The organism is Spirosoma pomorum (genome assembly GCF_054776615.1).
Map to the genome: position 1 here is coordinate 373,311 of NZ_BAAHBP010000037.1, position 115,343 is coordinate 488,653.

The following is a 115,343-nucleotide window of genomic DNA, read 5'->3' on the forward strand; positions in this document are numbered from 1 at the left end:
ATTCGTTTGTAAAACCGTGTTACCCTTGAAATCTGTATTGTACAACCTGAGGAAATGGCAGAAAACAATAGTAAAAATCCGTTAGTACCCCGTGGGGGACCGCGCAAGCCCAACTTTCAGGGGTGGATTGTCGCGGTATTGATTGCTGCGATCCTCGGCATTACGTTCTTTAATCGGAGTTCGGCTGTCCGGGAGACTTCTCAGAAGCGGTTTGAGCGGATGGTGAAAGACCATGAAGTGTCGGAGGTCGTTGTCGTGAATGACAAAATCGCCGAAGTAACGCTAACTCAACAGGCGGCCCAGAGCCCGAAGTACAAGAATTTATTTTCTGATAAATCGTATTTTGGTAGTAATCGTGGTCCTCATTATCAGTTTCAGGTAGCTTCGGGTGAGACCTTTAAAAAAGATCTCGACGCCCTACAGCAGAATTTCCCTGACAACGAAAAAGTAGAATACCGATTCGAACAACGAAGTGACTTCGGTAGCATAATCAGCACCTGGGGCTTCCTAATCGTCATGATCCTGGCTATGTATTTTCTGCTGGGACGGATGTCGGGCGCAGGTGGGCCAGGCGGCCAGATTTTCAACATTGGTAAGTCTAAAGCCGCTCTATTCGACGCTGACAATAAGGTAAAGATTACGTTCAGCGACGTAGCGGGTTTGGACGAAGCTAAGGAAGAGATCAAAGAGATCGTTGATTACCTGAAAAATCCGGGCAAGTTCACGAAACTGGGCGCTAAAATTCCGAAAGGCGCTTTGCTGATTGGCCCTCCAGGTACGGGTAAAACGTTGCTGGCGAAAGCCGTTGCTGGTGAAGCTGGCGTTCCCTTCTTCTCACTGTCGGGTTCTGACTTTGTCGAGATGTTTGTTGGGGTAGGTGCCGCGCGGGTTCGTGACCTATTCAAACAGGCAAAAGAGAAAGCGCCTTGTATCATCTTCATTGATGAGATTGACGCAGTTGGTCGCTCACGGGGCCGTGGCTCGATGCCGGGTGCCAACGACGAACGCGAAAATACGCTGAACTCGCTGCTGGTTGAAATGGATGGTTTTGCTACCGATTCAGGTATCATTATCCTAGCGGCAACGAACCGTCCTGACGTACTGGATTCCGCGTTACAACGCCCAGGTCGCTTTGACCGGCAGATTAGCATCGATAAACCAGATATTGTTGGACGGGAAGCGATTTTCAAAGTTCACCTGAAGCCGATCAAGCTGTCGAACGACGTTGATCCTCGTGAGCTGGCAGCCCAAACACCCGGGTTTGCTGGGGCCGAAATTGCCAACGTTTGTAACGAAGCTGCGCTAATTGCTGCCCGTAGCGATAAGGAAGCTGTTGATATGAAGGATTTCCAGGACGCGATGGATCGGGTAATCGGTGGTCTGGAAAAGAAAAACAAACTGATCTCGCCAGAGGAGAAAGAGATTGTCGCCTATCACGAAGCTGGCCACGCTGTTGCGGGCTGGTTCCTGGAGCATGCCGATCCACTCGTAAAAGTAACGATCGTACCACGTGGAGTTGCGGCTCTGGGATACGCTCAGTACTTGCCCCGTGAACAGTATCTGTATCGTACTGAACAACTCATGGACGAAATGTGCATGGCACTGGGCGGTCGGGCAGCTGAGGATCTGGTGTTCGGTAAAGTTTCAACCGGTGCATTAAGTGATCTGGAACGCATTACGAAACTTGCCTATAGCATGGTAACTATGTACGGCATGAACGACAAGATTGGTAACGTATCGTTCTACGATTCGAAACAATCGGACTATTCGTTCAACAAGCCATACTCGGAAGAAACCGCTAAGCACATTGATGAAGAGGTTCGTAAGATCGTTGAAATGGCTTACAACCGGACCAAAGATATGCTAACCGATCACAGAGATGCGCTGGAAATCATCGCGAAAGAATTGCTTGCCAAGGAAATTCTGTATCAGAACGATCTGGTTCGGTTGATCGGTAAGCGGCCTTTCGAGCGCGAAACGGTCTACCAGGCGTACAAAAACAAAGGTGCGGAAGAGATAAAAGAAGAAATCGGCAAAGAAGCCAAACCTTCGGAAATCGAACCCGAAACACTGCCGATGTAAAGCATAGCGTCACAAAATACAAAAGGGCTTTCTCCAATGGGGAAGGCCCTTTCTGTTTATACAGCAGTCGCACTTTAAGCAGCAAAACAATAATCGGAAAGCCGCGCAGGTTTTAGATGTATACCGCACCTAGGGGAATAATAAGAAGTGTCTTCGTAAACTGGCTGACAAATGATGGATAAACACAATCAGCAGCAACAATACGTTCAGCATTTGTACTGGCGGGCGGGTTTCGGCGCTACGCCAGCCATGATTCAGGATGAGCGTAAAGCGTCGATCAGGCAGCTCGTCAGGAAGCTGATGAACGATAGCCGCGAGTTTGTTCCCTTGAGCATGACAGGAGTCGAGCAGCCTGTCCGTCGAAAGGAGCTGCGTGGTTTGGTCAAAGAGGGTACTCTGGACCGTAACGAGCTACGAGAGCAGATTAAGCGGCAGAATGAACAGATCCGGGACTTGAACGTGCAGTGGATGGAGCGTATGGCGTCGGGTGAAGGAGTCTTGCGCGAAAAGTTAGCCTTTTTCTGGCACGACCACTTTGCCTGCCGGGTGCGGAATCCGGTGGCCGTGCTTCAATACGTCAATACCATTCGGCGGCATGCGCTGGGGAAATTCGGAGATTTGTTAATGGCGGTGTCGAAGGAGCCTGCCATGCTTCAGTTTTTAAACAATCAGCAGAATCGCAAAAACGCTCCGAATGAAAACTTCGCTCGGGAAGTGATGGAGTTGTTTACGTTGGGCCGGGGTAATTACACGGAACAGGACATTAAAGAGGCTGCCCGCGCTTTTACAGGATGGGGGTTCACTACCGAAACGGAATTTGTGTTCCGCTCAAAGCAACATGATGATGGCGCAAAAACCATTTTTGGTAAAACCGGCAATTTCGCGGGTGAGGAAGTAATTCAACTCCTGCTGGCACAAAAGCAAACAGCTCACTTTATCACGACTAAGCTCTATCAATTTTTAGTCGACGATCAGCCTGCCACGGATCAGGTAACGGGCAAACGACTCAAGACGCTATCGGATCAGTTTTATGCCAGTGATTACGACATTTCCGATCTGGTACAGACGATCCTGACGGCGGACTGGTTTTATGATAGTCGTTCCATTGGTAATCGAGTCAAATCACCGGTTGAATTGCTGGTGGGCATGCAGCAGGCGCTGGATATTACGTTTCCGCAGAAACAACCACTTGTATTTGTACAGAAAACGCTGGGGCAGGTGCTGTTTTATCCGCCCAACGTAGCGGGCTGGCCCAGCGGACGTAACTGGATCGACAGTTCCAGTCTGCTTTTTCGGATGAAATTGCCCGACGTTATCCTGCGAGCTGGTACCCTGGGCGTTCGTCCGAAGGAGGACGGTGATGTGAATACGCAGGCGCTGGATCGAAAGGGGAACGGGTTTACTAACGTAACTGTCGACTGGGCGACGTTTGATAAAGCATTTGCGGCTGTACCTGATGATGAGTTACTCAACGCACTAGCGCAGTACTTGCTGCAACGGCCACTCGGCAACAGCCAGCGGCAGGTCGTTTTACGGCGTCTGAAGACGGGTGAAACCCGCCCCGAACGGATCAAAACTTTAGTTATCGCGTTAATGGCGCTGCCAGAATATCAACTGTGCTGATTGCCTAAAATCTGAAAAGTATGAAACGGAGAAACTTCATCAAGCAATCGGGCCTGACCGTGGCTGGAACGATGCTCATTCCTCATTTTCTGAAGGCGTTTGAGACCAACTATGCTGGGGTAATAGCTTCGTCGGGTAAAACGCTCGTCATTGTTCAGCTTTCGGGTGGAAATGATGGTTTGAATACGGTTGTCCCGTTTCGAAACGATATTTATTACCGAGAGCGGCCGACGTTGGCTGTTGCTTCCGGTAACGTATTGAAGCTGAACGATGAGATCGGCTTTAACCCGGCGCTAGAGTCGCTGAAAGCTCTCTACGACGATGGACTGGTGACGGTCATCAACAACGTAGGGTATCCAAACCCGGATCGGTCACACTTTCGCTCGATGGACATCTGGCAAACGGCAAGCCGATCGGATCAATACTTGTCGACAGGCTGGCTGGGGCGCTACCTAGACGCTACCTGCTCGGGTTCGGGCTGCCTGCCGCACCGAGCCATTGAGGTTGACGATACGCTTAGCCTAGCCCTGAAAGGCGGCCGGGTAAATGGTCTGGCGATGCTGGACCCAAAGAAATTATACAACCAGACCCAGAGTTCGTTTGTACATGACTTAGCCAAACTGGACGCTGATCACGCGTCAGAGCCGGATAATCTACACTATCTGTACAAGACGCTGGCCGAAACGAACTCATCGGCGGCTTATGTATATGATAAAGCGGGCAAGTCTGGAAAGAATATTCACCGTACGCAGGGCGCGTATCCGACAACGGAGCTGGGCAATCGCCTGAAGACCGTGTCAGAGTTGATTCAGTCGGGTGTTGCTACGAGTGTGTATTACATATCGATTTCAGGCTTCGACACGCACATCAATCAGGCGGGGCAACAGGAACGGCTATTGAAGCAGTACGCCGACGCGATGAAAGCATTCATGAGCGATATGAAAGCATCAAACCGCGAACGGGACGTATTAGTGATGACCTTCTCGGAATTTGGTCGGCGGGTGAAACAAAACGCCAGTAATGGCACCGATCACGGCACCGCAAACAATGTGTTCCTGGTCGGTGGCGATGTACGGCCAGGAAAAGTATTCAACGAAGCCCCCAACCTAACCAGTCTGGATGAAGGCGATTTGAAATATACCGTTGATTTCCGGACAATCTACGCGTCGCTGCTCCGTAATTGGCTTAAGGCCGACGACGTAGCCATTCTGGGCCAGCAGTTCGACACGCTCAGCTTTGTCTGACTAAGCTATGAATCCGCGCGTCAATGATGGGCCAACTCGCTTTCCTCCCGGTAGCTGAGTAATCCCCAGGTCATCACCAGGGCGGTTAAAATAACCGTCAGCATCAGCGTGCCGGATGGGAAGCCAGGAAGCCAGAAACTGTCAGGAATACTCAGAAAGAGCAGAACCGTGATCAAACCACGGGGTGCAATCGGCACCACTGACATCAGCTCTTTGCCAACCAGTCCTTTAAACAGCAGGAAGCGAATTAGAAAAATTAACGCGACCAGTACCGAACTACCTATCAATGCCGGGGTCTCCAGTAACAGATTTAAGTCAGTAGCGTATCCGAACAGCAGAAAGAAGAAAGTTCGAACGATGAAGGTTGTTTCGCCGGTCAGGTTCTTGATCTGTTCCAGCTCACTCTCGAAAAGGTCATTGTTAAACCATCGTCGTAACGGCCCCTTAATGAACAATTCTGTGTTGTTCATGAACAAGCCGAAGACCAGTACCAGCAGTAATGACGAGAGGTGATAGAGTTTACCGACGTTGTAAAATAGAATCAGGCACGTAATGATTGGGAAGTACTTGACGGGGTGGTTGATGATACTGATTAGGTACAACAGAACGAAACAACTCACCACTGACAAAATACAGATCAGTATGGTATCCTCGACAAAGGCAAACACCGACCACCAGCCGCCTGGGACGTTGTAGACCGCGAAGTTGAACGCCATGATGCCCATGATGTCGGACATGGACGACTCATACGTAACAAACTCCCGGCTGATGGCGGAAAAATTACGAACGCTGGGAATAGCCACGGCGCTACTGATAACCGCAAAGGGAATAGCCGTCAGCAAACTGCGCGGAAACGGCTGCTCCAGCCAGATCGAGAAGAATACGCCGATGGCTAGTGTTGTCACAACAATGGAAACAAAAGCAGTCAGAAAGGCTCGTTTAATGAGGTGGAAGCGATCGGAGGATATCTCAAGTTCCAATGCGCCTTCGAGCACAATCAGGATAAGGCCAATCGTCCCGAGAACAGGCAATAACCGATCGACGTAAGGAATCTGTATATCAACAAGATTCGTCAGTTGGCGTAAACCAATGCCAGAAGCGAGCAGGAGAATAACGGCCGGAACTCGATAACGGCGACTGAAAAGATCGAATAGGTACGACAGTAAAACAACAAAACAGAGTACGATAATCAGTTCGGTATTTCTCATGCGTACGGTGGTGAACAGGGAGCTAGTGCGACCTTTTGCTTTCTTTTTTAGTGAATAATCGAGCGCAGACCGGGGCGACCAACTGCCCGAGCGTGTAACGAAATTGCTGAAAATAGGTCAGTTGGTCGCCATTCTACAGCGATTAACTCCCAACCATGCCGGAAGGTTAGCAACGGAGATCAGTAAAATAGGGCAATTTAAACTCGATTAATCTTTACCGCTGCCTATAACCAGGAGGACGGGATGAGGGTTAGACGTAGTAGAGAACAGCGTTCGGGAGGGACTGTCCTGACGGCGTTTTCACTTGTTTCTAACTCACTCGTTATGGCAAAAACTGGAGCTGACCTGTTGGTCGAACGACTTTTGGACTGGGGTGTTGATACGATCTTTAGCCTGCCCGGTGATGGTATCAACGGTATATACGAATCACTACGGACACATCAGGACAAGATAAGGCTGGTGCAGGTGCGTCACGAGGAGGCCGCGGCCTTTATGGCCTGCGGTTACGCCAAATTTACGGGCAAGCTGGGCGTTTGTCTGGCCACGTCGGGTTGTGGTGGTATTCACCTGTTAAACGGTCTTTACGATGCCAAATATGATAATCAGCCGGTGCTGGCCATAACCGGGCACGCAGCCCACGACATCAGTGGTACGTTCTACCAGCAGGATGTTGACCTGGTCAAAGTCTTCACGGATGTAGCAGCGTATAACGAACGGGTAATGGGTCCTGACCACGTTGAGAACGTAACGGATCAGGCGATTCGGACGGCGCTGGGGCAACGGACGGTTACGCACATATCTTTTCCGAAAGATTACCAAGACTGGACCGTGAGCGATGATAAACGGTCTACCTCTAATATTGCGGACCACAGCAGCGCAACAAAAGTACATTATGACGTAGCCCCTTCATTGACGCAGTTACAGCAGGCCGCTGATATCATTAATGCTGGTAAGAACGTAACGATTCTGGCGGGTCGGGGTTGCCTAAACGCACGCGATGAGATTATTGCGTTATCAGATGCCGTAGGAGGCCCCGTCATTAAAGCCTTACTAGGAAAAGGTGTCTTGCCCGATGAAGATCCGCATACCACCGGTGGACTCGGTTTGCTAGGAACGGCCCCATCGCAAGATGCCATTCAGGAGTGTGATACGTTGATCTTATTGGGGACCCATTTTCCTTATTTTGAGTACTTTCCTAAACCCGGTCAGGCTCGTACGGTGCAGATTGATATTGATGCCGCACACATCGGCGTTCGCACACCGGTTGAGTTGGGCTTAGTCGGTGATTGTAAAGCTACCCTACAGGCGTTGTTACCACTCCTTCAGCCGAAACAGGACCGCAGCTTCCTCAAAAAAGCGCAGGAACGTATGATGCACTGGCGGCAGCTGATGACAGAACGAGGGACGCAGGACACCATGCCGATGAAACCACAGATTATTCCGCACGCGCTCAGTCCGCTGTTGCAGAACAATGCCATCGTTACGTGCGACTGTGGTAACAACACGACCTGGGTGGCCCGGCACATTCAGATGCGGGGTGATATGATGTTTTCGACCTCGGGACTACTAGCGACCATGGCGTCCGGCCTTCCGTATGCTATTGCCGCTTCGGTAGCTTTTCCAGAACGGCAGGTTGTAGCGCTGGTAGGTGATGGTGGATTTACGATGCTGATGGGCGAGCTGGCGACGGCGGTGAAATACAAACTACCGATTAAGGTCTTTATCTTCCACAACAACTCCTATGGGCAGATCAAGTGGGAGCAGATCGTGATGGAAGGAAATCCCGAATTTAACGTCGATCTGCAATCAATCGATTTTGCCGCCTACGCCCGTGCCTGCGGGGCCGTTGGTTTCACCATCAACGATCCCAAAAATGCCGACAGTGTCATTCGGCAGGCGCTGGCGCATGATGGTCCTGTCATTGTTGATGCCATCGTGGATCAGAACGAGCCGCCAATGCCGGGTAAGATTACTACCGAACAGGCACTGGAATTTGCAAAAGCGTTAGCGCGTGGAGAGCGCGACCGGAGCGAAATAATCAAAAACGTAGTTGTCAACCAGTTCAACGAAGCGGTGGCGACAAAAGGCCGTAGCCTGCTGGATGTTATTCCGGGGCTAGGCTAATTAATCCGTTTGTTGTACTCATGGGCGAATCGAAGTCAGGCGCTTCGGTTCGCCCATTGTCGTTCTACTAATAGAACTTGCCAGGCCTACTGTTGCATACATTACCATGCGCCAACTGCTGGAGAAATTGTCGGGGTGTTACGTTCAAGTAAAAGGCAAAATCTTTGCTCAGGTGGCTATAGTCATAATAACCGAAGCGGTCCACCAGCTCTAACCAATCTACAGCAGCGTTAGCTTCAATTTCCTGCAAATACGTGAGCACCTGCTTGAAACGTAGAAAGCGAGTCATTTCTTTTGCTGAGTAGCCAAACTGAGCCCGTAGACGTAATTGCAAACTTCTGGGTGAAACACCTCGTTCCTGTGCCAGCGTTTTTACGGGTTCGATCGCTGGGTTCTGAAAATAAGGAATCCCTTTAAGCAACGTAGCCGTTTCGTCATCCAGCGGGGCTACGTGATGCAGGAAGTAACTGGTTAAAACATCCAACCGCTCAGTAAGCGTCGGTAACTCTGACAACTGTGTCCACAATTCACTAAAATATGACGCGTCGATCAACGAATTAGGGGATGTGGTCGGTTGACTGACGGGAATATGGAAAAGGCGATAGAAGCCATTGAGCGTAAAGTTGATTACAATCAGATCAGAACCGGGAAGCAGCGTGTAGCTGAGCATTTTTTGCAATGGTCCCATAACCGCCGTCTTCTCAACGAAATATTCCTGCTCACCAAGCGAAAACGGAATGGCTGGTCCGAAGTTAAAAACTAACATTACCTCGTAGTGGGGCAACAAGCGTTGCTGAACAACCGGTGCGTCCTGATCATGCTGAATGCAGTAAAAATGGCGGAAGACGGTAGCCAACCGCTCGTCGGCATCGATCAACTGACTACGGGTTGGGCCTGTCATTTCGTTTTCTTACAAGTTTTACGGTCTGCGAGTGTGAACCTTTGTTCCAGCAAAACGAAAAAGGATTCGTTTTGGATCAACGGATTGCTTACTAATCGGTTAACCACGTACACCCATGCAGACGGAATCGACCAATGCCACGCAGACAATTAACAAAGCCAATGTCCCAACCCTGCTCGTTACGGGCGCTACGGGAAGTGTCGGCCAGGAAGTAACAAAATTATTAGCCGAACGGGGGATTCCCTTTCGAGCTATGGTTCGCTCCATTCAAAACGCTGAGCGACTGGCCGCGTTGCCGGGGGCGGAGCTGATCGAAGGCGATTTTAATGATCCGGCGTCCCTGGCCCAAGCCTTAGCGGGCGTGGAGCGGGCTTTCCTGCTGACAAACTCGTCGGAACAGGCCGAGGCACAGCAACTCGCCTTTGTTGCCGAAGCCAAACGGGCGGGTGTGTCGCATATCGTCAAATTATCGCAGTTTGCCGCTGTGGCTGACTCGCCAGTACGTTTTCTCCGTTATCACGCCGTTGTCGAGCAGGCTATTCAGGAATCGGACATGAACTACACCTTTCTGCGGCCCAATCTGTTCATGCAGGGGCTGCTAGGCTTCAGTCAGTCGATCAGGGAGCAGAGTAAATTCTTTGCGGCCATTGGCGACGCGAAAGTCAGCGTGATTGATATTCGAGATATTGCCGCCGTAGCCTTTGCTGCGCTGACGGCGAAAGGCCATGAGAACAAAACGTATACGCTAACCGGTCCTGAAGCCTTGACGCACGCGGAGATGGCCGAGAAACTGTCGACTGCTCTGAGTCGCCATATTACGTTCGTCGACGTTCCGGCTGAAGTTATGCACGACGCGCTTCTTGGGGCTGGCTTTCCGAAATGGCAGGCGGAGGGATTACTCGAAGATTACGCCCATTATAGTCGCAACGAAGCGTCGGCCGTTACGACCGATGTGCGGGACGTAACGGGAAAGCTAGCCCGAAATTTTATGGATTTCGCCCGAGATTATGCGCCCGCCTTTTCGTAAACCAGTAGAAACGCCGGAGCCAGCTGTAACGCTGGCTCCGGCAGTAGAAACGATTACTTCCTGGCCCAGATCAGGCCGTAGTCCATCTGTGTCGGGAGATTATCTTCGGTTGGCGTCAAACCGGCCTGGACAAACCACGACCGATGCTCGGCGCGACTGTACAGGCGACCTTTGGTGCCCCAGAAAAGCGCGGCCGAGTAATCCGTAGCGGGTAGCGGACCATCCAGCGTGTCGTTCAGAAAGGTATCGTGTACCCAAAGCTCACCGCCGGGGCGGATAGCCGCAGCAAACCGATTGACTAATGCTTGGCAGGTTGGTGTTGGCCAGTCGTGCAACAAACTGGCTGACAACAGTACATCGGTCTGCGGTAGTTCGTCCGTCAGCATGTCGCCGGACAGGAACGTAACGCGATCTTTAACACTACTGGCGCCAGGCCGGCCACTTTGACAGAATTGATCGAGCAGTTCAGCCGCTACGGTCAGCACCGCCGGCCGGTCAAGGACTGTTGCGGTGGCATTAGGGTTGGCTAGCAGCCACTCGTAGGTATAGTAACCTGTGCCGCCAGCTACGTCCAGGAGATGGCCATCGCGCCGGCTCATGTTCGCGGCTACGAGGGGCGACAAATGGCGCGCCCGACCCGCCAACCCCAGCGTTAGCGTGCGAGCCAAGTCCGGATCGTCCATAGGCGAGGGGCCATCTCCTTCTTTTACGTACGTAACGCCATCGGGTGCGTCCAGCGGGCCATCATTTTGCAGGCGAGTAATCATTTCCAGAACACCCACATCGTCCTTCTCCAGGCCCACGTAACCAACAATGTTCGTAGCGTTCTGCTGCGTTACGTAACGGCCCAGTTCTGTAATTTGCAGCCGGTCTGATTCATCGTACTCAAGCAGCCCCATAGCGCATAGAGCCGGGAAAAGAACCATCGCCGGACGCTCAGTCAAGTTGAGTTGCTGACGGATGTCAGTCAGTGAACGAGGGCTGTCGGCTAGCGTGTCGAAAACGCCCAGATGACAAACGGCGGCTACCAATAGTCGGGAACCGTACATGGCCCGCAGGTGGCGGGTAATAGGAGCAAGATCAAGTTGAGTGGTACTGTGCATGCCAAAAATTTCCCCGGTGGGGCGTGGTAAATCAAAAGTCGGGTTTAACTGAAGAGGTTACGCGTTAAAAACTCATTCTGGAATTTGCCGGTTGGATCATACTCCTTAACCAGCTTCCGGAAATCGGCCAGTTTTTCGTAGCGGGATTGGAGCACCGACGGGGCCATCGTAAACAGCTTACCCCAGTGCGGCCGGGCGTTGTGAGGAGCTAGTTCTTTTTCGATCACCGGTAGCAACTTTTTCACCGCTGGCCAGTCCTGCTTCCAGGTAAAGTGAATGGCTACGCTGGGTTGTTTATAACAGGGACTCATCCAGAAATCGTCCTGGTCGATGGTACGTATTTCCGAGATCAGCAGGTGTGGGTTGACCTGTTCACGCAGCCGCTCCACAGCCAGAATGGCGTCGACGGCGTTTTTGCGGGGTACAAAATATTCTGATTGAAGTTCCTTGCCGCTGCTGGGCGTGAATCCCATCTTGAAATGCGGCATCCGTTCGTACCACGGCCCCGGTACGCCCATCTGCTCCGTGCAGTTTTCGGCCGAAATGTCGACGATGGGATGGAGGTTCTTCTTGGCAGGCGTCGCGCCGTAGAAATCAGCTTCCGGCGTTGATCGACTGTCATCTACTTTGCTCTTGACCCAGACTTCGTTGATGCGGTTATTGAGCCAATCCGTAAACAGACTGACGCTGTAGCCACTGCCCATAATTTTCTCGAAGTTATCCTTCAGTTGAGCCGTAGGCAGGTTTTCGTACACATACTGCCGCATTTGGAACGTCGGCTGGACATCGAGCGTAACGCGGGTGACCGCGCCAAGCGCTCCCAAATGGATAACAGCTGCCCGGAATGTATCGCCATCTTTTTTGCGTGACAACGTTCTAACTTCCCCATTTGCCGTTACGATCTCCATGGCTGATACGGCCGTCGCCAGGTTGCCCTGCTTCATGCCCGATCCGTGCGTGGCTGTTGCGCAGGCCCCTGCCACAGAGATGTGTGGCAACGAGGCCAGATTGTGCAGCGCGAAGCCTTTGCTTTCCAGATAAGGCGCTAATTGACCATATTTCAAGCCGCCGTCAACCGTAACGGTTTTGGAGTCGCTATCCAGCTGAATCGCTTGTTCGTTGGGTGGCAAACCGATGAACTGTTGGGAACTGTCGGCAATCGTATTGAAGCAGTGACGCGTGCCCAGTACTTTCAGTTTCGGATATTTCTGAATAATTGTTTTTGCCTGGTCGAGTGATTTTGCCTGATCCAGTTTACTCGTGCTATACGTCAGATTACCAGCCCAGTTCTGGATTTTCTCGTCGGGGAGCCAGCTTTCCAGGGGCGAAAGAAAGGGTGTTGCCAGCATGGCTGAGGATAATTTAATGAACGTTCGTTTTTCCATCGTGTTAAGGGTTGCTACGAAGCTACTCAGAAAATAAACAGCAACCTTACCTTTACGACATGGCTTTTATTCAAATGGATGAATACACGCTGCGCGGTTATGAGTGCGATGCGACCGGTCGAGCGAGCATCGCAGCCTTGATGAACCTGATGCAGGAATCGGCGAATCGAAATGCAATTGCCTACGGAATTGGTATTGCCGATCTGGCCGCCCAGGGGTTCGGCTGGATGCTGATGCGCTTCCGGGTGCGGATGCATCACTATCCGCGCTACGGGCAGACGATTCGCGTGGTTACGTATCCAACATTTGTCGAAAAATATTTCATTTACCGGGACTTTCGGGTATTAGCCGAAGACGGTACCTTGCTGGCAGATGCGGCTAGTACCTGGCTGGTGTTTTCGGTTGCTCGTCGAACGATGGTACCGCTGCCCGCTTTTATTCGGGCCATGATGGTGCCCCCCGAAGTAGAGGCCTTGTCGCGGCTACCGCTGAAGCCGGATTTTCAGCTGAACGAATGGGAGGCAGCCTCGGAACGAATCGTGGAAGTTGGCTGGACGAGTATAGACCAGAACCAGCACGTCAACAACGTATCGTATGTGCAGTGGTTATTGGAAGCACTCGACCGAAAAACGCTGCTGACCCGCGAACTGGCCGAAATAGACATCGTTTATCGGGCCGAGACCCACTGGAAAGACCAGCTACGGATTCAATGTGCTTTAGAAACGACCGACTGTATCGTGCATCGGATTGAATTAGAAAACCAAAATTCGAGTGAACCTGCTAAGGAAGTGCTTCTGGCGCGAAGTCGGTGGCGAATAAGTTAACCGATTAACCATTGCCTGCTATGACTGCTTTTGATCCTGAAACGAACAAGACGAGCACGCTGGATACCGTGCTGAATGGACTGATGTGTCGGTACAGTGAACGCGTGCCGGACGTGCAGCGCATCATTGGCGCTATGATCGACGAAGGAATTATTACGTCACCCACGGAGATTGAAAACGATCATATTGCGTTCCGGACAATGGGCGTGCCGAACCTGGGGATTGCCTCATTTGAGAAGATCTTCAGTCATTATGGCTACGTGAAACGCGACGAGTACAACTTCACGGGTAAGAAACTGACGGCCTACTGGTATGCCCCGCCGGAGCCACGTTACCCTCGGATTTTTGTCAGCGAACTACGCGTTCACGAACTGTCTGATGAGGCACAGCAGATCATTCATCGCTATACCGATACCGTAACGAGCGATCCGGTGGACAACCTGGATTTGAACGATGGCGACGCGGTCGATGCATTTCTGCATCAGCCCCTTTGGATGATACCCACGTTGGCTGATTACCAGACGTTGCTGGCCGAAAGTGAGTATGCCGCCTGGGTTATTTACAATCGGTACTACCTGAATCACTTCACGATCAGCGTGCACAATCTGAAATCGGGATACAATACTATCGACGAGTTTGTCGCCTTTCTGGAAAAACGCGGATTCCGTCTGAATTCCGCCGGGGGTGTCATTAAAATCAGTCCGGATGGTGATCTGCGCCAGGCGTCAACCGTAGCGCAAATGATCGACGCCGAATTTGCCGGGGGGGATGTGTTTCGCATTGCTGGTTCTTACGTCGAATTTGCCGAACGGCGTGTGTTGCCTGAGTTTCGGAATCTGCCTCCCCAGCAGATCACGCGGCAGCACCGACGCGAGGGCTTCGAAGCGGGCAACGCCGACAAGATTTTCGAGAGTACATTCACCACGCAGACAAACCGGTAGATTACTTCCTGGGAGCTATCGCTTTCCTTCGTTGACGAATCAGAGCTGGTTGATTAGATTCAGGCATGAAAACCCTAATTGCCTTATTTGCTTGCTTGGTTGGCGTAGTGATGAACACTCAGGCGCAGAAAGCTGCCCCCGTGGGATTACAACTCTACAGTTTCCGGACACAGTTTGAAAAGGATGTTCCGGGAACGATGGCCAAGGTGAAGGCAATGGGTTTTCGGGAGGTCGAAGTGGCGGGTACGTATGGACTCAGTCCAGCCGACTTTCGGAAACTACTGGATCAGAACGGAATCAAGGCTATTAGTACTGGAGCGAGCTTTGAGGAGTTGGAAAACAATATACCGGGCGTTATCGAACAGGCTAAGGCGCTGGGGGCGAAGTACGTTACCTGCGCCTGGATTCCGCATCCCGGCGATACGTTCACGATTTACAACGCCAACGACGCTGTCGACGTGTTCAATACGGCGGGCCGGTTACTGGCCGAAAACGATCTCAAACTCTGTTATCATACCCACGGCTACGAATTTCAACCCTTCCAGCCTGGGCCAGTCCAGGCCGGGTCATTTCAGTCAGGAACTAACCAGGCTGGACCGACAGTGACCCCCCAAAACAGTACGTTCTTCGATTACCTCGTAGCTACCCTAAATCCTAAGTACGTCAACTTCGAAATAGACGTGTACTGGGTAAAATCGACTGGGCTTGACCCTGTGGCGTTGTTGCAGAAGTACCCTCGTCGTTTTACGCTCATGCACCTAAAAGATCGGAAACCCGGCACGCCTGATGGTAAAACCGGCCACGCCGATGTGGAGTCTAATGTGCCATTGGGCCAAGGTGATGTCAACATCCCGGCCATTATGAAACAGGCCAAAAAAACGGCTGTCAGGCACTATTTCATCGAGGACGAATCGTCGCGGTCGATGGAACAGGTGCCTGACAGCCTGCTATTTCTGGAAAAAGTAAAATAGCCCTATCGCTGGGCATTGAAGGCAATGCGAAAGCGATCGCCGGTTTGCGGATCAGTCTGTGATACGTCGAATTTGACTGTTTTTCCGTCAGTTGTGCCCAGCGGTAATGTCCTCAGGTAGAGATCGTATGAACTGCCGTTTTGCCGTACTTCGACGCTGTCGAGTGGGATCGTTGCATCGGAGGAGCCCGTGGCTTTTAGCGTTACCAGCATATCGACAAAATTAGTGGAGTTATTCACCTGCGTAATGCCGAGTGTACCAGAGACCGTAACATTTTGGGTTTGGTTTGTCGTCGGCAACTGCGGTAGGTACAACGTGTCCGCCCCGTCTAACAGTAGAAACGCACTCAAGGTATAATTACCGGCAACGGTTGATGCTGGTCCCGACGGAGTTGGGTCGTCTTTTTTGGAGCAGGCTGCTAAAACTAAGCCAGCAAAGACGAAAAGAAGAAGGTGTTTCATCTTGACTAAGTGAAGGTTGAGCCAGTAGAACGTAAAAAAGAAGCGGACCGGTTATTTTATCGCGTTAATGGTCTCTGCTCGTTAATGTCAACGGTAAGAGAGCCGTGTTGGCTAAACGCGTGGTCTAGGTAAGGAACAATTTTTACAAGGTGAGAAAATGCAGAGCGATTGGGACAAGACGCCGTATTTCGATTAATCCTGCCGATTTTTGCGGGATGAAAAAGGTGCTTTTGCTGCTATTACTTGTGTCGGGATGGAGCGTTCAGGCGCAGGTATTGCGGAAACGGACGGTAAAGCTGATGGGCAGTCGATTCGACATTACTATTGTTGCCCAGGATTCACTGTCAGCCGAGCAGCACATCGACGAAGTTATTGCAGAAGTAACCCGTATTGAAGATCTTATTTCCGACTGGCGATCGTACACGCAAATTTCCAAAGTCAATCAAAACGCCGGAATCGCTCCGGTAAAGGTCGATCCCGAAGTACTCGCCCTGACAGAACGAGCCCTGCATCTCTCTACACTTACCAACGGCGCGTTTGACATCAGTTTTGCGGCTATGGACCGCATCTGGAAATTCGACGGCTCGATGACCGAGATGCCCAGTCCGGAGGCAATTAAAAATTCGGTTCGGAATGTAGGGTATCAGAACATCGTCCTCGACCGGGCGAAGTCGACCATCTTTCTCAGAAAGAAAGGCATGAAAATAGGCTTCGGAGCGCTGGGGGAGGGCTATGCGGCCGACCGCTGCCGGGCCATAATGCTGGCCAAAGGCATCAAGGCCGGTATCGTCAACGGCTCGGGCGATATGAGTACCTGGGGCAAGCAGCCCGATGGCCGCGACTGGTCCATTGGTATTACCAATCCGCTACACAATGACACGATTTTCGCCGTTGTTCCCCTGCATAAGCCAGCCGTCGTTACGTCGGGTAGTTATGAAAAATTTGTGGTGTTCAATGGCAAACGATACGCTCATATCATTAACCCCAGCACGGGGTACCCGGCCACGGGTGTCAGCAGCGTAACGGTGTTTGGCCCCAGCGCCGAACGGGCCAACGGCTTTAGCACGTCCATAATGGTGCTGGGTAAAGAGGCTGGTTTGAAGCTAATTAAAAAATACCCGGCCTATCAGTACATCCTCATTACCGACGAAGGACAGATTTTCTCATCGCCCGGCCTGGGGCTCAAGCAACGTAATTTATAAGACTACGTTTTAGGAAGCACCTGAACAATCACCCGTTTGTAGCGAGTAAGCGGTGGAGTACCCTTATCGGTTACCTTCAAAATAAAATGAATTGTTTGCGGGCTTGTTACGCTGGGAGCCGTAACGGGCAGGTCATAAATGTTGAAGGCATAGGGAAAGAAGTTGATCAGACCGGGATACGTGCCCGCTTCAGGGTACTGCTGCCAGGTATAGCTCATGGAGTCGCCGTCCGGATCAGTCGTGCCGGCTGCGTTGAGGTGAAATACCTCGCCCGCCCGAACCGTAAAGGAATCGGGGTGCGCCAGGGCCGGAACGGGCGGGTGGTTCGTCGCTGCGTAGGGTTTGATACACCAGTCCATGCGTGCAGCAAAGTCGTTCTGAAATTCTTTGCGCCACCGCCAGATGGTTACCCGGTTGTTCTTGACGGGCGTTTCTGCACTGGCTGGAGAAGGGCCGTAAGGAGGACGCGGATAAATCAGGGAATCTACTGCATTGGTCCAGATGGGTCGGGTTTCCGGTTCGTCGGCGGGGGCACCGGCTGGTCGATGCCGACTGGTAAACAGCGTTTTGGGTTGGTAAAGCAGATAGCGTCCACCCCACCCGCCGTAGTCGGGGTGCTCTGGATTATTCAGACCATTGGGAATTAGACCTAGAAACGCGGGCGTATCGCCTTCCATGCCGTACGCTACGTCGGGGTAAAGAGCGCCCAGTGGGCCATGCCCCTGCTGAATGTGTTGGGCCAGCCATTCGTTGCTGATAACGTCGGGCTGGCTACCCGGCTCGCGGATGTTAATGCCCGACCAGGTAGCCTGTTCGTAGCCGTAGCCGGGTGTGCAGATGTAGAAGATCGACGGAAACGTTTTACGAATCCAGGGGCCAGCATCGTCCTGATCGGAAATGGTGTACACGCGGAGCTTGCGGTATAACTGCTCGGCTTTCTCCGGCGAACGCGTTTCCCGAATCGTCCACAGAGCCTGCGCTAACGTATTGACGCCACCCCAGACCGAGACCCACAGGGGCCGGGGATCGGGCCGTTCCAGCACACGGATGATCCAGTTGGACCCTTCTGATTCGTGACCCTGACCAACACCCGCCATCCCATAAATCGGTAAGCCTTTTTTGATCAGCTTCTTCAACGCCAGCGCCGTGGGGTAACCCATTTCGTGTTTGATCAGATTGGGCTGTACCTTCCCGTATGCATCCAGAATTTGGTGCATAGTTTCGGGCGCGATACGAGTTTTCTGGTGAATCGACGTTGTGGCAATAAGCCCTTCGGTATCCCATTGGTTGGCGTACAGCAGAAACCGGATCAGCGACTGCGAATCGTCGGGGTCGGCTTCGATATCGCTCAATACCAGCACCCGACTGCGGGTTGACGCTGAGGTTTTGGGAGAGTCACCTGGTCTGGGTTGGCTAAATAGCGTAGTCGGCGCAAATAGACTGCTGACCAGGAGCAGAATGAGTAACGAAAAACGGAAATGCATTGGGGAGCGAGTTGTAAGGACCATAAGCCTGACAACAGAAACAACCGTGTGCCCGAAAAATACCCGTTCCTGAGCAACTACCGAATGCTGAAGAGGATTAATTAAACGAGTGCCGAAACGCCAGCGGAGAGTAATTGGTCTTGCTTTTGAACAGTTTGCTGAACGACTGCGGATGTTCAAAGCCCAGTACGTAGGCGATTTCGCTCACCGACAAATCAGTCGTCGATAATTGCTCTTTCGCCTTCTCGATGAGTTTTTCGTGAATGTGCTGCTGCGTATTCTGGCCGGTCAGCGCTTTAAGCAGGCTGCTCAGGTAGTTGGGCGATACGTTGAGCGCATCGGCAACGCGCTGAACGGTCGGCAATCCTTTCTCGGCCAGTGAGCCTTCCGCAAAATAGTCGGCTAGCATCGTTTCCATTCGGTTCAGCAGTTTATGGCTGGTGATGCTGCGGGTGATGAACTGCCGCTTGTAAAACCGCTCCGCGTATTTAAACAAAACGTCAAGCTGAGCCACGATAATATCGCGACTCAGCACGTCGATACTGGTATGGTACTCCTGCTGAATACTACGTATGATTCCTATGATTGTTGTCTCTTCCTTATCGGACAGAAACAGGGCTTCGTGCACCGAGTAATCGAAGTACTCGTACTGCCGAATGGTTTTAGCCAGGGGTGTATTCCACAGGAAATCAGGATGCACGAGCAGAATCCAGCCGGTGTGAGCTGGTGCTTCGTTAGCTGGTGTTTCGATGCTGTAGACTTGCCCGGGCGCGATAAAAAACAGAACCCCCTCGTCGAAATCATACGCCTGTTGCCCGTATTTTATCTTACTGTTGGGGTTCCGTTTGAGAGCAATCGAATAAAAGTCCAGTACCTGCGTCGTCGACTCATCTACCGACAGGGGCATATCGTCGAGGTTGATTACGCTCACCAGCGGGTGATCTGGCTTGGGCAGATGCCGGAGTTGATGGAATTCGCTGATTGTCCTGATCCTGATCGGTTGCATGGCTGACGTTTACGGTTGATTTACGATCGGTTGAAGCCCACAGCAAAATCAGCCGCAAAATCCGCAAGCTTAACCTGGCCCAACGTAGGTTTGTTACGGATGTAATCAGCCTGTAGCCGGCCACTATGAAGCGCTCCATACAACTCAACCATACCGGCGGCAAGGTGCGCTGGAATACCAGCCGCTGTCAGGCCCGTCAGCGTCTCCTCATCGCTGATGAGTTCCCATTTCAGATCAGGTTGCCCAATGGCTTTCCCCAGACTGGCGGCAACCTCGTTGCCGGTTGGTTCGTCACTGGCCACGTAACGTACTTTTCGGTGTTCAGCGGGTAAGGCCATCTCGTCGGCAATGGCAGCCGCAATGTCTATCGGTGAAACCATCGGAATAACATCATCGGCCCCGTAGTTGGCTGCAATTCGTCCCGTGTGTTTAATCTGACCGATAAGGCCAAACAGGTTATAGTAGAACGACGTAGGACGCATGTGCGTGATCGCTACATCTGACAAGCCATTCAGAATGGTTTCGACGTTATGCGACCCCAAAATAAAACCAGTTCCGTGATCGAGGTCGGCCCCAAAACTGCTCAGATGAATGGCTCGTTTTACCCCCGCCTGCCGGATTGCCTGAGCATAGGCAGTTGCCGTGCTGCGGTAGAATTCCAACGGCTCAATGGCCGGGTTGGCGAAATAAGCGGGCGGCACCATGCAATAGACGATATCGGCCCCGCTGAACGTACTAGCCAGAAAGTCGGCGTCCTCGACCGAACCAATGGCCGCCTGCCGATCAGAGCTGCTGCTGATGACCGTAACAGCATGACCCTTTTTTACGAGTTCCTGCGTAAGTGGCTGACTGATATTTCCTAGTGATCCCGTGATGATACTATTCATGGCCCTGTGTTTTTGAGTAAAACAAAGGTCGGTGGCCCTGGAAAGGCAGACCTAATCAATTCCACTATTGTTGTAGCCAAATCACCGGTTGTTTTTAGTTGAACGAGTGCCGGAATTCCAACGGGGAGCAGTTAGTCTTGCTCTTGAAAAGCTTGCTAAACGACTGCGGGTGCTCGAAGCCCAGCGCGTAGGCAATCTCACTCACGGATAAATCGGTCGTCGAGAGTTTTGCTTTCGCCCGTTCAATTAGCTTATCGTGAATGTGGTGTTGCGTACTCTTGCCGGTAATAGTCTTAAGCAGACCACTCAAATACGTAGGCGATATACTGAGTTTTTCGGCTAGATCTCCAACCGTTGGTAAACCGTTCTTTTGCAGTTCGTCGTCGGTGCAAAAGCTGTCAAGAACAGACTCGAACTGATTCAGAATTTTGTGATTTGTGATACGGCGGGTAATGAACTGGCGTTGATAAAAACGGTCGGCATAGTTCAGCAGGGCGCTTAGATGAGCAATAATGATAGGCTGGCTGAACTTGTCAATTGTCGCCTGGTATTCCTGCTGAATCGTCTGGAGTAGAGCCGTGATTGTGGCTTCTTCTTTTGCGGATAAAAACAGCGCTTCGTTCACCGAATAATCGAAATACGCATACTGTTTGCTGGCCGTAGCCAGGGGCGTATTCCACAAAAAATCAGGGTGAATCATCAGCAGCCAGCCCAAATGAGCAGACGGTTCGTCGGACGTAACGCGAAGTACCTGACCGGGGGCCAGAAAGACCATGACCCCTTCGTCAAAATCGTACTGTTGCTGGCCGTATTTGAGCCTGCCGTTAAAATTTCGCTTCAGGGCAACCGAGTAAAAGTCATTAATAATGCTTTTCGGTTTGTCAACTCCTCTTGGTTTGATGTCGTCAAAGCGTACCAGGCTAATCAGCGGATGCTCCGGTTTGGGAAGCCCAACAAGCTGATGATAAGCTAGTATGGAATCAATTCGTGTGGGGTGCTCCGTTGGCATAGTACGAATGGCTTGTAACCTGATTTGAGACGAGATGAGGTCAGTAGCGAGCCTTACAAATTGTACAATAAGGCTAACCCTTCCTTAAGCGAAGTCGGTTTCCGGCCAAGTAGGTTTTCCAGATCAGAGCTTACGGCGTCTTCCTGACCATTGGCAATGTCGGTGATGAAACCGGTAATTCGTTGGGCTACCACGTCGGGTAGACCGCGTTCTTTTAGTTTCGTTTCAAAAGCAACTGGCTCCGCCGGGGTGTATACGACTGACTTGCCAGAAATATCAGTCAGGGCAGCGGCTACATCATAAAACGAGTATGATTGGCTGCCCGTGAGCTGGTATGTTACGTTACCATTGTGTTCAGCGACTAGGGCATTGGCCATCGCTTCGCCCATCTCGCTACGTAACGCAAATGAAACGTTGCCTCCACCGGCAGGTACGTAAATCCCCCGCTCGAAAACGGCATCACCACCAACGAACTGTGGAATGGCATCCATGTACAGAATGTTCTGAAACAGCGTATACGATAGTCCACTGGCCTTAATGTAATCTTCGGTTTGGAAGTGGGCTTCCATCAGCCGGTTCACCAACGTAGCGCGGTCCTTCAACGCCCGGCTCGTGTAGGCAATTCGTTGAACACCCGCTTTCCGGGCAGCATCCACGACGTTCTCATGTTGCCGAACCCGGTTTGCTTCGTCCGTTCCCGCAATCAACAACATTGTCGCTACGCCCTGCATGGCGCTGTCAAGAGAGTCGACATCATCGTACGTCCCAATGCGCAGGGTTACGCCTTGATCGAGCAGTGGGGCGGCTTTCTGTTCATCCCGGACGAAGGCCGTGATCTGGCTAGCTGGTATCGTACGTAGCAGTTGCCGAATAACGGCCCCGCCCAGGTGTCCGGTAGCTCCGGTTACTAAAATCATAGCTGTTTTCGTTTTGGTCGGGGCAAAGGTCCGCCGTAATCTACGAACAGCCGTAGCCAGATTTATGATTGTTGTAGTCGTATTAACTGGCAGTGCAGAATGCCCTGACTGCGTTTACGCCGTCGCTGCTTGCCGGCTTAGAAGTAGCAACGGTTTCCACTTGTCTAAATCCTGGCCCTTTTGTGGAATATACGGGCGAACTTCATGCCTATCCCATACTTTCGGTCTAGAATTACTCTTGACTTTGTTGCTATGACCAGCTTTACCCGACGGACGTTTATTCAGACTATCAGTGTGGGGATCGGTGCTATCGGTTCCTCTGCTTTCGCAGCCGATACGCACGCGCAGAAGCACGAAACCCGCAAGGTGAACGTAGCTCTTTGTGGTCTGGGCCGTTACGCAAACGTACTCAAACATGGTTTCGCCGAATCAAAGTACTGTCGATTAGCCGGAGTCGTTACGGGGACGCCTGCCAAGGCTGCACAATGGAAGCAGGAATATAAGTTGGCCGACAAGAATGTCTACTCCTACCAGACTTTCGATCAACTACGTAATAACCCTGATATTGATCTGATCTATATCACGCTGCCCAACGGCCTGCATAAAGAGTATGTCATTCGAGCCGCTCAGGCCGGTAAACACGTTATTGTCGAGAAACCAATGGCGTTTACGGTCGCCGATTGTCAGGAAATGATTGAGGCCTGTCGGAAGGCCGGAGTACAACTCGCCGTTGGGTACCGATTGCATTATGAGCCGCACCACATCGAACTGCAACGGCTTGGGCAGCAGAAAATATTCGGTCAGGTACGTATGATAGAGGCTTCGTTAGGGTATCGGCTTGCCGGTACGCCCCCCAACGACTGGCACCTAAAAAAAGCCCTGGCTGGCGGAGGTCCGTTAATGAACCTGGGTGTCTACTGTGTGCAGAGCGGGCGGTACGTATTGGGTGAAGAACCCGTATCTGTTACGGCGCAGTACGGCCCGGTTACACTGCCGGATTTGTTCAAGGAAGTCGAGGAGAACATAACCTGGCAACTAACGTTTCCGAGCGGGGCCGTGTGTACGTCGGCCAGTACGTCAAACTGCAACATCGACCGGTTCTACGCGTCGGCGGATGAGGGCTTTTTCGAACTCAGTCCGGCCCTGAGTTATGGGCCATTTCAGGGGCGCAGTAGTCAGGGAGCGTTTAATTTCCCCACGATCAATCAACAGGCCGCTTTGCTGGACGACGTTGCCAAACATATACTGGATAAAAAGCCGTTGCCAGCGCATATTTCCGGCGAAGAGGGCCGCCGGGACATGCGCGTAATTGAAGGCATTTACCGGGCGGCCGATAGTGGTAATAAGATTGCCTTACCGGCCCTCTAGGCTTTTTAGTAGCAATCCATCAAAATCTGCCCACGCGACTGATAGTGGCTCAAGGAGTGCCCCAGTTTATCCTGACAGATGGTTTCCAGCAGGTTTAGTACGTCTTTCTGCATCGCTAGCGACCCACAGAGCATCAGAACGCCCTTGGTCAGCAGCACATTCGCGATGAAGTCAGTATCGCGCGAAAGTGAATCGCTGACGTATTGCTTATTGCCTTCCCGCGAAAAGGAAACGTGTAATTCCTGTAGCTGGCCGGCCGCTTTGTTGGTTTCCAGAAACGCCCGATATACGTCAAACGACGTACTATGCCGGAAACCGCAGTAAAGATGGCAAGGGGTAGCCTGTTTGTTCTGACTAATCATGCCCAGAAAAGGAGCAATGCCGGTGCCGTTAGCAATCATCACAACAGCCGGAGCGCTCGTTGGGAAGTGGAAATGGGCGTTGCTGACGATCCGGGCGTGTACCGTCTGGCCAGGAGTCAGCTCGTGCAGGAACGTAGAGCCTAGCCCATTAGGATGCAGCCGGACACTCAGTTGAACCTCGTTATCAATAACGCCAATTGAATAAAGTCGTTCGCGGTGATCATTGGCGGGATAAATAGCCAGCAAATCGCCCGACGTAACGCGCTGCCGACGTAGGGGACGCATCCGTACCTGGAACGTGCCGTCGGGTTGAGCCGTGCGGGTATTGGTCGTTACGGTTAGTTTGTCCAACTGCGTGGCCGGCACCTGTACCAGATCCGACGAAATGGGCAGTGGGCAATCAGCCTGCTGCGACCAGGCTTCGGCCCAGAGGTTAAATTCCTCCGGCGAGCGATCGTTGACCGTGTGAATATCGACCAGCGGAGTAGCCCACGGTTGATGCGACAACAGCGTGTTGACCTCAAAAGCAAACTGGCAAAAATCGGGGTAGGAGCGGGAGCCAAACCCCACAACCGAATACGTAATTGGCTGGTTTTGTTGCTGTTTTTCCAGTAACGCAGCGAAGCGTTTCGCGTTAGTGGGAGCGTCGCCTAGCCCGTATGTCGCCGTCATGATAATCAGATGCTCGGCTTTGGGGTAGGTCGTATAGTTATTTAATTCGGCCAGGTACGCTCGCTCGCCCTGGTTGATCAGTTGTTCGTGCACAGCTCGCGCAAAACGGAACGTACTGCCATTCTCCGACCCAACCAGAATGACAAACCGGCTGTCATCGGCTGTGAATTTGTTGGTAACACGGTTCCCGCGCCGTTTTAGCGTGATGGCAAAACCCGACCAGATAAAAAACAGAATGTTTCCGGACGCAATGGCTAGAATAACGGCCCAAACACTACTCGCCCGACCCGTGTGCAGATTCAGGCTTAGATTTGCCAGCAGGACGGTTGTTGGGTAGGGTGCCTCGTTCAGAACATCGCCGGTGATCTGATTGACCGTTAGTTCGCGGTCGCGGAGCTTGAGAACGTAAAATTCTTCAGGATCTTCGGCAAAGGGAAACTCAACGCTTCGTACGTCGGCTAGCCGAATGGTTTGAAACACCGGCATGTCGGCTAGCTTCAGCTGCGGAGTATCTTTCACGGCGTCGAGGTCGATTTTTGACGCGGTTTTCTCGATGCTACCTAACAACTGGAAGCGGTCGAGCGAGAGGTAAGTGCCCGACAGCGCAATAATCAGGATCGGAATCAGCGATAGACGCCCCAGTACGACGTGGTAATATTGGGCAAAGTTGTCGCGTACGATGCGGGTAAAGAACCGTCTGATGCCCCGCTGCCGCTGAATGATCAGCGCCGTGCCCGATACGGTAATGAGGAGCAGGAGGAAGGCGGTCAGGCCAATAAAGAAACGGCCCGTTTCGTGCAGGAACAGCGACCGGTGTAACCCCGTTACCCACTGAAAAAATTCGCTTTGTTTGGTAGGAACGCCCAACAATTTGCCCGTAAGCGGATCAACGTAGACCGTCAGGTTATCGCCGTTTTCATCGCTGCCCTGCAACTGAACGAAGCCGTTGGCGTCGACGCTCAATTCACTGATTTCGCTGTAGCTCTTTTTGAGGACGGGCAGCGTCTGAGCCAGGGTGATCTCCGAAAAACCGTCGACTCGATACGGCTGCGCTTTTTGCAGAATGGGTTCGACAGCCAGGATGATCCCCGTGACGGATGCCAGGGCCAATAAAAGAAAAGAAGATACAGCCAGGGCTAAGTGGCTGTATCTCCAGATAGAAATTGTCATGCGTTCGACTCCGTAGTGGGAGCGTTAGTTGGCACTGAAACGGACGTAGCGAATGTAGCCCGTACCTTCATTTTTGGCGGAAAGGGCCTCGGCCGTCAGCGGAATCTCCAGATCTTTGGCGTAATACTTATTGTCTTCAACGGCGCTCTCGAACCGCAGTTTGTAACCCTTGTCGATCTTCGTCGGATCGAGGTCCAGCATGGTCACGCTGCGATCACCACCGCTTACCGACGCTCCCGTAATGGCACTGATGTTGGGCGTTTTCTTGGCCAGCGCTTTATGCCATTCTTTCAGATCGGGATACCATTTTTTGTCCGAGCCTAACACGTACAACGTTTTTTCGTAGGCGCCTTTAGGATTGATCAACGACACAACAATATAGGCGCCTTCGCCCATGTAGTTGGTCATTTGAATCATACACTTATACTTGGCTGGACTAGCTTGCTGGGCCTGCGTAACGGCTGGGCTAGCGAACGTTAACAGCAACGCCAGCAGGCTGATTTTAGAAAAACAGGACATGCGAATTATTTCAGAAAATTGAGCGATACGTTTCCTTTCGACAGCGATTCATTTTCGCTGGCCAGGTCGTAGGCGGTTTCTTTAAAGTTGGTTGGGGTCTCTTTCTTGGCGCCGATCGATAGCAGGTATTTCATCATCGCGTCGTCTTTTGAAATCATGGCTGCCTTGTGCAGAGCCGTAATGCCTTCAGCATTGCTGGCGTTGACATCAATCTGGAGCGGTTCCAGTTTCTTTACCAACGAAAGGTCATTTTTAGCCACCGCCAGATGATAAAGCGTATTGCCGTTTTTCTGCGGTGCTTTCACATCCAGTCCTTTTTGCTGAAGCAGCGCTAGTTTTGCGCCGAACTCGTCCGTTCTGGTACCACCTGGACCACCTTGTCCAGGTCCGCCCTGGCCGGGGCCACCACCCATAGGACCGGCTGGCCGGTAGCCCTGGATCAGATAGGCGGTCAGATTGTCGCCTGCTTTGTCGGTTACTTTCACATCCGCGCCCTTGTCGATTAAATACGTAACAACTTCGGGTGAGTTGCCTCGTACGGCCATCGCCAGCGCGGTAACGCCTTTCTGATTGCTCTGGTTGAAGTTTTTTACTTTCGACGACAGCATTTCCAGGACCGCCACGTCGCGGTTCGAAGCCGCTGCGTTCATGAAGGGAGTGTTCCCTTCTTCGTCGGCCTGATTGATATCAACACCTTTGCTGATAAAATGCTCCACCAACGCGTTCTGGCCGGGGCGACGTACCAGCGCGTGCAGCACATTTTCCCCGTTTTTGTTCGTCGCGGTTGGCTTAACACCTACGCTTTCCAGATACTGGAACACGTCCATAGGCGCCGGTCCGCGACGCGATCCCTGACTAGCCATAATCATCGCCGTCGGACCAACTGGAACACCACGCTGTTGTAGTGCTTTCAGGACGTCGATGTTTCCGCCACGGGCGGCATAGCTAAATGCATTGTTTCCAGCGGCATCGGTGCTTTTTAGATCCAAGCCCTTCGAAATGAAATAATCCGTCAACTTCAGGTCTTTATCGTTGGCTACGGCCAGCAGCAGTGCATTCGCGCCATCGTGGTTGACATCTTTTTTTAGACTCGCTCCGTTCTTAACAAGCAGATCGTACACCCGCGTATCGGTTACGCCAGCCCCAGAGGCAAAATTCAGGGGCGTAGCACCGTGGCTGTCTTCTGTGCCGACTTTAGCGCCTTTCCCAAGCAGGTAGTCAACGATTTCTACGTTACCCCGAAAAGCGGCCCAGTGTAGATAATTCCGGCTGTCATGGGTGATTTTATTCACGTCATTTCCGGGTTGTTCGACCAGGAATTTGATGGTTTCGTTGGGAGCCTGCGAATTGATGGCCAGCACAACGGGGTCAAAGCTGGACGGGTTAAACTGAGAGGGGCTGTTGCCTTTCGCAATCTCGGCCTTTATTTGGTCGACACCAGGCTTACTTTGCCAGAACGCCTGCTCTAGCAGAACGTTTTTTTGCGCCTGAGCGGAAAGGGCAAGACTCACTAAAACGGCACTGAATAGCTTTTTCATATAGATGAACTACGAGACACGTGGAGTACTGACTTTCGAATACGCTTCGTGACGAAAGCGCGAATCGAGCGCAAATTAATAAGAATAAGTCTAAATAAGATTGGTTCTTGTGAAAGAATAGTCATTTGCCCCGGAAAATCCTGCTCAATGGAATAACTATATAGGTACAGACCCAAGTTTGAAGCAAAGTTTGATCGGGCGAGATTGGCTGTAAGAAGAGTCATTCATTCGTTGTATACCGTACTATCTTTGTCATTGGCTTTAAAACAAAACACTAGACAAAAAGCCAGACAATTCGGCAAGGGCTAACCACGCTTTCCACGTTTACACTAGCATCTACTTGCTTGTTGGCGGTGTAACCAACACATTATAAATTGTCTATTTGGCATAAGAAATGTATTAACTAGCGCACCTATATACACGGTCTTTTATGAGAGTGCGTTTACTTCTGATTGGTATCTGTTTATGGGTAACTAGCCTTCGCTCGGCCGTGGCGCAACACCCGATCGCAGCCACCTGGTTAAGATGCGAGAATCTAAACAATCCAGTAGCGCTCGAAACAACCACCCCCCGACTAAGCTGGCAAATCAGCGGTACCGACCGGGGGCTGATCCAGCAATCGTACCAAGTGCTGGTGGCTAGTTCAGTCGAAAAGTTAGCGCAAAACAGGGGCGACCTGTGGGATTCGGGCGTCGTTTCAGGCGATCAGTCGATCTGGGTGCCCTACGGTGGTCAGCCGCTCAACAGCCGGACGGTCTGCTTCTGGAAAGTCCGGATCAGCACCACCAACGGCGCAGTTTCGGACTGGAGTCAACCGGCGAGTTGGACGATGGGCCTGCTGTTGCCGGGCGACCGGCACGCGCAGTGGATCGGGCTGGAACGCACCTTTAACTGGGATCAGCCGACAGCTAACCGCACCCGACTGTCGGCGCGGTATTTCCGGAAAGAAACGCAGTTGACCAAGCCCATCCGGCAGGCTACGGCGTACATCTGCGGGCTGGGGCTGTACGAATTGCACCTCAACGGACAGCGCATCGGCACGCAGGTGCTGGCCCCCGGCCCGACGGAGTTCAACAAGCGTGTTTTTTATAATACCTACGACGTAACGGCGCAGGTGCATCAGGGCGTTAACGCGCTGGGCATCACCCTCGGCAACGGCCACTTCTTTCGGATGCGGCTCAATCAGTCGGGACTGCCCGAAACCACGCACTATGGACTGCCGCGCTGCTGGCTACAACTGGAAGTCACCTACACCGATGGAACGACGCAAACCATCATCAGCGATACGTCCTGGAAAGTGACGGCCGATGGCCCAATCCGCGCCAACAATGAATACGACGGCGAAGAATACGACGCTACCCGAGAACTGACTAACTGGCACCAGCCCGGCTATGATGATTCGGGCTGGCTGGCGGCTGAGTCCGTGTCGGCTCCGGCTAGTCGGCTGGAGAGCCAGGTAAACCCACCGCTTCGTATCATGGAGACGCTGCGCCCCCGCTCGATTCGATCGTTGCGGGATGGGGTGTATATCATGGACATGGGCCAGAACATGACCGGTTGGGTCCGGATGCGCGTGGCTGGTCCGCAGGGAACCCGCCTGACGATGCGCTTTGCCGAAACCCTGGCTGGCGATGGTTCGCTTTACGTCGAAAACCTCCGGTCGGCGCAGCAAACCGATATATATACGCTACGTGGTGATGGCCTGGAAACCTGGGAGCCCCGGTTCACGGTACACGGCTTTCGCTATGTCGAGCTGTCGGGCTTTCCGACGCCCCCCACTGTCGAGCAGTTTGACGGCTGCGTAATCTACGATGAGATGTCACATCACGGGCAGTTTACGTCTTCGAATCCGGTGCTGAATCAGATCGTCACCAACGCCGACTGGGGGATCAAAGGTAACTACCAAGGAATTCCAACCGACTGTCCGCAACGTGACGAGCGGCTGGGCTGGCTGGGCGATCGAACGACGGGGGCGCAGGGCGAAAGCTTTCTGTACGATAACCAGGCCCTGTACGCCAAGTGGCTAGGCGACATTGACGACGCCCAGAGCAGTGAGGGTAGTATTCCCGACGTAGCCCCGTCCTACTGGAAAACCTATACCGATAACGTTACGTGGCCGGCGGCTTACGCATCCATCGCCAATATGCTCTACGATCAGTATGGCGATGATGGGCCGATCCGGGCGCATTACGCGTCGATGAAACGCTGGATTCAGTACATCGACCGGTATCAGCATGACTATGCTTATTGGAAAGATGAGTACGGCGACTGGGCCGTGCCCCCCGAATCGCCGGAGGTAATTATCACGAACGACCCCACCCGAAAAACCCCCGGTCCGGTGCTGGGATCGACGCACTACTATCATATCCTGAAACTATTGGAACGATTCGCGACCATCACGGGTAACGAGCCCGACCGGGTCTGGTTTGCCGAGCGGGCCGGGCTCGTGAAAGACGCTTTCAACCGCAACCACTGGGATGTCGACAAACAGCAGTACGCCAACAACACAACCACCGCCAACGTGCTGCCGCTGGCGTTTGGCCTGGTGCCCGACGACCGGCGCGACCGCGTAGTGAGCAATTTATTGACCCGCCTGACGGGTGAATACAATACCCATGTCAGCTCGGGCGTGGTAGGCGTACAATGGCTGATGCGGACGCTGACCAGCATCGGTCGGCCCGATCTGGCGTATCAGATCACCACCAATACGACCTATCCCAGCCTGGGATACATGGCTCAGCAGGGGGCCACCACAATCTGGGAACTATGGAACGGCAACACGGCCAGCGCCTTTATGAACTCCGGTAACCACGTCATGCTGCTGGGCGACCTGCTGATCTGGCTGTACGAGAACGTAGCCGGTATCAAACAGACCGAACCAGGTTTCCGACGATTGAGTATGATCCCCACGCCCGTGGGCGATCTGAATCGGGTGGCCGCAAGCCATACCTCGCCCTACGGTTTGATTGCCAGCGAATGGCAGAAGACCGAACGCGGCTTTCGCTGGTCGATAATAGTACCGGGTAACTGCCGCGCCGAGGTTGCCATACCAGCGTCGTCGCCCGAACTGGTTTGGGAAGGCAGTCGGCGGGCGGTTGAATCACCAGATATGGTGTTTCTGCGGCAGGATGGCAATCGCGTCGTTTTTGCTGTGGGTAGCGGTTCGTACGTCTTTACAAACAGCGCCCCAGCCAACCTGACCATGCAACTACTTACTGACAAACGCGTGGTCCGGTCCGGCGACCCCGTGCGTGTGTTCATGACCATTCGCAATGAAGGCCCTGAAACCGCCACAAACGTATCGGTTGGTAACCGGCTGTCCTCCGAACTGGCGTTGCTATCGTCGCCCGGCCTGGTACTGACCGACGGCCAGCTACTAGGCCATATTCCACAGCTTGCTCCCGGCAACCAGGTGACGTATACGTTGCTGCTACGACCAACGATGCCGGGTACGTATCGACAAACTGCTCAGGTAACCGCCACCGATCAGGTGGATCCGACGTCGGTACCCAACTCCGGCACGGGCGATGGCGAAGACGACATGGCCACCGTCGATTTTCGCACGGTGGAGTCTGACCCGGCCGTGTTCGTGTCGCCCAATCCGCATCAGACTCCACTGCCAACGGTCATTTCGGATCAGCCCGTCCCAGACCCGGCTAAAGCCGATCTAAGTCTGTCGCTGCAGATGGAACAGATTGTGCTGAGTACCAGTACGCCAACCACTCTGTCGTTGCTGGTGACTCATCAGGGTGGCCGATCCGTCGACGGCGTTACGTTACACTTGCTATTGCCTCTTGGTCTTTCGCCGGCTGATGGCTCCGCAGCAGGTGGTTCGATCACACTCCCGGTCAGTGGCCCAATCCAGCCGGGCCAGACGGTGCCGGTAGTCGTCAAGCTACGGTCGGGTATTGTGGGCTCGTACGTTATACAAGCCGAACTCAGTACCGCCAACATCGCCGACCCGGACTCGACTCCTAACAATGGCCTGGCCAACGGCGAAGACGATACGACCCAGTTACGAATACGCGTCCGGTAAGCGCAAACCGATCTCGGTTTAGCACCGACGCCAAACTATTGCTGCTGTTATAATTTATATTCTATCGTTTCTTTGAGTGGGGTGCCTGGAAGAAGTTCAAATCTGAGTAAATCACAACTTCAGATCCGATATAGGCGAGTTTGTTTGCGACAGAAAAAAAGCACTTACAAATAATTTGTAAGTGCTTTTTTTTCATGCTCCCGAAGCTGGGCTCGAACCAGCGACCCTCTGATTAACAGTCAGATGCTCTAACCGACTGAGCTATTCGGGACTGTGATCCTGTCGAATCGTGTTGCAAAAGTAGTCGGTTTTGGGGCTCGACGCAAGTGGTTGCCCGAAAAAAATTTCTCTTGATTACTCAACTTAGTGACGATCAGTGAGAAAAATTTTAACGGAAGGCGTCCGGCCGGTTGTGCGGTACGTTCTGTAGGATCAGTTCCTTCACTTTACGAGCGTCGCTCTTCGTGAAATTCTTGATAACAATCTCTGGACGGGCACGAGGAATAACGTGGATCGTTGAGAAGAAGACACCATTGTCGATCTCAACACCGGAGATGTCCGAAAAGAAAACGAAGTTGTCAGTGCCGCCAATGAGCTTGCGAACACGGAACGTAACGCCTTTTTCGTTGAATTCAACTTCGTCACGGGTGATTGGATCTTTGAAGCTGCTGCTACGGAATATCTGAGACATGGCTGTATTTGTGAATGGCGTTGCTGCCAACGCACGGATGGGTGCTATTTTTTAGGAATGTAAATTACCTTCTTGGTTTCAAAAAATGGTTCGTCGAAATAATCGGAGAGATCGTACGCACGGTACCGGTCAGGCACTTCGGCAAGCTCTTCGGTCAGGTCACCACCTTTGAGGTACAAAACACCATTGGGGCGGTCGTTGTTGCCAGCTTTGTGGATTTTGTAGCGTACCCAGCCCAGAAAGGGTTTCAGCCGGGTAACCGCCCGGCTGACAACAAAATCGTAGGTAGTATTTAATTGCTCAACCCGAGCCTGTTCGGCCTTGACGTTTTTGAGGTCGAGCGCATCGGCAACGGCTTCAACTACTTTGATCTTCTTGCCAATACTGTCGACCAGGTGAAAGTCGGCCAGGGGAAATAGAATCGCTAGAGGAATACCGGGAAAACCTCCTCCGGTGCCAACATCCAGGATCTCGGTACCGGGTTTGAACTGGACAATTTTCGCGATAGCAAGAGAGTGGAGGATGTGCTTTTCATAGAGCGCGTCAATGTCCTGGCGTGAGATTACGTTAATTTTGGCGTTCCAGTCACGATAGAGGCCATCCAGAGCCGCAAAACGCTCTTTCTGATCGGCCGTTAAATCCGGGAAGTATTTAAGCAGAATGTCGATGTTCATATCAAGACCAGGTTAGCGCCAATAGTAGCGTTTACTACGTCGGGTAAATAATGTTTTAATTCCCGCTAGCCCATAATAAATGCCCAGCAGTAAATCCATAAAAGGCATACTAGCCGCGTGAACAGTATGGGCTAGCCGGTAACTGATTCGACCAACAATTCCCCAGAATAAAAGCAGACGGATCCCGAAAGCACCACTGGCTATCAGCAATAGAAACCAGTCTGCCGTCGAAAAGGGTTGGTAAGCAATCTCTTTAACCAGGATAAGCAGACCAACTAGCAGACCCAGGAACCAGGTTAGTACGTGTGAGCCGGTAAGCAGGCCCAAGCGGATTTTGTTGCCAGATTTATAGTACTTACCAACGTGCAAATGACGATGTTTCTGACGTTTCCAATCGGGCCAGGTTTCCTTTGGTTTAGACCACGTAAAAGTCGCTGGATCTAGGCAGACGGCGGTATTATGTCCAGTTGCAACTTCGTTCACGAATAGATCATCGTCACCACCCAGCACATTCTTGTGCGTGTAAAATCCTTTGTTTGCAAAAAACAACTGCGTTCGATACGACAGGTTTCGCCCAACCCCCATGTAAGGGCTACCAGCCAGCGCCAGTGAAAAATACTGAACGGCAGTGAATAACGTTTCGGAGCGAATCAGCAGATTGAGGAAACCTGGACGCTGTTCGTAAGGCGAAAATCCAAGTACCAGTTGCTTGTTGGGGTTAGTCAGGTTGCCCACCATAACCGTTAGCCAGTCGGTCGAGGCTGGCCGACAATCGGCGTCGGTCAACAAAACGGTCGGGTACTGAGCCTTTTTCAGCCCAATAGTCAGCGCGTATTTTTTGGGTGTTACGTGTTCGTGCTCTTTATCAAGCCGAATAAACCGAAGCTGAGCGTATTCGCTCTGTAACTGCTCCAGGAATAAGTGGCTTCCGTCCGTAGAGCGGTCGTCCATGATGAGTACCTCAAAAGTAGGGTATTGCTGCGCTACGAGTATAGGAATAAGTTCTTCCAGGTTCTCCCGTTCATTGTGTGCACACACCAGGATGGTAACCCCCTCTGGATTGGCTGGTAGCGCTGGCGGATTAGCCTGATAGAAAGCGGTACGAGAAAAGACGAATAGAATATAAATGAGCTGAATACTGACTACTACCAGCCAGCTTATCAGTAACGTGGTGATCACAAGATGCGTTAGGTGAATGGTTTGCAAAGATAGGAAAAAGAGGGAGCAAAGGGAGGAAAGGAAAAAGAGGGAGGAAAGGGAGGCAATAAAACCTTTTCTCCATTCTCCCGCTCCTCTCTTTCTCCTCTTCCACTATTATCTTTGTAGAATGACATTTTCGATTACTGCTCAGGATTCGCAGTCAAAAGCCAGGACTGGCATGTTGACGACGGACCACGGGCCTATTCAAACGCCAATTTTTATGCCCGTCGGAACGGCGGGGACGGTCAAGGCCGTTCATCAACGTGAGCTGGAAACGGATGTTAACGCCGAAATTATTCTTGGCAATACGTACCACCTATACCTGCGGCCCGGTCTTGACGTATTGAAACAGGCTGGCGGCTTGCATGCGTTCAATGGCTGGCGTCGGCCGATCCTGACGGATTCGGGCGGGTATCAGGTGTATTCGTTGTCAAATACACGTAAGATTAAGGAAGAAGGCGTTACGTTCAAGGCGCATACAGATGGCTCAAAGCACATATTTACCCCGGAGGGGGTGATGGATACGCAGCGTATTATTGGAGCCGATATTATGATGGCGTTCGATGAATGTACGCCGTACCCCTGCGAATACGGATACGCCCGCTCGTCGATGGAGATGACCCACCGCTGGCTGGATCGCTGCATCGCCCGTTTTGATAGTACCGAAGGCCACTACGGATATCGACAAACGTTATTCCCGATTGTACAGGGCAGCACGTATCCCGACCTGCGTCGACAGTCAGCGGAGGTGATTGCCAGCAAGGAGCGGGAGGGAAATGCCATTGGCGGACTGGCCGTAGGGGAGCCAGCCGATGAGATGTACGCTATGATCGATTTGGTGAACGATATTCTACCCCTTGATAAACCACGCTATCTGATGGGCGTGGGAACACCTGCTAATATTCTGGAAGCAATTGCCTTGGGCGTTGATATGTTCGATTGCGTGATGCCCACCCGGAATGCCCGGCATGGACTTCTGTTCACGACGGAAGGAATTATGAACATCAAAAACGAAAAATGGAGCCGTGATTTTAGCCCGATCGATGCGGGGCTGGGCGGCTATGCCAGCACGTTTTACACAAAAGCGTACTTACGACACTTGTTCAAATCCGACGAGTTATTAGGTGGTCAGATTGCAAGTCTGCACAATTTGACGTTCTATCTATGGCTGGTTCGGCAGGCACGAGTCCAGATCACAGCGGACAATTTTGTTAGCTGGAAGAATGCAATTCTGCCCACGTTAATGCAGCGAATGTAAGTACTATTACTTGTTGATGTTTGCCTTGGTTTGGTAAACGACTACGCAGTACAGCGATAAAGAATTTGCTATACTGCGTAGTCGTTTACAGTGAGTGGTAATTAGTGACTATTTTGATTTTTAATTCTTTATATATGACCATTAGTGAAATAATTTATTGAAAAAACGAGCGAAATGGTACTATTTATTTACTAATTGGTATTAAGGGGTAAGCATACGGGTAGTTACATTTGTGAACCGTTTTACAAAAGGCGGTCTACCGTAACTTTACTTTTATTCATAACGTGTTAGTCAGAAAAAGCGTAAGCTTATTTCTTGGGCTGGTTGTAATTACTTATGTAATTAACCTGTCAGGTAAAGCGTGGGGGCAAACTGCTTCCACGCTGACTAACGAGCAGGTGCAACAGTTTGTACAGCAGGCACAGGCCAGCGGTATGACCGAAGCACAAATAGAAGAGTTAGCAAAAGCCCGCGGGTTTACCTCAGTCGACATGGCGGCTATGCGGTCGCGGATTCGCCAACTTCAGCCCGCTTCGGATAAAACAGAGCAGGTTAATAAAGCTGTTGCGCAGCGGGAGCAGCCCCCAACTCCAGCTCCACCACCCGGTACAAAATCGTCGACAGTTTTTGGGGCGTCTTTATTCACGAATACATCGTTAACGTTTGAGCCAAACCTGCGTCTGGCAACGCCCCGCAACTATATCGTTGGTCCTGACGATGAATTGATCATCAATGTATACGGTAACGCCCAGCAGACGTATCGTCCCCGCGTTACGCCGGAAGGGAACATCTTCATTGACAACGTTGGTCCGATTTACGTCAATGGGTTAACCATTGAACAGGCCGAACGGCGGATTGTCGCCCGGCTGCGGACGCTGTATCTGGGCTTGAACGCGCCAGGCAGTGGAGTCAGTGCTCAGCTTACATTGGGTAGTGTCCGAAGTATCAAAGTTACGTTACTAGGGCAGGTCGTTCGACCAGGAACATACACGCTATCGTCATTAGCGACGGTATTCAATGCGCTCTATGCGGCAGGTGGGCCCAATCCGGAGCGGGGCTCGTTTCGATCCATCAACGTTCTCCGCGGTAACCGCGTGATTCGAACGCTGGATGTGTACGATTTTCTGCTCAGGGCCGACCAACGAGATAACATTCGACTGCAGGACCAAGACCTTATTTTCGTTGATCATTACGATAACCGAATCGAGTTAGGAGGAGAGGTTAAACTGCCCGGACTCTATGAATTCCGGGCTGGTGAGACCTTACGGCAAGTATTGAATTTTGCCGGTGGTCTTGCTGAACGAGCATACACGGCGGCTATTACGTTACAACGTACTACGTCAACGGAGCAACAACTGATCAGTATTGCTGCTGCCGAGATTGATCAATTTGTGCCCAAAGCGGGTGATCGATACGTAATCGGAGCCGTTTCAGATCGCGTTACGAATAAAGTGCGTATCAGCGGAGCGGTATTTAGGCCGGGTGCTTATGCACTGTCGCAAAACGCTACGGTCCGTCAGCTAATTAAAACCGCCGAAGGGTTGCGTGAAGATGCGTTCTTACACCGGGCAACGATCCGGCGCCTACGCGAAAACCTCGATCCGGAACTGATTTCAGTGGATATCGGTAGCGTGATGCGGAATGAAATCGCTGATATGGTATTACAACGCGATGATGAACTAATCATCAGCACTATTAGCGACCTACGCGAACAACGAACTGTTACGGTACAGGGGGCTGTCAATAAAACGGGTACGTTTGCCTTTGCGGATAGCATGACGGTGGCTAGTCTGATCATGCTGGCGGGCGGTTTAGCGGAATCAGCCAGTTCATCCCGGCTAGAAATTGCCCGGCGGGTGAAGGACGATACGACGGGACTGGCCAAAAATCAGTCGGTGCAGTTGATTGTCTGTAATATTGACCCGCAATTACGGCTAAGTAGCGTCGACGCGCAGTTGCTGTTGCGTCCGTTCGATCAGGTATTTGTGCGGTCATCACCGCGTTATGAAGCTCAGAAGGGAGTTGTTATTGCCGGGGAAGTCTTTTACCCGGGGCCTTACGCTATTCGTCAGAAAAACGACCGGATAACGGATTTGATCAACCGGGCTGGCGGATTACGTCCCGAAGCCTTTCTTCAGGCTTCCCGTTTTAGCCGGAAGGGAGAACTGATCTCTCTGGACCTGCGTCGGATTATGCAGTATCCGGCTAGTGGCGGCAATCTCTTACTCGAAGACGGGGATGTGCTTACTATTCCGCGCCAGGTTGAACTCGTGCGTATTCGTGGCGAGGTTCTCAATCCGGCAACGGTTGAGTTCCGGCCGGGAAAATCGGCACGCCGATATATCGACGAAGCAGGCGGGTTTACGAAGAAAGCGCTAAAACGTAAAACGTACCTGGTAGCCGCTAATGGCAAAATACAGCCAACCCATTCGTTCCTGGGTATTCGCTCGTACCCACGTCCTGACCGCGGGGCTGAAATTATTGTCCCAATGGAACTGCCTAAAGAGCCGAATCGAAGTTCGCCAGCCGAACGGGTCGCCTTGTTATCGGTAATGGCTTCGGGAGCAGCGGTTCTTTTGTCGGCCATCCGGCTCTTCAGCAATTAATCCACGACCATGATGACACTGCCGTCCACCCCCACGAACTCGTCGTTTTTCAAGCTAGCGTTATCAGCACCGGTGGTATTACGTACGCTCTGGCGAGGACGTATTCGTTTGGCGATCTGGGGCTTCGGCTGCGCGGTGCTGGGGGTAGTATTTGCCTTCATGAGCCCGAAGGAATTTGTATCGACGGCCCGGATCATGCCTGAAATGGGTAGTAATTCGGGAGATATGTTCAGGCGGCTGGCGTCGGTGGCCGCCTTTAGCGGGCTTGATTTGTCAGATACGGAAGGCATGGATGCAATTCGCCCGGATCTGTATCCCAACGTATTGCAAAGCACCCCATTTATTTTGTATCTGCTCAATCGGCCCGTGACGACAGATGATAATCGAGTTATCACGTTAAATAACCTGCTGGAGGGGACATCAAACCGGTGGTGGGGAAACTGGTTCAACCCTAATTCGCAACCATCAAATGTGAACATCACTAATAAATCCGGTAAGCCGCTCCAACTCACACAGGAACAGCAAAATAAGGTCGAAGCGATCAGCGAGCGGGTCAGTGCTAAGCTCGATACCCGATCGGGGGTGATAACCATCACGGCAAACATGCCGAATGCTTACGTTGCGGCCAGTGTGGCGCAGCTGGCGATGGATTACCTGACGCAGTACGTAACAAGTTACCGGACTGAAAAGGCCCGCCAGGATTTACAGTTTTATGAAAAACAACTGATCAAAGCCCGGCAACGGTATCAGATCGCTCAATACAACGTCTTCCGCTATAATGATCAGCACCGACACGTGGTCATTCAAGCGGCTACGATGGACAAACAGCGTATGGAAGCTGAACTGACCATTGCTCAGACGGTTTATACAGAGCTGGCCCGGCAGTACGAACAGGCAAAACTAAAGGTGCAGGAGCGAACGCCGGTTTTTAAAGTGCTCGAACCCGCTCAGATCCCTACTCAGCGGGCGGCTCCCAAACGAACGGTCATCGTACTACTATCTGCGGTCATTGGTCTGGGCGTGGGCAGTCTTTATCTACTGGCCCAGGAAGCAAAGCTGTTTAGTCGGTGGCGGATGATGCTTGAGTAACTAAACCCTTTACTCTGTACCCACCAACCCATACATAAATCAAGACGAATTTTGTTTGACGCGCTACACCATAAGGATAAACAACTGGCAGTTATTGGCCTGGGCTACGTTGGCCTGCCGATTGCGCTGGAGTTTGCCAAAAAATTCCGGGTGATCGGCTTTGACATCAACGCTGACCGGGTCGCGATGCTCCAGCGGGGCGAAGATCCGTCAAGGGAGATGACCGCGGAGGCTTTTTCGGACATTGATATTACGTTCACCGCTAATCCGGCTGATTTAAGACAAGCTCACTTTTTCGTGGTGGCGGTTCCTACGCCGGTCGACGATTATAAAGTGCCTGACCTCAAGCCGTTGCTACGAGCGTCCGAAGCAATCGGGCAGGCGCTCAAACCGGGTGATTACGTCGTCTATGAGTCGACCGTATATCCCGGCTGTACGGAGGATGATTGCCTGCCAATATTGGAGCAGCAATCAGGCTTGTCACTTGGTAAAGAGTTTAAACTAGGTTACTCCCCTGAGCGGATCAACCCCGGCGATAAAGTCCGGACCTTGCCCAATATTCTGAAGATTGTGTCGGGTAGCGATGAAGAAGCCGCTCGTACGATCGCCAGCGTTTACGGGAGCATCATTACCGCGGGGATTTATACCGCCCCAACGATCAAAGTTGCCGAGGCTGCCAAAGTGATCGAAAACACCCAGCGGGATTTGAACATATCGCTGATGAATGAGCTGGCCATCATCTTTGACCGGATGAATATCGATACGCAGGAGGTTATCAAAGCAGCTGCTACGAAGTGGAATTTTCTGCCTTTCACGCCCGGTCTCGTTGGAGGTCACTGCATTGGTATCGATCCCTATTATCTGCTCTACAAGGCACGTCAGTTGGGCTACGATCCACAGGTGATCAATTCGGGGCGTCGGATTAACGATGGCATGCCTGCTTTCGTCGCTACCAAACTTGTGCAGATGTTGTTGCAGCACGGCAAAAATCCACGTCAGACCAAAGTGCTGGTGATGGGGCTGACGTTCAAGGAAAACGTGGCTGACATTCGCAACTCGCGCGTAGCTGATCTGGTGCGGGAGTTGATGAAGTATGCCATCAACGTCCACCTGATCGATCCGCACGCATCGCCCAATGAGGTTGCCGCCGAGTATCGGATGACTCTGATGGATACGCCTTCTAACAAGTATGACGCAGTCATCGTAGCCGTCGGCCACGACGAGTACCGGGCACTAACGCTTGATTACTTCCGGGGTTTGATGAATGGAGCACCCATCCTCCTGGACCTGAAAGGGCTGTACAGTGTACCGACCGGTGGTGAATTAACTTACTGGCGACTATAAACGGGGCGAACTATGCGGGTTATTTTAGTCGGTAGCCGGGCGTTTGACTCGCTGGAATATCATCTGAGCGATGCATTGCAGGTGCTTGGGCACAAAACGCTCATTATTGATCCTGCCGCGGGAGCGGTAATGCCCGCCAAAATTACGTATTGGGCCTCCCGTTTCAGCGAAACGTATGAACGCTTCATAGCCGAACAAACGGCAAACCGCATCATTGCCCATCGGCCAGATCTCGTGCTGGTGGTATATCGGACAATGCATCCGATACTGGTTGACCGGCTAAAAGCTTCGCTGCCTAATAGTCCCGTTGCGCAGATCAATCCTGACGCGCTGACAAATCTGGAAAAGCAACAGATTATCGCGTCGGACTATGATTACTACTTTTCCAAGGAGCCGTACGTCGTTGATACCCTGCGGGATAAAGCCGGTCTCCCGGCGTATTATTTACCCGAAGGGTTTAATCCACGAATACATCGGAAGCCTCCGATTGATAAAGCCGAAGCAGAACGGGCTACTAACATTGATGTACTGATTTACGGTGGTTTATACGCTTACCGTGCTCGCATGGTCGAGGAATTAATTCGGGCGGGTATTAATGTGGTCGTGTTTGGGACAAAAGGACCCTACCTGCATTCGGCCGTGCAGTCAGTATTTCGGGGGCGTTACTTAGTTGGTGAAGAGAAGAACCACGTTTTGTATGGTGCCCGGATCGTTTTCAATAATCTCCATTACGCGGAGATTACATCGGCGAACCAGAAATACTTTGAAATTAATGGTACCGGAGCTTTCCAGCTGAGCGACTACAAAGCGACGATGGATGGCTATTCGGGGGTACCGACGGAGCGAGTCACCTTTCGAAACATAGCTGAAGCGGTTGATAAAATTCGGTACTATCTGGCCCGACCCACTGAACGACACGAACTCGCTAATCGGCAGTACACCCATTTTCAGAAATACCACACCATCGACCAGCGGGTTGATCAAGTGTTACGTATCACCGGTCTACAACCTTCTCCTTCGACAGCGTATGAAACAGTGGGGAAGTAGTTTGCTGATTGGCCTACTGTGCTGGCGGTTGCTGGACGCAACAGGGATTGAAGCGCTGGCAGTAGCCGTTACCTGGTACGTTGGTTTCGCCCTACTGACCAGTATTGGACATAAAATTGCCATTCTGGAAATTATTGCCTTTGTGGCCGCGCTCGAATTACTCTTGGTACCGACGATTACATACTGGGTATCGCCTACGGTTATGCCGGTTGAGTCAGCAGACTATCTGACTTATATGCTGCTGGCTTACGTAACCTTTTACGTTGGTTTGACCTGGACTTGGTCCGAACAGAAACAGCATCACCAGGGGTACATTCTGGCGGTCAAAAGCTATCTGCAGGATAAAGGTATCGTTGCGGTTATCCTATTGCTGGTGGGGCTGACTGGGTATACCGTGAAGACAATGTTTCCGGAGACACCAACGATCATCGGTACGCTACCGTCGTACTGCCTGTTCATCAGCGTTTTCTACGCCTACTACGCTAATAGTCCGCTGAAAGAAATTATCCTGCTTGTTGTATCGGGCGCGTTGCTGAGTTACACCGTTCGGGAGGGAATGTTCGGCGATCTGTTTTTCTGGTTGACGCTGATGCTGTTGTTTTTTGCTACTGGCCGGCAAAAACCTTTATCGCCACAGCTAAAATCGGTTGCCGTCCTTGTGGTATGTACGCTTTTACTGGTTATTCAGTCGGTAAAAGGCGAATATCGGCGAAATACCTGGGGGTACCAGCGGGGCGAACGTAGCAGTAATCCAGCTTTACTGGGCGAACTCCTGATTGACCGCCTAGCTCATCCCGAAAGAATCTGGAACCTGCCTCATCTGTATCTATCGCTGGCCCGCTTCAACCAGGGACGTATGATTGGCAGCGCGATGGCGAAGGTGCCCACTCACGAAGCTTATGCCAAAGGAGAAGTACTGCTATCCTTCCTGTATCCATTCGTTCCCCGGATGCTCTGGCCGGGAAAGCCACAAACGGGTGGTTACGAAAATATTCGGCGCTTTACTAGCCTGCCGCAGTCGCAGAATACCAGCATCAACCTGTCCCCGGTGGGGGAAGGATACGTCAATTTCGGTTACGGCGGTATACTCTTCTCGGGCCTGTATGGCTTGTTATTAAGCGGAATTTTTCAAGTTGTTTTTCGGGTCTCGGAGCAAGTGCCATCAGTTATACTTTGGCTGCCGGTTCTATTCATCAGTTGTCTAACGATGGAGACCGACCTGCTGTCGACCTGGGGGAGTCTGATCAACAACCTGATTTTTATCGCGCTGCTTTACGGGGGACTTAAACGCTTTGGAATCTTGCTATGACCATTACGTACATTTTCCGAAGCACCGGTACGGGACATAGTATCGAAGGCCAATTTGACGCGGTTTGTCAGGCGATTGAACGGTATTGTGAATGCTGTGTGAAACGAGTACAGTTGCCCTGTATCGGCAGAAATTGGCGAACAATCTGGCGTAATGTGCAGGTAGCCAGACAGGCTGCCAGAGAGACCGATATAATACACATCACTGGCGATGTACATTACATAGTGCTGGGTATAGCGCGTAAAAAGACGGTGCTGACGATTCACGATTGCGTTACGCTGGAGAAGAATCGTCAGCGGCCACTTCGTTTCGCTTTTTTCTGGTTGTTCTGGTATTATTTGCCGGTTCGCTGGGCAATGGTCGTAACGGTTGTTTCCGATAAAACCCGGCAGGAGCTAATTCGATATGTAGGCCGAGTGGCGGAAAAGACAATCGTTATTCCCAACAGCTATCATCCACTATTTACCCGCCAACCGGCCTCTTTTCGAACGAATTGTCCGGTATTGTTACAACTGGGAACGGCTCCGCACAAAAACTTGGATCGGCTTGTGGCAGCGATCGAAGGGATTTCCTGTAAGCTGTTGATTGTCGGCCCATTGACGGATGATCAATTTGCTGACCTGAGCCAAAGGGAAATTCAGTATAAACAATACGTCGACCTAAGTCAGCAAGACGTCATAGACCTTTATCAACGCTGTGATCTGGTCACCTTTACGTCGACCTACGAAGGCTTCGGATTACCCATACTGGAAGCGAATGCCGTCGGACGCGCTGTTGTGACGGCCAACCGGTCGCCCATGCGCGAGGTAGCCGGACCGGCGGCATCCCTGGTCGATCCGCTTGACGTAGCATCAATCCGGGCGGGTATTCTGCGGATCATACAAGACGAACGATACCGCGAAAATCTAATTCAGGCTGGTTACACCAACGCACAGCGGTATGCAATTGATACTACGGCCAGTCAGTATTTGGCAGCTTACCGGCTAGCACTACGTAAAGAACCATTAACTGGTGTTGCGGTATGAAGATCATGATCTCTGCTGATTGGTTCTATCCTGCGCAGATGGGTGGCCCCAGCAACGCGATTTACTGGCAAGCCAAAGCGTTGATCCGGGCCGGATATCAGGTAACGGTTGTAGCAACCTCGCAGAATCAGCCCAAAAGTACTCCGCTCAATCGCTGGTTGACGCTTGATTGTGGCCGAGTTATCTACACGCGTAACCCCCATTTTTACGTACCGCTCCGGCATATCTGGCATGGCTGGAAAACAATTATCCAGATCGAGGTTATCCACATCAACAGTCTGTTTTACCCCAGCTCGCTGGTTTTTGCGTTACTGGCTAAGCTATATCGGAAACGGATTGTATGGACGCCCCACGGCGAACTGAGTCCGGTTGCCTTGCAGTTTAGCGCTATTCGCAAACAGGTTGTCCTGCGGCTGATTCGACAGCTCTGCCAGGGGGTTATGTTTCATGCGACCAGTGCAGAAGAAGTCGCTCAAATCCACCAGCATCTAGGAGAAGCCGTTACGGTACAGGAGATCGCCAATATGATGGAGCTACCAGAGCCCGTGAATAGCTTGTCAGAAAATAGGAAACCGTATTTGCTGTTTATTGGACGCCTACACCCGATCAAAGCCATTGATAGGCTGATTGCTGCACTGGTACAGTCGGAGCGGTTTCAAGGTAGTGGCTATCAATTAATCATTGCTGGTCCGGATACGAACGGCTATCAGCAGGAATTAGCCGGGCAGGTAGAGCGGTTTGGGCTGACAGACAAGGTCGTGTTTCTTGGTGGGGTAGAGGGCGTGCGGAAAGAAACGCTTTACGCACAGGCACGAGCTACGATTCTACCATCGCATGCCGAAAACTTCGGCAATGTTGTCATGGAGTCCCTGGCGCAGGGAACGCCCGTCATCGCGTCAACTGGTACGCCCTGGCAACTACTGGAAACGGAGCAGGCCGGTAGCTGGGTTACTAACGACCCAGAAACGCTCGGGAAGACGATCGATACGTATCTAGCCATGCCCGACAACCAATATCAAGCCTACCGGAACCGGGCTCAGTTGCTGGCTCGTGAGCGATTTGATATCATGGCGAACGTAGCGCAGTGGGAGAACCTGTATACTAAGCTTTCACGATGAACGAACCAACGAGTTACCGATACCGCTTGGCCAAGGTATGGCGATTTATGGGCCTGTACGGCTGGTCGCGTACGGTAAATAAAGTCATGGGGCGAACACGCTGGAGTCGCTGGCCCCATTTGTCAGTCGGTTCTGTCAGCGCTGATACGTCGTTTATTGGCTGTGGGCAATTTGCGTTCAATAGTCTAGCGTTTTTCCTGCGCCGACATCAGGGTTCGATCTTTCTGGATGCGTATGATACCGATCACGAGCAGGCAAAGACATTGGCTGGGTTCTATCAGTTCCAACGCGTAGCGCCGACGCCTGATGCGTTGCTCTCCAATCCCGCCCTGAAACGAGTATACATAGCGTCCAGCCATTCGTCGCATACGACTTATGCCATAGCCGCTCTGTCCCGTAACGTCGATGCGTATGTAGAGAAACCTATTGCTGTCAGTCGAGAACAACTGGTTGGGTTACTAACGGCTTATCGGCAGTCGTCCGCGCAGCTTTACGCGGGCTATAACAGGCCTTACGCACGAGCGATCTGTTTGCTGAAACCGTACGTAAGTGAACAAGCCACAGCCGGATCCTTCAGCATCAGTTGCGTGGTTAACGGACACGTTATCCCGCCTGATCATTGGTATCGCCACTCAGAAGAAGGAAGTCGAATTTGTGGTAACCTGGGTCACTGGATCGATCTGATGATACACGTACTGGCTTGGCGGGGCCTGCCAGAATGGTTCGACGTGGGTATCGTTTGCGCAAATCCGGATGAACCTGACGACAATCTACTGATTACGTTCACCACTGATCGGCATGACCTTATCAGCCTGACGCTGACCGCCCGATCGGAACCATTCGAGGGGATTAGTGAGCAGATCAACCTGCAATACAACGACCTGATCGTTCATATCGATGATTTTCGACGGATGACACTTTGGCAAGGAAGGTTCCGAAAGCGATGGCGTTTTTCACCCAAAGATGTGGGGCACCAGCGAGCTACGTTACAGCCGTTTCGGATTGATAACCGAAACGGGCGGGAAGTGGAGCTATCAACGCTGTTGATGCTGCACGTCAACCAACAAGTTCAAACCGGCACATTGACCAGCCGCTTTATCGTGCAGGCTGAATTGAATCAGTTAGAGGTCGATATAGAGACAAAATTACGTACCCTGCCCACCCATGAAAATTATAACCGTTGTTGGTACCCGTCCGAACTTCATGAAAGCAGCGCCCCTGCACCGAGCGCTGGCAAAACACGCCCGGATTACGTCGAAACTGGTGCATACGGGGCAGCATTATGATGTTCGGATGAGTGCTGTGTTTTTCCGGCAACTTGACTTACCCGAACCGGACTATTGCTTAGACGTTGGCGCTGGTACCCCCACGCAGCAGACCGCCGAGATTATGCTGCGTTTCGAACCCATATTGGTCGACGAGCGGCCTGACTGGGTTGTTGTGATTGGCGACGTTACGAGTACACTGGCCTGCGCGTTAGTCGCGAATCGGCTGGGGATACGCGTGGCTCATATTGAGGCCGGTTTGCGGTCGGGTGATCGGACAATGCCCGAAGAAACAAACCGTGTACTAACCGACGCCCTGTCGGACTGCCTGTTTGTAACGGAACAGGCCGGGCTCGATAATCTTAAGCGGGAAGGCGTTGATGCTGCGAAAATACATTTCGTAGGGAACGTTATGATTGATTCCTTACTGCAATGCCAGACTAAAGCTAACCAGATCAATATTGTAAAGCGGTTTGAGCTAGAGCCCAAGGATTACATTCTTGCTACGATGCACCGCCCCTCTAACGTGGACACCCAAACGGGCCTGTGGCGGGTATTACAACTCATCGACTATGCCGCCCAGTATCGATCTGTAATCTGGCCATTGCATCCGCGTACCCGGGCCAACCTGGAAAGGATGGCCTTACTGCCGCACCTGGAAGCTACGCCAAACGTACTGCTACTAGAGCCGCAGGGGTATCTTGAGTTTTTGAACCTGATGGAACACGCAGCCGTCGTGGTAACGGACTCGGGGGGTATTCAGGAAGAAACAACCTACCTGCGTGTTCCTTGTCTGACCTTCCGGGAGTCGACAGAGCGGCCCGTAACCGTCGAGATGGGAACGAACCAACTCGTTCCTGATCTGAATCCCGAAACTGCCCGGCTGAGGCTGGTCGAGTTATTGACTGGCTGGGTAAAACCGAGTCAACTGCCGCCCCTGTGGGATGGACAAACTGCCGGTCGGATTGTCAACGTTCTGCTAAATGCTGGTGTCTCATGAAGCAACTGATACAGGACATCCGCAGGGGCGAAACTCGACTTATAGAAGTTCCTATACCAACCTGCGGCAGAGGACAAGTGCTGATTCAAACGCGTCGTTCGCTGGTATCGCTGGGTACGGAGCGGATGCTGGTTGAGTTCGGCCGGGGAAATCTGCTGTCAAAGGTATGGCAACAACCCGATCGGGCTCGGGAGGTCCTTGCTAAGGTTCGGACGGATGGTTTGATCCCAGCCCTGACAGCGGTTCGGCGGAAACTGGATCAGCCAATACCACTGGGTTACTGTAATGTGGGGACGGTTGTGGCGGTTGGAGAATCGGTCATAGACCTGCGCATCGGCGATCGGGTCGTATCCAATGGACCACATGCTGAATTTGTCTGCGTTTCCCGCATGCTGGTGGCGTCCATACCCGATGAGGTGTCGGACGAGGCCGCTACGTTTACGGTGCTTGGTTCTGTATGCCTGCAAGGCATCCGTGAATTGGGGCCGATGCTGGGTGAAACCGTCGTAGTGATTGGTTTAGGGTTGGTTGGGCTATTAACGGCCGATCTATTACGGATCAACGGCTGCCGGGTGATTGGTATTGAGCTCGATGAAGCCAAACGGCAATTAGCGAACCGGCGAGGTATTACAACGCTGGACCCGTATGCGTTAGACTCAACCAAGGCCGTGCTGGCGCTGACGAACGGGGCAGGGGCCGATGGGGTTATCGTCGCCACGGCAACGCAGAGCGACAAAGTGATGGCGCAGGCCGCCCGGATGAGTTGCAAACGAGGAAAACTTGTGCTGGTTGGAACGGCGGGGCTAACGCTAAACCGGGCTGATTTTTACGACAAGGAGTTGACTTTTCGGGTATCCCGCTCGTACGGGCCTGGTCGTCACGACGAGATGTATGAGCAACGTGGCATTGATTACCCGCGGGAATACGTGCGATGGACGGCGAATCGTAATTTTCAGGCGGTACTGGCTTTTATGCAGTCCGGACAACTGGACGTAACGGCACTGATTTCGGCCGTGGTTCAGTTCGAAAATTACCGGGAAATCTACGAACGTATCGGCCAGCGCCGTCAGTCACGGGAGCCAATGACGGCCCTGTTGCTGTCGTATTCTGGTGTAGTAGATCGGCATACTGTTCAGCAGATTCGGGAGGTTCGTCCATCGGCGGGAGCCGGAGTCGTTGGTGTGATTGGTGCCGGAAATTTTTCGTCCGCGATTCTGGTGCCCGCCCTGAAAAAAGCTGGCGCCGATTTACGCATGATCGCGAGCCAGAGTGGTCTGAGCGCTACCCTGCTGGCCAGAAAATTCGGGATTCCCTACAGCACATCCGACTATACACAGCTACTGGACGAGCAAGCCATTGATCTCTGTGTTATTGCAACCCGGCACAACAGCCACGCTCGATTGGCGATAGAAGCCATGCAGGCGGGTAAACACGTCTTCGTAGAAAAACCGCTGGCCATTACGGAGGCTGAGCTTAACGCACTCGTTGCGATGCAGCAGGCAACTGGGCGGATGGTTATGGTTGGATTCAATCGTCGGTTTGCGCCCCTGGTCGAAAAAATGAAAGCCCTGCTAGGCGGTTCACAGTCAGGGGATGTACCCATGAACGTCGTCATGATGATGAACGCAGGTGCCATTCCTACCACATCCTGGGTACATGACCGGACCATTGGCGGAGGGCGAATGCTGGGCGAAGCCTGCCACTGCGTCGATCTGATTACCTTTCTGACGGGTAGTCGGGTTCGTAGCGTCTTCATGAATGCTATGGGGAAAAATCCAACCGAAACAACGGACTCAGGGACGTTGGAGCTTCACTACGAGAATGGGTCAACGGGGGCTGTGCATTATTTTGCCAATGGCAGTAAAGCCTACGCCAAAGAGCGTGTGGAGGCTTATTCACTGGAACGGACGTTGGTGCTGGACAACTTTCGGACGTTGACGGGCTACGGATTTGCGCGTTTTTCAAAGCAGTCCGGGCGGCAGGATAAAGGCCATTTGGTACAGATGCAGCGTTTGATTAAACAACTGAGAACGGGTGGGGAGCCATTGATCCCCTTCACCGAGCTGGTGAATTCAACCCAGACCATGCTGGCAGCCTTGCAAAGTTTGCGGGAACAGCGCTGGGTCGAGATACTCCCTACTACTTGCCCGACCGTCGACGTATCAGCTATAACCGTCGAAGCGCTATGAAAATTGGGCTTTACTGGCGTACCATCCGACACTTACGCCGACAACAGCTACTCTATCAGCTATGGCACCGATTGCGTGGGCGGCCCCGGCTGCGGTTTTCCGCTCGAGTACCATCGACTACGTTTGTTACCGTTCCCGCGGCCGACAAAGCGCCGAGCTGGCAAGCGGGTAGCCTGACGTTTCTCAACCAGACCGTTTGCTTTCGTCAGCATGGGAAGCTGGCAATTGACTGGAATTACCCTGCCCAAGGCAAACTATGGACGTATCAGCTGACGTACTTCGATTTTCTGAACCAGCCCGACATGGATGCCGAAACTGGAATAACCCTGGTTCTGGATTTTATTCAGCAGACGCCATGGCTCCGGACCGGATTGGACTCGTACCCGACATCAGTGCGGATTACGAACTGGATACAGTTTCTGTCCCGAATCCAGTACAACGATGAGCAGATAAATCGACATCTGTTCGCTCAGGTAAGGCTATTAAATCGTCGGTTGGAGTACCACCTGGTTGGTAATCATCTTCTGGAAAACAGCTTCGCCCTGCTGGCAGGCGCCTGGTATTTTCGTCGTCTCAATTGGTTGCGAAAAGCTGTTCGATTGCTTCGTGCTGAGTTGCAGGCTCAGCTATTGGCCGACGGTGGTCACGAAGAACGGAGCCCTATCTACCACCAACTGCTGCTGGATCGGTTACTGGATATTATTTTGATGGTGCGAGCTGATACTTGGCAAGCCGATCGGTCATTTCTGCAACTGCTGATTCAGCAAGCCTGGCACATGATGGGATGGTTGGAGATCGTAACATTCGCCAACGGTGACGTACCAATGGTGAATGATGCCGCCTGGGGGGCGGCACCAACAACGGAGCAACTGCGGAAGAAAGCTCGCTCGGTGCTTCCCGAAGCAACACCCGCTCTGAAACAACGGGGGCGGAAGCTGGCTAGCACTGGTTACCGGGTTTTCCAGCTTCCGCGTTATAAGCTGTTAGTCGATGTTGGGGCTGTCGGTCCTGATCATCAGCCAGGCCATGCCCATGCAGATACATTTTCGTTTGTGTTATACGTTGACGATCAGCCCATATTGGTCGATAGCGGAACGTCAACTTACGAGTCTGGCATTCGTCGGAACTGGGAGCGGAGTACGGCCGCGCACAATACGGTTGAAGTTGCTGACCAAAACTCATCGGAAGTCTGGGCGGGTTTTAGAGTAGGACGTCGGGCGCGCGTAACGATACTAAACCACACAAATTCGCTGTTGCGAGCCCGACACAATGGGTATAGCCACTTGAGTATTATGCACGAACGGCAATGGGAGGCCCTACCGAGTAGTATACAAATGAATGATTGGGTTGATAATCAGCGTAAGGGCGTAACTTTGAGCGCTGTAGCCCGGTACTATATCCACCCGGATGTACCTATTACGCGTATGCCGGATGGGGTTATTGCGGGCCCATTACGTATACAAAGTGCCGCCGATGAACCGTTGTCTCTGCGGTTGACAACCTATGAACTGGCGGAGGGATTCAATCGGCTCCGGCCCGGCTGGTGTCTTGAAATAACGTTTTCCCGAAAGTTGGAAACTAAACTTATGCTTGTTGCATGACATTACTTTATCTGACATTTTATTTCGAGCCCGATCTGAGCGCTGGATCCTTTCGAAATACGGCGCTGGTTAAAGAACTGGGTCGTCAGTTGCAGGCTGGCGACACGATTCATGTCGTGACGACGCAGCCAAACCGCTACTCGACTTTTCGGCAGGTTGCCCCTGAAAAAGAAGTCTACGTAACACCTACGGGGTGCCGGGTTACGGTTCATCGAGTGGATGTATCAGCGCATAATGACAGCTTTTGGGGGCAGATTCGAGCTTTCTGGATTTATTTCTGGGCGGCTCACCAGCTGGCCCAATGGCAGACTTACACGCAGGTAATTGCCTCGTCGTCTCGTTTGTTTACGGCTTTTCTGGGCGCAAAACTGGCTCGCAAACACCGGGCCACGCTATTTCTCGACGTTCGCGATCTATTCCGGGAAACGATACTGGAGCTTATAAAGCGGAAATCCCGTCTGCTGTGGCTAGTTGGTCTGGGGTTATCGCCGTTGCTCTGGCTAATTGAGCGGTATACGTTCGGCTATGCGACTCACATAAATTTGGTTTCAGAAGGGTTCCAGCCTTATTTCACTCACTACCGGCGGGCTACGTACAGCTACTTTACGAACGGGATTGATGACGAATTCATGAGCCAGCCTCTTACGTTGCCACCCACGGGGGTGAGTAAAATCCTGCTTTACGCTGGCAACGTTGGGGAAGGACAAGGGTTGGAGAAAATCATTCCGGCTGCTGCCGCCCAACTAGGTGATGACTTTCGATTTGTAGTGATCGGTGCTGGTCGAGGGCTGGAAAAACTGCAGCAGGTAATTAAAGCGAAAAATCTCAAAAACGTTAGATGCTATCCGCCGGTGAGCCGCAACGAGTTAATCGCCTATTACCAGCGGGCTGATTATTTATTTGTGCATTTGAACGACCTGCACGCGTTCAGGCGAGTGCTGCCGTCAAAGTTGTTTGAATACGGCGCTACCAATAAACCGATTGTTGCAGGAGTGGCGGGTTATGCCGCTCGTTTCGTCGCGGAAAATCTGCCGAACAGTATTCTGTTTGCTCCCGGCGATGTTACATCATTAGTCAAACAGCTGCGCGAAACGCCTTACCTGACCACGCCCCGTCCCACTTTTAAGCAGCTTTTTGGCCGTCGCGCGATCATGCAGGCTATGGCCTCGTGCATTTTAAGTAAGAGCGATCCAACAAATACTCAATGGTTCCCGGAGCTTAAGTTTTACAAGTCGGTGCGGCCATGAACATCCTGCTGACGGGAGCTTCCGGATTTCTTGGGCAGCATATTTTGACTGAATTAAGTCCGCAGCATACCGTAACAACACTCGGACGAGCCGTGGCTAGTGAGCGGCATTTGTATGGCGACCTCTCCCGCGAAGAACCCCGGCTACCGGATGAGCGTATAGACTGTGTTATCCACGCTGCCGGTAAGGCTCATTCATTCCCACGAACGAAAGGCGAACGGCAGGAATACGAGCAGCTAAATGTTTTAGGAACTCGTCGGTTACTGAATGCCATTGATCAATTGACCGCATTACCGAAATCGTTTGTTTATATCAGCTCCGTGCTAGCTTACGGCTGCTCGGTAGGCCAACTGCTCGACGAACAAACGCCATGTGTAGCTACAGATACTTACGGAAACAGTAAAGCCCGAGCCGAAGAGGTAGTGCGAAACTGGGCCGCACGTAACGGCGTGTGTTTAACGATTCTTCGCTTACCGCTCGTGGCTGCCCAGAAACCTACCGGGAATCTGGCCGTATTAATGAGAGCTATTCAGCGAGGCTACTACATTCGGTTGGGCGATGGAGCCGCCCGGCGGAGCATGGTGCGTGCCGATGATGTAGCTGCCATTCTGGTACGAGCATCCATCGTCGGCGGGACATATAATCTGACGGACGGGTACCATCCAACCGTTCGCGAGCTGGAAGAGGTACTGGTTCGTCAAGCCAGACGGCGTGCATGGCTGTCAATTTCGCCGGAGAAAGCCCGCTTGCTGGCTCGTATAGGCGATGGTATCAATGCTGTAGTGGGCGGTCGTTTTCCCCTCACTACAGTTGCTCTGGGCAAGCTGACGTCCTCACTCACCTTCTCCGATGAAGCGGCCCGGCAGAAGCTCGGCTGGAATCCCCGCCCCGTTCTTGATCTCTTCGTATGACGACTCTCGGCTGGTTTGAAACGGGACTTATACTACTGGGAATTGAACTTGCCTATCTGCGAATTGCTCGTCGACTTTGTATTATCGACCTACCCAACGAGCGAAGTATGCATATGGACCAGGCGACAGTCCGGGGTGGGGGAATTATCTGCTGGGTGGCAGCCATGGGCGTATGTGCTTGCTCAGGATTTACACAGTCATGGTTCTATCTAGGGTTAACGCTGGTGGCAGGTATCAGTTTTATGGATGATCTCCGCTCCGTACCCAGTCGTATCCGTCTGATCGTACAAATACTATCCGTAGCGCTATTGCTGTTCCAAAACAACCTATTGACGGTCGAAAGCGGTCTAGGACTTATCGCGCTATTGATAGGCGTTGGCATGTTGAACGCTTACAATTTCATGGATGGCGTCAACGGAATGACAGCGTTATACAGTCTGGTTACTTTAGGAACGCTGACGTACCTGAACCCGGCAAAATCGACCAACCCGCATGCGTTGTTGCTAAACGTCGAAATAATCGCTTTACTCGTATTTGCCGGTTTTAACGTACGTCGTCGTGCTATCTGTTTCGCTGGCGATGTTGGAAGTATCGCCGTAGGTTTTGTGGTGCTTCAGGGTATACTAACCGTTACACTAGCTTATAAAACTTATCTGCCTGTGCTACTAGTAGCTGTGTACGGAGTTGATACTATACTGACAATCATACAACGGCTATATTTACGGCAAAATATTCTGCTACCGCATCGGATGCATTTGTTCCAGGAATTGGTACACAAAGCCGGTTGGTCTCATCTACGGGTTTCGGGCGCGTATGCATTCATGCAACTAATGTTGAACATACTGATTCTGACCGCTCTTGAGAAAGAGGCTCTGGTGCAATGGGTGTTAGCAATTCTTATAATTGCTGGTTTGTCGGTTGTTTACGTCGGCACAAAATGGCGGTTGTCTGATAGACCAGCACAAAAAAAGCCGTTTCCGATGGTGGAAACGGCCTTGTCATGATGCTTGGGCAACTGTTTATCGAACGCTTTTGCCGATAGCAATCAGATCTTCAGGCGACTGGTAGCCAACTACTTTCTTGATCACCCGTCCGTTGCCGTCGATAAACATCAGCGTAGGGTAAGCTTCCAGTGGGTAAACGGCTGACAGACTCTGTCCTTCGCCCTTTTCCATATCCATCTTTACGTTGATAAACTTACTGTTGTACAGATCGCCTACGCTCTTCTGCGTAAAGACGTTTTTCTGCAGCATTTTGCAGGGGCCACACCAGCTTGCGTAGGCATCAAAGAAAATTACTTTTTTCTCGGCTTTCGCTTTTTGCAGAATTTCTTTCCAGGAAGCATCCGTGAATTTGATTCCTGTTTCGGCATTGGCGGTGGGTTTCTTGTCACCGGCTTTGTTTACGTCAATCGTCCGTCGGGCGGCATCGGTCGGGACAGTGCCGAGTCCGGCAATCAGAAGGATTAGTACCCAAAACACTTTTTTCATAGTCGAACCGGAAACCGGTGGTCTTAAAATGGTTTTCTGCCTGTATAACGTACCAGCTGACGGCTTTCGTTTCCAGCGGCCGCTTGTTTTGCATAGCAAATTAGTTGACCAACTGAATAATAGCAATGACCAGGCTGATTTGTTAGACTTTGTTGCCGACAGGTACGAATGGATCAAGCAGGTTACGTGCCATTCTGCGTAATCTTTACGAACTTTGCGGCCATTTTAGTCGTCAACGTCATGCCCGTCAAACAATCTGAATTTCTCGTCAGTAACTCCGATCCCGCCAAATGCCCCAAGCCCGACCGGCCCGAGTACGCATTTATTGGCCGTTCGAACGTTGGCAAATCATCGCTGATTAATATGCTGACGGGTCGTACGTCACTGGCCAAAATTTCGGGCAAACCCGGTAAAACCCAGCTTATCAATCATTTTATTATTGATAACGACTGGTATCTGGTCGATTTGCCGGGTTATGGCTATGCGCAGGTTAGTAAAACCGATCGGGAGAAATTTGCGGCTCTGATTGACGGCTATCTGACAGGACGGCCTAATCTGCTGTGTATTTTTGTGCTGGTTGACTCGCGCATCGAACCGCAGAAAATTGATCTCGATTTCATGGAAAATCTGGGCGATCGGGGATTGCCGTTCGTCGTTGTATTCACCAAAACCGAGAAGCTTGGGCCAACCAAGTTGCAGACGACAGTCGAAAACTATCGAAACAAGCTGCTGGAGACCTGGGAGGACATACCACAGATGTTCGTTACGTCGGCTGTTACGGCAGTTGGCCGCGAAGAGATTCTGTCGTTTATCCGTCCGTTGAACGAAGAGTTCTGGCAGAATGAGAAAACAAAAAAGCGGTATTAACGAAACGAAGGGCGCTTTTTAGGCCTGAGTAGGCCACATTTGCGTGGTCGTTGACGCACATTCTAAAAACAAGTAATCCCCTAAACAAGCAATACGTCGCCTAAAGCAGACGTTACCAGTTTATTACGAGTACCTATGGAAGCATTAAAGCAGATTGCCAACGTTGCCGGTTACAGCGGCTTATACCGGATTCTGAAACCTGGCCGGGCCGGTGTTATCGTGGAGTCCCTGGATGATAAGAAGGCTAAGACCATGATGGGACCAACGGCCCGCGTGTCGGTTCTGAACGATATTTCGATCTACGTCGATGATAACGACGAACAGTCGATTCCGCTGAGCGAGGTGCTGCTGGCGATCAGCGAAAAATACGGCGATAATCTAACGGCTGATCCGAAAGGGTCGAACGACGAGTTGGCTGAATTTATGGCGTCGGTTGTGCCCAGTTACGACCGTGAACGTGTGCGGCCTACCGACATTAAGAAGCTGATTACCTGGCACTCTATCCTTCGTCAGTACGCCCCCGAGGTATTCGAGACAACGACGGAAGAAACGGCTCCGACATCAACCGAAGATGCAGCCGAAACGACGGAAGAAGAAACAAAAGCATAATCACTTTTGATTTAGTCTGGTTATCTAATAGATAGTTAGACTTTAATCAAAAAAGTCTCCATTTTCAGTGAGAACAGAAAAGCCGCGATGACCCTTGGTTTCGCGGCTTTTTAGTGTTTTCAGGAATTGGATAAAATAGAAACGACGTAAGAGGAAGGACGCTGGCACTTTGCCTGACAAACCTTTCTTCTTACGTCGTTTCTATTTTATCTGAAATATTAATCTACCGTGCTCAATTTCACCGTATTCGTCCGGCGAGCCTGAGTCAGTGGCATACTCAGGGTATTGATGAAAATGTCTCCTGAGGCTAGTTTCTTCTGCGTAATCAGCGTTTGCTTGATGCCCTCAACCGTCTGATCGACTGTTTGTTCTAGGTTGGGCTCGTATGGCATAACCTGAACACCCCAGTACAGACCCAGCGTATTGCGGAGGTGGGCATCGTTGGAGAAAACGTACAAGTCCGCTTTAGGACGGTGGTGCGACAGGCGAACGGCGGTGTACCCCGAATTCGTAATACCAATAATTGCTTTTGCCTGGGTGTCGCGGGCTAACCGGCACGCACTCATGACGACGTTGTCATTGATCGCGTTTTCGGTTGGGGTTTCGTTGACCTGAGCGTGGTAGCGGAAGTAGATTTTGTTAGTTGAGGCTTCTACCTGCTTGATAGTGTTAGCCATGCTTTCTACGGCTAGAATCGGGTATTTACCCGAAGCTGTTTCGGCGCTGAGCATTACGGCATCGGCACCATCCATTACCGAGTTCGCGATATCGTTGATTTCCGCGCGAGTAGGGCGAGGAGCGTCGATCATACTTTCCAGCATCTGCGTCGCCACAATAACGGGTTTCGCGGCCCGGTTGCATTTTTCGACCAGCATTTTCTGAATCATCGGCACTTCTTCGGCTGGCAATTCAACCCCGAGGTCACCGCGGGCAACCATGAGGCCGTCGGTTGCTTCGATGATCGCATCGATGTTTTGGATAGCTTCGGGCTTTTCAATCTTGGCAATAACCCGGCTCTTCTTGCCTTTCGACTTGATGTAATCTTTGATTTCCAGGATTTCGGAAGCCTCGCGAACGAACGACAGCGCAATCCATTCCGCGTCATGTTCCAGACCGAATTCAAGGTCAGCCCAGTCTTTTTCGGTAACGGCTGGCATCGAAACTTTCGTGTTGGGCAGGTTAACGCCTTTCTTCGATTTCATCGAGCCACCATAGACAACTTCAGTTACTACGTCGGTACCATCAGCACGAATAACCCGTACTTCCAGCTTGCCGTCGTCCATCAGGATACGCTCGCCTGGATGAACGTCTTTGTACATGTCCTTATAGGGCGTACTGACACGTTCGGCAGTGCCGATAATATCATCGTTCGTGAAAACCAGTTCATTGCCTGCCTCGATTAAAACGCCATCTTTGTTTTCGACGTTACCGATTCGGATTTTGGGACCCTGCAAATCCTGGAGAATGCAAAGGTTTAGTTGGTGTTCTTCGTTGATTTCCCGAATGCGATTAAGCCGCATCAGGTGATCTTCGTGGGTGCCGTGGGAGAAGTTAAGCCGGAAAACGTTTACCCCAGCTTTGGCTAGTGCCAGCAATTGTTCTTTTGTTTCGGAAGCCGGACCAACGGTGGCCACGATCTTGGTTTTCTTAGACATGAGGGACGGGAAAAATTGGGCAAAGGGCCGAAAGCCGTTGCAAAATTAACCGGATGGGCAAATTTACAGTCGGCTTCACAGAAATTTTACGGACGTAGCCAAATCTGCTACACCCTGCTCTGCCAAATAACACTGACTAAACGACCGTAAATATACCAACTTACGGACTAACTCAATTGACTCAAGGTCGGGTCATTACAATCTGGTGGTCAATTCACGTGCTAAGACATACATAAGCTGATAATAAGTTGATGATTGTTGGAACTATAAAGAAGTAGCCAAGGTTAACACCGTTATAAAAGATAACCAAGCAGGTATAAATGGGTATTGTAGAACGCAAACAACGGCAACGGCTGGAAGTCCGAAGCAGCATCTTGCAAGCGGCCTGGGAGGTCGTTGAGAAGGAGGGCTGGTCGGCACTGTCGATTCGTCGGATTGCGGATGCCATTGAGTACAGCGTTCCGGTTATCTACAGTCATTTTGAGAATAAGGATGCCATTCTGCTGGAGTTTACCAAGCAGGGCTTTACCCTCCTGGCCGAGAAGTTACAGGCTGCCCGGGATGCTCAGCAGACACCTAGTGCTCAGTTAGAAGCCATTGCGAAAGCGTATTGGGAGTTTGCGTTTAGAAACCGGGAATATTACCAGCTAATGTTTGGGCTGGGCATACCCGCTTGCGAAACCGTCAATCGAGTAGCTGAGGTAAAACGATACAGCGATGTCATCCTATCGGTAATACAGCGGGCCGTCGCCGAAAGTAACCAGCCGGAGGTTGATTATTTTCTGAAGTTCCATACTTACTGTTCCATCCTGCACGGGTTAGTATCGATTCAAATGGTTGGAAAAGAAAGCGAGCTGGATCCCGTACAGGAATTGGTGTTACAGGATGCCATTCGCGGATTCATCAAAGCACTCGGCTAATTTTTTTGCCTATTACGTAACAGTGTTAGTTTTATTTCCATAGTTTAAGTTTTAAGTACCATTCGTCAATACCAAGTACCATGACAACAGAAACAGCGGTTAAATGGGCTGTAGATCCCACGCACTCAGAAGTACAATTTAAAGTAAAACACTTAGTTATCTCGACGGTAACGGGGGCATTCAACCAGTTTAGTGGTACTGCCACGACGGGCGACGATGAGGATTTTGATGACGCCGAAATTCATTTCTCTCTGGACGTAAGCAGCATCGATACCAATCAGGAAATGCGGGATACACACCTGAAATCAACCGATTTCTTCGATGTAGCCAACTATCCGTACATCACCTTTCAATCGACTTCATTCAACAAGGTTAAAGGCGATCAGTATAAACTGACCGGCAACCTGACAATGCACGGCGTAACGAAAGAGGTTACGGTTAACGCCGAATACGGTGGCTCAGCCAAAGACAATTACGGACAGACAAAAATTGGCTTCGAGATTACAGGCGTTGTGAATAGGAAAGAGTTTGGTCTGAGCTACAACGCTCTGACCGAAACAGGTGGTTTGGCACTGGGCGAAGACATCAAACTGATTGCCAACATTCAATTGACCAAACAGGCGTAAAGCACTACATGACCAACTAGTAAAAGCGAAGCGGCTGGTGGAGTTTTCCACCAGCCGCTTCGCTTTTACGTTTAAGCATTACGTCTTACAAACAGTCAACGTCGGCGACAACGTGAACTTGCCGGAGCCCTTTATCAATCAGGATATCGTTGATACGTTCCTGAATAAAGGACTTGACGGCTTTGATATTTACTTTCTCGCGCTCCAGTTTGATAAGAATATCAAACAGGAACTGATTGCGAATGCGCTCTACCAGTGGTTCTTCGGGACCCAGCACGCGGCTGCTGCCCAGCGCGTCAGTCAGCTCAGCCGCCAGGCGATCGGCCGCCCGCTGACTGATGGCTTTGTCCGTATGACGTACGGTCAGCTTAATAAGTCGGCAGAAGGGGGGGTAATTAAAATCCTGCCGCTCCTGAATCTCTTCGGTATATAGCCCTTTATAATCGTTTTCGATGATCTTTTGCAGAATTGACTGTTGCGGGTTGGCCGTCTGAATCAACACCGTGCCCTGCCGTCCGGCCCGACGTCCGGCTCGGCCGCTCACCTGCGTCAGCATCTGGAACGAGCGCTCGGTCGCCCGGAAATCGGGAAAGTGAATCAACCGGTCGGCGTCGAAAATACCGACCAGACTTACGTTGTCGAAATCGAGCCCTTTCGTGATCATCTGCGTACCGACGAGCATATCGACCTGACCGCTTTCAAACTCCTGAATGATCTGCTGATACGCGTTTTTAGCGCGGGTCGTGTCCAGATCCATCCGTAAAATCCGTGAGCCGGGAAACGTAATCTGGAGCTGGTCTTCCAGCTTCTCCGTACCGAAACCAATCGTTTTTACTTTGGTTGATCCGCAGACGGGGCAGACTCTAGGCACATTTTCTTTATGACCGCAGTAGTGACAACGTAATTCAGCATCACGCTGGTGATACGTCAGACTCACGGCGCAGTTAGGGCATTCGGCGGTCCAGTCGCAGTCCTCACATTGCATATAAGGGGAGTAGCCCCGCCGGTTTTGGAAGAGAATGCTTTGCTCTTTTCGCTCCAGGTTTTGTTCCAGAGCGTCGAGTAGGACCGACGAAAACTCATTTTTCATGGTTTTCTGCCGCTTCTCCTGTTTGGTATCAACCAGCATGATCCGGGGCAATGTCGCATCGCCGAAGCGCCTGAACAACTCCACCAGTCCGTAGCGACCCTGCTGGGCCTGGTAATACGTTTCGATGGAGGGTGTAGCTGATCCCAGCAGTACCTTCGCTTGTTGCCAGTGCGCGAGCATAATCGCTACGTCGCGGGCGTGGTAGCGCGGAGCCGGGTCGTGCTGTTTGTAGCTGGTCTCGTGCTCTTCGTCCACGATGATCAAACCGAGGTTATCAAACGGGAGAAACACGGCTGAACGTACGCCTACCACGAACTGGTATTGCCCCGACACGACGCCTTTCCAGACCTCGACCCGCTCATTGTCCGAAAATTTGGAGTGGTAAATTCCCATCTTATCACCGAAGACACGCTGCAACCGGACAACAATTTGGGTCGTCAGCGCGATTTCGGGAAGTAGGTACAATACCTGCGAACCACCACCCAACGCCTGTTGAATCAGATTGATGTACACTTCGGTTTTGCCACTGCCCGTGATGCCATGCAGTAAGACGACGTTCTGTTGCTCGAACTGCGCCATAATCTGATCGGATGCGGCTTGCTGGGCCTCCGTCAGTTTGATTTCGGCCTGGGGAGCTTCGTTGTCCGAAAAGCGGGGCTGGATGATCTCAAAGGTTTCGAAAACCTGATTTTTGATCAGCGTCGTCAGCGACGATTGTGATAATTCGTCGTCCTGATTCAGAATCGTCTTGTCCAGTCCTCGTTCATTCAGTTCCGGGCTGCGCTGCAGCGGTACGTGGCTCAGGTAACGCATCACAACTTCCTGCTGCTTGGGCAGTTTTTCGAGCCGCTGTAGCAAGACCAGCAATTGCTCACGCTGTTCGTAATTGCGGTTGAGCCGGATTTTACGCACCATTTTGGGTACGTATTTCTCGCGGACTTCCTCGAATACGATCACCGCTTTTTTGCCCACCAGCGATTTGATCAGGGCTGGTACGTTGGTGCCCGAGCCCGCCAGCCGGGCCAGTTCATCGTAGGTGAGGGCCGGTTGTTTTTTGAGTTCGGTCAGTAGCGCTTCTTCAAACTCCGTCAGCAGTTCGGGATAATCAAAATCAGGGTTAAACTGCACTTTCGACTGACTTGAAATTTTCAGTCCCGATGGTAACGCTACGTTCATGACGTCGCCTACGCAACACATGTAGTATTCCGCCATCCAGCGGAAAAGCTCCAGTTGGTAACCTGTTACGAGTGGGTATTCGTCCAGGACTTCGGTGATGTAGCGAGCCTGGTAGTTGGTCGGGGGGGAGTTGTGAAGCCGGGCTACGATGGCCGTCAGCACCCGTCCGTTGTTTTTTCCGAAAGGGACAATAACCCGAGCCCCGATTTTCAACAGATCAGCCATTCCCCTGGGTACCCGGTACGTAAACAGTCTGGGTACGGGTATGGGCAGGATCAGGTCGGCGAAGACGGTGACTTCATCGATGTCAATTCCGGAAAAAAGGGTATTGGGTAAGTTTTCCACAACGAGCTACAGGCAGTACAGCTTAGTAAAGATAAGACAAACCCCGTGCGCAGAAAAGGAGTTCGGCAGCAGTCACAAAAAGCAGGGAACCAACGCAACCTTTGGCGGCTTTTCGGTTGTTACATCAGTATAACCTGTTGCCGTAGCAACGAGCTGGCAGTAAGGTTATCCCGTGTAACTATGCAGATATTCGACGTAATTATTGTTGGTGGTGGGCCCTGTGGGCTGGCGGCTGGGATCGAAGCAGCCAAATCCGGGCTGAGCCATCTTATTCTGGAAATGGGTAGCCTAACGGAGTCGATTCGGCAGTATCCCCGCCGGATGCGTTTCTTCTCGACGGCCGAAAATATTGAAATCGGCGGACTACCGTTCGCTATTTCCGACGTAAAAGCGGGACGTAACGAAGCGCTCCAGTATTACCGTAAAGCGGCTGCTTATTACGATCTGAATTTCAAATTATTTCAGGAAGTCTGGGACGTCGTGAAGCACGATGATCTGTTTACGGTCACGACGAAAGTGGGCGATCAGTATCACGCCCGGAAGGTGATTATGGCAACGGGCTACTTCACCCGGCCCCGTTGGCTGAATGTGCCCGGCGAGACCTTGCCGCACGTAACGCACTATTACGACGAACCTTTCAAATATTCGTTCACGAATGTCGTGATTGTGGGCGCGTCGAACTCCGCCGTCGAAGCCGCACTGGAACTGTATCGGCATAACGTGAACGTAACGATCGTGCACCGGGGCGAAGATTTTCGCAGCACCGTTAAATACTGGCTGGTTCCCGACGTGAAAAACCGGGTGAAGGAAGGTCGGATTAAAACGGTGTTCGATTCGTGCGTAACCGAAATCGATGGGCAATTCGTAACGATTATGAATAAGAAAACGGGCGAAGAAAGCCAGCTTCCCGCTGATTTCGTGCTCGTGCTGACGGGCTATATCCCCGATGCTGATTTGTTACGTCGTTGTGGTATTGAGCTTAATCCAGAAACGCAGGTGCCGGTGTACGATAAGGAAACGTTCGAAACGAATGTGCCAGGATTATACGTCTGTGGGACGGTACTGGCCGGAATTTATACCGAAAAGGTTTTTATCGAAAATGGTCGCGAGCACGCCCAGTCTATCATCGACCACATCTTGGGCCGGGAGGTACATAAAGTGGCCGAGCTGATCCAGCGAATTTGATACAAGATTATTTAGATGCGAATCATGCTGGTCTTCTTTCAGCCCACGATCCCTTGCGACTCGCCCACGAAAGCCTAGCATGATTTCGTTATTTTTGTGCCGGTTTACGAAAAACCTGGTTAAGAAGAACTAGGTTACGAAAACCGATACACTATGAAACGAATCGCAGTATCAATAATCGCGCTGGTGGGGCTGATGGCCTGCGAAGGCGGCACCTTCCGGAAAAAAGATTGTCAGACCTGTGAAACGCTGACGTACAACGGCCAGGGGCAGCAGGTCAACCGCAACGAGATGCGGGTCTGTGGTGATGGGGAAGTCGCCGATTACATCAAAGCCAACACCATCAACACGAGTAGCCTCAGCGTCGTAACGACTTGTAAGAAGTAAGCGTCAGATCGTCAGATAAAGGCTAACGAATCAGTTCGAAGGACTGAATGGCTTTTTCCTGACCGTTCAGAATAATTGATAGTCTGTGCTGACCCGTATAAAAGGTTCGGGTAGTTATTGGTTTGAATCGATGGGTTCGGCTGATAGCTACCCGTTCGTTTGGCTGGTAGACCCGCTCACTAATCTTGAAGACTTTCCTTCCGAACAGCCCATTCTGTTTGCGGTAGTAGACCGCATATTCCAGCCGGACCAATTGCGGTAGCGGTTGGGCGTTATGGACCGTGAACGAAAAGACCAGGTTGTCACCGATCTGAACGGCGGGCGTTTGAATCGTAAAATCAGACAGGTGAAGGTTCTCGCCCGATAACCCGTACAGCGTCAGTATGTCCGGGTGACCCTGTTTCAGCAGCGTTCGGCAGCCGTGCTTGATGATCGCGTCGGTTTCTGGACTAACACCGCGCCAATCCTTGGCAATACGTAGAATCAACTCGGGGTGGTCTTTCGCAATGTCATTCAGATGGTTCGCTACGCTACGCCGAACCCACGGATGCGGGTCATTTTTTAAGTTCTCCAGGAGCTCTAATAGGGGTTGTGGATCTTGCTTGAGCATCGGTACCGCCATTGCCCAAGGCAAACGGGGGCGGCTTCCTTCGCTGGCTAACCGACGCACCCGGTAACTGTCGTGCCGTGACCAGGCTGTCATCTGGTCAAGCATCCGGTTGCCATACCGCAACAGAAACGGCCGTACGGCAAATTCACAGCTCACAAACTGCGTTAGGTATTCAAGAGCATTTATGGATTGATCGTAGTAGTCCAGCCCGTAGGTTTCAATATAGTCGGGCAGGAACATGAACTCCAACTGGTTATCCTGAAAGCCATCCGTCCGAAGCTGCGGAATGACAGTTGGTAGTAGAGCGACTGCTTGGGAGTAAGCAGTCGGTAAAAAGTGATGAAGTACGTTCGCTGTGTGCTTCATTCGTCCTTTCAGTTCTTTCAGCTCAAAATCATCCTGAAAAATAAGCGCTAGGAACGTCGACTTATTGAAGTCAGGAATGCTTTTTCCGAAGGAGTCGGCCAGGCGATTATAGAACTCAACGGAATACAGATCTTTGAGCAAGCTACTCATAAAAGGGGCGGGTTACTTGGATGCGCGAAGGTCGGACGTAACAGACATAAACACCAAACGAAAAGGCCCCGACTGAGTAGTCGGGGCCTTTTTGTTTATCGCTGAATCAGCTTAAGCACCAGGATAACCTGGGTTCTGCGTCTTCAGGTTCGGGTTGTTCAACAACTCCTGACGAGGGATCGGCAGCAACAGGTGTTTTTCCTGGAGTGGCCGGTTTGAACTGAGGTTCACGTGACCCACGAAATTGTCGAAACCATTGGTTTTCTCGTTGTACACCTTCCGTAGCCGCACCATGTCGTACCAGGTCAGTTGTTCGTAGCACAGCTCGTGCCAGCGCTCCCGCCATACGGCTTCCCGGAACGTAGCCTGCGTGAACGTACCCAGCGCTGGTGTTGTCAGCGTTGCCCGGTCACGGATACGTTTCATCGCGTCGTAAGCCGCCTGGTTTGGACCACCCACTTCGTTCTGCGCTTCAGCGTAGATCAACAGAGTTTCGGCAAAGCGAATCTGCGGTACGTTCAGGTTATTCTGACGAGTACCCGCTACACCCGACGTACCGTTGGCAGTCCGGTTGAAGTGCTTAAACACATATGGCGCGCCCAGCGAGAACGGTGCTCCGTTACCGTTGGTATAGTAGGTGGTATAGAAATAACCAGCCTGATCTTTAGCCCGCAGGTCACCCGCTTCGTAAGAAGCATAGAAAGCCGCCGTTGGTACCGAGCTCCCGGTTCCGCCGGGACCGTTGTAGGTTACCGGTTTGAAGTTCGGATAGAAGTTGTCCATCCGGTTAGCCTCCACAGCCGTGTTATACTGGACCATGTACAGATGCTCCACCCGGTTTTTAGTGCTCTCCCGGTGTACGTCTTCATAGGTCGAAAACAGGTTGATCACCGATGGATTGGCGTTCGCGTAGGTAATTACTTCCAGCGCTTTGTCAGCTGCTAGCTTGTAATACGTAGCGCCTTTGCTGAGTGGGAACCCGGCCATTGTCAGGTACACTTTAGACAACTGCGTTTTCACGGCTGCCATGTTAGCGCGACCGCTCACATCCATCCAGGCCAGACCTGCGCTTTCTGCTGCGGTCAGGTCATCAACAATCAGCTTATACACGTCTTCCTGCGAAGCGCGCGCTGGTAAGAAGTCAGCAGAAGCCGCCGACTGGGGCGTCGTGATCAGCGGGACATCGCCCCACAGCCGAACGGCCGTGAAGTAAGCCGTCGCTCTAAGGAATCGGGCTTCACCCAGAATTTTGGCCTTCTGAGCTGCATCCATTGGCGTGATTCCCGGCACCTTGTCGATCACCAAGTTGGCGTTCGCAATCAGTGTGTACAGACCGTTCCAGTAGTTTACGACGTGGGCCGTATTCCCATCGTGAACCAGACCATAAAGGTTATTCAGATCGGAGTTCTGCGCGGTTTCTGTAGTTGAGGTTCCGGTCAACGCTTCCAGCAACTGCCAGTTACTGGAGAAGATGCCTGCGTCACCGCCCATAAAACGGGTACCTGCGTAGGTAGCCGCTAAAGCCGCTTCAGCGTGGTCTGGAATCGTGTAGAACGTACTAGGGCTCAAGTTAGAAGGAGCCTGTTCCTTTAGAAAGTCCGAGCAGCCAACGGGACCGGTCAGGGCCAGCCCGCACAGAACCGCTTGGCTAATGTATTTAGTGAGTGTATGTCTCATACGATAAAGTCAGTAAACAAAATGCGTTGGTAAATTACAGACCGATCTGTAGGCCAACTAAGTACGTTGTTGGTTTTGGGTAGTTGTGCCAGATCATGCCCTGCGAGAAAGCACTGTTACCAGCGGCCTGGTTCGTTGGTGTTACTTCTGGATCGCCAACGATTGGATCTTCTAATAACAGGAAGAAGTTCTGCGCCGATGCGTAAACGCGTAGACGGTTCATTTTCAGCTTGTTGGTGACCTCAGCCGGGAAGGTGTAACCGAAGAGCAGGTTACGGCCCCGCAGGAACGAACCATTTTTGATCCAGTGGCTATCCACGTTAGTTACGTAACCAGCACGGGTGTCCCGAATCTCAGCGATAGGCGTGTTCTGGTTCGATGGCGTCCAAGCGCGCAGTACCGACGAGTAGCTGTTAGCCAGTGCCTGACGGTCTTCGCTAGCGTGCAAGTTCATCAGCATGACGTCATTGCCATACATGAACTGAAGTTCTAGAGTAGCGTCGAAGTTGCCGAAGCGCAGGTTGTTCGTCATAGCACCCCAACCTTTTGGGCTACCGTTACCAATGATGCTACGGTCAGCATCGGTGATAGCGCGGTCGCCGTTTACGTCCAGGTACTTGATATCACCCGGCAGAATCGTTAGACCATTCCGGTAGCTAGTGAACCGAGCGGCTTCTTCACGCTCAGATTCACTCCAGGTACCCAGACGAGTCAGACCATAGAACGAACCAACTGGCTCACCCACGCGGATAACGTTAGTTGGGTTTGTGAAGTTAGGACCACCTACGTTAAAGATATCCGAAGGCGTAGCCAGCGTCAATACTTTGTTGCGGTTCAACGAGATGTTGAAGGTAGTGTTCCAGCTAAACTTACCATTGTTAACGTTTACCGTGTTCAAACCGAACTCAAAGCCCTGGTTCTGCATCGAACCGACGTTACGACGAATGGTGCCATATCCACTGGTACGTGGTACGGGCGCATCAAGCAGCATGTCGGTCGTCAGACGGTAGTAGTAATCTGCTTCCAGCGAGATCCGGCCTTTGAACAAACCAATTTCGACGCCCACGTCGGTCTGTGCTGTTTTTTCCCAGCGCAGATCAGGGTTGGCCAAACGAGAGATCCCCGTTCCACCGGCCCGTGTATCGCCATAGACGGCTGCGTAGTTAGAGCTAAGCAACGAAAGAGATGCATAAGGAGGAATCTCAGAGTTACCTGTCAGTCCATAGCTGCTCCGAACTTTCAAATTCGAGATGATCGAATTGCCTTTCAGGAAGTCTTCTTCCGATACACGCCAGGCCAGAGCCGCCGAGGGGAAGAAAGCAAACTTATGGTTTTCACCAAACTTCGACGAACCATCGGCCCGACCTGTGAACGTCAACAGGTAACGGTCCCGGAAGCCATAGTTGATCCGGCCGAAATACGAGTTAAAGGCAAAGCGATCCGCATACGACGATACCGATGGGTTCGTAGCGCCGGCTCCCAGGTTGTTGAAGCCAAAGTAATCCGTCGCGAAACCGCTCACGCTGGCCCCGATACCAAACCGGGTGGTTTCCTGCCAGGAAATACCCAACAGTCCCGTGAACGAGTGGTCTGTTCCGAACTGCTTGTTATAGGTCAGGTAGTTTTCCAGCGACCAGAAATTTGTGCGGTTGTTGTTACCCGACGCGTTTCCGTTACCACCGATGTTCAGTGTGCGGGATTGCGACTGGTTGATTTCCTGCGTCTGTACGTTGGTACCTAATACCGACCGAAACTCCAGACCTTTGGCTAGGCTGATGTTGGCAAATAAGCTACCCAGAATGGTCTGGGTGTTTTGAATGTAACGGCGATCCAGCAGCCGGTGCACTGAGCTCATGGTACCTTCGGCGTATGGGTAATCCCGGTTTTCGGCTAAGATACCTGTATCCGGATACCGTACGGGCAGGAACGGGAAATCTTCCACGATTTGGCGGGCTACGGCGTCGTTGATATCCACCAGGTTTTCAGTCTGGTAGTTATAGTTCAGCGTTCCACCAATTTTCAGCCATTTCTTCACCTGATCGTCCAACGTAAACCGGCCCGAATACCGTTTCATGTACGAAGTCTTGATAAGACCCTGATCATCGCGGTAGTTCAGCGAAACCGAGTATTGCGTACGCTCGTTACCTCCGCTAAAACCGAGCTGATGGTTTTGCGACAGTTTGTTCTGCGACGACTCCTTGAACCAGTCGGTATCGTACAGCGGATTCAGATTGGCGTCAAAAACGCCTGGGTGAGCGGCACTGAACGAGCGCCGACGAGCGACTGGATCCAGATACGTCCATTTACCCGCGGCCCAGCCGACGGGATCGTACTTGGCCATATTTGCATAAGCCAGGTCTTCAGTCGCCAGATATTCTTTAGCGTTCAGTACTTTCGGTTTGTTAGGACCGATCGTGTTAACGCTAAACTGACCATCGTACGTAATACGGCTTTCTCCAGCTTTCCCTTTACGGGTGGTAACCAGAATAACCCCGTTAGCACCCCGCGCACCATAGATAGCGGTAGACGACGCATCTTTCAGGACCTCAACGTTGACAATATCGTTGGGGTTGATGTAGTCGATCGGGTTACTGAATTGGTCACCAGTACCTTGTGGGAGCATAACGCCATCCACTACGTAAAGCGGGTTGTTCGACGAGTTGATCGAGCTGAAACCACGGATACGAACCGTTGTCCGACCACCCGGGCGACCGGAGTTAGTATTTACCTGTACGCCAGGCAGACGACCTGATAGTTGCTGGTTGAGCGATGGAGCAGGACGTTCGAGGAGCTCGGCTTCTTTGATACCCGATACAGCACCTGTTAAGTCCGATTTACGAGCAGTACCGTAACCGATAACGACGATTTCGTCCAGCGTTTTATCGTCGGCCTTCAGCGTTACGTTAAGCGTTGCCTGCGAGCCAACGGCAATTTCCTGAGCATTGTACCCTACGAAGGAATATACGAGAGTAGCACCGGCATCAGGAACATCCAGTTTGTACGAACCATCGGCGGCCGTTACTGTACCCCGCTGCGTGCCTTTAACAACGATACTAACACCAGGTAATCCTTCATTTTTTTCGTCAACAACCCGGCCCGTAACCGTACGATCAACTTGAATCGTGTTAATAGTCAGGAATCGAGTGGCACGCTTACCCAGAACGTCCGGGTCATTCGATGGCATTGCCTGACTGGCTGTCAAACAGGCAATGGCTAATGCAATGGGCGAAACGGAGTGGCGTAGAAGCCTGCTTGCCCTACCTGATAACGGTAAAGGTTTTTCCATAAAGACTGAACTGCAGAAAGCAGTTGTTTTAGGTTTTTGGAACAAGCTCGGAGAGAGCTTATCTGGGTGAAAAGACTAGTTGCCGTAGAACTACTCATCGATTTATTAAATTTTTTTAACAAATATTTAAAGTCTGTTTTGGTTAAGATAGAATCAGACCAGAAGAGGTGACAAGTGGTAAGCTGACCATTCAGTAAACTTCCCCTGATTCTGTTTCGCATTCGTTCTCTTTTGACGAATAGCTCGTTGCGCGTTTTAGATTGATTTGTATATTTGAGACTTCTGGTTACCTGAGTTTAGCTGTAAATAGCTAAAAGTGAGCAGTTTGATGCTGCTTTTTTGGTAAGCCAGTCTTCACTTCATCTGAAGTTCAGCAACCTGTTCAAGCCCTTATTTATTCCGTCTAATCGGTTGTCAGTTAACTGATAGCTGCGCGTACGTATGAGAGTTTATCCGACCCAGCCCTTCCAGATTGTCTACTCCCTGCTCGAGCATGAGTTTCTGGGTTACCTGATTGAAGCGTTCGTGGTACAGCGTAATAGCCGGGGAGAGCTGACACTACAAAATCAGACGTTGTCGACGCAGAACGTAGGGGAATTTGCGCAGGGGTTGAGTGAGCGGGATTTTGACCTGGTTAAGCTGATTGACAGCATTCAGCAGGATACGATCGTCAAGAAATTCAATACGAAACGCCTGCCCGCCGTCGACTTCCTGCTGAAGGTATACGACCCGCAGAAAGGGGATAAGTTACTGCAGGACACTATCTGCGGCTACCTGGAAAATATGAAAGGGCAGATTATGAGTCTGATGGCAGGTCGCCCTTTTTACGTCATGGGTAACGACGGTAATCCTGCCTGGGCACCTATCGAGTGGATGCCACAGCCTGCTAAAGTGCATTTTCATGTTCACCGTCTGGCCGAGGCTACTCATTATTTTCCCATCATCCGCTATCCCAACAGCGCGGGGGGGACCGATCGGGTCAAATTTCAGTTTCGCGATGCGCTGATGATCTGCGACGAACCAGCGTATATGCTGGTTGATAACTGCCTGTATCATTTCAGCAAGAACGTGGATGGAAAAAAATTACGTCCGTTCTTCAATAAAAATCACATCGTAATTCCACGGGCACTGGAGCACCAGTATTACGAGCGTTTTGTCGCGCAACTCATTGCGTCGTACGATGTCTTTCCCGAAGGATTTGAGATACGGGGTGAAAATCTGCTACCCGTACCCATCATTACTGTTTCGGAACTGGCGACTGTAAATCGGACCGTAACAGCCACCGCCGGAATTGATCTTACTGAATACGAAACCGACACAGGTCAGAAAATCGTCTTTGATCTATCGTTTCAGTACGGTGACTTTACGTTCCGCTTCGACAGTTTCGGTCCGGCGGCTAACGTAAGTCTGGAAGCGAAGAATGGGGAATATATCTTTCACAAAATTCGTCGGGATCAGCGTTACGAACGGCAGCAACTGACATTCCTGCGGGAGAAAGGACTTGACTTAAAACATGGTCGGCTGGCCCTCCCGAAAACGGAAGCTTTTTCCTGGCTATCGGAGAATAGCTCGCTGGTGCAGGAAAACGGCTTTCTGTTACGTCAGCATGACGAAGATCCCAAGCGGTATTTTCTGGGATACTCCAGTATTGATCTGTCTATTGAAGAAGGGCGGGATTGGTTCGACATTTATGCAAACGTCCGGTTCGGTGAGTTCGAGATTCCTTTCCTGAAACTGCGTACGCTGATTCTGAACAAAAAACAGGAGTTTACCCTGCCCAATGGCGAGATCGCGGTTATTCCGGAAGCCTGGTTCACCAAATATTCCGAGCTGTTTGGCTTTCTGGAACTACGTAACGGTGACGGGCTGGATAGCTGGGACGGCGATCAGTTTGTTTTGCAGAAACAACACCTGGCGCTGGTGCAGGAACTGGAACGGGATAATCTGGCGACGACGGTAATGAGTCGGAAACTGGAGCGCCTGCGTGATTTTGAAGAGATTGAGAATTTTGCGTTGCCGACTCATTTTAATGGTACGTTGCGTCCTTACCAGCAGGCTGGCTACGACTGGATTAACTTCCTGCGTCAATATCGGTTTGGTGGGTGCCTAGCCGATGACATGGGGCTGGGTAAAACAGTTATGACGCTGGCGATGCTCCAGGGCCAGAAGGAAGCTGGAGCTACCGAGCCAAGCTTACTGGTGATGCCGACTTCGCTGCTCTACAACTGGGAGCTAGAAGCCCGTAAGTTTACCCCTGAGCTGCGCATTATGGTTTATACGGGTACGTATCGGGAGAAAAACACGGCCCAGTTTGACAACTACGATCTGATTCTGACTTCCTACGGTATCGTTCGCATCGACATTGATTTGTTGAGCCCATATCGATTCAATTACGTTATTCTGGATGAGTCGCAGGCGATCAAAAATCCATCGTCGCACATCACTAAAGCGGTGATGCAGCTCAATACGTCCAACCGACTTATTCTGACGGGAACACCTTTAGAAAATAGTACGATGGATCTTTGGTCGCAGATGTCGTTTATCAATCCGGGGCTGCTGGGAAGTCAGGCGTTTTTCCGAAATGAGTTTCAGATTCCAATAGAGAAAAAGCACGACGAAACGAAAACGGCCCGGCTGTACAACCTCATTAAGCCGTTCATGCTTCGGCGTAACAAATCGCAGGTTGCCACGGATCTGCCCGAAAAGGTAGAAAGCGTACTTTATTGCGAAATGACGCCCGATCAGGAGAAACAATACGAAGAAGCCAAGTCGTATTACCGCAACCTGATTCTGGAACGAATTGAGGAGGAGGGAATGGCCAAGTCGCAGATGGTCGTTTTACAGGGGTTGACTAAGCTACGGCAGATCGCTAATCACCCCCGTATGGTCGATGCGGATTACGAAGGCGATTCGGGTAAACTGGACGATATGCTGATGCGCCTTGAAACGGCTATGATCGAGAATCATAAAATTCTGGTCTTTAGTCAGTTTATCAAACACCTGAATGTTGTTCGGCAGTACCTGAAAGAGAAGAATATCAAATACGCTTACCTGGATGGCTCCACGACTGACCGTCAGCAGCAGGTGGACATGTTCCAAAAGGATGAGTCGGTAAAGCTATTCCTGATTTCGCTCAAGGCGGGTGGGCTAGGACACAACCTGACGGCGGCCGACTATGTCTTTATCCTGGACCCCTGGTGGAATCCGGCCATTGAAGCACAGGCGGTTGACCGCGCGCACCGCATTGGTCAACAGAAGACGGTCTTTACCTACAAATTCATTGCCAAGAATACGGTAGAAGAGAAAATTCTGTCGTTACAGCGGGCGAAACAGCAACTGGCCGGTAGCCTAATCACGACGGAAGAAAACTTTATGAAATCGCTCACGAAAGAGGATATTCTCGTGCTGCTCGAATAGTAAAGCAGGCAACAGGAAAGAGTTTTGGGAAGGTCAGCCGCAAAGTCAGTTATGCTTTTGACAATACGTATTCACTAAACACAAACGTCATGAATGTCAAAAGTATACTCGGAATAATCCTGACACTAGCAGGGCTGATTGGTCTGATCTACGGCGGAATCGATTTCACCAAAGGGGGCGTTTCTCAAGCCTCGTTCGTATACGTTATTATCGGCGGTATCTTCTTCTTCGCCGGTGTCGGCCTTATCCGCAGTACAAGGGCGTAAAAGAATTGGAGGAAGGGGAGGAGGGGGGGAAAGGAATCTGACACAGAATTATCTTCCTATGTTTTCCTTTCCTCCTTTCTCCCCTCCTCCCCTTCCTCCTTTATGTCAAATACACCCCCATCCGGTTTTCGTCGCTCAGGACCACATCGACGTGCTCAGTCAGGGTGGTACTGAGTTCATACCCTTTATAATCAGCGGCAACGGGGTAGCGCGGGTGATTGCGATCAATCAGCACCGCTACCTGGAGTTTATGCAGCGGAACGCTCAAAAAAGGCTGTAAGCTAAATGCCAATGTTCGGCCGGTGTAGAGTACGTCATCGACCACAATCACGACCTTATTCGTATATACGTAGTCGGTAGGCGTAATGGAGACAGCTGGCTGAGCAACCTGCGATTTGTTCAGGGTCAGCTCTACAATTTCTACGGAAAAAGGCGCAATCGAACGAACCTCTTCGGCGAGCGCCTGCGCCAGCACAAAGCCTTCACCAGCAATACCGGCCAGTATGATTGCCGATTCTTCAAAGTTGGTTTCGTAGATCTGAAAAGCGATGCGTCTAATTTTCTGACGGATCTGTTCAGCGTTGAGAATGAGTGTCGGAGCGGTACTAGTCATAGCACGAAATGAATACTGGCATCAAATATGGGAAAAACTTTGCCGCCAATAAAAAAGAACTGTTTGGCAGGCACTTGCTACGTTTAATAAATATACTGAACGGCCCAGTCTAGCTACTTTATGGTTTGGCATAGTTTTCGCCATTGTGTGGATAAATCTCCTCAAACTTAAACTTATATGAATTTTTTCACCGGATTACTGCTGACCGCCCTGCTATGGGCCAGGCCGGAAAGGCCTACGTTGCCTGTCTCAATGAACGAAGTTGTTCGTTCGTCCATGAGCCAGGGAGATGCCAATCTCTTATCAGATCATTTTGACGAATCAATTGAGCTAATCATCGATTCCGAACGGGTCAACTTCACGAAAGTGGAGGCCACGCACGCCGAAATGATCCTCCGTTCCTTTTTCCGGAAAAACCCGCCCCGCCACTTCCGGTTCGTTCATCGCGGCACATCCGACAACATGCAGTACAGCAGCGGCTCCTACGAAGCCAACGGCCAGACCTACGCTGTTTATGTACTCATGCACAAATCGGCGAACCAGCCGTACGTAATCGACGCAGTGCATTTCCGGCACGCCTAAGGCCGACAAATGCGGCTATTTCAGCAAGCTACCGTAGCGAAGTAGGTCGTAAATCGTAAATCAACTTATCTTTGTGCTTCATTTTGAAGTGACATGATTGTTAAGACGAAAAAATACGCCCTAGAACAAAAAACGTATATAAACATTGCGCTGCGGCAGTGGCTGAAAGAAAATTGGAAGTGGTTGTTTATACCACTGGGGCTGATTATTCTGAACATCGCTCTTTACGCAAGCGGTACCTTTGACCACTATTGGCCTGCTATTGTTATTTTCGTTCTTACTGTTCTGTACGTTCTTTTCTGGGCTGTTCAGATTACCGGGATCACGCAAATGGAGCAAAGCAAACCTTTGTTTCAGAAGTATGTGTACGAGATCGATAGCCGCCAGATTCTGATGCGTATCAACGCAAAAGAAGGGGGTATCCTGAAGTGGTCGCAGATTAGCGGTGCCGCCAAGGAGAAAGATGCGTACATTCTTTACCTGGATAACAGCGAGTCGATGAAAGGCATAAAAGCCAACTGGCTGGCAAGGACAGTAACCAAAGGGTTAGCTAAAGCGCAGTTTCTGTATTTGCCCTTTTCAATTTTTACCAGCGATAACGATCTACGTTTCACCGAAGCGCTCCTAAAGCGTAAGGGACTATTGGCTGGCGAAAACATCGCGGAGCCCGTGAAATAATGGAGACAAACTGTATGAATTCATACAGTCGATAGTTTAAGAATCCTGCCCCACTCTTGGAGCAGGATTCTTTTTTTTAGTAATTCCTGTTGATCGTAGCCTTTGATAAGCTGGACAGGATGTCGTCCGTAACCATTGGTTGTCAATAGAGCGTAAACTATGTCGTCAGCATCCATTAAAATAAACCCGCATCTGTTTTTCAGTGGAAACTGCCGGGAAGCCATGATGTTTTACCAGCGCGTTTTTGGTGGTGAGTTAACGCTGGTACCCTTTAGCGACAGCCCGGAAGGGGCGCATAAAGACCCCAAGGCTAATAGCGAAGAAGCAAAAGATAAAATCATGTACGCCAAGTTGAATGGCGATGTCGAGCTGTTAGCCAGCGATAATCCGCACCATACCGACGTAAAAAACACGGGTCAGTTCAGTCTATCACTCGAAGGGGTCGACGAAGCTAAACTAAGCGGATATTTTGACCAGCTGGCGGAAAACGGGCATGTTACGTCTCCTTTGCAGAAACAGTTCTGGGGAAATACATTTGGTATGGTAACCGATCAATATGGGATCAACTGGATGATCAACATCACTGCTGATCATCGGTAAAACAGTCTATCGATTGAATGCAAAAAGGGGCTCTTGCAAGAGCCCCTTTTTGTATGAGTATATTTTAAGCTTATTACTTAGCCTGATTCGTAAAGTCCACTACGGTCAGGTCAGCCAGCCAGGGACCAACGATAGTACCAAACTCTTTGTGGGCTGGGTGGGGGAGGTAATCGTCCCGATCTTTCTCGTTGTCGAAGGTCAGAATAAAGGCGTGTGTCAGGCCGTGGGCGTGAGTTTCGGGACTATTGTTAGTGCCCCACTGAAACCCTTTGATCTGTTTGATTTTAGATGGGAGCGCTTCAAAAGCCGTCAGGATTTCTTTCAGCTTTTCGGGTGTCGTTTCGGGCTTAAACTTGAACAGCACAATGTGTTGAACCTGGTTTGCTTTCATGGTTTTTTTTGGCGGATCAACCTCTGTCGCGGCAATGGATGTCATTGAGGTTGAAATGGTCAGAAATAAGGCAAAGAATGAAGCAATGAGTTTCATAAGGTTGTTTTGGTTTAGGGAATAAAGCTACTAAAAAAGGAATGCCACCGTTAGACGCGGTGGCATTCCTTTTTTACACAAGCGAAAACTAGGCTGCCAGTTTGGCTTTCAGGTTCTCGTCCAGGGCTTCTAAAAACTCTTCGGTGTACAGGTAGTGTTCACCAGCTACCAGTTTCGTGCCGGCTGGGAAAGCTGACAGAGCCAGATCTTTCGTCATTTTACCGCTTTCAACGGTCTCTACGCAAACCGCTTCGAGGGCGTTAGCGAAGTCGATCAGATCCTGATTGCCATCCAGTTTACCCCGGAAAGCCAGACCACGCGTCCAGGCGTAGATCGACGCGATTGGGTTCGTCGATGTTTTGTTACCTTTCTGATACTCGCGGTAGTGGCGTGTAACCGTACCGTGAGCAGCTTCGGCTTCCTGCGTTTTGCCGTCTGGCGTAACCAGTACCGACGTCATCAAACCCAGCGAACCAAAGCCCTGCGCTACGGTATCCGACTGAACGTCGCCATCGTAGTTTTTGCAGGCCCATACGAAGTTACCATTCCACTTCAGTGCCGATGCGACCATGTCATCGATCAGACGGTGTTCGTAGTGAACTTTGCCTGCGTACTCAGCATCGTAAATCTCCTGGAAGATATCTTTGAACCGACCGTCGTATTTTTTCAGGATCGTGTTCTTGGTCGACAGGTACAGCGGCCAGCCTTTGTCCAACGCTACGTTGAAGCAGGCCCGGGCGAACCCACGGATCGACTCGTCAACGTTGTACATGCCCATAGCAACACCGCCAGCTTTGAACTGATAGACGTCGAAATCCATCACCGTACCGTCCTCGCCTTCGAATTTCATCGTCAGTTTACCAGGTCCTGGTACGACGAAATCCGTAGCGCGGTACTGGTCCCCAAACGCGTGACGACCGATGATGATCGGCGCCGTCCAGTTCGTAACCAGACGGGGTACGTTGCTCATCACGATCGGCTCGCGGAACACGGTACCATCCAGAATATTGCGGATCGTGCCGTTCGGCGACTTCCACATTTGCTTCAGATTGAATTCTTTAACGCGGTCTTCATCGGGCGTGATGGTTGCACACTTGATACCAACCCCGTATTCCTTGATCGCGTTAGCCGCGTCGATGGTTACTTGGTCATTGGTTTCATCACGGTACTCGATGCCGAGGTCGTAATATTTAATATCAACATCAACGTAGGGCAGAATCAGCTTGTCCTTGATGAATTTCCAGATGATGCGGGTCATTTCGTCGCCATCCAGTTCCACCACCGGATTCGCTACTTTAATCTTTTCCATTGTACTTGGGTAAAGAGTGATTAAAAGGAGACAAGAACTTGGCCGCAAAAGTACGTAAAAAGGAGGAAAGACCTGTGCCGCAAGGTAGCCTGATCCAACTTACAGCCAGCCGACCAGAGAAATGGTAGCTCATGATTGTTGAGGCTGGTGTATTGGTAATGACTTAAATCAGTCACGAAACGGGTAAAAAGCCTTTATTTCCCTTTTTATAAGAGATGACTGTTCTCAATCCGAAAGGCGAGCCCCACATGCAACGTATCCGTGCGTTTACGATTACCCTCTTCACCTCAATAACGTTTCTACTGACTGTGAGTAGTCTGCTACTGGTAACAGCCAGTCGAGTACTGGCTCTGTCTACCCCCGTTAATCTGCGCTGTGAGTACCTGCCGAACCCGCTGGGGATTGATGCACGTCAGCCGCGATTTACCTGGCGGATAGATGATTCGCAACGGGGCGCTCGTCAAACGGCGTATCAGCTCTGGGTAAGTACCGACTCACTGGCGTTGGCCAGAGAGAATGCGGAACAGTGGGCGTCTGGTAAGATTATGTCAGATAAACAGCTCGTTACGTACGCCGGAAAAGCACTGCAACCGTTTACTAAATACTACTGGCGTGTAATGACCTGGGATAAGGAAGGTAAACCAGGCGCTGGACAGACGGCTAGTTTTGAGACAGGCATGATAGAATCAAAGAACTGGCAGGGAGCCTGGATCAGCGATACGCGGGATGTTAAACTAAAACCAGCACCCTATTTTCGGAAGGCGTTTGATACAAAAAAGAAAGTAAAAAGTGCCCGCGCTTACATCGCTGTGGCGGGTTTGTACGAACTGTCGATCAACGGGCAGAAAGTGGGTAACCACCGGCTGGATCCCATGTACACTCGATTCGACCGGCGGACGCTCTACGTTACCTACGATGTAACAAATCACCTGAAATCGGGTAAAAATGCGATTGGTGTGTTGCTGGGCAACGGCTGGTACAACCACCAGTCGACGGCGGTCTGGTATTTTCACGAAGCGCCGTGGCGCAACCGGCCGACGTTTTGTCTGGACCTGCGCATTACGTACGATGACGGCACTACGGAAACTATTACGTCGGGCAAAGACTGGAAAACAGCCTTGAGCCCGGTGGTATTCAACAGCATTTATACCGCTGAGCACTATGACGCCCGACTGGAGCAACCCGGCTGGAACACGGCTGATTTTGACGACTCCAAATGGAAAGAAGTCATGTACCGGTCGGCGCCGTCGGAGAACGTAGTGGCGCAGGCGATGCACCCCGTTCGAAACGTAGAAACCATTCCGGCGAAAACGATCAAAAAACTGGATGACACGACCTATGTGTTTGACTTGGGCCGCAACATTTCCGGGGTGAGCCAGCTTCGAGTAAAAGGCTCGGCGGGAATCGTTGTACGTTTGAAACATGCCGAACGCCTGAACAAGAACGGTGATGGCCACGTCGACCAATCCAACATTAACGAGCATTATCGACCTACTGATAACAGCGACCCCTTTCAGGTTGATTTGCTGACGTTGAGCGGGATGGATGACGTGTTCATGCCTCGTTTCAATTACAAAGGCTTTCAATACGTGGAGGTGACGAGTAATAAACCCGTTACGTTGACGACCGAGAGCCTGACAGGCTATTTTATGCATAGTGACGTACCGGCCATTGGACAAGTCAACTCGTCGAACCCAACCATCGACAAGATCTGGTGGGCCGCGAATAATTCGTACCTATCGAACCTGTTTGGCTACCCGACCGACTGCCCGCAGCGGGAGAAAAACGGGTGGACGGGCGATGCGCACATCGCCAGCGAAACAGGGCTATACAACTTCGATGGGATCACCATCTACGAAAAATGGCTGGCCGACCACCGCGACGAGCAGCAACCGAACGGTGTTCTGCCATCCATTATTCCGACCGATGGCTGGGGCTACGAATGGGGTAACGGGCCCGATTGGACCAGCACCATTGCCATCATTCCCTGGAACATTTACCTGTTCTACGGCGATACGAAACTGCTGGCCGATTGTTACGACAACATCAAACGTTACGTTGATCACATCAACGAGCAATATCCTACTGGCCTGACGACCTGGGGCCTGGGTGACTGGGTACCCGTGAAATCGAAGTCGCCGGTGGAGCTGACATCGACCGCGCACTATTTTGCCGACGTAACCATCCTGGCAAAAGCAGCTAAGGTGCTGGGCAAGCAAACGGACTATACGTACTACACGATGCTGGCCGAAAAAATAAAGAAAGCGTTTAACGATAAATACCTGAACCGGCAAACGGCGCTGTATAGCACTGGCCTACAAACAGAATTGAGCGTGCCGCTGTACTGGGGCCTTGTCCCCGACGATCTGAAACGTAACGTAGCGGCTAACCTGGCCAAGCGCGTTGCCGCCGACAAGAACCACCTCGATGTAGGACTGCTCGGTACCAAAGCCATTCTGGGCGCGCTTAGCGACAATGGCCAGACCGACGTAGCCTATACACTGGCGGCTCAGGAAACGTACCCGTCCTGGGGCTGGTGGATCGCCAATGGCGCGACGACGCTGTACGAAAACTGGGATATCGACGCGAAACACGATATTTCAATGAACCATATTATGTTCGGTGCGGTGGGCGGATGGTTGTATCAAGGATTAGGTGGAATCAAGCCCGATCCGCAGCAGCCAGGTTTCAAGAATGTCGTGCTGGAGCCCAATTTTGTGAAGGGGCTTGATCAGTTTTCGGCTTCGCACGACGGACCCTACGGGACGATTCGTTCAGGCTGGAAACGGAGCGGAACCAGCATTGCGTACAACGTAACGATTCCGCCTAACTCGACGGCCACGCTGATGCTGGCAAATGGTCAAAAAGCGCACGAAAACGGTAAGGCGTTACCGGCTCAGCAGAATAAGTATGTTTTACAGGCTGGTACGTATCAGTTGGAGATACGATAAACAATATTTTTTTTTCAACACAGAGGCACAAAGGCTTTGTGAGGGTAGTTTTGCCCATATACGACTCTGTGCTCTTTGTGCCTCTGTGTTGAAAATCATTTTCATAACGTAACTGAATTACACATGAAAAAGCAACTCAACGTCGGCATCGTCGGCTACAAGTTCATGGGCAAAGCGCACAGCAACGCCTGGAAAAAAGCCCCGCTCTTTTTCGACGTACCCAGTCAACCGGTGCTGAAGGTAGCTTGCGGACGTAATCAAGCGTCGTTGGATGAATTTGCTCAGAATTGGGGCTGGGAAGAAACTGAAACCGACTGGCAGAAGCTGGTTTCTCGGCCTGATATCGACATCGTTGACATTGCCCTGCCGCAGCAGTTGCACTACGACGTCGCCATGGCGGCCGCTAAAGCGGGTAAGCATATCTTTTGCGAGAAACCACTTGCCATGAACAGCGAGCAGGCGGCTGAAATGCTGAATGTGTGCCAGGAGAACAACGTCGTTCATTACCTCAATCACAATTATCGGCGATTACCCGCCGTGCAACTGGCAAAAAAACTGATCGGCGAGGGGAAGGTCGGCCGAATTTTTCACTGGCGCTGTGCCTACCAGCAGGACTGGATTGTGGATCCCAATTTTCCGCTGACGTGGCAGTTACGTAAGGAAACCGCCCAGGCTGGGCCGCAGTGGGATTTGAATTCGCATGCCGTCGATCTGGCTCATTTCCTGGTTGGTGATATTGCTACGGTATCGGCCCTGACGACCAACTTCATCACCGAGCGCCCCATTGCCGACGAGTCGACATCGGGAAACCTGAGCGCGCAGACCAAAGGCGAGGAGAAAGGCCCCGTTACGGTAGAGGATGCCGCGCTGATGCTAGTTGAGTTTGTGAGTGGTGCCGTGGGGTCGTTTGAAGCGACCCGCTTTGCTACTGGTCGGAAAAATGGGCTGACATTCGAGATTTACGGTAGCGAGGGCAGCCTCAAGTTTGATCTGGAACGCATGAATGAGTTGCAGTATTTCTCCCGAAACGATCCCGAAGGCGCGCAGGGGTTCCGGACAATCCTGGCGACTGATCCAACGCATGCCTACATGCAGCACTGGTGGCCAGCGGGGCACATCATTGGCTACGAACATACATTTGTTCACGCCGTTGTCGACTTCCTGAATGCTATTGATAGGGGAACCGTCATCGAACCCAACTTTGCCGATGGTCTGAAAACTATTCGGGTGCTGGAAGCCGGTCTACGGTCGGCGGAAAATGGACAGCGAGTTACTGTTGACTAAGCGCAAACAAGTTCTCCTTAAAAACAGCAAGCCCTGCCAACGTTTCAAACGTTGGCAGGGCTTGCTGTTTGTGGTCTATTACTTGTCGTCTTTGAGCGTGGCCAGGAAGCTCACGACGTCCCGGATTTCCCGTTTGGTAAGCAGGTACTTCATTTCCGGCATGCTTGATGGAGCGGTTTCCCGCTTGGCGATCTGAGCTTTTGGAATGACGGCATCAGGCTTATCGCCAACTTTTACCGTAACGCCCGTAGCGGTCTCGCCCTGTAGAATTCCGCTGACCGTCTTGCCATTTTTGAGTTTCAGCGTAACGGTGCCAAAACCCGGAGCCAGACGCGCGCTGGGATTGATCAGCGCTTCCAGCAACTGCTCGCGCGTGAGTCGACTCGCAACACCGTTTAGCCGTGGCCCTGCATTACCACCCAGGTCGTCATAGGCATGGCAGCGAATGCATTGCGCGTTCTGATGACGGAAGAAAATACGTCGACCTAGATCAGGTTCGCCACCCAACAAGCTGCCTTTGTATGTAGCGGCCAGCGCGTCCGGCGACAGCTTCGCCATCTGCGCTTTATAGCGGGTAATCAGCGGTGCTGAATGCGTACTGTCGATGGCTTCTTCCAGTTCTAGCTGTAGCTCAGATGGCATCGTTCCAGCCGCCATTTTTGTCAGCAGTTGATCGAACAGTTTTTGCGAGCTGGCAATCGGTAACCGGCCAAGCGTAAGTAGAGCGGCCTGTTTCTCTTCGGTTGTACGCGTGTCGATCACCTCCGTCAGCAGCGTCACCATGCGGTCTTTGGCCATGTCGGATTTCGCCAGCATATCTAACCCGGCGACCCGAACATTCTTTTCTTTATCGGCCAGCGCCTGTTCGACGGCTTTGTTCAGTTGCTTATCATTCAACGCAGCTAATGTCTGTAACGCTGCGATGCGAGCCACTGATTCCTTGTCCGACGTAACCAGACGAAACACGGACTCACCGGCGTCGGTGAGATTCAGCTTGGCGATCGCTTTCAGGGCGCTCAGGCGCAACGGTAACGCCGGATTCGTCAGCATTGTGACGTACGTTTCAGCCGTTTTGGTTTTGACCATAGCGGGATCACGGTCAACCTTACCGCGGTAGCGCCCATCTACCCGGTCGAGTAGCGACGGGCTGGCCCACGTGCTCAAGGCATCCAGTGCTTCCGCCCGCATGGCAACGGGAGCGCCGTCTTTGTCCGCGTAGATGATCAGGGTCTGCATGGCTTCGGGGGTACCCACGCGCAGATTGGCGTTGATGGCGCGACGAACCAGGGCTTCGTTGGTAAAGCTGGTCGTTTGCAAAACCTTGCCCAGTGCTGGCAGGGCATCCGGAATTGACAGATCGTCGTTGATGCCCCGAGCGGCTTCCGTAACGACAAATTCGTCTTTATCAGCCAGGAAGGCGGCAATACCCGGATCGCTCATGCGACGTAACGCCACGACGGCACCGATACGTACCGCCCGTGACGGATGACTAGCCAGAGCCGTAACGGGTGCAGCTTTACCAATCCGGGCCAGAGCCAAACTGGCCGCATGACGGATGTAGGCGTCCTCGTCGTTGTTGGCTTCCAGCAAGCTGATGAGCGGTTGAACGGCAGCTTCGTAGCCGATACGTCCCAGGGCCTCGGCGGCAAAGAAACGAGTGCGGCTGTTCGAATCTTTCAGTAACGGAATTAGCGCTGCACCAGCTTCTTTGTATCGGACGTCACCAAGCCATTTGGCCGCCTGTGCCCGAATTTCGGGATCTTTGTCCGTCAGTAGTGGCATCAACAACTGGCCGTACTGCTTGTCCTGCCGGGTCAGTTGGCTGAGGCCCCAGATGCCGTGGACACGGGCTAGCTGGTTATCTGTCTGTTTCGTGGCAGCCGCCAAGACCGGAGCCCCTTTAGCGCCCCGGTTAACCAGTTCGAACTGTGCTTTCTGCCGAACGCGCATATCCGGGTTTTTTAGTAGTTCGCCCAGAGCAGCGTCCGAACGGCCGACAAATTTCTCCGCCAGCAGGGCTTTGGTAAGTTTACGTTCAGCCGAGGCTGCACCAGCTTTGTCGTCCAGTTTCCAGATACGACCGTAGTCTTTCGTATCCCAGCCATTGATCCAGTCGGCTACGTACAGGGCGCCATCCGGGCCAAAGTCGATTCCGGTAGCCAATATGTTTCCCAAGACCTTTTTCTGCTCCCCTAGTTCAAACGAAGCGCCTTTTGGCTTCAGCTTGAACGAGTGAATACCCGAGCGGGCAGGCCCACCCACGAATTCAGCAATGAAAAACGAGTTTTTGTACGCCGGACTTAGCGCCGTGCCAGGATTGTAACGCATACCCGCCGGACCACTCACAAAGTTGGCAATGGTAGGCGTAATGTAAGCTGCCTGGCCTTCGAAGCGGGGCAGGTACATCCGTTCGTCCATCCAGACTTTATACGTATTGTTTTTGGGGTCCCGGTATTTACCGTACTGCCAGTTGCTACGCCAGCCCGTATCGGACCCATTGACGATGTAAACCAGTCGCTCTTTCTCGCCCGGATGATCGCCGTCGTTGTCCTCGCTGATCAGGTTGCCGTACTCATCAAAAACAAACTCGTGCGTGTTCCGAACCCCATGCGCAAATACTTCAAAATCGCTGCCGTCGGGGTTTGATCGAACGATGACGCCACTGTTTGGATGCGACCAGGTTTTTCCGTCGGGACCTTTGCCGTTGAAGCCAATGTCGCCGATCTGCCAGTAAATTCGACCATCGGGGCCCATCTCGACGCCCGACATACCGTGGCCACCAAAGCCAATGTGAATGCCATAGCCGTGTGAGATCGACGTTTTTGTTTCGGCAATACCGTCACCGTCCTTATCTCGCATGCGCCAGAGGTCGGGACCAACCGCTACGTAAAGGTCGTCGCCGTGTTTCATTACGCCACCCGCTACGTCCGTCACTTCGTCGTTAAAATCATCAACAACAAGTTGCGATAAGTCAGCGACGCCATCACCGGACGTATCTTCGATGCGGTACACATTTTCTTTCTCGACGGTCATATCCCGCCAGTCGTGGGAGCCATCGCCGTTGAGGTCTTTCAGCCACTCATTCTTAGCGCTGTTTTCAGGGGCGAGTACCCGGCGCAGAAAGGCGCGTTTATCCTCAATACTCTGTAGCTGGTTTGAGGCAATTTCCCAATCCTGGTGCCCACGAATATCGAACTCGGAGTTTTTCTGCCGGTTCGTGCGCGTATAATACAGGCTCCCGTTATCGTCAATGTCAATGGCGATTGGGTCAGCCACCAGCGAATCAACACCCCATAACTTCAGAGTCAGCCCCTCCGCCAGTTCGGGAGTGACGGTAGCCTCGATGGCTTTGGCTAGCTGCGCGGCTTTTTCGGGCACCATACGCTTAATACGCCGGTCGATCGGGTCTTTGGCGGATTGGTAACCAACCAGACAAAAGGCGGGAACCAGCGTACTCAGCCAGATTAGTTTCTTAGTCTTTTGCATTCGGATCAGGAATTGTTGGATATGCTTCAATCAATCAAGGAAGACAGCCGTGCATTGCTGGGTAGCAGTATAATGGACGGGCTGTTTACTTTGTCAACCGTGTTTAGCAGCGGGTCTCGCTCGCACAAGAGAAGAAGCGTTAAGCCGCTGATATTTACCGTCCTGTTTCTGGAAAAGTGGCTTTTTTTGATTCTCATCAGCTTATTCACTCATCCCTATTTGCTAACGATACAACACTACCATCGTGAAAAAAACATTTCTGGCTATTCCCTGCATCGGACTCTCTATGCTGGTTAGTCTGAGCAGTTGCTCAAAGCAAGATCAAAAAGCTCCCTTGGTAGGCACCTGGGAATTAATAGCAGCTACCACCACCGAGAATGATTCGACATACTCTACGTTTAGTCCGGGGCAGAAGATGATCAAGGTAATCAACGACACTCATTTTGCCTTTTTGAATCATCCTGCTAGTAAGTCCGGCGATTCAACGCAGGCTTTCTCGGCGGGTGGAGGCCGGTACACGCTGGCTGACAGTGCTTACACCGAGCATTTGGATTACTTTGCCGACAAAGCCTGGGAAGGTCGTGCCTTTGACTTTGTTATCCAGATCAAAGGTGATACGCTGATTCAGAAAGGCGTGGAGAAAATACCCGAGCGTGGCATCGATCATATTATCGTTGAAACCTACACACGGGTAAAAGACTGACCAACAGAAACATGAAGACAGAAGCAGATTTAGATCGATTTCTGGATGCCCAGCGCGAAGACTATGAGCGCGCACTGGCGGAAATAAAGCGGGGCCGCAAACAAAGCCACTGGATGTGGTACATTTTTCCGCAACTCGCTGGGCTGGGTTTCAGCAGCACGGCAAAGTTTTACGGTATCAAGGACCTGTCGGAAGCCAGTGAGTACCTAGTGCATCCAATCCTAGGTCCTCGATTGGTTGAGATCAGCGCAGCTATGCTATAGGTGGAAGGTGAAACTGCCAACCAGATTCTGGGCAGCCCCGATGATCTAAAGCTGCGTTCGTGCATGACCCTGTTCTCACTGGTCCAACCCACCAACTCGGTTTTTCTGGCGGTGCTGGATAAGTATTACGGTGGTGAGCCGGATGAGAAGACGTTAAAAGAGCTGGGGAAGGTCTAATACGAGATGCTAAAGCTTAGTGCGCGAAAAGTCTCACTAACGTTTGATAAAGCAATGAAAGCAAACTTTTATTCTGGCCTGATACTTTGCGTTATCGCAGTAGCCAATGTACTACTATGGATCATAACGTCGGTGAATGCAGATACTTTCGGGCAGGCGAAAACTTTATATCTTAGTTATTTCCCTGGATTATTAAGCAACGCTCTTATCCTTACTTTCCTAAATATTGCTTTATGTAGCTTTTCGTTCTACTTACTCATTCGGTTACAGCCCAAGCTTGTTAGCCTCCATCATCAGCTAAGTCTCATATTGATAGTTTTGAACGCTATGCTGATTAGCTGGCAGTTATTTACTCTGATGTAATCTTCTTCAATACATATTAAAGAATGTTTTCTATTTATGCGGTAAACATATTATGCATAAAACAAAAAGCACTTAACATCGACTGCTAAGTGCTTTTTGTTTTGGTGGGAGTTGACGGGTTCGAACCGCCGACCCTCTGCTTGTAAGGCAGATGCTCTGAACCAGCTGAGCTAAACTCCCTTTCCTGTTTTGGTGATGCAAAGATAAGGGGGTAAACAGCCTTTTTGCAAGCACTAAGACGAAAAAAAGTTAGAAAAATTTCTGTTTTCGAAGGCTTACGACCTTAATCAATTGACCGTCAAGTATCTTTTGTTGAAAGGATTCACCGCGTTACGTCGGTCTTTTACTCAAAATTCAGATAGAGGGTAATCGAATGAGATGTTAACTTTCGGATTCCAACGCTGGCTGCATTAGTACTTGGTCGGTACAAGTTGGTCAGCCCATGCGAAAACCGAATTTCGGGTGCAAACTTGAAGAACTCAAAGAACTGTTCGAAACCAATTCCGTACTCCACTGACAGGTCCGTTGTTCCGGTGCTAAGCCGGGATAAGCCCTGCGTTTCGCGCCGACGAACGTTTGTTTCGAAGCTGAAAGCACCACCAGCCAGCAAATACATACGCGAGTTGTTACGGCGCTGGGATTTGTATTTGAGCAGAAGCGGAAAATCCAGCCAGGTCGATTCGCGTACTTCCGTGCGCGTGCTGCCGCCTGGGTAGTCATACTGCACTTCACGACTGTACAACGATACTGCGGGTGTCAGGCGTAGGTCAAATCGATCGTCCAGATAGCCGTTTATGACAAAGCCAACCCGAAACCCACCTTTGTTTGGTGAATAAATCCGGTAGGCCGAATCAGCCGACGTAACAAAGGCCGGACTGTAACCAACCGAAAAGCGAGTGATCGGAGCCGCGAAGAAAAAACCGTAGTGAATAGGTTTATCGTCGTAATGCTCCAGATGCTTACGTACGTATTTATAAGTTTGCGCCTGAGCCGAAAGCGTAGTCAGGAAACTAAAAACGACTAGTAGGCAAAACGCAGCCCTCAGGCTTTTTTCTGACCGATGTAGATTGATGCAATGCCGAAGGTGAGCGGTATCCATTTGGTGTTCGTGAAGCCAGCCGCTTCGTAAATACGCAGGAAGTCAGGGCCGTCGGGAAACGCCTGCACCGATTCGGGCAGGTACGTATACGCCGATGAATCCTTACTTACTAAACGTCCGATCAGCGGCAGGATAGTCCGGGAATAAAAACCGTAAACTTGTTTAAACGGGAACTGACGCGGATTTGAGAACTCCAGCACCACGCAAACACCGCCAGGGCGCGTGACGCGGTGCATGTCGGTTAAGCCTTTGAGCAGGTTCTCGAAGTTACGTACTCCAAAAGCAACGATGACAGCATCGAAATCATTGTCCGGTAGTGGTAAACCTTCTGAGTCGCCCATTCGCATTTCGATAATCTGGTCAACGCCACGCTTCTTCATCTTCTCCCGACCCACGGCCAGCATCCCTTCGGAAATGTCCATGCCAACGATCTTGTCGGGTTTTAGCGAGAGCGCTTCCAGCGCAAAATCACCGGTGCCGGTAGCAATGTCCAGAATGCGCTTGGGGGCATACGTAGCCGAGCGGTATTTGCCCAGCTCGCGAATGGCTCGTTTACGCCAGAGAATATCAATGCCGCCACTTAGTACGTGGTTTAGCAAATCATACTTAGGCGAGATGGCGTCGAACATTTCGGCAACCTGTTCGCGCTTGGAGGTATCTTTATCTTTATAAGGAACGACGGCCATACGAGTGGAGCAGACTCTGTGTCTGCTGGGGACGTAAAATTAAGGAAGCTGCCGGGAAAAGAGAATAAATTACTGTCCCGATGGCAGGTGACTGGCAAACCCGGCGTTGGGGAGGAAAGTTTCGCGCCGTGACCGGTTTGCGTTTGGAAGCGCCTTTCCGTAGTTTTCAGAGATGACTCTTTCAACTACACACGATGCCGGTTCGCTCTTACTTACTACTTAGCACGATACTGTTAACACTTACCAGTTACGGTCAGTCACTGCACGACCGTATTCTGACGCTTGATACGCATGCCGATGCACCAACGATGATGCAGAAACCTGGTTTCGATGTGGGCGTGGCGCACGATACTAAAAAAGATGGCTCACAGATCGACTTTCCACGAATGAAGCAGGGCGGTATGGATGCCATGTTTTTCGCCGTCTATACGTCTCAGGGGCCGCGTACGCCCGAAGGACATGCCGAGGCCAAACGAAACGCATTGCATCAGTTTGAGCTGATTCATCAGGCGCTGAAAAAGTATCCTAATCTGGCTGAACTGGCCACGACGCCCGCCGATGCTTATCGGATTCAGAAACTGGGCAAGCGGGCGGTCTTTGTCGGTATGGAAAATGGCTATCCGGTGGGGGATGACCTAGCGATGCTGAAAACGTATTACGATCTGGGCTGTCGGTACATGACCCTGACGCATTTTGCAAATAACCTCATTGGCGACTCGTCCACTGATCCTGATGGCCCGCTGTACGGCGGATTGAGCGATTTCGGGAAGAAGGTTGTCCCCGAAATGAATCGGCTGGGAATACTGATCGACGTATCACATGTCGCTGATAGTACGTTCTATGATGCTCTTGAACTCTCAAAAGCGCCCGTTATTGCGTCGCACTCAAATTGCCGGGCGCTGTGTGATTTTCCGCGAAATATGACCGACGATATGATCCAGGCGATTGCCCAAAAAGGTGGTGTGGTGCAGGTCAATTTCGTAAGCGACTACCTGAAAAAACCGTCAGATGCCTTTCGGGCCGCTAAAACGAAAGTGCGTATGGCTCGGGTAGGCAAGGTAATAACGCCCGAGTTAGAGGCTCGACTACAGGCCGAGAGTGATTCGCTGGCTAAAGTGTTTGCGCCGGAGCGAGCCAGCCTGTCGGATATTGTCGATCATATTGATCACATTGTCAACCTGGTGGGGATTGATCACGTTGGGATCGGTTCTGACTTCGATGGGGGCGGGGGTGTCAACGGATTGGAAGACGTCAGTGAGATTGGCAATCTAACCAACGAGTTGATCCGGCGGAAATACTCCGAAGCCGATATTGCCAAGATCTGGGGAGGAAATCTACTACGGGTGCTGGGACAGGCCAAAGTAAAGTAAACGTAATGATATAGCCTCTATGAGAATCAGCCCGGTTAACGCCGGGCTTTTTGCTGGTAGTCGCTGGCTGGATCGCTAAGAAAACGCGTGTGGACAAACTAGGAAGAAGTATACTTGGTAATAAAGAGCGAATATTTCGAACAAACTCGCTCGTTACCGGCTTCTGCTGGAAGCAGACCAATTAGTGGCCTGCTTATTTTACTCAACAAAATTAGATGATGGTAAATACGTATTGGAAAGCCTTTGGAATAGGCGTGATTGCGGGAATGCGGTCCATGACAGCCCCCGCTTTATTGAGTCGGAAACTGGTACGAACTATACCCACAAAACAGCCAACCCAGCCGATACACTATTTAGCGCAACCACCGGTTGCCATAGGACTCGCTGTGATGGCCGGTGGGGAAATTATTGGTGATAAACTGCCCGGTGCGCCCGATCGGACCAAACCACCGGTGTTTGGTGGGCGTCTTATTTCTGGGGCTGGTTGCGGGGCGGCCCTCAGCGAAGTGGAAGGAGAGAACGCGCCTATCGGCGCCATCCTGGGCGGGCTGGGCGCTGCCGTGGGTACATTATTATTCTTTCGGCTGCGCACGTTTCTTGACCACGATCTGGGGATTCCAGATGCCGTTGGCGCGTTGACCGAAGATGTCCTGGCCGTCGGGGCTGGTTGGGCAATTGTTAATAGTATCGAAGTGGCTCCCCAGCCGAATGGTGAGGCCGCAGTCTAAATCAGAAACCCTCGCTTCGGCAGTTGATCGGCCGAAGCGAGGGTTTTGTGTGAACCAACAAGCCAGTTAGTCCGAAGCCGGAGAACAGCGTTCGGGGTTTACTTCCACTGCATTACGTCGATTACGTTTGGGCAGAAGTCATATTCTTCGGGCTGGTTGGAGCCGATCAACAGAAGCTGATCACCATCTAACTGGCGGACTTCATCACGGTACCAGTCTATACCTTGCCGATCCAGGTTCGACGTTGGTTCGTCCAGAATAACGACCGGAGACACGGAGAAAAAAGCCAGTCCCAGTTTCACCCGCTGTTTCATCCCCGACGAATAGTATTTAATTTCTTTGTGGCGAGCCCGCTGAAGCAGCATCCGGTCAACAATCAAATCGGCGTTTAAACCAGCTTTGAACGGCTTGAACGTCTGGTGAAAAGCCAGCAATTCATCGAGCGTTAATTCTTCAATCAGTTCCAGATAGGGGGCCGCTATACTCACGTAACGGAACCAGTCTTCGCCTTCCAGAGCCTTTCCCGCCAGTGAGTACGTCAAGGTACCTTCAGTAGCGGGTAAGCTACCACTAAGCACCTGGAGTAGAGTCGATTTGCCACTGCCGTTTGGGCCAACAAACGTGTAGCTGGTTCCGCTGCTAAGGGTTAAATCAGCCTTGCGGAAGATCCATTCTTTCCGGTATTTTTTTCCAACCTGGTCAGCGCTGATGGTTATGGGCATGATGGATAAAAACGGCGAATGGATACCGGCCACGTATTGAGTAACCAGTATCCATTGCTTTGTCATAATCTATTTAGTCGCGTTCTCCGCCTGATGACGGACCACGCATGATGCCACGCTCGGAGTTGCGAATGAAATTGACGATCTCATCGCGCTCATTGGATGGTGGGAGTTCCAACTCAATCTGCGTCAACGCATCAGCATTGTTCAAACCGCGCATGTAAATGAAACGGTAGATATCTTGGACGTGATTGATACGATCGCTGTCGAATCCCCGGCGACGCAGTCCAACCGAGTTGATCCCTGTGTAAGAAAGAGGCTCCCGTGCAGCCTTGGTATAGGGGGGGACATCTTTCCGAACCAGCGAGCCGCCCGAAATCATCGCATGGGCGCCAATCCGCGTAAACTGCAATACCGAGCTCGACCCGCCAATGATGGCCCAGTTACCCATGTGGACGTGGCCAGCCATCTGTACGTTGTTCGTGATGATACAGTGGTCGCCAATTCGACAATCGTGGGCTACGTGCGCATAAGCCATAATCAGACAATCCGATCCGATCTCTGTTTTCCAGTGCTCTTCGGTCCCCCGGCTGATCGTAGCGTACTCGCGAATCGTCGTGTTATCGCCGATGATTGTCTTGGTATATTCGTTCTTGAACTTGAGATCCTGTGGGGTTGCTGAGATAACCGCTCCTGAATAGATTTTGCAGTTACGGCCGATCCGGGCGCCTTCGTTAATGACGGCATGCGAGCCAATCCAGGTTCCTTCCGCGATTTCGACATCTTTGTGAATGATGGCAAACGGCTCAATAACTACATTTTGCGCAATCTTCGCTTCAGGATGGATATAAGCTAATGGTTGAATCATAAAGTATTGATCATAGGTCGCGAAAAGCACCGACAAAATAACAGCATAACCGCACGACTTCAGTTCTCAAACGATACGGTCTATTATTTGGTATTCTTGCCTGCGTTAGTAGCTTTTCATTATTTTTTCCTGACCAGACTGGCAATCATGTCGGCTTCGCACACCAACTGATTACCTACATAGCCCCGGCCTTGCATTTTAACGATGCCTCGTTTCATTGGAGAGGTGAACTCACACCGAAAGATTACGGTATCGCCGGGCAAAACGTTGCGCCGGAACCGGCAATTTTCGATGCCTACCAAAAATGGCCAGTAATTTTCTGGATCGGGTACGGTGCTAAGTACCAGAATACCACCCGTTTGAGCCATCGATTCGAGCTGCATTACACCCGGCATGACGGGGTTACCCGGAAAGTGCCCCGGAAAGAAGGGCTCGTTCATGGTCACGTTTTTGACGCCAACCACGCTGTTCTCGTCCAGTGCGATGATCTTGTCGACCATCTGGAACGGGTACCGGTGGGGTAACAACTGTGAAATCCGGTTAATGTCCAGAACGGGGGGCTGCGTCAGGTCATACTGCGGAACCTGGTTCGCTGCGTTTTTCTGAATCAGCTTTTTGATCTTTTTTGCAAACGCTACGTTGGCTGCGTGGCCTGGACGGGCGGCCAGAATCTGCGCTTTGATGGGGCGACCGATCAGCGCCAGGTCTCCCACCATATCCAGCAGCTTATGGCGGGCCATTTCGTTGGGATAGTGCAGCTCCAGGTTGTTCAGGATGCCTTCCTGCTTATTGACGCTGACCTTTGGTTTTTTGAGCAGATCGGCCAGGTAGTCCAGTTCCCCGTCGTTTACCTCCCGATCTACGATAACGATCGCGTTGGTCAGATCGCCACCTTTAATGAGGTTCTGCCGATACAGGGCTTCCAGTTCGTGCAGAAACACAAATGTCCGGCAGTTGGCAATCTGCTCTGGAAACTGGCTGATGTCGTTCAGGTAGGCATGCTGGCTGCTAATTACCCGCGAGTTGTAATCTACCATCACCGTTAGCCGGTAGTCGTTGAGCGGCAGGGCCGCCAGCTCAATGTCTTTTTCTGGATTGCGGTAGTGGACATATTCGCTCACCTCAAAATAATTGCGGGTGGCGTTCTGCTCTTCGACGCCAGCCGATCGTAACGCTTCGATAAACTGAATAGACGATCCATCCATGATGGGAGGCTCCGGACCATCCAGTTGGATCAAGATGTTGTCCAGCTGAAGGCCTACCAAAGCTGCCAGCGTATGCTCAACGGTATGAATACGGGCTCCGCTTTGCTCGATGGTTGTTCCCCGTGACAAGTCCACAACGTTATCCACATCGGCGTCCACGATGGGTTGTCCAGGCAGGTCAACCCGCTGGAACTTGTAGCCGTGATTGGTGGGGGCTGGTAAAAAGGTCATCGTCGCCGAAACGCCCGTGTGCAGACCTACGCCTGACACGGAAACGGCTTTCTGAATCGTCTGTTGTTTGGTATTCATGAGTTAGCAGTCAGTCCTTGGTGAGTTGAATAACGGTATGTTACTATGGGTCAACAAGTGACTAATGAATGTCATTTTTCTGTTTTTTTCTCCAGTACGCTTAACCGGCGGTCTAATTCCGGTAACCGACGGAAAACGGCCAGTGAACGCATGCTTTCTTTCAGATCGAAAGCTGGCGAACTATTTATCGATAAACCTTCCTGCGTAACGTTTTTACCCACGCCTGACTGCGCGCCTACTTTTGTCCCATTAGCAATGGTCAGGTGACCGGCAAAGCCAACCTGTCCAGCAATCACGCAATTATCACCAAGCTTGGTAGAGCCTGAGACGCCTGTCTGGGCGGCAATAACGGTGTTTTGACCAATATCGACATTGTGGGCAATCTGAATCAGGTTATCCAGCTTAGCGCCCCGCCGAATAATGGTCGAGCCCAGGGTTGCACAATCGATGGTGGTGTTGGAGCCAACATTAACGTAGTCTTCCAAGATAACGTTGCCTAGTTGCGGAATCGTTTTATACGTACCGTCGGGTTGCGGGGCGAAACCGAATCCTTCACTACCGATCACAGCATTAGGGTGAATCACGCAGTGGTTACCGATGACGCAGTTGTCCAGAACGCGAGCGCCAGTATGAACAATCGTGTTATCGCCGATGGTGACGTTGTTACCCACATACGCATGTGGATAAATCTTGACGTTCTGACCAATCCGGCAATTCTGCCCGATGTATGAAAAAGCACCCCGATAAATTTTCTCGCCGATCTGGCTACCTGCTCCCACGAAGGCGGGCTCCTCAACGCCCGACCGCGAAAAACTAAGTACTTTGTAATACTCTTCCAGCAGACGAGTAAAGGCCGAGTAGGCGTTATCGACCAGAATAAGTGCAGCGGCAACCGACTTTTTGGGTTCGAACGTCCGATCAACGATCACGGCCGAGGAACCCGTTGTGTATAAGTGTGTTTCGTACTTAAGATTCGACAGAAACGAGATGTCACCAGGTTTGCCTTCTTCAATTTTTGCCAGGCCTTTTATCACTAGTGTATCATCTCCAACTACGTCGCCCGCTAACAGCATGGCGATCTGTCTGACTGTAAACTCCATATACGTATTATTGCTGTCCCAACGTGCCTGAATCAGGCAGGCATTTGAGCCGCTAAGGTAGCTAACAAGTTGCACTTTTCGAATGAAAGCCCCGTAATTCCTCCCTGTTAGTAGTATATTCTACAGAGAAGGAGGACATAACCTAGGAAACGGGCTGCTGACCGACAGTCGTAAAGACATCCAGCCCCTTAGCCCAGCAAACGTAGTAGCGACGAACGATGTTGGTGAGCACATGAACATTCGAGAGGTCAGAAGCCTCGGCGATGTCAATGACTTCGCCGGTTTTTAGCTTGATGTTGATCCGCTCCTGCGAGGGTAAATACGCGGCATTGGTCGCCTGACCCTCAACCAGAAAATAAGACAGATCCTCGTCAGCTACCCCCGCCAGACGGAGTTGGCTGGCTAACTCATGAATCAGATGTTCGTCGAAGGGTTCTGTTGACAACGTAATTTTAAACAGCTGCCGATTAAGCAACATATGGCACAACGTGGACAGAACCCGGTCGGGATGCAGCGCCCATTGCTTGATTGATCCCCAGACGTCGTAGTCGTCCAGCTGTGTGAAGGCAGCTATGTATTTAGGGTCTATCTGAAAATCGGGTAGTGAAACGCTTTCGCGGAGAAAGAGCGCGAACGTAGCCGGGGCGATGATGGGTTGATCCGCATCAGCACCCTGCTGAATTAGAAAACGAGCCCGGCGTAGAATCTGTACGAGCATTGACTCACAACAGATGGACGTTTTGTGCAGATAGACCTGCCAGTACATCAGCCGCCGGGCATTGAGAAAATTCTCGACGCTCAGGACGCCTTTAGCCTCGACAACTAGTTGGTTATCGACCAGGTCCAGCATTTTAATGATACGTTCGGCCCCAATGGCTCCTTCGGCTACACCGGTATAATAGCCATCACGATTAAGGTAATCCATCCGGTCCATGTCCAGTTGACTGGAAATAAGCTGGTGGAAAAATGGCCGCTCGTAGGTTCCGTCAAACATAAGAATCGCCAACGTCAGTCGTCCGTCGAACTGCCGGTTCAGCTCGTGCATGAGTAGTAGGGAGATCGCTTCGTGAGGTACATGATCGAGCAGCGAAGACTCCAGTACGTGCGAAAACGGACCATGCCCAACGTCGTGCAGCAGGATAGCGATCTGAGCCGCTTCGCACTCAGGATCGCTGATCCGGTGTCCTTTGCTCTGAAGTGTCTGCATAGCCTGCCCCATCAAGTGCATAGCGCCTAGCGCGTGGTGAAACCGGGTATGTAACGCACCGGGGTAAATGTAATCAGCCAACCCCATTTGCTTGATTCGCCGAAGCCGCTGAAAGTACGGGTGCTCGACCAGATCGTAAACAAGCTCGGTCGGAATGGTGATGAACCCGTAGACGGGGTCGTTGAGAATCTTCTTTTTATTAGGCGTTGCCATTGAACAAAGATACCAGACTGGAATACAGCATAAACCCCATCTGGTGTGGAAATTCCCGCAAAACCAGTGCTATATCTAAATTTATTGTAAATTTGTACTGTTGATAACCTCTGGTAATTAACAATGGGCTTGTAACTCAGTTGGTTAGAGTGCCTGACTCATCGAAGTATTGTTCTTTGACATTGTGAAAATCATACTCAACGCGTCTGATAAGATTAAATTTCTTACTCATGAGCAGGTTGTGTGTAGTTTGCCAATTACCGATTAGCGGTCAGAAGCAGAAATATTGTGGCAACACATGCAAGCAGAAAGATCATTACCATCGGGTAAAAGCACAGACGAATACGTATCACTCCCAAACGATACGATCATTAGACCGTAAGGTCAAGCTGATTCAGTTATTTGGGGGGAAGTGTAATCGTTGTGGCTATGCGACAAATGTTTCAGCATTGCATTTTCATCACATTGACTCGTATCAGAAGCAATTCAAACTTGACTCTCGAATTCTTTCCAACAAGAAATGGAGTGACATTATTGAAGAAGCATCAAAATGTGAGTTGTTGTGCTCAAACTGTCATGCAGAAGTACACAATCCTGAGTTATCATTTCACAATGTGCAACGAATAGTCGCTGGTGCCTCCCGTGAGAAATCGCGGGATGAGCAGGGGGTTAATTCAGGGAAACCGTAACGACAGCTCGAATGAGCTGTGCCGATGGCAATCCTGAGCCAAGTTAGGTGAATGGTTAGAACGATGATTTGTTGTTTTAGTAACCTAAAAGGTGCAGAGACTAAGAAGTGAGGAAACCAACCAATACACTTCTACTAACGCCCCCCGCCCTAACGATTTTCAGTGTAATGGCTGATCCGACGAGGGTGATGAGATAGTCCAACTACTTTGGGAAACCGAAGGAAAGTGAATCAGTAAGTCCCAGGTTCGAGCCCTGGCTGGCCCACGTTGACAATTAAGCACTTAGTTTATAACTGAGTGCTTTTTTTATGTTCTTGTCGCCCACAAACTCGCCACTAATGGGCTTTAATTTTTCTCAATCGTAGATAAGTTGTGTAGAAGGCGAGGTGAGCATTGGAACACTACTATCATCACATAATAAGTCTCTGGCGGAAATAGCCATGCTGTTGAAATCAACGATTTGTGAAGTCTTTCTTTTCGTGTTGGTGAGCTTTTCTAAACCAACGTTCTTTGCGAACAGGATTATTTAACTGATTCTGACGTTTCGCTAATGCACCCAACTTTGCTTTCGTGGTTGTGCCTGATAGGAGCCGGGCTTTGCCAGATGGGCTGGACATACTCCCTGAAATTCGTTCAGATTGACGGTTTAAAAGCCTTACGTTGGTCTAGCTTTTGGGCAGATGGCTGGGTGGCTGTTGGTCCGTGGTTGGGATACATCGTATTCGGCGCGCTTAATTCCGTACTCTTGTCGGTCGCTATGCGCACCATTTCTACTACGACCACCTTTGCCGTCTGGATGGCATTGTCGTTGATCTGCATCAAAGCGGGGGACGTAATCTGGTTTCGGGCAAGCTGGTCAGTAACGGAGCTGCTCTTTATTGGGGTGATCGCTATCGGTATCGTTGGTCTGAAACTATTCGCTCCAGCCGTCTGATTAACAAAACGGACTATTTATGAAACAGGAATTTAACGTTGATGATTGGATACAGCCGATCCAGGAGGAAAACGCTCGGGCGCAACAGACAGCTAATCCCGATATTGACTGGCCTGTACCGGTTATTAGTCAGTATGGGGAGCGAGTACATTGTTGGAATAGCCGACGGCGTGAGTTCACGATTACATTGAGTGCCAGCGAGGTTCGTAAAGTTGATCCCCCTAAAGATGCTGCTGCTAACTAGCTGCTTGAAAGCGGCTTCCTAATCCGATATTACGTATTGTCTAAACAATACGTTTGGGTTAAACTGAATTACTACGAGCCACCAAGTTTTGCGTTTTTCTTCTTAATCGGTTGTGTAACCGATGTGCTAATCTGTACCGATCAGCTATGGGTAAACTATAGTAAAATGTAACCATTCGGGCTATAAGGAGTTTAATTCCTATAAGCATCTAAGCATATGGAACATTCATTAGCCGGTAAAACAGCGCTCGTAACAGGAGCTGCTTCAGGCATTGGGAAAGCGGTTGCCCTGCTGTATGCGCAGCATGGAGCCAACGTATTAGTATCTGACCTGGATGCCGAAAAGGGGCAGGTTGTTGTTGAGCAAATAAAGGGTATGGACGTACAGGCGCATTTTGTGCTGGCTGACGTCAGTAATCCTGCCGATAATGAGCGATTGGTTAATGAAGCTGTTAATCGATACGGTAAACTGGATATTGCCTGCAACAATGCCGGAATCGGCGGTGAACAAAACCTGGTGGCCGACTATAGCCTGGAATCCTGGCAAAAGGTTATCAACATCAATTTAAACGGCGTTTTCTACGGACTTAAATACCAGCTGGCGCAGATGGAAAAACAGGGTCATGGTGCCATCGTTAATATGGCATCGATCCTTGGACAGGCGGGGACTCAGAAGTCTTCGGCTTACGTAGCCGCTAAGCATGGTGTTGTTGGCTTAACAAAAGCGGCAGCGCTGGAATACGCCGACAAAGGTATTCGGGTCAATGCAGTTGGTCCCGGCTACATTGATACACCCCTGCTGAAAGCACTGCCCGACGAAGCTTATGATGGCTTAGTCGGTTTACACCCGATTGGTCGCTTAGGTAAGTCTGAAGAAGTTGCAGAATTGGTTATCTGGCTGTCGTCGAACAAAGCATCCTTCGTGACTGGTGCCTACTACCCTATTGATGGCGGTTATCTCGCTCAGTAAAAATCAAGACTACGTTACTACCAAAAGCCCATCACGTTACGACATGATGGGCTTTTGATTTATTCACTTCGCAAAACATCCAGGGGGGGGCGTACCAGGACGTCACGGCTGTTGAAAACGCCAATCAACACGGTCAGAACCGTAACGACCAGGGCAATAATCAGTAGTGCGAGCGTGTCTGGTCGGAAAGGGGTCTCGAACAGAAAGTAAGCCAGTGCCCAGGTACCTGCGAGCGACAGCAGAATGCCTGATAGAGCTGCCAACAACCCCAACAAGCCATATTCTAGCGCGGTGATTCGCAAAATCTGGCTTCGACTGGCGCCCAATGTTCGCAGCAGGACACTTTCCCGTAACCGCTGGAACTTACTGATAATAACCGAGCTAGCCAGCACCAGTAGGCCGGTCAGAATACTGAACAGTGCCATGAACCGAATGACGAACGAAATCTGCCCCAGAATGTCGTCCAGCGTTTTCAGAACCAGGTCAAGATCGATGGCTGATACGTTCGGGAAAGAGCGCACTAACTGACGCTGCAACTGAGCCGACGCCTGGTTGTTAGGAACGCGCGTCATGAGCACGTGAAACTGGGGGGCCTGCTCCAATACTCCAGACGGGAAGACGACAAGAAAATTAGGTTGTACCCGGTTCCAGTCGATCTCGCGCGTACCGCCAATGATTACTTGTAGGGGAGCACCCTGTACATTAAAATCAAGCGTATCGCCCAGCTTTAGCCGCATACGCTCCATAAAGCCCTGATCAAAGGAAACGTAAACCGCTCCATTTTCCTGGTAGGGAGCCTTGCCCGAAATCAGCTTTTCTGACGAGATCAACGTATCGCGGTATGTTACCCGAAATTCACGGGTGAACGCCCAGCCGGGTGTGCGGGCGGTTGTATCCTGATTACCTTTTTTGACTGCCTGGGTCGGGGCTCCTTTACCATTAACGGCCGACAGGCGCATTGTTACAACGGGCATGTCCTGTAGAATCGGCATCCGCTGCTGACTGACAAGCGACCGTACTCCCGCAACCTGCTCATTCTGAATGTCGAACAGCACCATGTTGGGCTGATTGCCACTGGAGGAGAGCGCTACCCGCCCGAGTAACAGCCCCTGCGTTAGTGATAGCGTCGAGATCAGGAAAGCGCCGAGACCGATGGCGGTTACCAAAATAAGGGTTTGGTTATTCGGGCGATACAGGTTAGCCAGACTTTGTCGCCAAACGAAACTCCAGGAAGCCGGAAAGAAGCGACGTACCAGCCAGATCAGGCCCAGACCGAATCCGGTCAGTACGCCAAAGGCAGCAGCCAAACCGACCGTAAACCAGGCCGCCTGCTGAAGAGCGCCAGTCTGCAAATAGGCAAAGCCGAAAATAAAGCCGACAATAAGCAGGTAAACCAGCCAACGTAATGGGTCGCGCTGTTCGCGGGCCTGCGTCGCTTCCGGCGTGTTACGTAACGTAAGCAGGGGCGATACGTTCCGAATGGCCAGTAGCGGAAGTAGGGCGAAGAGGATCGATACCAATAGCCCCGTGCCAATGCCGGCCAGGACGGCGGGGCCAGACAAGGTTGTCTCGACCTCGACGGGTAGGAACCGACCAAAAATCTGGGGAAGAAGAATCTGAATTGCTGAGCCGACCAGCGCCCCAATAATGGCTCCCAATAAACCCATCAGGGCCGTCTGGATCAGGTAAATCAGCATAGCCTGCCGTCCGCTGGCACCTAAGCAGCGAAGAACGGCCACGGAAGCTACTTTTTCTTTGACGTAAAGTTGTACGGCGCTGGCTACACCCACGCAACCGAGCAGCAAGGCCACGAACGCAACCAAACTCAGGTACTGTGTCAGGTCAGAAAAAGATCGGCCGGTCTGCCGCTGGCGTCTGGCAATGGTATCAACATTAAGGCCTTCTCGGTCTAACCGCTCCGAAAAGCGTTTGATGTACTGTTCGACGTTGGTGCCGGGGGCAAATTGATAATAATATTTGTAACTGACCCGGCTACCCCGTTCCAGCAGGCCCGTAGTTTTCAGAAACTCGTTGGCGACGAAAACCGTCGGGGCTACGCTGGTTGTAATGGCCGCCTGGCCCGGCGTCTTTGCCACCCGTCCGGCTACCAGAAAGGACGTGTTACCCAGACGGACCGAGTCGCCAACCTGCGCGTCCAGTTGTACCAGTAAGGCATCGTCGACCAGCGCAACGCGGCTTTTTGCCTGCCGAAACTGTTGAACGGCCGAGGCTGGCTGAACCTCCCAGTTTCCGTAGTAGGGGAAATTGCCGGTCAGTCCTTTGACCTGAGCCAGCCGCACACCGCCAGTCCGGGGAATGGATACCAGTGACGGGAAGGACACCTCATACGTTCGATCGTTCCCAACTTTTTTGACAAACTGCTGCGTTTGGCGGGAGGGGGGGCTGGTCCAGGATATAGTCAGGTCCGCGCCGAGCAATTCACGAGATTGCTCATTGATGCTACGGGCCAGATTGTCGCCAAAGGAGTTGACAGCCACCAAGGCCGCAATACCCAGCACGATGGCCGACATGAATAGTAATAATCGCTGACGGCTCCGGCGGCTATCCCGCCAGGCCATTTTTAAAAGGAATAACATAAACTGGTAAGAGAATTACCAACGACTAGCCTAAGCCAGATCATAAGGTAGAGCGCTAAACAACGGGCTTAGCAACGAAAGCTGAAAACTAAGAGCGTAAAAACCGCAAATGTCAACCAGTTAAGCTCCTGTTACAGGCCAATTTGTACACCAATAGCGGCCGTATTAAACAACGTGAAATTGTAAAAGTCATTGGTGTCTGCACCCCCTTCCAGCACACGGTATCCGACTCTAAGTTTGGTTTTGGGCCTTAAAGCATACGTAACGCCAGCGAAGACATCTTCAGCCCGACCAAACGGGCTGGCGAAGCCATCACCGTCGAGTAACAGGCCAAAGCGGCCTGGCTGGTAGTTGACATACAAACTTAATAAGGGAACAATGCCAAGGTCGGAGAACCGACGACTTTGCTGACCATCTCGAACCTCAATAAAGGCGTCCCGTACGTTGCCCGTTAAGCCAATCGCCAATCGGAACGTTTCCCGACGGATTAGGTGATAGCGATACGTCAGCCGGTACCCATTAAACTTGTAACGGGTTGTCAGCGTGCGTCCAGCCGGGACAGTGATCTCATCAAATCGAACGGGCTGTGTCAGTGGCTGCTTCCCAACGGACTCGATCAGCAACGGGGCAACGGTTGCGTAAATAGTATGGCGGTCGTTGAACGTATAGCCGAGTCGCCCGCGTAGATTGATAACGGGTTTTACGTTGAAATCTGGTCCAAAGGCATTGTACAACGTACCTGCTGGCGACGGTTGCCGAATGTCATTGTATGATCCTGGAAAAACAACTCCAGTTTCAGCGTCGAAAAGAATCTGCGCGTGCCCGACGGAAGCCGCTAATAGACTGACCAGGCTCAGAACTAAAAATCGAAGTTGATTAGAACGTTGAAGCATAGGAGAACGGAGATGTATTAAAAGAAGTTTGTCAGATCGGAGCTGTTAAGTATGTATGCGTGAATCACTGACCAACTGGCCCCCCCGGATTTGAATCGTTCGGTCGGTTTTGGCCGCCAGTTCCAAATCATGGGTGACGAGTACGAGTGTTGTACCAGCTTCGCGGTTCAATTCGAAAAGAAGTTCTTCAACCGTAGCACTGGTATCCGCATCAAGGTTGCCGGTGGGTTCGTCAGCAAATAGCAGTTTGGGACGGTTGGCAAACGCCCGTGCCAATGACACCCGTTGCTGCTCTCCCCCTGATAGTTGAGTGGGATAATGGTGACCACGACTACCGAGCCCAACTCGTTCGAGTAAAGATTGAGCGGTCTTCTGTACGCCTTTCTCCCCCAATCGTGGGCTGCCCCGCAGCTCAAGCGGTACCATTACGTTTTCCAGCGCCGTGAGCGTGGGCAGAAGCTGAAAGTTCTGAAAAATAAACCCAACATGCTGGTTGCGAACAGCCGCCCGCTGGTCTTCGGTCAGGGTATCGAGCCGGATGTCGTTTAAGTAAACGCTCCCCGACGATGCCCGGTCCAGGCCGGCGCAGAGTCCCAGCAACGTTGTCTTGCCACTGCCTGATGGACCAACGATGGCAAACGTGTCGCCATGGTCAAGGGTGAAATTTACGTTATGGAGAACCGTTAAGTCACGGCCGCCACTGGTGTAGGTTTTAGTTAAATTTTCGACGTGTAAGATGCTCATCTGGGCACTGCAGATTTTATTGTATCAACCGCCGGGAAACAAATACGGTCAATTCGGCGGTTAGGCATATATCGGCCCGTAAACGGTGGCTTATAAACGAATTAACTCTTGGGTAATCGATGAAGTTCTCACATACGATCAGAATACACCATTCTTTGATAGGCGGCTTGTTTATAATGGCAACGGTATGGGGGTGTGGTTCTGGCGATACCAAAAAGGCCTCTGAAGGCAGCAGTCAGTCCTTGTCTTCGAACGCAGCGGCTGAAGCACCGGCGGCTCCGGCCAAAAAACAGACCGTACTCTTTTACGGTAATAGCCTGACGGCGGGGTACGGCGTCGAGCCCAGTCAGGCTTTCCCGGCATTAGTTGGGGAAAAGATTGACTCCGCCGGGCTAAATTACCAGATCGTCAATGCTGGGTTGAGCGGAGAAACAACGGCCGGGGGCAAAAGTCGGATCAGTTGGGTGTTACGTCAGCCGGTAGCTGTGTTCGTGCTGGAACTAGGCGGAAACGATGGACTCCGTGGCTTGCCACTCAAAGCGACTCGGGAGAACCTACAGGCAATCATGGATACGGTACGGAAGAAGAGTCCGGAGGCAAACATCGTCCTGGCCGGTATGCAAATTCCGCCAAATCTGGGGACCAGCTATACCAAAGAGTTTCGTGAATTATTTAAGGAACTGGCTGACAAAAACAAAGCGGTACTGATTCCTTTCCTGTTGGAGAATGTGGGAGGAGTACCCAAACTGAACCAGCGTGACGGTATTCACCCAACCCCCGAAGGACACAAGATCGTGGCTAACACCGTCTGGAACGTACTGAAGCCCGTGCTGGAAAAAAAATCGGCGAACTAGAATGGGTAACCGACCCCAATGTTAAAAACCAGATTTTGTCGTCGCCAGTCTCGATCGCGGAAATTGATTTTGTTGATTACCCACTCGCTGCCGTCAGTTTTGTACGGTTTGCGGAGTGGTGTCGCAAAATCGAAACGTAACAGGAAATAGGATAAATCGATTCGCAAGCCAACGCCCGTGCCGATTGCTATCTGCCTTAAGAAATTACGGCTAAAGACTGCATCCGCATCCGTGCCAAAAATATCATTATTCGAGTACGTCCAGATATTGCCAGCATCGACAAAGGCTGCCAGCTCGATGTATTTGTTGACTTTACCTCGTAATTCTGTATTTGCTTCTAATTTGATATCACCGCCCCCATCCTGGAAAGGAACGACGTTACGAAGGGTGTCTCGGGTATATAGGCCCGGACCAATAGCACGGGGTCGAAAGGCTCTGATACTATTACTGCCGCCTACAAAATACTGTTTGGTAAAAGGTAATTGATACCCTCTTGAATTGCCGTACGTAATACCAACTCCTGCAAATAACCTACTCGCCCAAGTTATGCTAGGGCTCACCTTGTGATACACACGAGCATCGGCATCAAGTCGAAGGAACTGAGCATAAGGTACATTGAAAATTCCTTTTCTTCTGTCGGAATCATTTGATAATTCTTTGCGAAAAATCAGGCTTGCTAAATTGCCCGCAGGCTCAAAATTGCCTGTAAATCGAAATGTTGTTGGTAAATCTGACCTAGGAGAGGAATTATAGTTAAATGTATAGAGTGTACTAAGGATTAGCTGCTGAGTGCCAATTATACTGTTAAACTGGTTTTTAACGAGTTGAGGTACAGTATAGCTCAACAAAGTATCATAAACTGCATCACTGACGTTGGATGTCAGAATGTAGTTTACGTTAAAAGGCTGAAAGACGTGTTCAACTTTCAGATTCTGGCGCCAGGCATACCCGAATGTTGTTTGGAATGAATTCAGATCATACAAACCGCCCCGTCTGATAAGTTGATAGCCAATAGTAGCGTTCGTTTTGGGCAGGGCCTGCCGCCGGTCATAGCGAAAACGTACCGGGCTAACTAATCGGGGGAAACTTAATGTAGCGTCTGTCCCAAAACGGTAATTGGTTACACTCTGATTCTCGCCTACACCCACCTGAAATTCAATACCGGCATTAGCATTGATCGTTAACAACTCAGCGCGTTTGAGCGTGTTCCGGTTTCGCCAGCTCGCTATAAGCTGGGTACCCGTGAAGTTGTTCGAACGGGACGTACCATCAAGTTCCAGCCGAACCGATTTGAATGGGTAGGGCGTCAGGTAATAGTAAGCATCCAGCACGGCCGAATCGCCCTGCTGCGATGGTTCGAAGCGGTTCCGGACGAACTTGAACGCCCCCACGTTAATAAACCGGGATAGCGTTAAATCCTGGGCGCGGCTGTTGTAGGTGCGACCGGGCCGTACGGCAATAATGTCCCGGAACAGCTTTGGATTATACGTATTGGCCGAGTCGACAATAATGAAGTCTTCATCGCTCTCTAACCGACGCTGGGTCGTGTCGCTCTGCGCTGTCGACAGATTGTAGTTAGCGTAAATAATGACATCACGAATCGAGTAGGGGACCCCAGCTGCAGCCGGCATTTGGGGTTTAATCGCGAAGTATAGTTTCGAGCGACGAGCAACCGAATCGTTGTCTGCCAAAACGGCAACGTAATCGGAGTTGAAGTAGTAAAAGCCTCGCTGCTTGATAAACTGACTGATCCGCTCTCGTTCGACGTTGATTGACGTAAGCCGAAAAGGATCTCCTTTCTTAAAAACAGTTCGTTGACCGGAGCGCAGTAATGCTTTTCGAACCGGCGTCGAATCGCCCAGGAAACCGACTGAGTCAATGAGGTATCGCTGTTTGAGTGCTACCTGGTACTGCCCCCGCGCCTTGTAACCATCCTCTTTGAGCGAGCCACTGACGGTAGATCCGAAATAACCCTCGTTCTCGAGCGTACCCTCCCAGATGGGGACGTTAGCGGATAGAGCCCGCGCACTGGCAAAGACAGGTTCCTGACCAAACTTGCGACGAAACCAAGCCCGGAAACCCTTCGGCTTTTTGGGTTCGCCGAAGAGGTAGTAAAAACCGACTTTATACGGGTAACCAAAGAGTTTAGCATTGGGCTTGGGACGAGCTATCTCACTTAACGTTGTTTGCATCGTTTCCTGTTCTGACTCCGACACGGTTGAGTCGGCGTTGATCGTAATATCAGTACCCATGTACAATCGTTCATTGGCGGGCAGGTGCTTGGCAATGTTGCAGGCATTAAGCGAGAGCAAAGCCAGCACGCACAGCGTACGAACACCCGATCGGTACGTTTTTGACGAACGATAGCGTTGAGGCATGGATATTAATAAACAGAAGAAACGAAAGCGCATAGTTAATTGCTGGTGGGAGTTGCCGGTGCTGGATTACCCGGTGATGACCGACGGAAAGCGTTCGCGAACGTGTTGTAGTCGAGCGTAATGATAAAGCCAACCCCGGTTTCAATGATGTAGCCGTCCAGAATAGCCTGGTAGTCGTTTTTACGGTAACCACGCAACAAGTACCGGCCGTCCCGCGTCAGGCTGTAGTTCACCGATACGTTGTCAAATACCTCGTTGGGATTACGGGTGGCGCTTTGAGCCGTGTTTTCCAACACAAAGTTACGACCGACTGATACGGTCAACCGGCCCTCCAGAAAGCTCCGGGACAAGCCTACGTTTAAATCCGTACGCGCGCCGTTGGTTATACCACCGGTATTAGCGCTGCCCGTTTGCGATAGCAGGTCAAAGTCGACGTCGAAACCTTTCAGTACGTTCGATGCCAGATTCCCTAGCTGCTGCGAAATGAGTTTCGATACGCTACTCCGGGCTAAGCTTTCCGCCTGGTTATTCAAGCCGCCATTGTCTGATCCGGAAAAGAAATCAGACGTGTTTTCGGGCAGGAATCGGTTCAACACTAGTAGAGCGAAGACCTGCTTGTTGACCTGCGATGGGTCCTGACGTAAGGTGCGTAGTTTATTTTCGATTTCGGTCCCTAACGTACTGTTACCACCAACCGAACCCTGCTCACCACTTGGTAATCGAATGTCAAAATCCAGCTTTGGAGAGGCCAGGTTATTACTGATTGTGAGGGCAACCTCGAACGGCAGCCGACGTTTGGCGGCTGAAGCATCAACTGAGGTTTGTTCACTGCCAATTAGATCGGCAGGAGGAACCGACACTTTATAAATCGCCGTCATGTTGAGGTCAGCTTTCAGCGGATCGCCCGAAAAGCTGATGTATCCCCCTTTTTCCAAAACGAACTGACGTTTCAGAACCTGATAGGTCATCAAGTACTCGCCTTCTGTTACGTCGTAGCGGCCCAGGACCGATAATTCACCTGCCTGGTTGAGCGTTACGTTCAGCTGGGCATTACCACGAGCCCGGAGATAGTCACCGTTTATTTCGTCAATAATGATGGTTAATTCCGATTTTTCGTCGACTTCGAGATCCAGCGAAATGGTTGAGTTGGTCAGCTGATCAAAAGCCAGTCGGGGACGTGTACTGTCCTGCTTCGGCTGGAACAGATATTTGGTCAACGCCAATGAATCACGGTGGTCGATAAACGTAACAACTTTTCTCAGCTCACTTACATCCAGCGATTCATCCGGCAAAACCAGCGATACCTTACTGTCTTCATCCATCTTGATTTTACCCGTAATGGACGGGCTGGTTCCGGTGCCTTTGACGCGTAGATCAGCTGTTATGCTGGCTTGCCCGTAGGCATAGTCGTTGTCTTTTCGAGCAGCATTCAACACCTGGAACTGATCGGCCCGAATGCGAAGGTTATAGGCTACATCAGGAATATTTTTCAGTTCAACAGCACCGTCCATTGTCAGCGTACGGCCTTTAGCGTCCTGAATGTCAAAGTCGTCGATTTTTATTGTCTGGCCGGAGAAACTGAGCTTTTCCTGATTAATGCTATAGGTTGCATTAAGCTGTTTGATGTTGAAGGCAACCGAATCAAAAGCCACACTGCCATCTAGCTTTGGACTGTCAGTCGAACCCGCGACGGTAAACTGACCTGTGAGTTTGCCCTTGGCCTGACGTAGTTCGCCAAAGCTGAATGCCTCGACCGTACGCGCGTCGAGCCGCTTCAGATCGATGGCCAGGTTGAGTGCATTTTTCGCATCTTCCGGGTTATAGAAGCCGGTTAACGTAACATCATTGTATGTGCCAGCTAGGGTGGTATTAACGTTGATTTTCCCTTCCGGGGTGTTGCTGAATCGAGCGGTCAGATTCCCAATGGGTTGACTCACCACCTGGAGGCTATCGACGTAAACCGAGCCAATAAAGGCCAGCTTACTGTTCTCTCCCATGTAGTCCCGAACAACAACGGTTCCGTTGAGCTTGCCGTCGGCCAGAGTCGTGTCCTGGTTTGCCAGGCGGGCCAGGTTAGCAATGTCAATCGCGCGAGTCGTTACCCGGATAGGCGCGTTATTATAAGGTTCGGTACTACTTACCTCCAGCGATTGATTACCCTGTTCTAAACGCAGATTATTGATAAAGACGCCGTCTGGACTATACTGCGCATAGCCGCTCGTGTCCGTCTGCCAGCGCTGGTAATTCGTTAGTAATCCGTCACGGGCAAACTGGAAGCGATAACTTGAATCGATCACGCTCAGAACCCCCGAAAGGCCGTGGAGCTCCCGACTAACGGAATCTCTATTGACGACTGAGAACCGGAATCGATTGTCAGCCGCCGTACCCGTCAGGTCGGTTTCCCGGATATTCAGACCGTCGTATAAAATGCCGTCAACACGGCCATCTACTTTTAAGGTGTTATCCGCTCCCCGCAATGCCAGACTGGCTCCCTTGATGGTGGTCGTATCATAGACAATAACGCCGGTACGTAACGTTGCCGACAGCGTCGTGTCGCGCGTGTTATCCAGATAAGCGTTCAGCCGCACCGTATCCATTCGGGTAAGAGCCGGTACAAACGCTTTGAAGATAGGATTCTGATAGGCTCTCAGATCGAGCGTAAAGGCATAGGGCGGAGGAATCGTTTTGTACTTAAGCGACGGTACCGCAATGTATTTACTAACCTCGCCCGCAATAATGTCGTACAGTTGCGTGTATTCAAATTGCCCGTTCAGGTTCAGCCTTGCACCGGGCAATTGAGCCAGAACGCTCTTGTTTTTTCCATCGGCACCCAGTCGGGCGTAGAGTGAATCAACGGGATAATTCTGCCCGTTCATACTGATAACCGCATCACTGGCAGCGACCGTGCCGACGGGTTTTGCCGGATCGACCGAGGCCATGTCCAGATTGATCTTGCCTTTCAGCGAAAGCGGATCGCTGTATAGTTTTAACTTTTGCAGGTTTAGCTCGTTGATCGCCACCTGACCCGCTATACTCGGAAACTCACCTGTCAAACTAACTTTGGTGTCGAGAGCCAGATTAGCGTTGGGGTCTTTCAGGGTTCCCTGAACATCGAGCAGACCGTTGTTGAGCTTGCCATTGACGTCCAGATTCTGGTAGCGATAGCCGCTGAGTTCGGCGGAAGCAATGTTCAGATCAAACGTAGTCGACAACGTATTGACGTCAATACCCCGTCCGTCAAAGGTAGCTCGGCCGGTAATCTTGCCCGCTGTCTCGGGCTGTTTAGTCCACTTGCCTGCGTCGAAATCGACCAAGTTCAGTGTGCCTTTGTAGGTCTGGTTTTTGCCCGTAACAAAACCAGCCAACCGCCCGTCAAAGTCGGCGGTACCCCACTCGGTTTTGAGGTTAGCGTCCAGAATCAGGTCATTGAGTGCCCCCTGAATTTTACCCGTCATCTTGAACGTTGGTGGCAAAGCAACTGATTCCGGAATGGTACCTTTAGGAACCAATCTATTGATGTCGGCCAGGCGAGTGGTGGCATCCTGAACGGTAATATCAACGCCCAATCGTTCCGGATCGGTGACGTTTGTCAAGCGACCGCTGGCCCGCAGGTTCGTGCCAGAAAGCATACTCAGCTCCAGTCGGGGTAGGTTCAGCGCGGATAGTGTACCAACGGCCTGCGCGTTGGCCCGGAAAACACCACTGTTGTCGTTGAACGGTGGCGTATCAGCCAAGAAGGGAGCCAGTTGCAGAACATCTTTTACCGATAGCACACTCTGCCGCAGATTGACCCGCACGTTGACCCGGTTTGCGAAACGAGGGTTCGTTAGCTGACCTAGCGAATCATAACGTAGGACCAGTCGGTCGCGAATGACCGAGGTAGGCGTCTGGACGTATAAGTTTGTAATAGTCGTGGTGGTGTCGGTATACAGCAGATTGGCATCAAACTTTTGCAGGAAAAAACCACTTGTCGATCGGAAACGTCCATTGCGGAGCTGGCCACTGACGCGCATACCATCCTTTCCCTGGTCGGCATAGTTCAAAAAGCGTCCATCAATGCCTAGGTTCTGAAGATCAAGATGACCATAGTCCAGCCCCTGCTTCTGACGAGGAGCGGTTTCGTCGTCAAACTTGATCCGGTTATTGGCAAAGCGGACATTCGTCAGTTTTGCCTGCCAGCCCGGTGCCGTACTGACCGGCTCGGCGGGTTGAGTAGTCTTGGAAGCAGGCTTAGTTGGTTTGGTTAGCGTAGCCGCAATGTCGGCATTGGCCAGATCTAATGACTTGAGCCCTATTTTTGATCCGTTCAGATAAAAATAATCGGACTCCATAGCCAGTCGGCCAATGCTACCTCTGGTTGCGAAGTCAGCCGTTTCGACGCGTACGTCCCATTTCGCCCGGTTAACGGTCCACTTGCCCAGCCCAATATCCAGCGAATCCGACGGATCGGAGGGGGGGCTCGGGGGCGTTGGTAAACCTTCGTACAAGCGTGTTACTACGTTCAGACCGTCTACTGTTACGTCGGATAAGTGGTACTGTGAGGTATTAACGTCGGTCTTGTTAAAGTTGGCTCGCAAACTGTCAACATAAGCGTTTACGTTGGCCCCCACTACGTCGTCTTTATACCTGATCCGAACATCTTTCAGCAGAATACCCGACAGGTTGATTGCCATGGGCGTCGATACAGTGTCGGAAGGCTCTGGGGCGGTTCCTGTATCAAAGGCATCAATAATGTATTGAAAATTGAAAGCCGTATCGGGCAGTGTACGGTTAATATTCAGGTTGACCCGTTCCAGTTCGATCTGATTGAGCGCCACTCGATTCTGGAGTAATCCCCACATATCGAGGTCGATCCGCATCCGGCCGCCATTGATCAGCGTATCCCCCTGGGGCGTTTTGAAGAAAACATCTTCTAATTCAATCCAATCAGGAATGGAGTAACCAATGCGCCCAATGCGGAAAGGCGATTCGAGTTTTTGAGCCAGGTAGGAATTGACTTGACTCGTCACAAATTGCTGCCCCCAGGGTGTCGTTGCGATGAGCACGACAAAGCCTACTAGTAAGAGCACCAGTGCGAGGATACCAAGCAGTATTCTAACGATAATTTTCGACACAGGTGTGATGGCGGTTGTTCCCAGTACCCGCCCAACTGGTTCAGTATGTCGCGGGTAGCCTTACCAGTGATAACGCAGGGAGTGTAGAATATGTTACTAAGTAATAGGATACGGATTGTCAGTATCGATAAACTCATTTATTTGTTTCATCTCATTCAACGAAAAAGCCAAAAAACGCCAACTCTTCGAAAGTAGGTACGTATAAAACGTAGCCACAGTTGCAAACCCTGCTTGCCTAATTGTGATGTTGAGCCGCTCAGGCCAGCCAATAACCTTTTGTCAGACGCAGCGTTCTTTCCCTGAGTGAGTTCTTGGATACACAGGCTCAGGGCGTAATTTTGGGCTACACATTACGTCAACCATGAGCGAATTATTTACTGCTGAGTCCATTGTCAGTCTATTAACCCTGACGTTTTTAGAAATTGTCCTGGGGATTGATAACATCATTTTTATTTCCATTGCGGCTAACAAACTGGCCCCGCAAGATCAACCCAAGGCCCGTAATATTGGTCTGATCCTGGCAATGGCGTTTCGTCTGGCACTGCTGTTTGGTATCTCGTTCGTTATTTCGTTAAGCAAGCCGTTCACCCATATCGATGCCGGTTGGTTCAAAGCAGCTCTGACGGGTCAGAGCCTGATCCTATTTGCCGGTGGTCTATTCCTGCTGTATAAGGCTACGTCCGAGATTCACCACAAGCTGGAGGGCGGAGAAGGGGAGCAGGAAGCGGGTAGCGTAAAAGGAAAAGCAACGGTAAGCAGTGTTGTAACGCAGATTGCCGTTACCAATATCGTTTTCTCGATTGACTCTATTCTGACGGCCATCGGTCTGACCCAGAACGTAACGATCATGATGATAGCCGTTATTCTGTCGATCGGTATCATGATGTTTTTTGCTGGTCCCGTTGGCAGATTCGTAAATGAACACCCAACAATTCAGATGCTCGGCCTTGCTTTCCTGATCATGATCGGGTTTATGCTCGTGGCCGAAGGAGCTCATTTATCGGAGGTTGTCATCTTCAATCAGGAAATTGGTGTCGTACCGAAAGGATACCTCTACTTTGCTATCGCATTCTCATTGTTAGTTGAATTTCTCAACATTCGTTTGCGCAAATCGCAGCCACCCGTGCAACTTCGTGGGTACGAAGGTGAGGCTCGTCGCGAAGGAATCGTTTAATTTGTCAGGCCATTGGATGAGTAAAGTTCATTCGATGGCCTGATCTCTTTTACAGCGCATTATTTTGTCTCTTTCTGACCAACTTTCTGATTTACTTAACAGCCTGGGTGGTTTTGGCCCGTCGCTCTGGCTGGCTATTGCGTTTTGTGGCCTGTTAGTCGTCGAGTTGGTAACCCGAACCGCAACCAATAAACGTCGTCTACTAGCTATACTCAGTGTTGCGGCTGTTACCATTGCGGGTGTTTGGGCGGTGCTGTCGCCAGTGCGAGGTTTTTTGTTTTTGCGTCTGGTATTCGTTGATAATCAGGCTATCGCTTTTCAATTGATCGTTGCTGTAGCGGCCGTTGCGGTTTTACTCTACGAGCTTTTTACGGTAAAACCGGACGCACTGTCTGATCGAGAGCCTGCACAACTCCCGCTGGAGTGGTATTCGTTACTCATGGCAATGACGCTGGGGCTGTTCCTGATGACGATGTCCGTCAACTTGCTCAGCATCTACCTGAGCATCGAACTGGTCTCCATCTGCTCGTATTTGCTAACAGCGCTGACTACGACCCGCAAAGCGTCGGAAGGAGGAATGAAGTACCTGTTGTTTGGTTCTATCAGCTCGGCGATCATGCTGTACGGTATGTCTTTGCTGTACGGAATGACTGGTACGCTGGATCTCACTGCCGAGTCCTTCGCGTTGGGCATGGCTCAGCAGGACGGCGTGGTTGTCGCAGTAGCGGGGGTGCTGACATTAGCTGGCCTGCTCTTTAAACTGGCTGGTGTTCCTTTTCATATCTGGACGCCTGATGCGTACGATGCCGCTCCGATTCCGGTAGCCGCTTTCTTTTCGGTAGCGCCCAAAGCGGCTGGTTTGTTGGTGTTGATGCGGGTAGTTACGGCTTTGCCAGCAACTGCTCCCATGGGTGGCGCAACGGCGATTGTGTTACAGACGCCACTAGCTGTGCTAGCGTTGGCCGGTATTCTGATCGGTAATTTGTCGGCGCTTTGGCAAACGGATGCCAAACGATTATTAGCGTATTCTGCCATTGCCCAGGCGGGATTTTTGCTGGTAGGGGTAGTCGCTCTAAGCGACGCGGGTTTTGAAGCCGCTGTTTTCTATGCGGCTACGTATTTGTTCATCTCGCTGGCGTCCTTTTTTCTGATTGATTTACTTGCTCGCTCCACCGGGCGTAATACGTTAGCCATTGCCGATTTTGCGGGTCTTGGTGCTAAACAACCCCTTCTGTCAGTGGCACTGCTGATTGTAATGCTGGCTCTGACGGGATTACCGCCAACGGTAGGATTTACCGCCAAACTTCTGTCGTTTTCTGCCCTGTTTGATACGTATCAGCGAACCGGAAATGGGTGGTTACTAGCCTTGTTTGGACTTGGTCTGCTAAATGCGCTGATCTCGCTGGCTTACTACATCAAAATTCCGTTTCTTCTCTTTTTTCGGCCTGCTCCCGCCGAAAGGGGGGCTGTTCCGTTGCCCAGACCCGCCATCTGGCTGGCGGTTACGTTGGTAGTGCCCGTGCTGCTGTTATTTATGAAGCCCGATTGGTTACTGGCGTGGTTCGCCTGGTAGGACTCGGGCCAAAACCTCGGTTTACTTCGGAATTCGGAAGGGCTTTTTGTTTCTTTGCGGCTTGATAAATTTGATTTGTATGTCCCCGGTCTCCAGTCTGACCCTTGATGAACTGTTCGATCAATTCGACTCTTTACGTGTTCTGATCATTGGCGATGTAATGCTTGACTCCTACGTTTGGGGTCGGGTGGAGCGGATTTCGCCCGAAGCTCCTGTACCGGTTGTTACTGTTAATCGGCGCGAATTGCGGCTGGGTGGTGCCGGTAATGTACTACTGAATGTACAGGCGCTAGGGGCCGAGGCAATCATCTGTTCGGTGATCGGAACAGATGGGCCTGGTGATCAACTTTGCCAGGAACTCAACAACAGAAACCTGAATTGCGATGGTCTGATTCGTAGCCACGATCGGATTACGAC

At 51.2% G+C, this 115,343-nt stretch carries 87 protein-coding genes, 2 tRNA genes and 1 pseudogene (1 of these 90 only partly in view); 50 read left to right on the plus strand and 40 right to left on the minus strand.

What is annotated here, in order from left to right; genetic code table 11:
• The first annotated feature begins 54 nt into the window (after positions 1–54).
• The 3 genes from ftsH to ACYVAD_RS22705 all read left to right on the plus strand — a co-directional run bounded on the left by ftsH (position 55) and on the right by ACYVAD_RS22705 (position 4,949).
• Positions 55–2,082, plus strand: coding sequence for an ATP-dependent zinc metalloprotease FtsH (ftsH, locus tag ACYVAD_RS22695; protein WP_461141830.1), 2,028 nt, complete (start codon positions 55–57; stop codon positions 2,080–2,082).
• A 171-nt stretch (positions 2,083–2,253) separates the two neighbouring features.
• On the plus strand, positions 2,254–3,705 hold the full coding sequence (locus ACYVAD_RS22700) for a DUF1800 domain-containing protein (RefSeq protein WP_461141831.1): 1,452 nt from the start codon (positions 2,254–2,256) through the stop codon (positions 3,703–3,705).
• 20 nt (positions 3,706–3,725) lie between these two features.
• Positions 3,726–4,949 (plus strand): DUF1501 domain-containing protein, encoded by a 1,224-nt coding sequence (locus ACYVAD_RS22705; RefSeq protein WP_461141832.1) that lies wholly within the window; start codon positions 3,726–3,728, stop codon positions 4,947–4,949.
• A gap of 20 nt (positions 4,950–4,969) precedes the next feature.
• On the opposite strand, the gene ACYVAD_RS22710 is transcribed toward ACYVAD_RS22705, so the two are convergent.
• Positions 4,970–6,157, minus strand: coding sequence for a cation:proton antiporter (locus ACYVAD_RS22710; protein WP_461141833.1), 1,188 nt, complete (start codon positions 6,155–6,157; stop codon positions 4,970–4,972).
• A 324-nt stretch (positions 6,158–6,481) separates the two neighbouring features.
• On the opposite strand from ACYVAD_RS22710, the gene ACYVAD_RS22715 reads away from it, so the two are divergent.
• Entirely contained in the window at positions 6,482–8,281 is a 1,800-nt protein-coding gene (locus ACYVAD_RS22715; RefSeq protein WP_461141834.1) for a thiamine pyrophosphate-dependent enzyme, read from the plus strand.
• Positions 8,282–8,348: 67 nt separating this feature from the next.
• Here the strand turns inward: ACYVAD_RS22715 and ACYVAD_RS22720 are convergent, their stop codons facing one another.
• A complete protein-coding gene (locus ACYVAD_RS22720; RefSeq protein WP_461141835.1) occupies positions 8,349–9,182 on the minus strand; it encodes a helix-turn-helix domain-containing protein in 834 nt (277 codons plus the stop codon).
• 115 nt (positions 9,183–9,297) lie between these two features.
• Here ACYVAD_RS22720 and ACYVAD_RS22725 point away from each other — a divergent pair, with 115 nt between their 5' ends.
• Positions 9,298–10,209: an SDR family oxidoreductase gene (locus ACYVAD_RS22725; RefSeq protein WP_461141836.1), complete on the plus strand. Its 912-nt coding sequence runs from the start codon at positions 9,298–9,300 to the stop codon at positions 10,207–10,209.
• A gap of 53 nt (positions 10,210–10,262) precedes the next feature.
• On the opposite strand, the gene ACYVAD_RS22730 is transcribed toward ACYVAD_RS22725, so the two are convergent.
• Together ACYVAD_RS22730 and ACYVAD_RS22735 are read right to left on the minus strand one after the other, a co-directional pair.
• Positions 10,263–11,312, minus strand: a complete 1,050-nt coding sequence (locus ACYVAD_RS22730; protein WP_461141837.1) for a methyltransferase — start codon at positions 11,310–11,312, stop codon at positions 10,263–10,265.
• Between the two features lie 44 nt (positions 11,313–11,356).
• On the minus strand, positions 11,357–12,697 hold the full coding sequence (locus ACYVAD_RS22735; protein WP_461141838.1) for a D-arabinono-1,4-lactone oxidase: 1,341 nt from the start codon (positions 12,695–12,697) through the stop codon (positions 11,357–11,359).
• A gap of 59 nt (positions 12,698–12,756) precedes the next feature.
• Between ACYVAD_RS22735 and ACYVAD_RS22740 the strand changes: the two genes are divergently transcribed.
• From ACYVAD_RS22740 to ACYVAD_RS22750, 3 genes are all read left to right on the plus strand, one after another.
• Positions 12,757–13,521, plus strand: coding sequence for an acyl-[acyl-carrier-protein] thioesterase (locus ACYVAD_RS22740; protein ID WP_461141839.1), 765 nt, complete (start codon positions 12,757–12,759; stop codon positions 13,519–13,521).
• A 20-nt stretch (positions 13,522–13,541) separates the two neighbouring features.
• On the plus strand, positions 13,542–14,462 hold the full coding sequence (locus ACYVAD_RS22745; RefSeq protein WP_461141840.1) for a 2-oxoadipate dioxygenase/decarboxylase family protein: 921 nt from the start codon (positions 13,542–13,544) through the stop codon (positions 14,460–14,462).
• Between the two features lie 65 nt (positions 14,463–14,527).
• Positions 14,528–15,433, plus strand: coding sequence for a sugar phosphate isomerase/epimerase family protein (locus ACYVAD_RS22750; protein WP_461141841.1), 906 nt, complete (start codon positions 14,528–14,530; stop codon positions 15,431–15,433).
• 2 nt (positions 15,434–15,435) lie between these two features.
• On the opposite strand, the gene ACYVAD_RS22755 is transcribed toward ACYVAD_RS22750, so the two are convergent.
• Entirely contained in the window at positions 15,436–15,894 is a 459-nt protein-coding gene (locus ACYVAD_RS22755) for a hypothetical protein (protein ID WP_461141842.1), read from the minus strand.
• A 215-nt stretch (positions 15,895–16,109) separates the two neighbouring features.
• On the opposite strand from ACYVAD_RS22755, the gene ACYVAD_RS22760 reads away from it, so the two are divergent.
• Complete coding sequence (locus tag ACYVAD_RS22760; RefSeq protein ID WP_461141843.1) at positions 16,110–17,096, plus strand: FAD:protein FMN transferase; 987 nt, start codon at positions 16,110–16,112, stop codon at positions 17,094–17,096.
• A gap of 2 nt (positions 17,097–17,098) precedes the next feature.
• On the opposite strand, the gene ACYVAD_RS22765 is transcribed toward ACYVAD_RS22760, so the two are convergent.
• The 5 genes from ACYVAD_RS22765 to ACYVAD_RS22785 form a co-directional block, all read right to left on the minus strand.
• Entirely contained in the window at positions 17,099–18,580 is a 1,482-nt protein-coding gene (locus ACYVAD_RS22765) for a DUF1593 domain-containing protein (RefSeq protein ID WP_461141844.1), read from the minus strand.
• Between the two features lie 97 nt (positions 18,581–18,677).
• Entirely contained in the window at positions 18,678–19,586 is a 909-nt protein-coding gene (locus ACYVAD_RS22770; RefSeq protein WP_461141845.1) for a helix-turn-helix domain-containing protein, read from the minus strand.
• A 20-nt stretch (positions 19,587–19,606) separates the two neighbouring features.
• Positions 19,607–20,473, minus strand: coding sequence for an NAD(P)H-binding protein (locus tag ACYVAD_RS22775; protein WP_461141846.1), 867 nt, complete (start codon positions 20,471–20,473; stop codon positions 19,607–19,609).
• A gap of 94 nt (positions 20,474–20,567) precedes the next feature.
• Positions 20,568–21,482: a helix-turn-helix domain-containing protein gene (locus tag ACYVAD_RS22780; RefSeq protein WP_461141847.1), complete on the minus strand. Its 915-nt coding sequence runs from the start codon at positions 21,480–21,482 to the stop codon at positions 20,568–20,570.
• A 53-nt stretch (positions 21,483–21,535) separates the two neighbouring features.
• Positions 21,536–22,399, minus strand: coding sequence for an SDR family oxidoreductase (locus tag ACYVAD_RS22785; protein WP_461141848.1), 864 nt, complete (start codon positions 22,397–22,399; stop codon positions 21,536–21,538).
• A 252-nt stretch (positions 22,400–22,651) separates the two neighbouring features.
• Between ACYVAD_RS22785 and ACYVAD_RS22790 the strand changes: the two genes are divergently transcribed.
• On the plus strand, positions 22,652–23,767 hold the full coding sequence (locus ACYVAD_RS22790) for a Gfo/Idh/MocA family protein (RefSeq protein WP_461141849.1): 1,116 nt from the start codon (positions 22,652–22,654) through the stop codon (positions 23,765–23,767).
• A 5-nt stretch (positions 23,768–23,772) separates the two neighbouring features.
• Here the strand turns inward: ACYVAD_RS22790 and ACYVAD_RS22795 are convergent, their stop codons facing one another.
• Genes ACYVAD_RS22795 through ACYVAD_RS22805 form a run of 3 tightly spaced genes read right to left on the minus strand, consistent with a single transcriptional unit; the run spans position 23,773 to position 28,028 of the window.
• Positions 23,773–25,971: a PepSY domain-containing protein gene (locus ACYVAD_RS22795; protein WP_461141850.1), complete on the minus strand. Its 2,199-nt coding sequence runs from the start codon at positions 25,969–25,971 to the stop codon at positions 23,773–23,775.
• A gap of 24 nt (positions 25,972–25,995) precedes the next feature.
• Positions 25,996–26,490, minus strand: coding sequence for a DUF2271 domain-containing protein (locus ACYVAD_RS22800; RefSeq protein ID WP_461141851.1), 495 nt, complete (start codon positions 26,488–26,490; stop codon positions 25,996–25,998).
• Between the two features lie 5 nt (positions 26,491–26,495).
• Positions 26,496–28,028, minus strand: a complete 1,533-nt coding sequence (locus ACYVAD_RS22805) for an ankyrin repeat domain-containing protein (protein WP_461141852.1) — start codon at positions 28,026–28,028, stop codon at positions 26,496–26,498.
• 430 nt (positions 28,029–28,458) lie between these two features.
• On the opposite strand from ACYVAD_RS22805, the gene ACYVAD_RS22810 reads away from it, so the two are divergent.
• Positions 28,459–32,064 carry an alpha-L-rhamnosidase gene (locus ACYVAD_RS22810; RefSeq protein ID WP_461141853.1) on the plus strand — a complete coding sequence of 1,202 codons (3,606 nt, stop codon included), beginning with the start codon at positions 28,459–28,461 and terminating at the stop codon, positions 32,062–32,064.
• A 197-nt stretch (positions 32,065–32,261) separates the two neighbouring features.
• On the opposite strand, the gene ACYVAD_RS22815 is transcribed toward ACYVAD_RS22810, so the two are convergent.
• The 4 genes from ACYVAD_RS22815 to ACYVAD_RS22830 all read right to left on the minus strand — a co-directional run bounded on the left by ACYVAD_RS22815 (position 32,262) and on the right by ACYVAD_RS22830 (position 34,635).
• A tRNA-Asn gene (locus ACYVAD_RS22815) sits at positions 32,262–32,335 on the minus strand.
• Positions 32,336–32,452: 117 nt separating this feature from the next.
• Entirely contained in the window at positions 32,453–32,755 is a 303-nt protein-coding gene (locus ACYVAD_RS22820) for a hypothetical protein (RefSeq protein ID WP_461141854.1), read from the minus strand.
• A 44-nt stretch (positions 32,756–32,799) separates the two neighbouring features.
• The gene (gene rsmG / locus ACYVAD_RS22825) at positions 32,800–33,429 is read right to left on the minus strand and encodes a 16S rRNA (guanine(527)-N(7))-methyltransferase RsmG (RefSeq protein WP_461141855.1); all 630 of its coding nucleotides are present in this window, start codon (positions 33,427–33,429) and stop codon (positions 32,800–32,802) included.
• A gap of 12 nt (positions 33,430–33,441) precedes the next feature.
• Complete coding sequence (locus tag ACYVAD_RS22830; RefSeq protein ID WP_461141856.1) at positions 33,442–34,635, minus strand: glycosyltransferase; 1,194 nt, start codon at positions 34,633–34,635, stop codon at positions 33,442–33,444.
• A gap of 121 nt (positions 34,636–34,756) precedes the next feature.
• Between ACYVAD_RS22830 and tgt the strand changes: the two genes are divergently transcribed.
• From tgt to ACYVAD_RS22905, 15 genes are all read left to right on the plus strand, one after another.
• Entirely contained in the window at positions 34,757–35,887 is a 1,131-nt protein-coding gene (tgt, locus tag ACYVAD_RS22835) for a tRNA guanosine(34) transglycosylase Tgt (protein WP_461141857.1), read from the plus strand.
• A 398-nt stretch (positions 35,888–36,285) separates the two neighbouring features.
• The gene (locus tag ACYVAD_RS22840) at positions 36,286–38,493 is read left to right on the plus strand and encodes an SLBB domain-containing protein (protein WP_461141858.1); all 2,208 of its coding nucleotides are present in this window, start codon (positions 36,286–36,288) and stop codon (positions 38,491–38,493) included.
• A 9-nt stretch (positions 38,494–38,502) separates the two neighbouring features.
• On the plus strand, positions 38,503–39,582 hold the full coding sequence (locus ACYVAD_RS22845; protein ID WP_461141859.1) for a GNVR domain-containing protein: 1,080 nt from the start codon (positions 38,503–38,505) through the stop codon (positions 39,580–39,582).
• A 51-nt stretch (positions 39,583–39,633) separates the two neighbouring features.
• A complete protein-coding gene (locus tag ACYVAD_RS22850) occupies positions 39,634–40,926 on the plus strand; it encodes a nucleotide sugar dehydrogenase (RefSeq protein WP_461141860.1) in 1,293 nt (430 codons plus the stop codon).
• Between the two features lie 12 nt (positions 40,927–40,938).
• Positions 40,939–41,973 (plus strand): CgeB family protein, encoded by a 1,035-nt coding sequence (locus ACYVAD_RS22855; RefSeq protein ID WP_461141861.1) that lies wholly within the window; start codon positions 40,939–40,941, stop codon positions 41,971–41,973.
• Positions 41,954–43,282, plus strand: a complete 1,329-nt coding sequence (locus ACYVAD_RS22860; RefSeq protein WP_461141862.1) for a hypothetical protein — start codon at positions 41,954–41,956, stop codon at positions 43,280–43,282. Before ACYVAD_RS22855 ends, ACYVAD_RS22860 begins: the two co-directional genes overlap by 20 nt.
• Positions 43,279–44,307 (plus strand): glycosyltransferase family 4 protein, encoded by a 1,029-nt coding sequence (locus ACYVAD_RS22865; RefSeq protein ID WP_461141863.1) that lies wholly within the window; start codon positions 43,279–43,281, stop codon positions 44,305–44,307. The genes ACYVAD_RS22860 and ACYVAD_RS22865 overlap by 4 nt, the downstream gene beginning before the upstream one ends.
• Entirely contained in the window at positions 44,304–45,425 is a 1,122-nt protein-coding gene (locus tag ACYVAD_RS22870) for a glycosyltransferase (RefSeq protein WP_461141864.1), read from the plus strand. The genes ACYVAD_RS22865 and ACYVAD_RS22870 overlap by 4 nt, the downstream gene beginning before the upstream one ends.
• Positions 45,422–46,711 (plus strand): Gfo/Idh/MocA family protein, encoded by a 1,290-nt coding sequence (locus ACYVAD_RS22875; protein ID WP_461141865.1) that lies wholly within the window; start codon positions 45,422–45,424, stop codon positions 46,709–46,711. Before ACYVAD_RS22870 ends, ACYVAD_RS22875 begins: the two co-directional genes overlap by 4 nt.
• Entirely contained in the window at positions 46,629–47,690 is a 1,062-nt protein-coding gene (gene wecB / locus ACYVAD_RS22880) for a non-hydrolyzing UDP-N-acetylglucosamine 2-epimerase (RefSeq protein WP_461141866.1), read from the plus strand. Before ACYVAD_RS22875 ends, wecB begins: the two co-directional genes overlap by 83 nt.
• Positions 47,687–49,879 carry a bi-domain-containing oxidoreductase gene (locus ACYVAD_RS22885; RefSeq protein ID WP_461141867.1) on the plus strand — a complete coding sequence of 731 codons (2,193 nt, stop codon included), beginning with the start codon at positions 47,687–47,689 and terminating at the stop codon, positions 49,877–49,879. The genes wecB and ACYVAD_RS22885 overlap by 4 nt, the downstream gene beginning before the upstream one ends.
• Positions 49,876–51,480 carry a heparinase II/III domain-containing protein gene (locus ACYVAD_RS22890; RefSeq protein ID WP_461141868.1) on the plus strand — a complete coding sequence of 535 codons (1,605 nt, stop codon included), beginning with the start codon at positions 49,876–49,878 and terminating at the stop codon, positions 51,478–51,480. Before ACYVAD_RS22885 ends, ACYVAD_RS22890 begins: the two co-directional genes overlap by 4 nt.
• A complete protein-coding gene (locus tag ACYVAD_RS22895; RefSeq protein WP_461141869.1) occupies positions 51,477–52,727 on the plus strand; it encodes a glycosyltransferase family 4 protein in 1,251 nt (416 codons plus the stop codon). The genes ACYVAD_RS22890 and ACYVAD_RS22895 overlap by 4 nt, the downstream gene beginning before the upstream one ends.
• Positions 52,724–53,638, plus strand: a complete 915-nt coding sequence (locus tag ACYVAD_RS22900; RefSeq protein ID WP_461141870.1) for an NAD-dependent epimerase/dehydratase family protein — start codon at positions 52,724–52,726, stop codon at positions 53,636–53,638. The genes ACYVAD_RS22895 and ACYVAD_RS22900 overlap by 4 nt, the downstream gene beginning before the upstream one ends.
• Positions 53,635–54,642, plus strand: coding sequence for an MraY family glycosyltransferase (locus ACYVAD_RS22905; RefSeq protein ID WP_461141871.1), 1,008 nt, complete (start codon positions 53,635–53,637; stop codon positions 54,640–54,642). The genes ACYVAD_RS22900 and ACYVAD_RS22905 overlap by 4 nt, the downstream gene beginning before the upstream one ends.
• A 15-nt stretch (positions 54,643–54,657) precedes the next feature.
• Here ACYVAD_RS22905 and ACYVAD_RS22910 read toward each other — a convergent pair whose 3' ends face one another.
• Positions 54,658–55,128 (minus strand): thioredoxin family protein, encoded by a 471-nt coding sequence (locus ACYVAD_RS22910; RefSeq protein WP_461141872.1) that lies wholly within the window; start codon positions 55,126–55,128, stop codon positions 54,658–54,660.
• A 240-nt stretch (positions 55,129–55,368) separates the two neighbouring features.
• On the opposite strand from ACYVAD_RS22910, the gene yihA reads away from it, so the two are divergent.
• Both yihA and ACYVAD_RS22920 read left to right on the plus strand, forming a co-directional pair.
• Positions 55,369–55,995 (plus strand): ribosome biogenesis GTP-binding protein YihA/YsxC, encoded by a 627-nt coding sequence (gene yihA / locus ACYVAD_RS22915; protein ID WP_461141965.1) that lies wholly within the window; start codon positions 55,369–55,371, stop codon positions 55,993–55,995.
• Positions 55,996–56,130: 135 nt separating this feature from the next.
• Complete coding sequence (locus ACYVAD_RS22920; protein ID WP_461141873.1) at positions 56,131–56,604, plus strand: DUF5606 family protein; 474 nt, start codon at positions 56,131–56,133, stop codon at positions 56,602–56,604.
• A gap of 218 nt (positions 56,605–56,822) precedes the next feature.
• On the opposite strand, the gene pyk is transcribed toward ACYVAD_RS22920, so the two are convergent.
• Positions 56,823–58,259, minus strand: a complete 1,437-nt coding sequence (gene pyk / locus ACYVAD_RS22925; RefSeq protein ID WP_461141874.1) for a pyruvate kinase — start codon at positions 58,257–58,259, stop codon at positions 56,823–56,825.
• A 320-nt stretch (positions 58,260–58,579) separates the two neighbouring features.
• Between pyk and ACYVAD_RS22930 the strand changes: the two genes are divergently transcribed.
• The gene (locus tag ACYVAD_RS22930; protein ID WP_461141875.1) at positions 58,580–59,179 is read left to right on the plus strand and encodes a TetR/AcrR family transcriptional regulator; all 600 of its coding nucleotides are present in this window, start codon (positions 58,580–58,582) and stop codon (positions 59,177–59,179) included.
• 80 nt (positions 59,180–59,259) lie between these two features.
• Complete coding sequence (locus ACYVAD_RS22935) at positions 59,260–59,805, plus strand: YceI family protein (RefSeq protein ID WP_461141876.1); 546 nt, start codon at positions 59,260–59,262, stop codon at positions 59,803–59,805.
• A gap of 85 nt (positions 59,806–59,890) precedes the next feature.
• On the opposite strand, the gene priA is transcribed toward ACYVAD_RS22935, so the two are convergent.
• Positions 59,891–62,416, minus strand: a complete 2,526-nt coding sequence (priA, locus tag ACYVAD_RS22940; protein ID WP_461141877.1) for a replication restart helicase PriA — start codon at positions 62,414–62,416, stop codon at positions 59,891–59,893.
• A 180-nt stretch (positions 62,417–62,596) separates the two neighbouring features.
• On the opposite strand from priA, the gene ACYVAD_RS22945 reads away from it, so the two are divergent.
• Together ACYVAD_RS22945 and ACYVAD_RS22950 are read left to right on the plus strand one after the other, a co-directional pair.
• Positions 62,597–63,601, plus strand: coding sequence for a YpdA family putative bacillithiol disulfide reductase (locus ACYVAD_RS22945; protein ID WP_461141878.1), 1,005 nt, complete (start codon positions 62,597–62,599; stop codon positions 63,599–63,601).
• Positions 63,602–63,754: 153 nt separating this feature from the next.
• The gene (locus tag ACYVAD_RS22950; protein WP_461141879.1) at positions 63,755–63,988 is read left to right on the plus strand and encodes a hypothetical protein; all 234 of its coding nucleotides are present in this window, start codon (positions 63,755–63,757) and stop codon (positions 63,986–63,988) included.
• 22 nt (positions 63,989–64,010) lie between these two features.
• Here the strand turns inward: ACYVAD_RS22950 and ACYVAD_RS22955 are convergent, their stop codons facing one another.
• From ACYVAD_RS22955 to ACYVAD_RS22965, 3 genes are all read right to left on the minus strand, one after another.
• Complete coding sequence (locus ACYVAD_RS22955) at positions 64,011–65,114, minus strand: DNA alkylation repair protein (protein ID WP_461141880.1); 1,104 nt, start codon at positions 65,112–65,114, stop codon at positions 64,011–64,013.
• A 111-nt stretch (positions 65,115–65,225) separates the two neighbouring features.
• Positions 65,226–66,791 carry a RagB/SusD family nutrient uptake outer membrane protein gene (locus tag ACYVAD_RS22960; RefSeq protein WP_461141881.1) on the minus strand — a complete coding sequence of 522 codons (1,566 nt, stop codon included), beginning with the start codon at positions 66,789–66,791 and terminating at the stop codon, positions 65,226–65,228.
• A gap of 34 nt (positions 66,792–66,825) precedes the next feature.
• Positions 66,826–70,077, minus strand: a complete 3,252-nt coding sequence (locus tag ACYVAD_RS22965; RefSeq protein WP_461141882.1) for a SusC/RagA family TonB-linked outer membrane protein — start codon at positions 70,075–70,077, stop codon at positions 66,826–66,828.
• A 441-nt stretch (positions 70,078–70,518) separates the two neighbouring features.
• Between ACYVAD_RS22965 and ACYVAD_RS22970 the strand changes: the two genes are divergently transcribed.
• Complete coding sequence (locus ACYVAD_RS22970; RefSeq protein WP_461141883.1) at positions 70,519–73,494, plus strand: DEAD/DEAH box helicase; 2,976 nt, start codon at positions 70,519–70,521, stop codon at positions 73,492–73,494.
• Positions 73,495–73,583: 89 nt separating this feature from the next.
• On the plus strand, positions 73,584–73,760 hold the full coding sequence (locus tag ACYVAD_RS22975) for a hypothetical protein (RefSeq protein ID WP_461141884.1): 177 nt from the start codon (positions 73,584–73,586) through the stop codon (positions 73,758–73,760).
• A gap of 100 nt (positions 73,761–73,860) precedes the next feature.
• Here the strand turns inward: ACYVAD_RS22975 and ACYVAD_RS22980 are convergent, their stop codons facing one another.
• A complete protein-coding gene (locus tag ACYVAD_RS22980) occupies positions 73,861–74,373 on the minus strand; it encodes a phosphoribosyltransferase family protein (RefSeq protein WP_461141885.1) in 513 nt (170 codons plus the stop codon).
• A gap of 177 nt (positions 74,374–74,550) precedes the next feature.
• Here ACYVAD_RS22980 and ACYVAD_RS22985 point away from each other — a divergent pair, with 177 nt between their 5' ends.
• The 3 genes from ACYVAD_RS22985 (at position 74,551) to ACYVAD_RS22995 (ending at position 76,233) form a co-directional block, all read left to right on the plus strand.
• On the plus strand, positions 74,551–74,955 hold the full coding sequence (locus ACYVAD_RS22985; RefSeq protein ID WP_461141886.1) for a DUF4783 domain-containing protein: 405 nt from the start codon (positions 74,551–74,553) through the stop codon (positions 74,953–74,955).
• A 93-nt stretch (positions 74,956–75,048) separates the two neighbouring features.
• Entirely contained in the window at positions 75,049–75,633 is a 585-nt protein-coding gene (locus ACYVAD_RS22990) for a YcxB family protein (protein WP_461141887.1), read from the plus strand.
• Between the two features lie 159 nt (positions 75,634–75,792).
• Positions 75,793–76,233, plus strand: a complete 441-nt coding sequence (locus ACYVAD_RS22995; protein WP_461141888.1) for a VOC family protein — start codon at positions 75,793–75,795, stop codon at positions 76,231–76,233.
• A 73-nt stretch (positions 76,234–76,306) separates the two neighbouring features.
• On the opposite strand, the gene ACYVAD_RS23000 is transcribed toward ACYVAD_RS22995, so the two are convergent.
• Both ACYVAD_RS23000 and ACYVAD_RS23005 read right to left on the minus strand, forming a co-directional pair.
• Positions 76,307–76,669: a Dabb family protein gene (locus ACYVAD_RS23000; protein ID WP_461141966.1), complete on the minus strand. Its 363-nt coding sequence runs from the start codon at positions 76,667–76,669 to the stop codon at positions 76,307–76,309.
• A gap of 139 nt (positions 76,670–76,808) precedes the next feature.
• The gene (locus ACYVAD_RS23005; RefSeq protein WP_461141889.1) at positions 76,809–78,029 is read right to left on the minus strand and encodes an NADP-dependent isocitrate dehydrogenase; all 1,221 of its coding nucleotides are present in this window, start codon (positions 78,027–78,029) and stop codon (positions 76,809–76,811) included.
• 248 nt (positions 78,030–78,277) lie between these two features.
• Between ACYVAD_RS23005 and ACYVAD_RS23010 the strand changes: the two genes are divergently transcribed.
• Both ACYVAD_RS23010 and ACYVAD_RS23015 read left to right on the plus strand, forming a co-directional pair.
• Positions 78,278–80,980, plus strand: coding sequence for an alpha-L-rhamnosidase (locus ACYVAD_RS23010; protein ID WP_461141890.1), 2,703 nt, complete (start codon positions 78,278–78,280; stop codon positions 80,978–80,980).
• Between the two features lie 123 nt (positions 80,981–81,103).
• A complete protein-coding gene (locus tag ACYVAD_RS23015; RefSeq protein WP_461141891.1) occupies positions 81,104–82,264 on the plus strand; it encodes a Gfo/Idh/MocA family protein in 1,161 nt (386 codons plus the stop codon).
• A gap of 78 nt (positions 82,265–82,342) precedes the next feature.
• Here ACYVAD_RS23015 and ACYVAD_RS23020 read toward each other — a convergent pair whose 3' ends face one another.
• On the minus strand, positions 82,343–85,750 hold the full coding sequence (locus tag ACYVAD_RS23020) for a HEAT repeat domain-containing protein (RefSeq protein ID WP_461141892.1): 3,408 nt from the start codon (positions 85,748–85,750) through the stop codon (positions 82,343–82,345).
• Positions 85,751–85,994: 244 nt separating this feature from the next.
• Between ACYVAD_RS23020 and ACYVAD_RS23025 the strand changes: the two genes are divergently transcribed.
• On the plus strand, positions 85,995–86,453 hold the full coding sequence (locus ACYVAD_RS23025; RefSeq protein ID WP_461141893.1) for a hypothetical protein: 459 nt from the start codon (positions 85,995–85,997) through the stop codon (positions 86,451–86,453).
• A gap of 11 nt (positions 86,454–86,464) precedes the next feature.
• A pseudogene (locus tag ACYVAD_RS23030) lies at positions 86,465–86,893 on the plus strand (DUF1810 domain-containing protein).
• A gap of 465 nt (positions 86,894–87,358) precedes the next feature.
• Here ACYVAD_RS23030 and ACYVAD_RS23035 read toward each other — a convergent pair.
• The 3 genes from ACYVAD_RS23035 to ubiE form a co-directional block, all read right to left on the minus strand.
• Positions 87,359–87,436 (minus strand) — tRNA-Val (locus tag ACYVAD_RS23035).
• A gap of 163 nt (positions 87,437–87,599) precedes the next feature.
• Complete coding sequence (gene porT, locus ACYVAD_RS23040; RefSeq protein ID WP_461141894.1) at positions 87,600–88,355, minus strand: type IX secretion/gliding motility protein PorT/SprT; 756 nt, start codon at positions 88,353–88,355, stop codon at positions 87,600–87,602.
• Positions 88,298–89,041, minus strand: coding sequence for a bifunctional demethylmenaquinone methyltransferase/2-methoxy-6-polyprenyl-1,4-benzoquinol methylase UbiE (gene ubiE, locus ACYVAD_RS23045; protein ID WP_461141895.1), 744 nt, complete (start codon positions 89,039–89,041; stop codon positions 88,298–88,300). The genes porT and ubiE overlap by 58 nt, the downstream gene beginning before the upstream one ends.
• A 194-nt stretch (positions 89,042–89,235) precedes the next feature.
• On the opposite strand from ubiE, the gene ACYVAD_RS23050 reads away from it, so the two are divergent.
• Together ACYVAD_RS23050 and ACYVAD_RS23055 are read left to right on the plus strand one after the other, a co-directional pair.
• Positions 89,236–90,411, plus strand: a complete 1,176-nt coding sequence (locus tag ACYVAD_RS23050; RefSeq protein ID WP_461141896.1) for a dipeptidase — start codon at positions 89,236–89,238, stop codon at positions 90,409–90,411.
• A 215-nt stretch (positions 90,412–90,626) separates the two neighbouring features.
• Positions 90,627–91,139: a DUF4126 family protein gene (locus ACYVAD_RS23055; RefSeq protein WP_461141897.1), complete on the plus strand. Its 513-nt coding sequence runs from the start codon at positions 90,627–90,629 to the stop codon at positions 91,137–91,139.
• 98 nt (positions 91,140–91,237) lie between these two features.
• Here the strand turns inward: ACYVAD_RS23055 and ACYVAD_RS23060 are convergent, their stop codons facing one another.
• The 5 genes from ACYVAD_RS23060 to ACYVAD_RS23080 all read right to left on the minus strand — a co-directional run bounded on the left by ACYVAD_RS23060 (position 91,238) and on the right by ACYVAD_RS23080 (position 96,763).
• Positions 91,238–91,861 carry an ABC transporter ATP-binding protein gene (locus ACYVAD_RS23060; RefSeq protein WP_461141967.1) on the minus strand — a complete coding sequence of 208 codons (624 nt, stop codon included), beginning with the start codon at positions 91,859–91,861 and terminating at the stop codon, positions 91,238–91,240.
• Between the two features lie 73 nt (positions 91,862–91,934).
• A complete protein-coding gene (gene lpxA / locus ACYVAD_RS23065; protein WP_461141898.1) occupies positions 91,935–92,729 on the minus strand; it encodes an acyl-ACP--UDP-N-acetylglucosamine O-acyltransferase in 795 nt (264 codons plus the stop codon).
• A gap of 119 nt (positions 92,730–92,848) precedes the next feature.
• Positions 92,849–94,243, minus strand: a complete 1,395-nt coding sequence (locus ACYVAD_RS23070) for a bifunctional UDP-3-O-[3-hydroxymyristoyl] N-acetylglucosamine deacetylase/3-hydroxyacyl-ACP dehydratase (protein ID WP_461141899.1) — start codon at positions 94,241–94,243, stop codon at positions 92,849–92,851.
• Between the two features lie 71 nt (positions 94,244–94,314).
• A complete protein-coding gene (gene lpxD, locus ACYVAD_RS23075; RefSeq protein ID WP_461141968.1) occupies positions 94,315–95,343 on the minus strand; it encodes a UDP-3-O-(3-hydroxymyristoyl)glucosamine N-acyltransferase in 1,029 nt (342 codons plus the stop codon).
• A 142-nt stretch (positions 95,344–95,485) separates the two neighbouring features.
• Positions 95,486–96,763, minus strand: a complete 1,278-nt coding sequence (locus ACYVAD_RS23080) for an HD domain-containing protein (protein WP_461141900.1) — start codon at positions 96,761–96,763, stop codon at positions 95,486–95,488.
• A 1,239-nt stretch (positions 96,764–98,002) separates the two neighbouring features.
• On the opposite strand from ACYVAD_RS23080, the gene ACYVAD_RS23085 reads away from it, so the two are divergent.
• The 3 genes from ACYVAD_RS23085 to ACYVAD_RS23095 all read left to right on the plus strand — a co-directional run bounded on the left by ACYVAD_RS23085 (position 98,003) and on the right by ACYVAD_RS23095 (position 99,599).
• On the plus strand, positions 98,003–98,386 hold the full coding sequence (locus ACYVAD_RS23085) for a DMT family transporter (protein ID WP_461141901.1): 384 nt from the start codon (positions 98,003–98,005) through the stop codon (positions 98,384–98,386).
• A 19-nt stretch (positions 98,387–98,405) separates the two neighbouring features.
• On the plus strand, positions 98,406–98,630 hold the full coding sequence (locus tag ACYVAD_RS23090; RefSeq protein ID WP_461141902.1) for a hypothetical protein: 225 nt from the start codon (positions 98,406–98,408) through the stop codon (positions 98,628–98,630).
• A gap of 216 nt (positions 98,631–98,846) precedes the next feature.
• Entirely contained in the window at positions 98,847–99,599 is a 753-nt protein-coding gene (locus tag ACYVAD_RS23095) for an SDR family NAD(P)-dependent oxidoreductase (protein ID WP_461141903.1), read from the plus strand.
• A gap of 59 nt (positions 99,600–99,658) precedes the next feature.
• Here the strand turns inward: ACYVAD_RS23095 and ACYVAD_RS23100 are convergent, their stop codons facing one another.
• The 3 genes from ACYVAD_RS23100 to ACYVAD_RS23110 all read right to left on the minus strand — a co-directional run bounded on the left by ACYVAD_RS23100 (position 99,659) and on the right by ACYVAD_RS23110 (position 103,833).
• Positions 99,659–102,196, minus strand: coding sequence for an ABC transporter permease (locus ACYVAD_RS23100; RefSeq protein ID WP_461141904.1), 2,538 nt, complete (start codon positions 102,194–102,196; stop codon positions 99,659–99,661).
• 131 nt (positions 102,197–102,327) lie between these two features.
• Complete coding sequence (locus tag ACYVAD_RS23105; protein ID WP_461141905.1) at positions 102,328–103,089, minus strand: hypothetical protein; 762 nt, start codon at positions 103,087–103,089, stop codon at positions 102,328–102,330.
• A 45-nt stretch (positions 103,090–103,134) separates the two neighbouring features.
• The gene (locus ACYVAD_RS23110) at positions 103,135–103,833 is read right to left on the minus strand and encodes an ABC transporter ATP-binding protein (RefSeq protein ID WP_461141906.1); all 699 of its coding nucleotides are present in this window, start codon (positions 103,831–103,833) and stop codon (positions 103,135–103,137) included.
• A 176-nt stretch (positions 103,834–104,009) separates the two neighbouring features.
• On the opposite strand from ACYVAD_RS23110, the gene ACYVAD_RS23115 reads away from it, so the two are divergent.
• Positions 104,010–104,687 carry an arylesterase gene (locus ACYVAD_RS23115; protein WP_461141907.1) on the plus strand — a complete coding sequence of 226 codons (678 nt, stop codon included), beginning with the start codon at positions 104,010–104,012 and terminating at the stop codon, positions 104,685–104,687.
• Here the strand turns inward: ACYVAD_RS23115 and tamL are convergent.
• Positions 104,684–107,065 (minus strand): translocation and assembly module lipoprotein TamL, encoded by a 2,382-nt coding sequence (gene tamL / locus ACYVAD_RS23120; RefSeq protein ID WP_461141908.1) that lies wholly within the window; start codon positions 107,063–107,065, stop codon positions 104,684–104,686. The two genes, ACYVAD_RS23115 and tamL, sit on opposite strands and share 4 nt — an antisense overlap.
• A 35-nt stretch (positions 107,066–107,100) precedes the next feature.
• Complete coding sequence (locus ACYVAD_RS23125; protein WP_461141909.1) at positions 107,101–112,179, minus strand: translocation/assembly module TamB domain-containing protein; 5,079 nt, start codon at positions 112,177–112,179, stop codon at positions 107,101–107,103.
• Positions 112,180–112,540: 361 nt separating this feature from the next.
• Between ACYVAD_RS23125 and ACYVAD_RS23130 the strand changes: the two genes are divergently transcribed.
• From ACYVAD_RS23130 to ACYVAD_RS23140, 3 genes are all read left to right on the plus strand, one after another.
• Positions 112,541–113,353, plus strand: coding sequence for a TerC family protein (locus ACYVAD_RS23130; protein ID WP_461141910.1), 813 nt, complete (start codon positions 112,541–112,543; stop codon positions 113,351–113,353).
• Positions 113,354–113,417: 64 nt separating this feature from the next.
• A complete protein-coding gene (locus ACYVAD_RS23135) occupies positions 113,418–114,926 on the plus strand; it encodes an NADH-quinone oxidoreductase subunit N (protein WP_461141911.1) in 1,509 nt (502 codons plus the stop codon).
• 79 nt (positions 114,927–115,005) lie between these two features.
• Positions 115,006–115,343 carry the 5' end (the start) of a bifunctional heptose 7-phosphate kinase/heptose 1-phosphate adenyltransferase gene (locus tag ACYVAD_RS23140; RefSeq protein WP_461141912.1) on the plus strand. 658 nt of this gene lie beyond the right edge of the window, so the window shows 338 of its 996 coding nt (coding positions 1–338); its start codon is at positions 115,006–115,008; its stop codon lies off the right edge, out of view.

Coding starts and splice junctions, on each gene's coding strand:
- ftsH (WP_461141830.1), top strand. CDS start 55: ATGGCAGAAAACAATAGTAAAAATCCGTTAGTACCCCGTGGGGGACCG.
- ACYVAD_RS22700 (WP_461141831.1), top strand. CDS start 2,254: ATGATGGATAAACACAATCAGCAGCAACAATACGTTCAGCATTTGTAC.
- ACYVAD_RS22705 (WP_461141832.1), top strand. CDS start 3,726: ATGAAACGGAGAAACTTCATCAAGCAATCGGGCCTGACCGTGGCTGGA.
- ACYVAD_RS22710 (WP_461141833.1), bottom strand. CDS start 6,157: ATGAGAAATACCGAACTGATTATCGTACTCTGTTTTGTTGTTTTACTG.
- ACYVAD_RS22715 (WP_461141834.1), top strand. CDS start 6,482: ATGGCAAAAACTGGAGCTGACCTGTTGGTCGAACGACTTTTGGACTGG.
- ACYVAD_RS22720 (WP_461141835.1), bottom strand. CDS start 9,182: ATGACAGGCCCAACCCGTAGTCAGTTGATCGATGCCGACGAGCGGTTG.
- ACYVAD_RS22725 (WP_461141836.1), top strand. CDS start 9,298: ATGCAGACGGAATCGACCAATGCCACGCAGACAATTAACAAAGCCAAT.
- ACYVAD_RS22730 (WP_461141837.1), bottom strand. CDS start 11,312: ATGCACAGTACCACTCAACTTGATCTTGCTCCTATTACCCGCCACCTG.
- ACYVAD_RS22735 (WP_461141838.1), bottom strand. CDS start 12,697: ATGGAAAAACGAACGTTCATTAAATTATCCTCAGCCATGCTGGCAACA.
- ACYVAD_RS22740 (WP_461141839.1), top strand. CDS start 12,757: ATGGCTTTTATTCAAATGGATGAATACACGCTGCGCGGTTATGAGTGC.
- ACYVAD_RS22745 (WP_461141840.1), top strand. CDS start 13,542: ATGACTGCTTTTGATCCTGAAACGAACAAGACGAGCACGCTGGATACC.
- ACYVAD_RS22750 (WP_461141841.1), top strand. CDS start 14,528: ATGAAAACCCTAATTGCCTTATTTGCTTGCTTGGTTGGCGTAGTGATG.
- ACYVAD_RS22755 (WP_461141842.1), bottom strand. CDS start 15,894: ATGAAACACCTTCTTCTTTTCGTCTTTGCTGGCTTAGTTTTAGCAGCC.
- ACYVAD_RS22760 (WP_461141843.1), top strand. CDS start 16,110: ATGAAAAAGGTGCTTTTGCTGCTATTACTTGTGTCGGGATGGAGCGTT.
- ACYVAD_RS22765 (WP_461141844.1), bottom strand. CDS start 18,580: ATGCATTTCCGTTTTTCGTTACTCATTCTGCTCCTGGTCAGCAGTCTA.
- ACYVAD_RS22770 (WP_461141845.1), bottom strand. CDS start 19,586: ATGCAACCGATCAGGATCAGGACAATCAGCGAATTCCATCAACTCCGG.
- ACYVAD_RS22775 (WP_461141846.1), bottom strand. CDS start 20,473: ATGAATAGTATCATCACGGGATCACTAGGAAATATCAGTCAGCCACTT.
- ACYVAD_RS22780 (WP_461141847.1), bottom strand. CDS start 21,482: ATGCCAACGGAGCACCCCACACGAATTGATTCCATACTAGCTTATCAT.
- ACYVAD_RS22785 (WP_461141848.1), bottom strand. CDS start 22,399: ATGATTTTAGTAACCGGAGCTACCGGACACCTGGGCGGGGCCGTTATT.
- ACYVAD_RS22790 (WP_461141849.1), top strand. CDS start 22,652: ATGACCAGCTTTACCCGACGGACGTTTATTCAGACTATCAGTGTGGGG.
- ACYVAD_RS22795 (WP_461141850.1), bottom strand. CDS start 25,971: ATGACAATTTCTATCTGGAGATACAGCCACTTAGCCCTGGCTGTATCT.
- ACYVAD_RS22800 (WP_461141851.1), bottom strand. CDS start 26,490: ATGTCCTGTTTTTCTAAAATCAGCCTGCTGGCGTTGCTGTTAACGTTC.
- ACYVAD_RS22805 (WP_461141852.1), bottom strand. CDS start 28,028: ATGAAAAAGCTATTCAGTGCCGTTTTAGTGAGTCTTGCCCTTTCCGCT.
- ACYVAD_RS22810 (WP_461141853.1), top strand. CDS start 28,459: ATGAGAGTGCGTTTACTTCTGATTGGTATCTGTTTATGGGTAACTAGC.
- ACYVAD_RS22820 (WP_461141854.1), bottom strand. CDS start 32,755: ATGTCTCAGATATTCCGTAGCAGCAGCTTCAAAGATCCAATCACCCGT.
- rsmG (WP_461141855.1), bottom strand. CDS start 33,429: ATGAACATCGACATTCTGCTTAAATACTTCCCGGATTTAACGGCCGAT.
- tgt (WP_461141857.1), top strand. CDS start 34,757: ATGACATTTTCGATTACTGCTCAGGATTCGCAGTCAAAAGCCAGGACT.
- ACYVAD_RS22845 (WP_461141859.1), top strand. CDS start 38,503: ATGATGACACTGCCGTCCACCCCCACGAACTCGTCGTTTTTCAAGCTA.
- ACYVAD_RS22855 (WP_461141861.1), top strand. CDS start 40,939: ATGCGGGTTATTTTAGTCGGTAGCCGGGCGTTTGACTCGCTGGAATAT.
- ACYVAD_RS22860 (WP_461141862.1), top strand. CDS start 41,954: ATGAAACAGTGGGGAAGTAGTTTGCTGATTGGCCTACTGTGCTGGCGG.
- ACYVAD_RS22865 (WP_461141863.1), top strand. CDS start 43,279: ATGACCATTACGTACATTTTCCGAAGCACCGGTACGGGACATAGTATC.
- ACYVAD_RS22870 (WP_461141864.1), top strand. CDS start 44,304: ATGAAGATCATGATCTCTGCTGATTGGTTCTATCCTGCGCAGATGGGT.
- ACYVAD_RS22875 (WP_461141865.1), top strand. CDS start 45,422: ATGAACGAACCAACGAGTTACCGATACCGCTTGGCCAAGGTATGGCGA.
- wecB (WP_461141866.1), top strand. CDS start 46,629: ATGAAAGCAGCGCCCCTGCACCGAGCGCTGGCAAAACACGCCCGGATT.
- ACYVAD_RS22885 (WP_461141867.1), top strand. CDS start 47,687: ATGAAGCAACTGATACAGGACATCCGCAGGGGCGAAACTCGACTTATA.
- ACYVAD_RS22890 (WP_461141868.1), top strand. CDS start 49,876: ATGAAAATTGGGCTTTACTGGCGTACCATCCGACACTTACGCCGACAA.
- ACYVAD_RS22895 (WP_461141869.1), top strand. CDS start 51,477: ATGACATTACTTTATCTGACATTTTATTTCGAGCCCGATCTGAGCGCT.
- ACYVAD_RS22900 (WP_461141870.1), top strand. CDS start 52,724: ATGAACATCCTGCTGACGGGAGCTTCCGGATTTCTTGGGCAGCATATT.
- ACYVAD_RS22905 (WP_461141871.1), top strand. CDS start 53,635: ATGACGACTCTCGGCTGGTTTGAAACGGGACTTATACTACTGGGAATT.
- ACYVAD_RS22910 (WP_461141872.1), bottom strand. CDS start 55,128: ATGAAAAAAGTGTTTTGGGTACTAATCCTTCTGATTGCCGGACTCGGC.
- yihA (WP_461141965.1), top strand. CDS start 55,369: ATGCCCGTCAAACAATCTGAATTTCTCGTCAGTAACTCCGATCCCGCC.
- ACYVAD_RS22920 (WP_461141873.1), top strand. CDS start 56,131: ATGGAAGCATTAAAGCAGATTGCCAACGTTGCCGGTTACAGCGGCTTA.
- pyk (WP_461141874.1), bottom strand. CDS start 58,259: ATGTCTAAGAAAACCAAGATCGTGGCCACCGTTGGTCCGGCTTCCGAA.
- ACYVAD_RS22930 (WP_461141875.1), top strand. CDS start 58,580: ATGGGTATTGTAGAACGCAAACAACGGCAACGGCTGGAAGTCCGAAGC.
- ACYVAD_RS22935 (WP_461141876.1), top strand. CDS start 59,260: ATGACAACAGAAACAGCGGTTAAATGGGCTGTAGATCCCACGCACTCA.
- ACYVAD_RS22945 (WP_461141878.1), top strand. CDS start 62,597: ATGCAGATATTCGACGTAATTATTGTTGGTGGTGGGCCCTGTGGGCTG.
- ACYVAD_RS22950 (WP_461141879.1), top strand. CDS start 63,755: ATGAAACGAATCGCAGTATCAATAATCGCGCTGGTGGGGCTGATGGCC.
- ACYVAD_RS22955 (WP_461141880.1), bottom strand. CDS start 65,114: ATGAGTAGCTTGCTCAAAGATCTGTATTCCGTTGAGTTCTATAATCGC.
- ACYVAD_RS22960 (WP_461141881.1), bottom strand. CDS start 66,791: ATGAGACATACACTCACTAAATACATTAGCCAAGCGGTTCTGTGCGGG.
- ACYVAD_RS22965 (WP_461141882.1), bottom strand. CDS start 70,077: ATGGAAAAACCTTTACCGTTATCAGGTAGGGCAAGCAGGCTTCTACGC.
- ACYVAD_RS22970 (WP_461141883.1), top strand. CDS start 70,519: ATGAGAGTTTATCCGACCCAGCCCTTCCAGATTGTCTACTCCCTGCTC.
- ACYVAD_RS22975 (WP_461141884.1), top strand. CDS start 73,584: ATGAATGTCAAAAGTATACTCGGAATAATCCTGACACTAGCAGGGCTG.
- ACYVAD_RS22980 (WP_461141885.1), bottom strand. CDS start 74,373: ATGACTAGTACCGCTCCGACACTCATTCTCAACGCTGAACAGATCCGT.
- ACYVAD_RS22985 (WP_461141886.1), top strand. CDS start 74,551: ATGAATTTTTTCACCGGATTACTGCTGACCGCCCTGCTATGGGCCAGG.
- ACYVAD_RS22990 (WP_461141887.1), top strand. CDS start 75,049: ATGATTGTTAAGACGAAAAAATACGCCCTAGAACAAAAAACGTATATA.
- ACYVAD_RS22995 (WP_461141888.1), top strand. CDS start 75,793: ATGTCGTCAGCATCCATTAAAATAAACCCGCATCTGTTTTTCAGTGGA.
- ACYVAD_RS23000 (WP_461141966.1), bottom strand. CDS start 76,669: ATGACATCCATTGCCGCGACAGAGGTTGATCCGCCAAAAAAAACCATG.
- ACYVAD_RS23005 (WP_461141889.1), bottom strand. CDS start 78,029: ATGGAAAAGATTAAAGTAGCGAATCCGGTGGTGGAACTGGATGGCGAC.
- ACYVAD_RS23010 (WP_461141890.1), top strand. CDS start 78,278: ATGCAACGTATCCGTGCGTTTACGATTACCCTCTTCACCTCAATAACG.
- ACYVAD_RS23015 (WP_461141891.1), top strand. CDS start 81,104: ATGAAAAAGCAACTCAACGTCGGCATCGTCGGCTACAAGTTCATGGGC.
- ACYVAD_RS23020 (WP_461141892.1), bottom strand. CDS start 85,750: ATGCAAAAGACTAAGAAACTAATCTGGCTGAGTACGCTGGTTCCCGCC.
- porT (WP_461141894.1), bottom strand. CDS start 88,355: ATGGATACCGCTCACCTTCGGCATTGCATCAATCTACATCGGTCAGAA.
- ubiE (WP_461141895.1), bottom strand. CDS start 89,041: ATGGCCGTCGTTCCTTATAAAGATAAAGATACCTCCAAGCGCGAACAG.
- ACYVAD_RS23050 (WP_461141896.1), top strand. CDS start 89,236: ATGCCGGTTCGCTCTTACTTACTACTTAGCACGATACTGTTAACACTT.
- ACYVAD_RS23055 (WP_461141897.1), top strand. CDS start 90,627: ATGATGGTAAATACGTATTGGAAAGCCTTTGGAATAGGCGTGATTGCG.
- ACYVAD_RS23060 (WP_461141967.1), bottom strand. CDS start 91,861: ATGCCCATAACCATCAGCGCTGACCAGGTTGGAAAAAAATACCGGAAA.
- lpxA (WP_461141898.1), bottom strand. CDS start 92,729: ATGATTCAACCATTAGCTTATATCCATCCTGAAGCGAAGATTGCGCAA.
- ACYVAD_RS23070 (WP_461141899.1), bottom strand. CDS start 94,243: ATGAATACCAAACAACAGACGATTCAGAAAGCCGTTTCCGTGTCAGGC.
- lpxD (WP_461141968.1), bottom strand. CDS start 95,343: ATGGAGTTTACAGTCAGACAGATCGCCATGCTGTTAGCGGGCGACGTA.
- ACYVAD_RS23080 (WP_461141900.1), bottom strand. CDS start 96,763: ATGGCAACGCCTAATAAAAAGAAGATTCTCAACGACCCCGTCTACGGG.
- ACYVAD_RS23085 (WP_461141901.1), top strand. CDS start 98,003: ATGCACCCAACTTTGCTTTCGTGGTTGTGCCTGATAGGAGCCGGGCTT.
- ACYVAD_RS23090 (WP_461141902.1), top strand. CDS start 98,406: ATGAAACAGGAATTTAACGTTGATGATTGGATACAGCCGATCCAGGAG.
- ACYVAD_RS23095 (WP_461141903.1), top strand. CDS start 98,847: ATGGAACATTCATTAGCCGGTAAAACAGCGCTCGTAACAGGAGCTGCT.
- ACYVAD_RS23100 (WP_461141904.1), bottom strand. CDS start 102,196: ATGTTATTCCTTTTAAAAATGGCCTGGCGGGATAGCCGCCGGAGCCGT.
- ACYVAD_RS23105 (WP_461141905.1), bottom strand. CDS start 103,089: ATGCTTCAACGTTCTAATCAACTTCGATTTTTAGTTCTGAGCCTGGTC.
- ACYVAD_RS23110 (WP_461141906.1), bottom strand. CDS start 103,833: ATGAGCATCTTACACGTCGAAAATTTAACTAAAACCTACACCAGTGGC.
- ACYVAD_RS23115 (WP_461141907.1), top strand. CDS start 104,010: ATGGCAACGGTATGGGGGTGTGGTTCTGGCGATACCAAAAAGGCCTCT.
- tamL (WP_461141908.1), bottom strand. CDS start 107,065: ATGCCTCAACGCTATCGTTCGTCAAAAACGTACCGATCGGGTGTTCGT.
- ACYVAD_RS23130 (WP_461141910.1), top strand. CDS start 112,541: ATGAGCGAATTATTTACTGCTGAGTCCATTGTCAGTCTATTAACCCTG.